General features: G+C 41.4%; 91 protein-coding genes, 2 tRNA genes and 1 pseudogene. 43 read left to right on the forward strand and 51 right to left on the reverse strand.

Annotated features, from left to right (window positions below; genetic code table 11):
• Positions 1–290: 290 nt before the first annotated feature.
• The 3 genes from prf1 to FXW07_RS00765 form a co-directional block, all read right to left on the reverse strand.
• On the reverse strand, positions 291–1,538 hold the full coding sequence (prf1, locus tag FXW07_RS00755) for a peptide chain release factor aRF-1 (RefSeq protein WP_048123334.1): 1,248 nt from the start codon (positions 1,536–1,538) through the stop codon (positions 291–293).
• 813 nt (positions 1,539–2,351) lie between these two features.
• A complete protein-coding gene (gene twy1 / locus FXW07_RS00760; RefSeq protein ID WP_229393309.1) occupies positions 2,352–3,380 on the reverse strand; it encodes a 4-demethylwyosine synthase TYW1 in 1,029 nt (342 codons plus the stop codon).
• A gap of 224 nt (positions 3,381–3,604) precedes the next feature.
• A complete protein-coding gene (locus FXW07_RS00765) occupies positions 3,605–4,654 on the reverse strand; it encodes a metallophosphoesterase (RefSeq protein ID WP_229393310.1) in 1,050 nt (349 codons plus the stop codon).
• A 124-nt stretch (positions 4,655–4,778) separates the two neighbouring features.
• On the opposite strand from FXW07_RS00765, the gene FXW07_RS00770 reads away from it, so the two are divergent.
• Together FXW07_RS00770 and FXW07_RS00775 are read left to right on the forward strand one after the other, a co-directional pair.
• Entirely contained in the window at positions 4,779–5,258 is a 480-nt protein-coding gene (locus tag FXW07_RS00770) for a hypothetical protein (protein ID WP_048123327.1), read from the forward strand.
• 50 nt (positions 5,259–5,308) lie between these two features.
• Positions 5,309–5,812: a VTT domain-containing protein gene (locus FXW07_RS00775; protein WP_229393312.1), complete on the forward strand. Its 504-nt coding sequence runs from the start codon at positions 5,309–5,311 to the stop codon at positions 5,810–5,812.
• Positions 5,813–5,884: 72 nt separating this feature from the next.
• On the opposite strand, the gene FXW07_RS00780 is transcribed toward FXW07_RS00775, so the two are convergent.
• The 6 genes from FXW07_RS00780 to FXW07_RS00805 form a co-directional block, all read right to left on the reverse strand.
• Entirely contained in the window at positions 5,885–7,435 is a 1,551-nt protein-coding gene (locus FXW07_RS00780; RefSeq protein WP_229393314.1) for a HEAT repeat domain-containing protein, read from the reverse strand.
• Between the two features lie 97 nt (positions 7,436–7,532).
• Positions 7,533–8,999 (reverse strand): prephenate dehydrogenase, encoded by a 1,467-nt coding sequence (locus tag FXW07_RS00785; protein ID WP_229393316.1) that lies wholly within the window; start codon positions 8,997–8,999, stop codon positions 7,533–7,535.
• The gene (locus FXW07_RS00790) at positions 8,996–9,838 is read right to left on the reverse strand and encodes a shikimate dehydrogenase (RefSeq protein ID WP_229393318.1); all 843 of its coding nucleotides are present in this window, start codon (positions 9,836–9,838) and stop codon (positions 8,996–8,998) included. Before FXW07_RS00790 ends, FXW07_RS00785 begins: the two co-directional genes overlap by 4 nt.
• A complete protein-coding gene (gene aroD, locus FXW07_RS00795) occupies positions 9,835–10,596 on the reverse strand; it encodes a type I 3-dehydroquinate dehydratase (protein ID WP_229393415.1) in 762 nt (253 codons plus the stop codon). Before aroD ends, FXW07_RS00790 begins: the two co-directional genes overlap by 4 nt.
• A 169-nt stretch (positions 10,597–10,765) precedes the next feature.
• Positions 10,766–11,908: a 3-dehydroquinate synthase II gene (locus FXW07_RS00800; protein ID WP_048123317.1), complete on the reverse strand. Its 1,143-nt coding sequence runs from the start codon at positions 11,906–11,908 to the stop codon at positions 10,766–10,768.
• Positions 11,909–12,005: 97 nt separating this feature from the next.
• Complete coding sequence (locus FXW07_RS00805; protein ID WP_048123315.1) at positions 12,006–12,803, reverse strand: 2-amino-3,7-dideoxy-D-threo-hept-6-ulosonate synthase; 798 nt, start codon at positions 12,801–12,803, stop codon at positions 12,006–12,008.
• Between the two features lie 426 nt (positions 12,804–13,229).
• Between FXW07_RS00805 and FXW07_RS00810 the strand changes: the two genes are divergently transcribed.
• A complete protein-coding gene (locus tag FXW07_RS00810; protein WP_048158003.1) occupies positions 13,230–13,799 on the forward strand; it encodes a GMP synthase subunit A in 570 nt (189 codons plus the stop codon).
• A gap of 327 nt (positions 13,800–14,126) precedes the next feature.
• Here the strand turns inward: FXW07_RS00810 and FXW07_RS00815 are convergent, their stop codons facing one another.
• From FXW07_RS00815 to FXW07_RS00825, 3 genes are all read right to left on the reverse strand, one after another.
• Positions 14,127–15,458 carry a signal recognition particle protein Srp54 gene (locus FXW07_RS00815; RefSeq protein WP_048158002.1) on the reverse strand — a complete coding sequence of 444 codons (1,332 nt, stop codon included), beginning with the start codon at positions 15,456–15,458 and terminating at the stop codon, positions 14,127–14,129.
• 400 nt (positions 15,459–15,858) lie between these two features.
• Positions 15,859–15,933: transfer RNA gene (locus tag FXW07_RS00820), tRNA-Met, on the reverse strand.
• A gap of 63 nt (positions 15,934–15,996) precedes the next feature.
• Positions 15,997–16,071, reverse strand: a tRNA-Met gene (locus FXW07_RS00825).
• A gap of 233 nt (positions 16,072–16,304) precedes the next feature.
• Here FXW07_RS00825 and FXW07_RS00830 point away from each other — a divergent pair.
• The gene (locus FXW07_RS00830; RefSeq protein ID WP_229393320.1) at positions 16,305–16,496 is read left to right on the forward strand and encodes a hypothetical protein; all 192 of its coding nucleotides are present in this window, start codon (positions 16,305–16,307) and stop codon (positions 16,494–16,496) included.
• A gap of 104 nt (positions 16,497–16,600) precedes the next feature.
• Here the strand turns inward: FXW07_RS00830 and FXW07_RS00835 are convergent, their stop codons facing one another.
• Complete coding sequence (locus FXW07_RS00835) at positions 16,601–17,467, reverse strand: protease inhibitor I42 family protein (protein ID WP_229393323.1); 867 nt, start codon at positions 17,465–17,467, stop codon at positions 16,601–16,603.
• A gap of 845 nt (positions 17,468–18,312) precedes the next feature.
• On the opposite strand from FXW07_RS00835, the gene FXW07_RS00840 reads away from it, so the two are divergent.
• On the forward strand, positions 18,313–19,269 hold the full coding sequence (locus tag FXW07_RS00840) for a formyltransferase family protein (protein ID WP_229393325.1): 957 nt from the start codon (positions 18,313–18,315) through the stop codon (positions 19,267–19,269).
• Here the strand turns inward: FXW07_RS00840 and FXW07_RS00845 are convergent.
• Positions 19,257–20,033, reverse strand: a complete 777-nt coding sequence (locus FXW07_RS00845) for a winged helix-turn-helix domain-containing protein (RefSeq protein ID WP_229393327.1) — start codon at positions 20,031–20,033, stop codon at positions 19,257–19,259. The genes FXW07_RS00840 and FXW07_RS00845 overlap by 13 nt on opposite strands.
• Before the next feature lie 403 nt (positions 20,034–20,436).
• Between FXW07_RS00845 and FXW07_RS00850 the strand changes: the two genes are divergently transcribed.
• The 7 genes from FXW07_RS00850 to FXW07_RS00880 all read left to right on the forward strand — a co-directional run bounded on the left by FXW07_RS00850 (position 20,437) and on the right by FXW07_RS00880 (position 27,742).
• Positions 20,437–21,111: a phosphoribosyltransferase gene (locus tag FXW07_RS00850; RefSeq protein WP_229393329.1), complete on the forward strand. Its 675-nt coding sequence runs from the start codon at positions 20,437–20,439 to the stop codon at positions 21,109–21,111.
• A 576-nt stretch (positions 21,112–21,687) separates the two neighbouring features.
• On the forward strand, positions 21,688–22,125 hold the full coding sequence (locus FXW07_RS00855) for a Zn-ribbon domain-containing protein (protein WP_048123302.1): 438 nt from the start codon (positions 21,688–21,690) through the stop codon (positions 22,123–22,125).
• 329 nt (positions 22,126–22,454) lie between these two features.
• On the forward strand, positions 22,455–23,120 hold the full coding sequence (locus FXW07_RS00860) for a hypothetical protein (protein ID WP_229393330.1): 666 nt from the start codon (positions 22,455–22,457) through the stop codon (positions 23,118–23,120).
• Positions 23,121–23,507: 387 nt separating this feature from the next.
• Positions 23,508–24,194, forward strand: coding sequence for an ArsR family transcriptional regulator (locus FXW07_RS00865; protein ID WP_229393331.1), 687 nt, complete (start codon positions 23,508–23,510; stop codon positions 24,192–24,194).
• Entirely contained in the window at positions 24,191–26,455 is a 2,265-nt protein-coding gene (locus tag FXW07_RS00870) for a CDC48 family AAA ATPase (RefSeq protein ID WP_229393332.1), read from the forward strand. Before FXW07_RS00865 ends, FXW07_RS00870 begins: the two co-directional genes overlap by 4 nt.
• A 205-nt stretch (positions 26,456–26,660) precedes the next feature.
• Positions 26,661–27,188: an archaeal heat shock protein Hsp20 gene (gene hsp20, locus FXW07_RS00875; protein WP_048157998.1), complete on the forward strand. Its 528-nt coding sequence runs from the start codon at positions 26,661–26,663 to the stop codon at positions 27,186–27,188.
• Between the two features lie 56 nt (positions 27,189–27,244).
• Entirely contained in the window at positions 27,245–27,742 is a 498-nt protein-coding gene (locus FXW07_RS00880) for an Hsp20/alpha crystallin family protein (RefSeq protein ID WP_048123288.1), read from the forward strand.
• 292 nt (positions 27,743–28,034) lie between these two features.
• On the opposite strand, the gene FXW07_RS00885 is transcribed toward FXW07_RS00880, so the two are convergent.
• Positions 28,035–28,319, reverse strand: coding sequence for a hypothetical protein (locus tag FXW07_RS00885; RefSeq protein ID WP_229393333.1), 285 nt, complete (start codon positions 28,317–28,319; stop codon positions 28,035–28,037).
• Between the two features lie 1,044 nt (positions 28,320–29,363).
• Here FXW07_RS00885 and FXW07_RS00890 point away from each other — a divergent pair.
• From FXW07_RS00890 to FXW07_RS00915, 6 genes are all read left to right on the forward strand, one after another.
• Positions 29,364–30,476, forward strand: coding sequence for a DUF1646 family protein (locus tag FXW07_RS00890; protein ID WP_229393334.1), 1,113 nt, complete (start codon positions 29,364–29,366; stop codon positions 30,474–30,476).
• Positions 30,477–31,484: 1,008 nt separating this feature from the next.
• Entirely contained in the window at positions 31,485–32,597 is a 1,113-nt protein-coding gene (locus tag FXW07_RS00895; RefSeq protein ID WP_048123284.1) for a DUF1646 family protein, read from the forward strand.
• Between the two features lie 471 nt (positions 32,598–33,068).
• Positions 33,069–34,355 (forward strand): type III ribulose-bisphosphate carboxylase, encoded by a 1,287-nt coding sequence (rbcL, locus tag FXW07_RS00900; protein WP_229393335.1) that lies wholly within the window; start codon positions 33,069–33,071, stop codon positions 34,353–34,355.
• An 82-nt stretch (positions 34,356–34,437) separates the two neighbouring features.
• Positions 34,438–35,592: an L-threonylcarbamoyladenylate synthase gene (locus FXW07_RS00905; protein WP_255678519.1), complete on the forward strand. Its 1,155-nt coding sequence runs from the start codon at positions 34,438–34,440 to the stop codon at positions 35,590–35,592.
• 172 nt (positions 35,593–35,764) lie between these two features.
• Complete coding sequence (locus tag FXW07_RS00910; protein WP_048157995.1) at positions 35,765–35,995, forward strand: hypothetical protein; 231 nt, start codon at positions 35,765–35,767, stop codon at positions 35,993–35,995.
• A gap of 29 nt (positions 35,996–36,024) precedes the next feature.
• Positions 36,025–39,465, forward strand: coding sequence for a DNA polymerase II large subunit (locus FXW07_RS00915; RefSeq protein WP_229393336.1), 3,441 nt, complete (start codon positions 36,025–36,027; stop codon positions 39,463–39,465).
• A gap of 527 nt (positions 39,466–39,992) precedes the next feature.
• Here the strand turns inward: FXW07_RS00915 and mmp10 are convergent.
• A complete protein-coding gene (gene mmp10, locus FXW07_RS00920; protein ID WP_229393337.1) occupies positions 39,993–41,228 on the reverse strand; it encodes a methyl coenzyme M reductase-arginine methyltransferase Mmp10 in 1,236 nt (411 codons plus the stop codon).
• Positions 41,229–41,646: 418 nt separating this feature from the next.
• Here mmp10 and mcrB point away from each other — a divergent pair, with 418 nt between their 5' ends.
• From mcrB to mcrA, 5 genes are read left to right on the forward strand one after another with little or no spacing between them, the layout of a single operon-like run.
• Positions 41,647–42,951 carry a coenzyme-B sulfoethylthiotransferase subunit beta gene (gene mcrB, locus FXW07_RS00925; RefSeq protein WP_229393338.1) on the forward strand — a complete coding sequence of 435 codons (1,305 nt, stop codon included), beginning with the start codon at positions 41,647–41,649 and terminating at the stop codon, positions 42,949–42,951.
• Positions 42,952–42,975: 24 nt separating this feature from the next.
• Positions 42,976–43,491, forward strand: coding sequence for a methyl-coenzyme M reductase operon protein D (mcrD, locus tag FXW07_RS00930; RefSeq protein ID WP_229393339.1), 516 nt, complete (start codon positions 42,976–42,978; stop codon positions 43,489–43,491).
• Between the two features lie 5 nt (positions 43,492–43,496).
• Positions 43,497–44,117 (forward strand): methyl-coenzyme M reductase I operon protein C, encoded by a 621-nt coding sequence (mcrC, locus tag FXW07_RS00935; protein WP_048124332.1) that lies wholly within the window; start codon positions 43,497–43,499, stop codon positions 44,115–44,117.
• 1 nt (position 44,118) lies between these two features.
• Positions 44,119–44,865 (forward strand): coenzyme-B sulfoethylthiotransferase subunit gamma, encoded by a 747-nt coding sequence (gene mcrG / locus FXW07_RS00940; RefSeq protein WP_229393340.1) that lies wholly within the window; start codon positions 44,119–44,121, stop codon positions 44,863–44,865.
• Positions 44,866–44,875: 10 nt separating this feature from the next.
• On the forward strand, positions 44,876–46,591 hold the full coding sequence (gene mcrA / locus FXW07_RS00945; RefSeq protein WP_229393341.1) for a coenzyme-B sulfoethylthiotransferase subunit alpha: 1,716 nt from the start codon (positions 44,876–44,878) through the stop codon (positions 46,589–46,591).
• 200 nt (positions 46,592–46,791) lie between these two features.
• Here mcrA and FXW07_RS00950 read toward each other — a convergent pair whose 3' ends face one another.
• From FXW07_RS00950 to htpX, 6 genes are all read right to left on the reverse strand, one after another.
• On the reverse strand, positions 46,792–48,075 hold the full coding sequence (locus FXW07_RS00950) for a nitrogenase component 1 (RefSeq protein ID WP_229393342.1): 1,284 nt from the start codon (positions 48,073–48,075) through the stop codon (positions 46,792–46,794).
• On the reverse strand, positions 48,072–50,339 hold the full coding sequence (locus tag FXW07_RS19475) for a nitrogenase component 1 (RefSeq protein WP_229393343.1): 2,268 nt from the start codon (positions 50,337–50,339) through the stop codon (positions 48,072–48,074). The genes FXW07_RS00950 and FXW07_RS19475 overlap by 4 nt, the downstream gene beginning before the upstream one ends.
• Before the next feature lie 545 nt (positions 50,340–50,884).
• Positions 50,885–51,865: a 50S ribosomal protein L11 methyltransferase gene (locus FXW07_RS00960; protein WP_229393344.1), complete on the reverse strand. Its 981-nt coding sequence runs from the start codon at positions 51,863–51,865 to the stop codon at positions 50,885–50,887.
• A 397-nt stretch (positions 51,866–52,262) separates the two neighbouring features.
• Positions 52,263–53,555 carry a 3-phosphoshikimate 1-carboxyvinyltransferase gene (gene aroA, locus FXW07_RS00965; protein WP_229393345.1) on the reverse strand — a complete coding sequence of 431 codons (1,293 nt, stop codon included), beginning with the start codon at positions 53,553–53,555 and terminating at the stop codon, positions 52,263–52,265.
• Between the two features lie 254 nt (positions 53,556–53,809).
• Complete coding sequence (locus FXW07_RS00970) at positions 53,810–54,463, reverse strand: thymidylate synthase (protein WP_048123264.1); 654 nt, start codon at positions 54,461–54,463, stop codon at positions 53,810–53,812.
• A gap of 665 nt (positions 54,464–55,128) precedes the next feature.
• Complete coding sequence (gene htpX, locus FXW07_RS00975; RefSeq protein WP_229393346.1) at positions 55,129–55,986, reverse strand: zinc metalloprotease HtpX; 858 nt, start codon at positions 55,984–55,986, stop codon at positions 55,129–55,131.
• Positions 55,987–56,592: 606 nt separating this feature from the next.
• On the opposite strand from htpX, the gene FXW07_RS00980 reads away from it, so the two are divergent.
• Positions 56,593–57,696, forward strand: a complete 1,104-nt coding sequence (locus FXW07_RS00980) for a hypothetical protein (RefSeq protein WP_229393347.1) — start codon at positions 56,593–56,595, stop codon at positions 57,694–57,696.
• A gap of 43 nt (positions 57,697–57,739) precedes the next feature.
• Here FXW07_RS00980 and FXW07_RS00985 read toward each other — a convergent pair whose 3' ends face one another.
• On the reverse strand, positions 57,740–58,651 hold the full coding sequence (locus FXW07_RS00985; RefSeq protein ID WP_229393348.1) for a nitroreductase family protein: 912 nt from the start codon (positions 58,649–58,651) through the stop codon (positions 57,740–57,742).
• 253 nt (positions 58,652–58,904) lie between these two features.
• Here FXW07_RS00985 and FXW07_RS19170 point away from each other — a divergent pair, with 253 nt between their 5' ends.
• Entirely contained in the window at positions 58,905–59,039 is a 135-nt protein-coding gene (locus FXW07_RS19170; RefSeq protein WP_255678521.1) for a hypothetical protein, read from the forward strand.
• Positions 59,040–59,736: 697 nt separating this feature from the next.
• Positions 59,737–60,537, forward strand: coding sequence for a nitrilase-related carbon-nitrogen hydrolase (locus tag FXW07_RS00990; RefSeq protein WP_229393349.1), 801 nt, complete (start codon positions 59,737–59,739; stop codon positions 60,535–60,537).
• A 213-nt stretch (positions 60,538–60,750) separates the two neighbouring features.
• Here the strand turns inward: FXW07_RS00990 and gatB are convergent, their stop codons facing one another.
• The 8 genes from gatB to FXW07_RS01030 form a co-directional block, all read right to left on the reverse strand.
• A complete protein-coding gene (gene gatB, locus FXW07_RS00995) occupies positions 60,751–62,238 on the reverse strand; it encodes an Asp-tRNA(Asn)/Glu-tRNA(Gln) amidotransferase subunit GatB (protein ID WP_229393350.1) in 1,488 nt (495 codons plus the stop codon).
• Positions 62,239–63,666 carry an Asp-tRNA(Asn)/Glu-tRNA(Gln) amidotransferase subunit GatA gene (gatA, locus tag FXW07_RS01000; protein ID WP_229393351.1) on the reverse strand — a complete coding sequence of 476 codons (1,428 nt, stop codon included), beginning with the start codon at positions 63,664–63,666 and terminating at the stop codon, positions 62,239–62,241.
• Positions 63,667–63,678: 12 nt separating this feature from the next.
• Complete coding sequence (gene gatC / locus FXW07_RS01005; RefSeq protein WP_229393352.1) at positions 63,679–63,960, reverse strand: Asp-tRNA(Asn)/Glu-tRNA(Gln) amidotransferase subunit GatC; 282 nt, start codon at positions 63,958–63,960, stop codon at positions 63,679–63,681.
• Between the two features lie 280 nt (positions 63,961–64,240).
• Positions 64,241–65,404 (reverse strand): Coenzyme F420 hydrogenase/dehydrogenase, beta subunit C-terminal domain, encoded by a 1,164-nt coding sequence (locus FXW07_RS01010; protein WP_229393353.1) that lies wholly within the window; start codon positions 65,402–65,404, stop codon positions 64,241–64,243.
• Between the two features lie 362 nt (positions 65,405–65,766).
• A complete protein-coding gene (gene priL / locus FXW07_RS01015; protein WP_229393354.1) occupies positions 65,767–66,903 on the reverse strand; it encodes a DNA primase regulatory subunit PriL in 1,137 nt (378 codons plus the stop codon).
• Between the two features lies 1 nt (position 66,904).
• Positions 66,905–67,642 (reverse strand): DNA polymerase sliding clamp, encoded by a 738-nt coding sequence (locus FXW07_RS01020; RefSeq protein ID WP_229393355.1) that lies wholly within the window; start codon positions 67,640–67,642, stop codon positions 66,905–66,907.
• 297 nt (positions 67,643–67,939) lie between these two features.
• Positions 67,940–68,254 (reverse strand): transcription factor S, encoded by a 315-nt coding sequence (locus FXW07_RS01025; RefSeq protein WP_048108514.1) that lies wholly within the window; start codon positions 68,252–68,254, stop codon positions 67,940–67,942.
• Positions 68,232–68,648, reverse strand: a complete 417-nt coding sequence (locus tag FXW07_RS01030) for an NUDIX hydrolase (protein WP_048157980.1) — start codon at positions 68,646–68,648, stop codon at positions 68,232–68,234. The genes FXW07_RS01025 and FXW07_RS01030 overlap by 23 nt, the downstream gene beginning before the upstream one ends.
• Positions 68,649–69,278: 630 nt before the next feature.
• Between FXW07_RS01030 and artA the strand changes: the two genes are divergently transcribed.
• From artA to FXW07_RS01050, 4 genes are read left to right on the forward strand one after another with little or no spacing between them, the layout of a single operon-like run.
• Positions 69,279–70,148: an archaeosortase A gene (gene artA / locus FXW07_RS01035; protein WP_229393356.1), complete on the forward strand. Its 870-nt coding sequence runs from the start codon at positions 69,279–69,281 to the stop codon at positions 70,146–70,148.
• Between the two features lie 5 nt (positions 70,149–70,153).
• Positions 70,154–70,777 carry a phosphatidylserine decarboxylase gene (locus FXW07_RS01040; protein WP_048123232.1) on the forward strand — a complete coding sequence of 208 codons (624 nt, stop codon included), beginning with the start codon at positions 70,154–70,156 and terminating at the stop codon, positions 70,775–70,777.
• A gap of 2 nt (positions 70,778–70,779) precedes the next feature.
• A complete protein-coding gene (locus FXW07_RS01045; protein WP_255678525.1) occupies positions 70,780–71,571 on the forward strand; it encodes an archaetidylserine synthase in 792 nt (263 codons plus the stop codon).
• 24 nt (positions 71,572–71,595) lie between these two features.
• Positions 71,596–71,991 (forward strand): dihydroneopterin aldolase family protein, encoded by a 396-nt coding sequence (locus tag FXW07_RS01050; protein ID WP_197078792.1) that lies wholly within the window; start codon positions 71,596–71,598, stop codon positions 71,989–71,991.
• A gap of 135 nt (positions 71,992–72,126) precedes the next feature.
• On the opposite strand, the gene hisC is transcribed toward FXW07_RS01050, so the two are convergent.
• The 5 genes from hisC to FXW07_RS01075 form a co-directional block, all read right to left on the reverse strand.
• Entirely contained in the window at positions 72,127–73,227 is a 1,101-nt protein-coding gene (gene hisC, locus FXW07_RS01055; RefSeq protein ID WP_229393358.1) for a histidinol-phosphate transaminase, read from the reverse strand.
• Positions 73,208–74,317, reverse strand: coding sequence for an acetylornithine transaminase (locus tag FXW07_RS01060; RefSeq protein ID WP_229393417.1), 1,110 nt, complete (start codon positions 74,315–74,317; stop codon positions 73,208–73,210). Before FXW07_RS01060 ends, hisC begins: the two co-directional genes overlap by 20 nt.
• Before the next feature lie 438 nt (positions 74,318–74,755).
• Positions 74,756–75,028: a hypothetical protein gene (locus FXW07_RS01065; RefSeq protein WP_229393359.1), complete on the reverse strand. Its 273-nt coding sequence runs from the start codon at positions 75,026–75,028 to the stop codon at positions 74,756–74,758.
• Positions 75,029–75,035: 7 nt separating this feature from the next.
• Positions 75,036–76,238 (reverse strand): polymer-forming cytoskeletal protein, encoded by a 1,203-nt coding sequence (locus FXW07_RS01070; RefSeq protein ID WP_229393360.1) that lies wholly within the window; start codon positions 76,236–76,238, stop codon positions 75,036–75,038.
• A gap of 331 nt (positions 76,239–76,569) precedes the next feature.
• Positions 76,570–77,052 carry a PUA domain-containing protein gene (locus FXW07_RS01075; RefSeq protein WP_229393361.1) on the reverse strand — a complete coding sequence of 161 codons (483 nt, stop codon included), beginning with the start codon at positions 77,050–77,052 and terminating at the stop codon, positions 76,570–76,572.
• A gap of 355 nt (positions 77,053–77,407) precedes the next feature.
• On the opposite strand from FXW07_RS01075, the gene FXW07_RS01080 reads away from it, so the two are divergent.
• Positions 77,408–78,502 (forward strand): hypothetical protein, encoded by a 1,095-nt coding sequence (locus tag FXW07_RS01080; protein WP_229393362.1) that lies wholly within the window; start codon positions 77,408–77,410, stop codon positions 78,500–78,502.
• A 111-nt stretch (positions 78,503–78,613) separates the two neighbouring features.
• Entirely contained in the window at positions 78,614–79,180 is a 567-nt protein-coding gene (locus FXW07_RS01085; protein WP_229393363.1) for a hypothetical protein, read from the forward strand.
• A 143-nt stretch (positions 79,181–79,323) separates the two neighbouring features.
• Here the strand turns inward: FXW07_RS01085 and FXW07_RS01090 are convergent, their stop codons facing one another.
• Positions 79,324–79,626, reverse strand: coding sequence for a DUF1894 domain-containing protein (locus FXW07_RS01090; RefSeq protein WP_229393364.1), 303 nt, complete (start codon positions 79,624–79,626; stop codon positions 79,324–79,326).
• Positions 79,627–80,383: 757 nt separating this feature from the next.
• Between FXW07_RS01090 and FXW07_RS01095 the strand changes: the two genes are divergently transcribed.
• Complete coding sequence (locus FXW07_RS01095; protein WP_229393365.1) at positions 80,384–80,842, forward strand: DUF1890 domain-containing protein; 459 nt, start codon at positions 80,384–80,386, stop codon at positions 80,840–80,842.
• A complete protein-coding gene (locus FXW07_RS01100; RefSeq protein ID WP_229393366.1) occupies positions 80,839–81,213 on the forward strand; it encodes a DUF1894 domain-containing protein in 375 nt (124 codons plus the stop codon). Before FXW07_RS01095 ends, FXW07_RS01100 begins: the two co-directional genes overlap by 4 nt.
• A 92-nt stretch (positions 81,214–81,305) precedes the next feature.
• Here FXW07_RS01100 and purM read toward each other — a convergent pair whose 3' ends face one another.
• Both purM and FXW07_RS01110 read right to left on the reverse strand, forming a co-directional pair.
• Positions 81,306–82,307, reverse strand: coding sequence for a phosphoribosylformylglycinamidine cyclo-ligase (gene purM, locus FXW07_RS01105; RefSeq protein WP_229393367.1), 1,002 nt, complete (start codon positions 82,305–82,307; stop codon positions 81,306–81,308).
• Positions 82,308–82,329: 22 nt separating this feature from the next.
• On the reverse strand, positions 82,330–83,748 hold the full coding sequence (locus tag FXW07_RS01110; RefSeq protein ID WP_048157973.1) for an aspartate kinase: 1,419 nt from the start codon (positions 83,746–83,748) through the stop codon (positions 82,330–82,332).
• Between the two features lie 402 nt (positions 83,749–84,150).
• Here FXW07_RS01110 and FXW07_RS01115 point away from each other — a divergent pair, with 402 nt between their 5' ends.
• Together FXW07_RS01115 and FXW07_RS01120 are read left to right on the forward strand one after the other, a co-directional pair.
• Positions 84,151–85,347 carry a cofactor-independent phosphoglycerate mutase gene (locus FXW07_RS01115; RefSeq protein ID WP_229393368.1) on the forward strand — a complete coding sequence of 399 codons (1,197 nt, stop codon included), beginning with the start codon at positions 84,151–84,153 and terminating at the stop codon, positions 85,345–85,347.
• Between the two features lie 224 nt (positions 85,348–85,571).
• Positions 85,572–86,033 (forward strand): Hsp20/alpha crystallin family protein, encoded by a 462-nt coding sequence (locus FXW07_RS01120; RefSeq protein WP_229393369.1) that lies wholly within the window; start codon positions 85,572–85,574, stop codon positions 86,031–86,033.
• A 202-nt stretch (positions 86,034–86,235) separates the two neighbouring features.
• On the opposite strand, the gene FXW07_RS01125 is transcribed toward FXW07_RS01120, so the two are convergent.
• Together FXW07_RS01125 and FXW07_RS01130 are read right to left on the reverse strand one after the other, a co-directional pair.
• On the reverse strand, positions 86,236–87,231 hold the full coding sequence (locus FXW07_RS01125) for a cation diffusion facilitator family transporter (RefSeq protein ID WP_229393370.1): 996 nt from the start codon (positions 87,229–87,231) through the stop codon (positions 86,236–86,238).
• Positions 87,232–87,504: 273 nt separating this feature from the next.
• Positions 87,505–87,900, reverse strand: a complete 396-nt coding sequence (locus FXW07_RS01130) for a hypothetical protein (protein WP_229393371.1) — start codon at positions 87,898–87,900, stop codon at positions 87,505–87,507.
• Between the two features lie 794 nt (positions 87,901–88,694).
• Between FXW07_RS01130 and FXW07_RS01135 the strand changes: the two genes are divergently transcribed.
• Positions 88,695–89,462 carry a coenzyme F420-0:L-glutamate ligase gene (locus tag FXW07_RS01135; protein ID WP_229393372.1) on the forward strand — a complete coding sequence of 256 codons (768 nt, stop codon included), beginning with the start codon at positions 88,695–88,697 and terminating at the stop codon, positions 89,460–89,462.
• Between the two features lie 221 nt (positions 89,463–89,683).
• Here the strand turns inward: FXW07_RS01135 and FXW07_RS01140 are convergent, their stop codons facing one another.
• Complete coding sequence (locus FXW07_RS01140) at positions 89,684–90,007, reverse strand: cupin domain-containing protein (protein WP_229393373.1); 324 nt, start codon at positions 90,005–90,007, stop codon at positions 89,684–89,686.
• A gap of 257 nt (positions 90,008–90,264) precedes the next feature.
• Complete coding sequence (locus tag FXW07_RS01145; protein WP_048123195.1) at positions 90,265–90,744, reverse strand: cytidine/deoxycytidylate deaminase family protein; 480 nt, start codon at positions 90,742–90,744, stop codon at positions 90,265–90,267.
• A gap of 408 nt (positions 90,745–91,152) precedes the next feature.
• Here FXW07_RS01145 and FXW07_RS01150 point away from each other — a divergent pair, with 408 nt between their 5' ends.
• From FXW07_RS01150 to FXW07_RS01160, 3 genes are all read left to right on the forward strand, one after another.
• Positions 91,153–92,061, forward strand: a complete 909-nt coding sequence (locus FXW07_RS01150; protein WP_229393374.1) for a protein translocase subunit SecF — start codon at positions 91,153–91,155, stop codon at positions 92,059–92,061.
• Positions 92,058–93,758 (forward strand): preprotein translocase subunit SecD, encoded by a 1,701-nt coding sequence (locus FXW07_RS01155; RefSeq protein WP_229393375.1) that lies wholly within the window; start codon positions 92,058–92,060, stop codon positions 93,756–93,758. Before FXW07_RS01150 ends, FXW07_RS01155 begins: the two co-directional genes overlap by 4 nt.
• A 68-nt stretch (positions 93,759–93,826) precedes the next feature.
• Positions 93,827–94,849, forward strand: a complete 1,023-nt coding sequence (locus FXW07_RS01160) for an AAA family ATPase (protein WP_229393376.1) — start codon at positions 93,827–93,829, stop codon at positions 94,847–94,849.
• Between the two features lie 452 nt (positions 94,850–95,301).
• Here FXW07_RS01160 and FXW07_RS01165 read toward each other — a convergent pair whose 3' ends face one another.
• From FXW07_RS01165 to FXW07_RS01190, 6 genes and pseudogenes are all read right to left on the reverse strand, one after another.
• Positions 95,302–95,445, reverse strand: coding sequence for a hypothetical protein (locus FXW07_RS01165; protein WP_156151141.1), 144 nt, complete (start codon positions 95,443–95,445; stop codon positions 95,302–95,304).
• A gap of 174 nt (positions 95,446–95,619) precedes the next feature.
• Positions 95,620–95,856, reverse strand: a complete 237-nt coding sequence (locus tag FXW07_RS01170) for an efflux RND transporter permease subunit (protein ID WP_048123188.1) — start codon at positions 95,854–95,856, stop codon at positions 95,620–95,622.
• A 12-nt stretch (positions 95,857–95,868) separates the two neighbouring features.
• On the reverse strand, positions 95,869–96,138 hold the full coding sequence (locus FXW07_RS01175) for a hypothetical protein (RefSeq protein ID WP_048123186.1): 270 nt from the start codon (positions 96,136–96,138) through the stop codon (positions 95,869–95,871).
• Positions 96,125–97,528, reverse strand: coding sequence for an amino acid permease (locus FXW07_RS01180; RefSeq protein ID WP_229393377.1), 1,404 nt, complete (start codon positions 97,526–97,528; stop codon positions 96,125–96,127). The genes FXW07_RS01175 and FXW07_RS01180 overlap by 14 nt, the downstream gene beginning before the upstream one ends.
• A gap of 294 nt (positions 97,529–97,822) precedes the next feature.
• A pseudogene (locus FXW07_RS01185) lies at positions 97,823–99,199 on the reverse strand (monomethylamine:corrinoid methyltransferase).
• Positions 99,200–99,217: 18 nt separating this feature from the next.
• Positions 99,218–99,871, reverse strand: coding sequence for a methyltransferase cognate corrinoid protein (locus FXW07_RS01190; RefSeq protein WP_229393378.1), 654 nt, complete (start codon positions 99,869–99,871; stop codon positions 99,218–99,220).
• An 803-nt stretch (positions 99,872–100,674) separates the two neighbouring features.
• On the opposite strand from FXW07_RS01190, the gene FXW07_RS01195 reads away from it, so the two are divergent.
• Positions 100,675–100,890 (forward strand): pentapeptide repeat-containing protein, encoded by a 216-nt coding sequence (locus FXW07_RS01195; protein ID WP_255678540.1) that lies wholly within the window; start codon positions 100,675–100,677, stop codon positions 100,888–100,890.
• A gap of 180 nt (positions 100,891–101,070) precedes the next feature.
• Here FXW07_RS01195 and mtbA read toward each other — a convergent pair whose 3' ends face one another.
• On the reverse strand, positions 101,071–102,090 hold the full coding sequence (gene mtbA, locus FXW07_RS01200; protein ID WP_229393380.1) for a methylcobamide:CoM methyltransferase MtbA: 1,020 nt from the start codon (positions 102,088–102,090) through the stop codon (positions 101,071–101,073).
• A 291-nt stretch (positions 102,091–102,381) separates the two neighbouring features.
• Here mtbA and FXW07_RS01205 point away from each other — a divergent pair, with 291 nt between their 5' ends.
• Together FXW07_RS01205 and FXW07_RS01210 are read left to right on the forward strand one after the other, a co-directional pair.
• Positions 102,382–103,554, forward strand: a complete 1,173-nt coding sequence (locus FXW07_RS01205; RefSeq protein WP_229393381.1) for an acyltransferase — start codon at positions 102,382–102,384, stop codon at positions 103,552–103,554.
• Positions 103,555–104,100: 546 nt separating this feature from the next.
• Positions 104,101–105,723, forward strand: coding sequence for a methylamine methyltransferase corrinoid protein reductive activase (locus FXW07_RS01210; protein WP_229393382.1), 1,623 nt, complete (start codon positions 104,101–104,103; stop codon positions 105,721–105,723).
• Positions 105,724–106,435: 712 nt separating this feature from the next.
• Here the strand turns inward: FXW07_RS01210 and FXW07_RS01215 are convergent.
• Positions 106,436–107,386, reverse strand: a 951-nt coding sequence (locus FXW07_RS01215; protein WP_229393383.1) for an ISNCY family transposase, incomplete at its 5' end; no start/stop codon positions are given.

Genomic DNA, 107,386 nt, shown 5'->3' on the forward strand with positions numbered 1-107,386 from the left:
TTAACTTACTGAGTTTAACTTACTGAGTTTAACTTACTGAGTTTAATTTACTGAGTTTAATTTACTGAGTTTAATTTTGGTTCACTAATCCCACTTTACTAAATTTTATTCGCTAAACTTAATTTAACAGTTTTAATTCACTAAATTTGATTTACGGATTTTAATTCAATAGCTTTAATTTACTAATTTTGATCCAGTGATCTAAGGACGGTTTAATTAAAAAAGTATTGGGTAAAAATTATTGGACGAAAAATATTGATGGGAAGTATTTGATAGGAGTCAGAGTGAAATCAGACTCCAGTACTGTACCTGAGAATTGCAGCAATGCCTCCAAAAGCATTCATAAGTTGCGAGCCTTCGTCAAAGTCTGTAGACACGAAAATAACTTTTGCATTGCTTTTGTCAGCAAGGGCTGAGAGCTCGTCAACGATGTCGGTAACATCCGTAACTTCAAGGGAAGCTCCACAGTTCGGGCAGTTACCGGCTGTAGGTGCAGATTCTCCGGGTTTCCAGCGCCTTGTCCACTTATTTTCATATCCGCAAACACTGCACTTCGTGGTTACCCTTTCAGCCCGCAGATCTTCGGAAAGCAGGAGCACTTCTACAGAATTGATTTCAAGGTTTGCCCGTACCTGAGTTTCCCCATAGGCTACTTTGCCTGAGTCGGAAATAAGTTCTTTGAAGAAGGCCCTGACAGCGTTCTTCTGTCCCATGAGCTCAAGGTCCTGGAGCTTATCTGCGGCAGCATTCACAAGTTCCGAGAGCCCTGATTCGTCAGTGTAAGCCGTATCAAAGAGCCCAAGGATCTTTCTCATAAGCTCGTGGTGCAGAAACTCCCCGGCGTAGAACTCTTCCTTTGTAGGAGAAGGACCTCCTATCAGGATACCTTTGAGATCTTTAGGCTCAACTGCAAGGAAAATATCATCTGCGGCGTCTCCTATCCTCTTATAGAAATCATGGATAGCAATTAACCTGAGCTGCTGGAAACGATGAGAACTCTGACCACCTTTCCTCTGTTTTCCCGGAACTGTTGAGGTAAGATTGCGGAAAGCCTGAATCCTTTTTCCGACAAGAAGCCCTACTGTAGCTTCTCTTCGGTCAAGCACCAAAAGCCCAAAGGTGCCTTTATCCTTGAGCATTTCCTCTAAGGGTTCAAGAAAGAAAGAGGAGTCACAATGATATTTATAAACAGTAATGGGTTCCGGAGGGATAATTACTTCGCTCTCCATGTTCGTCTTGTTAGCCCCGATATCCACGGCTCCTGTGAAATAAACGATCCCATTTTCAGGAACCTTGTTAAGATATCTGAGCCTCGAAAGAAGAGATTCAATGGCTCCCTGTACATTAGTCCTGGTAAGTTTGGACTTGATATTTGCCGCCTGTCCGTGTTCGTCTTTCAACTGGTTCGTAACATCAAAAATCTGCTTGTCAGCAGGGATATAAAGAGAAATTAATTCAGTGCTTCTTCCTTTTTTGTCCCTCAGGCTTTCAAGCTTCTTTTTAAATTCGTACTTTTCGTGTGCAGATTGTTCAGCCATTTTAAATGTTCCCCGTAAAGATAATAGCAAAATTTTGGTATTTCTGGCAGGTTTGAGGTTGAATCCTTTATTGAATTTGAGATTGTCTTTTCGATCTGGATTGATAAATTTGAGGCAGATTAATCTAGACTATTAAATAAATTTGAGCTATGGAATTAACTTCAACTGCTGAGTTAACTTGAGCTATTGAGCGCGTCGAAGTTTTCAATGAATTGGTTAGCCTTTTTGAAACTATCGAATTTGAAAACACATTTAAGAATTTTAGTTTTATTAAGAATTTTAAGTTTATTACAAATTTTAATTTTATTAAGAATTTTAATTTCATTCCAAATATGCCATCTTAGTAATTTTTATTCCCCAGTTTGTCTTTCGTTTAGCTTTTCGGTTAGTTTAACAAGGGTGACGGAGGATTTGATAATGACAAATTACACAGCGAGCCCCATCTCACCGAAAGCTGAATGTAAAAACCGCTCTGAACACAAGAAACTAAGAGTAAGAGTACGCTGCCAGAAGAACCGACACTTCGAATCCGGGAAAGACACTCTGAAATTCCGGAAAAAGACGGCTCCTTTGCTACGTAAACTTTTCCTATTTCGTGCTCTGTTGATATCACTAGATGTGAGACATAATTTTACTCAAACTGTATATATAACTATAAAACTGGATAAATCCATGTTGGAGTTATACCCCTAAATGAAACATGAGTTTATATTTGTTTCTATCCCCAAACGTATTTTATATATCTATTAATATATAAAAATCATTCTGTGTCTCCACATTGGATGCTACTGGTACTAAATTAAAAACTTGAATTTAGTCAGGGCAGGAAACTCTTTTGACAGGAGATTTTTTCCCATCCTTTGATAACAAGACTACCCTGCTGATTTCAGATTCATCTGCGATTTCATATCCAAGATGTTTTGCAAGTTCCTGTGAGAACTCGAGGACCTCTTCATGAGTAGGCATTGCAGAGCGGTCAAGCCTGAGTCTTGAGAAGCCCAGATGCATATATGCTTTTATCTCCACAAAGTCAGGAGAGGCTTTTTCCATTAGCCTGGCATAGGCCTCAGGCTTGAACAGGTTTTTACCTTTCACAAGGGTTGTTCGGATGACTGTCCTTGATTTTTTCTGCTTCATCAGGGACAGAGATTCATTGATCTTTTCCCATAGAGCAGGTGACCTGGGTTGGCAGACTTTCAGGTAAGTCTCAATATCTGGGGCGTCAAGACTCATATAGAGCTGGGAAGGGGAAACCTTTGCAAGCATCTCGGGGACTGTGCCGTTTGTGACAAGAAAAGTCGTAAAACCTCTTTTTTCGTACTCCTCGATAAGTTCAGGGAGATAAGGGTAAAAGGTTGGTTCTCCAGACAGGGAAATTGCAACATTATTCGGCTCATTGCCCTCAAGCCAGCGTTCCTTCAGTGCATTAGGAGAACCACCAAAGCCGGTAATTAACTTACGCTGGCAGGCAATACTTTCTTCCACTATCTTCTCAGGTGAATCCCATTCCTCGGGCGCAGGAACAGGAACCTCAGTCGGACGCCAGCAAAAAAGACAGCGCTGGTTGCACATAAGTGTTGGAGTCATCTGAAGGCAGCGATGAGACTGAACTCCATAGAATTTCGATTTATAGCAAAAGCCCTGGTCATTCATAGCGTGCCTTAGCCAGAGACAGGTCTTAACAGCTGAGTGGCGGCCTGCCAGAGCATAGCCCTGTTTTTTCAGGAGAGTTTTAAAATCAGGGATGTCAAAAGGAAGCAAAGCAGTATCTTTCCCCCTGTTTTTTTCCTGAACGTCGGGGAAATCTTCCCCGGTATTTTCTTTTTTTTCTTCCAGCGGCATTTTCCGCATATTAAATCTTTGTGGTATATATAAGGATCGGAAAATAATTTTGGAGAGGGCTTCAGCGATCAAGTTAAAATCGAATAAACCTCACGGCAGTGCACCAAAATTCTGTAAAAATAGAAGCTAAGACGAGAAAATGCATAGTTTTTGTAGTAAAAATATGCGTCAATAAAAAAGATAACTCTGTTCAATCTCTGACATATCACTCTACATACTTCATTTTATGTAAAAGCTTCAATACATTCAATATTACCAGAGCCACGCCATGTCATGATATATGCCCCGCTCTCATCTAGGTATAGAAACGTATTTGCATAACACGTTATTCCATTATATTCGATGTCTGACCCAACCCAGCACCCGCTATTCAGAAATAATTTCTTCCCTGTTTCTGTCTTTAGCTCATAAGAGCTTGCAAAATGAGTATGACCGAAAACAACAACATCTGCATCTATAGTTTCCCTGTTTTTCTGGTAATACTTATCTTTAATGACTTGTTCTACAGTCTTATCCCTAGGTTTCGTGGAGTTGTAAATTATTCCTTGAGTATTGGCAACAATACCAGGAATCGAACTCAATGCAAAAAAACCAATAATCATAGCCCAACTCAGATTATCAAAAAAATCAGGTTGTGGAAATTCTCTCATTAAAAAGTATTTATCACAAATTAACAAGCCTAAAAATATAGCAAAATTTTCTTTCCAGTATTTTTTAGTAAATTTGACATTGAAAAGATCTTGGAACCAATTAATGGGATTCCAGATTCTATTGACATGCTTTAAAATAGCTTGATTTTTATCAAATTGATGACCATGGAGAAAAAAATATGATTTGTTTCCAATTTTAATACCGTGTGCTTTACCAGATTTCTTATCTTTTTTAGGATAATGCCTATTGTAAATAACAATTTTTTTTCCATTATTTAAAACATCAAAATCACCCTTTCCTTCAAGTTCGCCCAAAGAATCGTCATGGTTGCCAACTACATATATTTTGTCGCAATTAATATTGGTAAGTAAATAAAAAGGCTTCATAACATCTTTTACAATGTTATTTCTGTCACTATTCTTTGGATTCCACAAATCCAAGATATCCCCTAAGAGAATTATTTTGTCAGGAGTTTTAATTGTTATTTTTTTATCCTTGCATTTTATAACCTCAGACTGTTTTTCCAAGCCATGCACCCACTCAAGGAAATCACAAAAATCTTTATGATTGCATTCCCCGTTGCCTAAATGTACATCTGAGATAACTATATAAGCTTGCTTCATTTGAGAATTCATTAGATTACTGAAATAAATAATAATCTCAAGACAATTGTTTGGGCATCCATTGTAATCTAATTAATGTTTTGAGACACTGAGTTTATATAAATGGTACAATTAACTGAATCTAATGGCCGAAAAAATAAAAAAATACTTAAAAATTGCTTTTTATACTTTTCTGACCTTTTCTCTACTCACTTTTATATTCGGTTTCTTGATATTTTCAAACCCATTATTCATGAATTTATTTGCGAATTCATTGATTAAATTTAATGACATAGATTCTGGCACAGTAAATTTTCAAGCCTATTCGAAAGAAGAATTTGCATCTGAATTTTTTAATATTTCACTAACCCCAGAAGACGATTTTATAAAGCTTTTTGAAAGCCACTATGGGACAGAAAACAAAAAAGAAAGAATATTCATGATCACTTATGATATCCAGGATCCTAACGATAAGTCCAGGTATACGATTTATGGAATCAATAAGTACATGAATCTGGTCTATAAAAACACTCGGCAACTAGACTTATCAGATCCAAAACACAAGCGGATTAAACTCCACAGATCTAAAGGTGAACGACATACAGGAGAATGGGGCTTCAAATGAATTTTAAAAAGATCACTTTTTACCTGTGGATAATTATTATTCTCGGAGGTATGGCTACATACTTATTATTTCCAGAAAAATTAAGCTTTTCATTCCTGGAAGAAATCGCTGCAAATTATCCTGTTGAAACTCCTATAATTTATTACCTTCTCCTTTCATTTCAAAGAGTGGTATTTATGCCCTCACCACTTATACTTGTAGGGGCACTCATATTCAATCCAATTAAACTATTTGTAGTAAACATGGCTGGTGTAATGACCTCTGCTACAATAGTATATTATTTCTCCAGATACCTTGAATGCGACGTTTATCTTGAAACAAAGTACAGTAAATATACCCATAAAATAAAATCCAAATTCGTGGATAAAGAACTCCCTTTGATTGTTGGATGGAGTTTTTTTCCTATGGTTCCCACAAATTTGATCGTCTACATTGTGTCCAGCCTAAGAATCAATGTATTCAAGTGTCTCCTTGGAGTTTTCATAGGAGAATCTATAATTAATGCTTTTTATATAATTACAGCCACGATGCTCATAAAAGGCAGTTTATCATAAGTAATTTCAGTACCTCAATAATGATTCTTGGCAACAAATACCTTGATATTATACTTGAATCAGTCCTTAAAGTTACTTATAAGCCTCAATAAGAGGCTTAACTGCCCTCTGATCCCCAATTTCAATAAGAATTAAGGCTGTTTCAGCTCTAATTTTCTTGTCTTCCGTTTTCAAATTTTCTATAAGGGGACCAACAGCCAGTTCCCCCTGATCTATGAGAGCTTCTCTTGCGATAGCCCCAAATTCTTCATCTCCCAGTTTTCCTACAAGCATTCCTACTGTTTCCTGGTCTCTTGTTTTGCTGAGCGCTAGAAAAGCTGCATTTCTAATATTTGCATCCATAGTTTTGTCAGCAAACGTCTGTTTGAGCGTTTCTACAGCTTTTGGATCTTTTATATTCCCCAGGGCTGAAGCTGCCGCTGTTCTGACTTCAAGCTCTTCTTCTTTATCGGTAATTATGCCGATTAAAATTTCACTAGAGTTAGTGTTCCCTATTTCTCCAAGGGCAAGGATGGCGCTTTTTCGGACATCAGGGTTTGCGTTTAAGGAAGTACTTTTTTGCCCTTCTGTACTCTTTCCGGTTTTCAGGATTTCTATTAGGGGTTCTACTGCGGTCTCGTTTCCTATTTCTCCGAGTGCAAGAGCCGCACTACTTCTTACTTTGATTCTCTGGTCTCTCAGCCTATCTATAATATAGGGTACTGAATTTTTGTCTCCTATCCTCGCAAGCGCAATTGCGGAGCTGCCTTTAACATATTCGTTATCGCCATCTTTCATTTCTTTTCTTAGAACTTCTACTGCACTTTCATCCCCGATCTTTCCAAGTGCAATTGCTGCACTGGCTTGTACTGGCGGATAATCTTTCGTTAGAATTTCAATTATGGGATCTACTGCAGCTTCTTCTCTCATTTCTCCAAGAGCCATCATAGCTGCAACTCTCGTGCTTCCTTTATTGCTTTTAAGAGCTTTAAGAAGTTTTTCGGTTTCGCTTCCTGGTTCTTCAGGTCCAAAGTCTGAAAGCGCAAAAGGAACATAGATACTTGAATTCTGTATTTCTGATTTAAGAGCCCTCTCAAAAGCATTTGTTTCTCCCCTGTCCCCCGCCCTGGCCGAGTCCATAGCAATGGAATCTGCAATGTACTTTCTTGTGGCTGTATCTTTTGCTTCTATGGCCTGCAGGGTGTCTTCTGAGGTCCCTTGTTTCCATTCTTCAGCTTTGCTCTCGTTTGTGGCATTATTCGAAGCCCCAATTTTCTCAAAGTTTTCGGAAAGGATATTTTCTGCCCTTTCATCTCCGGTTTCAAGAAGTGCGAGAAGCATGTAACTGTTTATTTCTTCCGAACTCGAATTATTTGACGCTATTTTGTCAACAAGATTATTTGCCGCAGGCCTACCAATCTCCCCAAGTTCAGCTGCAGCATTCAGTCTCGCTTCATGATTGTCGGCTTCCAGCCTATTTGTGAGATTTATGATTGAATTATTTAAACTCCCAGTTCCGGTTTGTGTGTATGTTCCATTCCCACTGAATTCCATAAACCTATCACTATTTGCAAGAAGTGAAAAAAATATAGAAAGAGTGATAAGGGCAAATAAAAGAGAGACTCTCCATCTAACTCCGGACATTACACTATCTTTTTTTTTATTGTTTATATTACTTTCTCTCTTTATTTATACAGACAACACGGACTTATAAGGAGGACGTATAAAGAGAAAGGAGTTTTCATTTTTTCTGCTTCAGATTTTTCTCTCTTATTCTGCACCCAAGGCCGCAAAGGAGCGATGTAACATCAGCTTCGACAGAATTCGCATCACAATCCCCAAAAACCGTTATCCTGTAAGTAACTCCGAGCCTTTTTAATTCTTCTTTTTCTTTTTCAGTTTCTATCCGGTTAAATTCTTTATAATCTTCCCCTTTATAGATATCACTTATTTCGCAGGCTGCAAGCTGTTTGTTAGTATTTATAGCGTTAAGTATAACTGCAGGGTCAGCCCCGTCAGGGATAAGAACTGAAATATCCCTTGTGGAATGTTCAAGGTTTTCTTTTCTCCATTCCCACAATTCTGATTCCGAAAGCATGCGAAGATTTTCAAGCTTGAGTTTTACAAATTTGTTTTTTATATGGGGAGCGGTGCCTTTTGATACCAGCTTTGTAAGGACGATCTCATCCGGTCCTGCCTTTTCCAGGGTACCTACGTGGATTTTTCCGGAATAAAAATGGGAAAAGCCACAGACCTTTCCAATAGAGTTCAGGATTGTCTCGTATTCAGTTATTCTGGAATTAATCAGTTTGTCCGATTTACGCAGGGCATGAGCCGTATCGCCGTACTTACGAGCAGCAGATTTCATTTTTTTCACAAAACTTTCTTCGTCATGGGCTCGCACCATCTTCGAGAGCTCTTCACATTCCCTGATAAATGCGTCATGAACCTCCAGCACTCCGGGATTTTCCATCTGGATGAGGGCATACAGATAGGGGTTCTGGCCAAGAATCCTGCCTACAAAGTCCAGCATTATGGCGTAGACCGGGCTTACGAATTTTCTAGATTTTTTTATATCGAAATCTAACCGGTCAATTGTCGTTCCTATAGTAATATATGCAAAATGGGTAAGCCCCTGCACAACCGAAACAAGCCTATCATGCTCGGCTGCAGTAGTAATTTCAACATGCGCCCCTCCTTCCTCAAAAAGCTCTCTTATTACCGGAAACCACTTCTCCGAACGCCCCTTTACAGGGACGAGAATGACAGTTTGCCCTCTGATAGTAGGAATTGTTGGGCCAAACATTGGATGTGTGCCGAGAATCTCCACATCTGAAGGGGCGAATCTTTTCATAGCTTCCACAGGCTTTACTTTAATGGAAGTAAAGTCCATAAGGAGGCTTCCAGCCTTCATTTTTGGGGCAAATTCCGCAATAGTCTCTTCAGTTACATTGATAGGCACCGAGACTATTACTATGTCACTTCGCGGAATAGTTTCTTCAAGATTTAAGGCAAAAGGAACTTCTAATTTCTTTGCAATCTCGGTTTTCCCACCTTTTCCCCAGACTGTAACTTCGTAGCCTTTTTCTTTGAAAAAACGGGTAAACCATTGTCCCATCTCCCCAGTTCCGCCAAGGATCAGTACCTTCGTTTTTTCAGGGTTTTGATCTGTATTGACCTGACTCCCTGGTTTCAGATTAACACTCAAGCCTGCAAAGCCTCCAGAACCGTTTTTTTCATAAGTTCAACTGGAGGTTCGATTCCTGTCCAGAGTTTGAAAGCTTCAGCTCCCTGATAGACAAGCATTAAGACTCCACTCACAGTCTTTGCGCCTGAGGCTTTTGCTTCTCTTAAGAGCCTGGTTTCCAGAGGATTATAGACAATATCAAAAACAGTAAGGTCAGGGTGAAGATCTTCTGCTGTGGCAATTGTAGTTTCTGTGCTCGGGTGCATTCCAAGAGTCGTGGTGTTGATCAGAATATTGGCATCCTGCAACAGGTCTGTTAATCCGGAGAGCCCTCTTCCAGTTACGTTTCCAGAAAGGGTTGCAGTTGAGATATCTTTTGCAAGCTCGATTGCCCTTCCTTCGGTCCGGTTTACTATTATGATTTCAGCGCCATCGGCTGCAAGCTGAAAAGCAATGGATCTTGCTGCCCCCCCTGCTCCTGCAACTACGATTTTAGACCCCCCAATTTCCACTGCAGAATTCTGAAGTGCCTGTTTTGCTCCTAATCCATCCGTGTTGTACCCTTTTATTTCTCCGGTTTCCCCGAAAACGACAGTGTTTATAGCTCCTATTTTTTCGGCAAGTGGGTCCGGTTTTATGCAGTCAAGTTTCAAAGCTATCTCCTTTAAGGGCACTGTCAGATTGAGCCCTCCAAACCCCATAGCTTCAGCCCCAAGAATTGCTTTTTCCAGTTTTTCGGGTTTTACCCTGAAAGCGTGATAGATACAGTCCATCCCAAGGGCTGAAAAAGCTGCGTTATGCATTGCAGGAGAAAGGGAATGGGCTATAGGGTCTCCAAATACGCCAAAAACTCGCTTCATTCGAGCAGCTCCAATATCTTCTTTATTTCATCTACCTGAAATTGCCCGGGAGCTGCAGAAACTTCACTATCAACAGCCGCATATGTCAGGACCGAACCGTAGAAAGGAGCAATTACCCTTGTATGTTTTCCAAGCTTGCCCATAGCGATTGTACATACAGCGTTTCCTGCCTCCCTGGCATCCAGTGCAACTCTTAACAGGTCAAGTACGTCTCTTCTCGATTGCGGCATAACAGCAAGTTTCGCGATATCTGCCCCTGCCAGGAATGCTTCTTCCAGAATAGTTTTCATTTCCTGAAAAACCGGAGTCTTTGAAAAGTCATGGGAAGAAACGATTACGGTTTTTCCGCAGGCTTTTGCCGCTTTTATTACCTGGTCTCTTGCTTCTCTTCCGGCAGAGAGCTCGATGTCTACTGCATCTGGTCCATCTTTCAGGGAAATGCCGTCTTTTAGGGAAATGAGATTCGTAAAAAAGAGATTTGTAAGAAGTTCAATTCTGTCGTCTTCTCTTCCTTCCCATTTCCCTCCTTCCTTAATTGAGCGATTTGTGAGGATTACCGGAAGTCCGGTTTCGGATTTTACTTTTCGGATTGTTTCTACAGCTGTTTCAAGGTCCCTGATTCCAAGTAAATCCAGCCGGATTTCGAGAAGGTCGGCTCCCATTTTGGCGGCCTTTCTTGAAGTTTCAAGAGGTTTTTCAAGGATTACTGCGACAACGGCAGCTTTTTTTTCAAGGTCAAGCTGACCAATATGAATCATTGTTTGCTCCGGTTTTTGTTTTCCGCTGATGACCGTTTCTTTTTCCGTTTTTCGTTTTTCCGCTGATGGCCGTTTCTTTTTCCGTTTTTCCGCTGATAACCGTTTCTTTTTCTGGTTTTTGTTTCCTGCTGACAATCGTTTCTTTTCAGGATTTTTCCTTTTTAGGAGGTCATTTCTCTATAATTGTCTCTTCAATTTTTTTACCGAAGTGCCTGGCTCCCTCTTCCAGACGGACCAGAACCTCATCGCCTTTCTTGAGTTTGGCGACTGAAATCGGATTTCCGTCTTTTCCGACCAGCTTGATAGTTTCGGCATTTTGCAGGATTGCGCTCAGAATACGATTGCCTGCTTTTGCTTCAATAAGCATGAGAGGACGGCTTTCTATCTTAACTCTGCCCACAAAACCTTCTCTCTGTCTCCCTTTTGAATCGATTATGGTTACCGTATCTCCGGTTTGGAGCTCCGAGAGGTAGCGGGTTTTGTCTCCAATTTTTATATAAGAGTGAACCGCACCTGCATTTACCCTGAATGGGCGGGCTGCCACATATGGGCTGTCATCGGATTCGGAATTTACAAGGAACATTCCGCTTGCCTGAGAACCTATGAGCATTCCTTCCCCCTTTTGCATGAGATTGCATGTGTCCACACAGACTCTATCTCCCATTCCAAGAGGTTCGACCCGGGTTACAACCGCAGACTCAAGCTCAGCACTTTCGTTTTCCAGCTCCCTTGCAGCCTGGATGGTATCTTTTATTTCCTGGATGTTCCCACTGTCAAGAAGGACACCGTCTGCTCCGGTCTCAAGGGTCTGGAAGGCCAGCTTTGCTTCTTCAGCACTCTTTACCCCGAAAATTATTTTTACGTCATAACGCTGAAGCTCAGCTATCAGGTTTTCCAGAGGAATAACCTTCCAGTCCGTGCCTGTCACAATCAGGAAGTCGCATACCTTTCCGAGTTCGGCTGCAAATTGCTCGTAGCGTTTGTCTTTGATTATAACATATCCGCCAACAGCCACCCCTTTATCCCTGAGAAGGGTTGCTGCGTTTATGTCAAGAGAACCTTGAGTTTCAAGGGGTAAAGGTTTCGTCCCATCGCCTTCTCCTCTCTTCCCAACGACAATAATCTCAGCCCCGGATTTATTGTCACGGCCAAAGGTTGCTACTGGAATACTTCCGAGTTCCCTGGTTTTTCCGACATCTCCTGGGTTTACAAGTACGCAGTCAGCTCCTGATTCAAGGCCTGTCGTGATTCTTTCTTTCTGTTGTTCCCATCCGCCTTCATCGGCTTTTATCCACACGCTTTTCTTCTTCAAAGGCTTCAACCCCTGTATATTTTCTGTTTTTACTCAGGCCTTTTCCCTTTTTTAACTTCTGTTTCGGGTTCTGGTCTTGCTTTTCAATATCTAGCTCTCACTTTAGCTGTTCGAGTGCTTCTTCTACAGGCCTTCTATGATGTACTATTTCGCAAATAGCCCGGGTGAGTCTAACAGGGTCCTTATGCTGGAAAACATTCCTTCCAATTGCAGCACCTCTGGCTCCTGCTTCCATCGCCCCGTCAATCATCTCCAGAAGTTCCAGATCCGTTGAGGTTTTAGGTCCTCCTGCGATAACTACAGGTACAGGGCAGCCTCTTACAACGTCTCTGAAGCTATCAGGGTCTCCGGTGTATACCGTTTTTACAACATCAGCACCGAGCTCGGCCCCGATCCTTGCAGCGTGCGCTACATTTACAGGGTCATGAGGATTTGTGATCTTTTTACCTCTGGGGTACATCATAGTAAGGAGAGGCATACCCCATTCCGTACAGTCTCTTGAAATTTTTCCAAGCTGCTCGAGCTGGTCAGCTTCGGTTTCAGAGCCGACGTTGATGTGCATGGAAACAGCATCAGCTCCCATCTTAATGACTTCCTCTACTGTACAGACCTGCACTTTAGCATTGGGGTCCGGACTCAGGGAAGAAGAACCACTTATATGCACAATAAGGCCTATATCGTGGCCGTATCCCCTGTGCCCGTATTTTACCATTCCTTTCTGCATAAGGACGGCATTTGCTCCTCCTTCGGCAACTCTGTTCACTGTATCAGTGATATTGATAAGCCCGTCAATAGGCCCGTCTGAGATCCCATGGTCCATGGGAATAATGACCATGTTTCTGCTTTCCCGGTTCATCAGCCTTTCTATCCGTATCTTTTTACCGATTTCTGACATTATAATCTCCTTCGAGCGCAAAATGTTCTCAAATTATTGCTATATTTATTAAGAAACTCCGTGCTAGCATGTGACACGTTAGCACACTAAACCTATTTAAAGCTATTCCAACTAGCTATGAGACAAAGTATGCACTTTAATAGTAACGGATATTCTTGAACTTTTCTGTATAACAATGTACTATAATGACCACATCTGAGAGTCAATTCTTTGTTATGAGTAAATAGTATCATTGAAAATACATTCCAGGCCATAGAAACATAGATTGGAGAAACGTACCGAGCTCCAAGCCTTCTGACTACGAAAACAATTAGCATTTCTAAACTTTGGAAACATACAAGAATTAAAATAGGATAAGACCGGCTAATAGAGTAAACTCAGAGCGTCAGAAAATACAATCAGACTAAAACAGGAACTGAAGGAACTATGAAAGAGCTGAAAATTCTTGTTGTTAATAACTACGGACAATTTTGCCATCTCATTCACCGGGCTGTTCGAGACCTTGACATGGATACGAAAATAATTCCCAATACAACGCCAATTGAGGATATCCTGGCAGAAGAACCGGACGGACTGATCCTGAGTGGTGGGCCGGAAATGGATAGGGCAGGTTTATGTTTTGATTACGTCCGGGAAATCGATCTCCCTATTCTTGGAATCTGCCTCGGGCATCAGGCAATTGCCCTGGCATATGGAGGGCACGTTCATGCAGGGAAAAAAGGCGGGTATGCAGAGGTTGAGGTAGAAGTTCTCGAAGAAGATGATATTCTTCGTGGACTCGGACCCAGGACTACAGTTTGGGCTTCCCATGCAGATGAGGTTGCCATTCTGCCTGAGGGCTTTATCCATCTTGCCCGTTCTGATATATGTGAAATTGAAGCCATGCGCCACCCGACAAAACCTATTTACGGTGTCCAGTGGCATCCTGAGGTTTCCCATACCGAGAAGGGAGAAGAACTGCTTACTAATTTCCTTGAAATTTGTGAAAAATATTAAGATCGATGCTAATAATCGACATTAACAATCGATATTAACAACCGATATTAACAATCGATATTAACAATCGATATTAACAATCGATATTAACAATCGATATTAACAATCGATATTAACAATCGATGCTAATAATCGATATTAACAACCGATATTAACAACCGATATTAGTAATCGATATTAGCAATCGGTATTAACAATCGATATTAGCAATCGGTATTAACAATCGATATTAATCTCAAGAATGAAATGTCCTTTAAATTTAGAATTGTAAAAGAGAAATAAACGCAAATAAACACTATATAAAGATAAAAAAGTCTTCGGGATAAATTACATCCCGAGTCTTTTCTTCATCATTTTCTGAATATTGAATTTTCCACCCCTGAAGCCTTTTAGAGCTGTCTGCATGGTTTTGTGATATTTCAGAAGCTCCCTTACTTCTTCAGGGCTGCATCCCGAGCCTCTTGAAATCCTTTTGATCCGGGAACCGCCTATAAGCTTGGGGTCATTCATTTCCTCTTCAGTCATGGAATCCATGATTATCTTGTAATTCTTCATCTTGTCACTTGTAGCCTGGAACATCTCATCTGAGAGCTTAACGCCTCCCATTCCGCCCATTCCCAGTGGCAGCATGGACATAATCTGCTTGAGAGGGCCCATTTTGTTCATGGCTTCAAGCTGCTTGTACATATCCTTGAGGGTGAATCTCCCCTGCATCAGGGCTTCGACATTTACGTCTTCTTCGCTAAGGGTCTCTTCAGCTTTTTCCATCAGGCTTTTAAGGTCTCCCATGCCAAGAAGCCTTGAAATGAACCTGTCGGCTTCGAATTTTTCAAAATCCTCCGGCGTTTCCCCAACGCCGATAAAGGCAATAGGGGCTTTTGTTTCGGAAACGGCAGACAGGGCTCCGCCTCCTTTTGCAGTGCCGTCAAGTTTCGTTATGATAACGCCCGTAATCCCGACAGAATCATTAAATGCATGTGCCTGCTGGCTTGCCTGCTGTCCGATACCTGCATCCAGTACCATGAACTTCTGGTTTGGCTTGGCAACGGCGTTGATCTGTTCCATCTCTTCTATTAGATCGGCTTCAAGAGCATGCCGGCCTGCGGTATCCACAATTTTTACGTCGTATTTTTCCAGGGCTTTGAGCCCGTTTCTGGTAATTTCAACGGCATCGGGATTGTTTTCTTCTCCATAGAAAGCTACGTTGAGCTTCTCACAGAGAGTTTTAAGCTGGTGATATGCGCCAGGTCGGAAGGTATCTGCGGCGATAACCCCTGCTTTGAGTCCTTTTCTCTGGAAGTAGCGAGCAAGCTTTGCTGTACTGGTAGTTTTTCCGCTTCCCTGAAGCCCAACCATCATTATAATCTGCGGCTTGAGCTGAATCACAGCTCCTTTGCCGATAATTTCCATTAATTCCTGGTATACGATGCGGATTACGTGTTCCCTCGGGTTCATACCTGCAGGAGGGTCTTCTTTCATCGCACGCTCTTTGATTCTCTGGGACATTCCCATAACAAGTTTTACATTCACGTCGGCCTGGAGCAGAGCCCGCTGGATATCTTTTACTACTTCATTGACCGTACGCTCATCAATTCGCCCCGCGCCGATCAGCTTCTTGAGTGCCCCCTGTAAGGAGTCTCCAAGTTTTTCCATTACCATATGAAAGTCATCCTGCTGGTTTTTTTGAGGATAAATGAAAAGATACTCACACTTTTTTGACCTTGTGTAAGAAAGTAACCTTCCTTAATAAGCCTTGAGTTTAGTAGCTTAAAAAAGGGATAAGTAAATGGATTCTATATATGAATCGGTAACCGGCTATAAAAACATTGCCGGGTATGAAGATTTGAAAATGTGTTGTCTGAAAGATTCTTTAAAGCGTAAAACACCATAAAACCAAAAAACACCATAAAACCAAAAAACACCATAAAACCAAAAAACACCATAAAACCAAAAAACACCATAAAACCAAAAAACACCATAAAATCAAAAAACACCATAAAATCAAAAAACACCATAAAATCAAAAAACACCATCAAAAAATCTATAAATAAACTTACTATAGCGGGGGATGGATTCGAACCATCGGTCTACGGGTTATGAGCCCGTCGGGATCTCCTGGCTACCCCACCCCGCTACCGGGGAATTAAAATCTAAAAATGTGTCAAACCACAAATAAACTCAGAAAAGAGCTTTACTATAGCGGGGGATGGATTCGAACCATCGGTCTACGGGTTATGAGCCCGTCGGGATCTCCTGGCTACCCCACCCCGCTACAGGGTTTTATTTATCAGGCCACCTTGCCTGGGACAACTATCAGAACATACTAACGATCGTTTATATACTTTTCGCTTGGCCTTTTAATCTTCAGAGTTTTATCGTAGAATTTAGGCGTTTCTCTAAAGAAATTCCTCAGTTAACTGCAATTTGTCACATTTCATATTCTGCCCGTTATTTTCTCAGGCTTTTCCGGAAATATATTTGATACTTCAAACCCTAAATCATATTATGACAAGGTGCTTATTCTGCGGAGCTTATTGCGAAGTTAGTTGTGGAGTTTACTGCGAAGGCTATCCTGGAGGCCAGAAAGAGAGAGAAAAGGAAGAAGGTGCGGAAATTCTTGGATGTACACAAATCGGTACATCCTACATCTGCGAAAACTGCCTTAAAGACTTGAAACAGGCTCTTGAATCTCTTTAAAAAGATCAGCCGGAGAGAATATCCAGTACCGGATTAAAAGTTAAAAATGCCTTCTTCTTTACCGAATGGGAAAAATTTGGAAAAGGGTAGGTATTGCTGGCAACTCAGACAACCTCAACATTGAGTATAAAGTTCTCTTCCTCTCCGGTTACGTTCTCCCAGGGTCTTTTATATATTCCCGTTACTTGCTGACTGCCTTTAGATACGGCTTTAATCTCCCATAAATGGACTCCTCCCGCGCCCACAAGAGGTTGCTTTATTCCTTCAGGCTGCTCAGGTGGATAGTATTCTCCTGATATATTATTGAGCCCCTGGCTCAGATTGAGTTCCCATGAGTAACCTGTGGTTGGGTTTTCCTTAAGCCTTAGGAAAAATGTGCTTCCATTTTCAAGACTTATACTTGTTCCGTTGTCAGCTTCGGTTATTACCTGTTGTTTTGGCGACATAGAGCCGGAAGTTTCTTCAGGTACGTTATCTACAGGTAGCTCAAAGGATCCCGTTACTCCATTCACATTTACAGTGTAATTTCCTGCTTTGAGACCCCGAACTTCAAGTGGAATTGTTTCCGTAAAACTCTTTATAGCCTGCGTACAGAATGCATCTTTAGGGCGTTTTGTACTTATAGTGATATTAAAGGCATTTCCTTCGCTTTCATTCTTTATTTCGTTGATTTCAGTACATCCATCTGGGAGGTAGCCTTTCGCTATTACCTGCATCTGTACGGGAAATGACTCAAGGGTCACAATCTGTATGCTCTCTACCTTTGCAGTACCGTATATGTAATCTCCTCCAGTGGTTCCGTGACTACTGTTTGTTCCAATAATCCCCTGACTATCATTTGTTACATTTTCTGATTCGGTTTCGTTCTGTCCGTTGCCAACACAGCCGGAAAGAATAATCACAAAGGCCATAAGCAGAAACGTTGTAACTTTTGTATACTTCCAAAACTTATTATTTGTTCCTGTTTTCATTTTTCCCCTCTTTTTCTATCTACTCTTATTCTCTCTGATTCGTTTATGGAAAGATAAGTCTGTTTGGATTTAGCCTTTGCTTAAACTTCAGTTCTGTTTGCAGCTTTACAGGTCAGTTCTCTTTTTTGTTGATTTAAATTGTACTGAAAATTAGTTTAATAGTGAATTTGTCAATCAAAATAGTTCAAAAACTTCAAACTTCAATAACTCAAAAGCTTTAGATTAAATCTAATCAAAATTTTTGAATTTCAGATGTCTAAAATATTTAATTTTAGCCGTTTGAAAACTTTAATTTTAGCTTTCCAAAAACTTGATATACACTTTTAAACAAGCTTTTATAATATTATGTCTTTATAAAACTTAATATATTTGAATATAAATAGATAAAACTCAATATTAAAGTCCGATTCTTAAAAATCCCATTCTAAAGTCAACTTTTGATTTTTATCACAGTTTCATAAAAATATACTAAAACTTACACAGTTTAACTGAAAAACCAACAGCATCAGACCGTAAACTGTCTAAAATGGGACTTTAATTCACAGTCTTTGCCGCAATTGATTCTGTTGTTCAAATGCGTAAGTTCTATCTACTATGCCAACCTCATGTAACCACTAATAACAGTGTTAACTCTGTGCTTTTTGCTAGCAAGCATAGAGCTTGTACTTTCTACTTAGAGAGACAGTTTTTCTCAGCGAAAAATAATATTTTGAATTACTATTTAAGGAGGTCCCATCTTGAATTCCTGGAACACATATAAAATAAATTCAGTACGTATGTTAAAAGAAGTGATTATAGCAGATTTTTTCTTGTCTCGTCTCAAATAAAGATAGGTGGGATTTCAATTGAGAATTGCAGTTATTACACAGGGAGTTTCTAACGTTTTTGAATCCATTATTGAATCAGGACATGAGGTAGTGGGAATTGTTGAGTGCTCCCGGACAAGAGAACCTAACTCATTCCTTAAAGCTATAGGAGGGGCTTTTACAGACGTATATTATTCATTCACCTCCAGGCCTTTAAATTTAAAAAACTTCTCTAAAAAACTGAAAATTCCTTATTACTATTTAAGGAAAGGAGACAACGAAACCTTTCAAAAATGGATGAAGCATTTACAGCCCGATATTATAGTTGTGTATTCTATGTCTCATCTCTTGAAGGAGAATATATTTACTATCCCGAAACTTGGGACTATTAATCTCCATTATTCACATCTTCCAGAATACAGAGGGCCATCTCCCCTTTTCTGGGAATATTACGATTATATACTTAATCCAGGTGTCACTCTTCATTATATAAACAAAGGCGAGGATACCGGCGATATAATTTTCCAGGAAAGGATTCTTATAAGTTCAGGTGACAAGCTCGAGGAAGTTGTTAAGAAGTTATCTTTAACAGGAATAAAATTTCTTCTAAAAACAATGGATATCATTGAGAGTGGAGACGTTCCCAGAATAAAGCAGTCTTCAACTACTCCAACTGTGAGAGCCAGAAAGATTAAACCTGGTGAATATAGTGAGCTCATAAAATGGGATGATTGGGGTGTTGAAAGAGTATTTCATTTTTTAAGTGGTACTCCGAAGTATCATTACACTCTGATGAAAAAACCCAATTTGCATAAACTAGGGTTCACGATTAAAATTCTGAATAAAGAAAAATGTAATACTTCCGGATATAAAGTAGGAGAACTTTATAAGGAAAATTCAAAAAACTTTTTAGTTTGCAAAAACGGAAAAATATATGTTGATGTTATATTTTCACCTGCGAGTTTTCTTGCCCGAATTTACCCTTATATATGCTGAGCCTGCTCTTTGTAATGCAAAACAAGGTCTTCAGTCCATCTCAGGGCTGAAGGCTCGAAACCCATAATAGTTTCCTGGTCAAAAATCCCATTTGAAGTAAGAAAATCAGCAGCCATGAAGTATTCGGTCTTAACCAGCATAGCAATCTTTATCTCGTTCTTACAGATAAAAAGCCTTCTTTTCTCTCTGGCCAAATAAAGTTTCAGTTCTTCTTTGAAATCAGTTTTCAGTCTTTCACATATTTTTTCTGTTACTACAAGGGTTATTCTGGTATCGTTGTCTTTATTTGCCAGAAATATTTCAGAAAAGACCGGATGAAATATTGATGAAAAGCAGAGTATTTTTTTTGATTTTCTGATGTTATCCAGGAATACGGAAGAAGGCTCAAAAATATTATCAGGATCAGGTCTAACAAGGAAGCAGAACTTCAGTTCATTAAGCCTTTTCAGAAATGTCCTGGGTAATTCGGAGAGATCGCGATCCTGCCAATATTCCGCATTCTCCTCAATGACCTGCAGAGTATCAAGCAAAGGCTCCATCTTCTCAACCAAAATTTTTGCAAGAGGCGTTAGCCTGTACTCCCGATCTTCCTGAAAAACCAGATTTTCATCCTTCAGTTTTTTGATTTGGGGAAGCATGCCCGTCGGGTTAACATTCAGACCTTTTACTATTTCCTCTATCGGCTTACCTCCGTTTTTGAGAAGGAGCAAAAGGTCTTTTCTCTTCTGGGACATAAAAATCAGGTCTATCAAGGTTTTTTCCATCGATTTCACTTTCCGGATCATGCACTTTTGCGAAAGATTCTTTTTGTCTTTGGTTTTCAGAAAGATTTATTGAAAGAACTTGTCATTTCTACGAGAGATACCCAAAGATATTTGAAATTAACTTCAATCACGTTCTTTCTGTCTCGTCCTTTTAATCCTATAATATTCTTTTTACTCTTATCTTCTTCTTTTTACTCTTATTTTCCTTTTTTTACTCTTATCTTCTTCTTTTTACTCTTTTTCGAGTTATTCTTTGACAAGATAAGAAAACTTAAAGTCTATAATCCGGATTATATAAGTCGAATATAGAGCTTGGAAAGTGATACTTCTTATCTGATAGTATCCTGACTGCGTATCGCGATTTCCATATCATGGAGGACTTTGCATAAAATCATTCAAGTGTGTGCTTACGAATTGGGATTACATTTATAGTTTGTGCCGAAACATATCTACGGAAATCAAACGTTCTGGATATGAACCGGACGTAATTATTGCGCTTGCAAGGGGAGGCTGGTTTGCTGGGAGAGTGCTCTGCGATTTCCTGGGGCTTGATGACCTATCCAGTCTGAAAATCGAGCACTACATCGGAGACACAGCTATCGATACCGGTGAGCCTTATATTCGATATCCTCTTTCGAACAATGTGATGGAAGGAAAAAAGGTACTTATTGTAGATGATATTGTTGATACTGGAGAAAGTATGCTTAGTGCCAGGGCTTATGTGGAAAATCACAAGCCTATGGAAGTCAGAACCGCTTCATTACAATACCTGGGGAGTTCTAAAATCGACCCCGATTATATTGGCGAACGGCTTGAGGGTTGGGCCTGGATTGTTTATCCCTGGAACTTCATAGAAGATATGACAAGTATCTTGACTAAATGCATGAGAAAAGACCCTGCAAAACTCTGGAATCTTGAAGATCTTAAACACAGCCTTTACATAAACCATGATCTGGACACTATTGTCTTTGAAATCACCCAGCCAGGAAGGCTTCCAGAAGTTATGGAGGAGATGGAAAGAGTGCGCAAGGTCAATTCTGAACTAATCAATGGAAAGAAGTACTGGAGATTGTTATAAAAAACATTATTACAAATTTCTTCTTGGATGGGCTAATAATTTACGCTTCTAACTGGAAAGCGGAGGGCCCTACAACCGAAGAGAATATTTTTACTTTTGCTGGGCCGATCTATCTTTCGTTTAAATGAAGGCGTTAAGTTGTAGGCGTTATGTTGTAAGCGTTAAGTTGTAAGCGTCAAGCTGTAAAATACAAATATACATATCTATTCAGTGTATCTATATTTTAAGTACCCATAAGGATATCACTATAGCACTCTGTATATCATTTAAAATCTTGATCTAGAACACCAGATTGGTCTGAAATCCAGTACACCAAACTGATAGGATCCAGGATACATGACTGGTCTAAAATTCAGAATACCAGATTGATTTAAAAAACTGAGTACATATAGTCACTAGGCTAAATTGTAGTCACTAGGCTAAATTGTAGTCACTAGGCTAAATAATGCAATTGCCTAATGAGGTACAATGAAGTTTTTTTGTTGCAACAATTACAGGCGTGACTATAATTACATCATTTACAATAAATTAATTCATTAACATCAAATTAACCCACTATCTATTACCGGTGAATTCATGCCCCACAGATGTACCAGATGCGGAACCATTTTTGAAGACGGAGATTCTGTCATCCTGAGCGGCTGCCCAAATTGCGGTTGGAATAAATTCCTTTATGTAAAAACAGAATGTGAAGATTCGGAAAATCAGGAAAAGCTTGCTCTGGAAGGACAAAAGCTGGATCTGGAATCCTCTCTGGATGAAGTTGTCAGGAATATTGATGAGGCTCTTGCTTCTGAACGGGAAAGCGTAAAGCAGGAACCAGAAGCCGAGAGGGAAACAGATGAAGACAGAGTAGAGTCCGTAAGAATTCTTGGGCCTGGCTCCTATGAACTTAACCTGGACTCCCTTCTTGAAAGAAAAGAACTCGTTATGGCAATCCGGGAAGAAGGGTCTTATGCTCTACACCTGCCCTCGGTTTTCAGCCAGCAAAAGGAAAACAAAAAGAAAAACTAAAAGCAGAAATAACTTAGATTTTTCAAAATTTCCCGGAAATTTCTTGCCTGGGTGTTTTTGAGGAATAATTTCCGAATAATCTTATAGAACAAAGCTTAAAAGCCTGTGCTTTTAGCCTGAAGTATATGGTTAGCTTATCCTATTTTTGTTATTTTCAATTGTAAACTCTTTTTTTAATTATTCCTCATTGTACCGCAGCTTACATTTTACATTCCGATTCGTTTGTTTCTATATCTACTAGCTTTTCTTTCGAAAGATTATTCTATAAAGAGCCTAAATTTATACTAAATATTTAAACTTGTAACTTTTGTCTTTGAGCTGGGATCTTAATGAAAATCAACATTTTCTGTAAAATACTCATACTTGCAGTCTTTCTTGGACTTGTTGTTTTCTCAGGAAGTTTTCTTCTAGTTAACAACGAAGAAACTATTTCTGAATATTCCAGAAAACAGCTTGTTGAAACCGTTTCTAACGAAAGCTCAATAACGGAAGTTACAGACTTTCACGAGAATGATATTGTTCAGAAAGTAAATCTTCAGGATAACCCTGTTAATTCTCAGGATTACTGGGACGACTCTGAAACTTTTGTTGTAGATATTAAAAAGTTCAAGGAATCGGCTGAAAGTGGAAATATTAATCTTAGATTACTAGACAGAAATTTTGACATAGAATTCGATGAGGTTTCAGTTCTCAACAAGGGAGACTCGTGTCATTACTCCGGGCACGTTAAAGGGGTACCTTACAGTAGAGCCGAATTTTATGTTTATGGCGAGGTTTTTTGTGGTTCAATTGAGTTTTGCAATTTGACTTACACCATTGCGGTAACTTCAGAAGAATATAATGGAAAAACAGTTCACGCGGTATTTTTGATAAACTGGGAAAATGAAAAAAAGAAAATGGAAGGTTTATTGAATCCTCTAAGTTTCCTTCGTGGTTCAGGTTCAACAAAGAATTGGCCAGGAGTTGTTGAAAGCAATAAGCAGCTCATCCTCTAAGCAGCTCATCCTCTAGATTCATGAATGGCAACTATTATTGTTTTGTTAGCTTACACTCAAGTCCAGCTTTGTGCTTCTTACACTTCAATCCAATTTTGCTGTTATTTAAAGCTTCATATCCGAGCTTTCTTATTTTTGGTTACGAAAGAAAACAAATAACTACAGAAACATTTATATGTCATTGATGCTAACTATAGGTTACTATCATGAACATTCTCCTTTCCAGCTAGTCTTCCGGGTAAAGTTTCATGCAGGGTTTCCTGTTCTAATTTACTCAAGGCTAGATACTTATAATCAAAAAATATACAAGCACAAAATATACAATCAAAAAAGTCTGGCACTATTGCCTAATATCTCACAAATTTAGATTATTATCAGAGGAAAATAATGGACCCGGCAAAATTACTTGACATTCTGGGGAATGAAAACCGCAGGAAGATTATTCAACTTCTTGCAAACCGTCCCTGCTATGTCAGTGAGATCTCTAGCAGGTTGGGAGTAGGGCCAAAAGCCATAATAAGTCATCTAGGTCTGCTTGAGCAGGCGGGACTTATAGAATGCAGTGTGGATGAACAGAGGCGTAAGTACTTCAATATCGCAAACAACATGCGGCTTGAAGTGTCAGTATCCCCATATTCCTATACGGTAACACTCCATGATGTTACTTTTGATAGGGGGAAAAATGAAGAGGATCCTGTGGAAAAGGAGATCCCACCAGGGGAAGAATCTTCGACTTTATTTCTTAAATTAAGCAGCAGGCTTAAGGAACTCAAAAAAAGGCAAGAAGAGCTTGCGCAGATGCAGCAGCAGCTTCAGGTTGAGTACACAGAAGCTATGGACCATTGTCTTGACTCAATTGAAGAAATATCCAAGAATCCTGTAGAGTGTGAGCTCCTGTTTGAACTTCTGAAAAATGAAACCACTCTCGCTACCCTATGTTACAACCTGCGCTTGCACCCGAGTATTGTTAACGCTAACCTGATAGGCCTTACAAAGAGGGGGTTTATTGAGTATGGTATCAAAAATAACCAGTATTACTGGAAAATCCGTGAGACCGGAGTTGAGAACGAATGATTGAAGAAATTAATTTGAGAGTTGCTGAAGCTTATCATAAGGATGTAGGCAGGGGAATTGCAAGAATTGACACCCGCTTGATGCAGCAGATGGAACTTGTAAGCGGGGATATAATTGAGATCTCAGGGAAAGCTAAGACCTACGCAATTGTCTGGCCAAATGTGGAGCGTGAACAGGAAAATCGGATCCGGATTGACGGTAACCTCCGCAGTAATGCCAAAGTAGGGATTGATGATAGGGTTACAATCCAGAAAGTCCAGGCAAAACACGCCCAGAGAGTTACCCTTGCTCCTTCTCAGCCTGTAAGACTTGTTGGAGGGGCTCACTACATCCTTAGAATTATCGAGGGAAGACCTTTGAACAAAGGTCAGCAGATCAGGGTGGAAACTGTAAATAACCCTTTGACTTTCGTAGTTGCATCTACAAGACCTGCAGGACCTGTTGTTGTTACTAAAGACACTGATATAGTTATTAAGGAGAAATCAGTTGAGGAGGCCCGGGTTCCAGAAGGTATTTCTTATGAGGATATCGGTGGGCTTAAACGGGAAATTCAACTTGTCAGAGAAATGATTGAGTTGCCGTTGAGACATCCTGAACTCTTCCAGAAACTGGGGATTGAGCCCCCAAAAGGAGTGCTGCTTCACGGGCCTCCAGGCACGGGTAAAACACTGATCGCAAAGGCAGTCGCAAGTGAAACCGATGCAAATTTCATTACTATTAGCGGCCCTGAAATCGTTTCCAAGTATTATGGAGAAAGCGAGCAGAAGCTTCGTGAGATTTTCGAGGAAGCCGAAAAGGAAGCACCTTCTATTATCTTCATAGATGAGATTGATTCCATCGCTCCCAAGCGCGGCGAAGTCACAGGAGAATTGGAACGCAGGGTAGTTGCCCAGTTGCTCTCCCTTATGGACGGTCTAAAGTCCAGGGGCGAGGTAATTGTAATTGCTGCCACAAACCGCCCGAACTCAATAGATGAAGCTCTCCGCCGTGGTGGAAGATTTGACAGGGAAATAGAAATCGGAATTCCCGATCGGAACGGCAGGAAACAGATTCTTCTCATTCACACCAGAGGTATGCCTATTCAGGATGTAAGCCTTAGTGAAATTGCAGATGTAACTCATGGGTTTGTAGGCGCTGATCTGTCTTCCCTCTGTAAAGAAGCAGCAATGCATGCTCTCAGAAGGATAACTCCCGAAATCGATATCGAAGAGGAAGAAATTCCACAGGAAATTCTTGATAAACTCGTAGTCACCAGAGATGATTTCAAGGAAGCCCTGAAGAATATCGAGCCATCTGCAATGAGAGAAGTTTATGTTGAGGTTCCGCATGTAGGATGGGATGATATCGGAGGACTTGAAAATGCAAAGCAGGAACTTATTGAGGCTGTTGAGTGGCCCCTGAAGTATCCTGAACTCTTCAGCACTATCAATATAAAACCTCCCAGAGGAGTGTTACTGTTTGGGCCTCCGGGTACAGGTAAAACCTTGCTTGCAAAGGCCGTTGCAAGTGAAAGCGAAGCCAATTTCATCAGCATTAAAGGTCCAGAACTTCTCAGCAAGTATGTGGGAGAATCCGAGCGTGCGGTTAGGGAAACCTTCAGGAAAGCCAAACAGGCTGCACCGACGGTTGTCTTCTTTGACGAAATCGATTCAATTGCACCCCAAAGAAGTTCTGTTTCAGATACGCACGTGTCCGAAAGAGTTGTTAGCCAGATCCTCACTGAACTGGATGGAGTAGAGGAACTCAAGGATGTAATTATTGTTGCGGCTACAAACCGGCCTGATATGGTAGACCCTGCGCTCCTCAGGCCTGGCCGCTTTGATAGGCTCATCTATATCAAGCCACCTGATAACACAAGCAGGGAAAAGATCTTTGAGATCCATACGCAGGGAAAACCTCTTGCAGAAGATGTAAATCTCGCCGAACTTGCTGATATGACCGAAGGGTACGTAGGTGCAGACATCCAGGGTATTTGCAGGGAGGCTGCGATGCTGGCCCTGAGGGAAATCGTCACTCCAGGAGCTGGCAGAAAGGACATAGCGAAACGGGCAGGAGAAGTCCGGATTTCAAAGAAGCACTTTGAACGCGCAATCCGCCGTGTGAAGCCTACAACATCCAGGGAAAGCCTCGCGGCTTATGAACGGAGTGCTGAACTCTTTGCTAAATACGCAACTGAATTTGAAGAAGAAGCTCCCGAGTCTGAAGAACAGGAAAAAGAAATAGAACACGAAAATGTCCCGGGTTTCTTTCAGGCTCAGTAAGCCCACGTCCTTATAAGCCGGCAACTCCCGGCTTTTTATTACCAAAAACTCAGGAACTACTGAAAAGAAACAATGACTGATTTATACTGGCTGATTTGATAAACCCGCTTAATAACGAGTTATCAATGGGTAAATTAATAACGAGTTATCAATGGATAAATTAATAACGAGATATCAATGGGTAAATTAATAACGGGGTAATTATATGGAAAGAGATAGTAAAAAAAGGAGAAATTTTTTCGATGAAATCTTCGGAATTGACCCGGTTAAGGACGTGGATGAAATGTTTGAACGTCTTAGCAGGGCAATGGGTATGAGTACGGAAAATTTCGGGCAGGACCCTTTCATCTATGGATTTTCGTTAACTCAGAGGCCAGGGGAAGAACCTGAAATCCGTGAATTCGGGAATATTCCTATGTTTGAGCATACTGAGAACGAAGAACATTGTTATCTTGACACAAGAAAACCCCTGATTGATGTACTGGAAACCGAAGAGACGGTTCATGTGATTGCCGAGATTCCGGGCATTGAGAAAGAAAATATTAGATTAAACGCAACTGATTTAATACTTGACATCGAAACAATAGATGGGAATCCAAAATATTCCGAACGTGTGGAACTGCCGGTAAAGGTTGACCCCCAGAGTGCCAAAGCTACATACAAAAACGGTGTGCTGGAAGTTACCTTTAAGAGGCTGGAATCCATTTCCCGAACCTCAATAAATATTGAGTGACTTCCCGGGAATTGCACTGCAGGTGTAACAGCACGAGGAAAAGCAGAGGTAATAAAATGGTGGGCATAAGAAAAAGAAAGGATTTCTTTGAAGAGTTTGGATCTGAACTTTTTGACAACCTGGAAGAAATGATCGAAGCCCTCCTGGAAGATATGGGAGAGTCCGTCCCCTTCGTATACGGATTTTCTATCATTCGTCGCCCGGGGGAAGACCCCGAACTCCGAGAGTTTGGAAATGTTTCGGAAAGTTCTGAGGATGAAGAAAATCTATTCCCCTCCGAAATAAGAGACCCTTTAGTTGATATCTTTGAAAGTGAAGAACTAGTACACGTACTTGCAGAAATTCCGGAAATCGAAAAGGAAGATCTCCTTCTGCATGCGACTGCTCAAAATCTTGAAATCAGGATTCTTGGAGCTTCCGAATACTCTCAGGACATAGAGCTTCCTGCCCGTGTGGATCCTAAGAGTGCACAAGCCAGCTATAAAAACGGAGTACTTGAGGTTACTTTCAAGCGTTGTACTGAAGAAAGGCCCGTTGAAATCGAAATTAACTGACGCAAACGGCCTTGAAGAGTTGAGCGAGTTGAAGATCGAATTGGAGAATTAAGTGCAAAAATATACTGAAAAACGGTTTGAAAATTGTAGTTGGAAATACTTAGTCCTAAGTCCTGATAATCACACGTCGAATAGTAGTTGAAAACAGATAGTGTGCAGAACTCTCTATAGACAAAAAAATAACTTTGTTGTCAAGGCGAAGTTGAACTCTTAAACGCATGCTATTTGTATATCCTATTTATGTGCACGCTCTTTTAATAACTTTAATATTTTTTACCGCCCTATTTTATCTCTATTTCTCCCTACCTATTTTTCCCTCTCTATTTCTTCCCTCTCTATTTTTTCCCTCTCTATTTCTTCCCTTCCTATTTTTCCTCTCTATTTCTTCCCTCTTTATTTCTTCCCTCCCTCTTTCTTCCCTCCCTCTTTCTTCCCTCCCTCTTTCTTCCCTCCCTCTTTCTTCCCTCCCTCTTTCTTCCCTCCCTCTTTCTTCCCTCCCTCTTTCTTCCCTCCCTCTTTCTTCCCTCTTTATTTCTCTTCCCTTCCTATTTTTTATCTTCCTATTTTTTACCTTCACTTTACTATTTTGTGTCTTATTTTATGAGTCGCCCTTATTTTGAATTTGCAATATTATTATAGTGCGCTTTTGTAATATCTTTTCATACTCCATATCAATACCCTTTTTTTAACCTGGATATTGAGGCTTTCAACAGTAATCGATCTATTATTATGATGGTATATTATAATTTAACAAATATATATCTAATAAAATAAAACATCTCCTAAAATAGTATAAAAATGATTCGATTGATTTCAAAAAATAAAACTAAAAAATTTGTGGCTTTATGTCACAAATTTTATAATTATAGACTTTTGTATAATTAGTTGTACTTTTGGCATGAACGAAAGCAAAAAATATATACGCATGATTGCTTAACAGGGAATCTGTAGTCCCGAAATAATCAGAAGCATGTATAGTCGAGGACAAAAGCTCAAGTCATTATCTGGCTAGAGGAACTTGACTCCTCTAATCTTAAGACCGGAATCAGTCTTGTGCGTAAGGTACTGGATAACCGTGTAGTTCGAAAATGTAGAGGTCTTCTCAATAGAAAAACTCAATATTATGCGAGTAAGAAAGATAAAAGTGACAAAATATTTGTTGCCTTTTATGAGGTGATAAAATATTATCTCATAAAGCTAAGATCAAAAATATCCTATTCAAGAGCCAAAAAACATGTTAGATAAGGCTTCCCTATTGGGAAGCAGATTGAAGATCTTTCTTATAAGGCAGATATTGAATTAATCTATGGAAAAATATAGAAGGTCTTTATAAAGCTAAAAAATTCGGGGCTTTTCAGTGTTTAACATTAGTTAGTTTATTAGTCAATTTATTAGTTAATTTCCAATCATTTTGTAATCTACAGTGCTCACAATTAATGATTTTCCTTATCAATAAACAGTATACTTGTTACATTCACTTATTGATCAACTATTTTATCCCCCTAAAAAGAGCTTTTTAGGCTGTTTAGAGGGCTCAAATGTATACAGCATAGTCTACAGGCTTACTTTACTGTGAACACTATAGACTACTATAGACTAAATAGTAAAGGAGGAAAAATTTATGGGTCTAGAACCAGGAATTTTAGCTGGATTTCTTGTAATATTCCTTGCCGTACTGCTCGGCCCTTTTAAAGTCAAGATTATTGAGGAGAATCTGGAAGTATTTTTGTTCTTATGCGGAGTTGCGACAATGACAATTTCAGGTTTTGTCGAACTCCCGGGTACAGAAACAGGCTGGAGGTCGGAGATAATCAAAGAAGCTTTGACTTCACCGCTGAACTCTTTACATATTGCTGGAATTCCAATCGGCATATTTCAGGTAGTTCTTATAGTTGGTTTAATTATCTATAAATGGCATGAGCCGATTCAAAAAGCAATAGGGAAAATTGCCTCAGCGCTGTCTGTTAAGGTTCTGGCTTTCATTCTCATTGTTATTCTTGGTCTGTTTTCCAGTGTGATGTCGGCTATCCTTGCATCAATCATTCTCGTTGAGGTGGTTAATGCAATGCCTCTGTCACGAAAATCCAAAATAGATCTTACAATTATCGCATGTTTTTCAATTGGACTTGGTGCAGCGCTTACTCCTCTTGGAGAACCTCTCTCCACAATCGCTATCTCTAAATTATCCGGTGCACCTTACCATGCTCAGTTCAATTTCTTAATGAAAATGCTTGGCATGTATATCGTTCCAGGTATCTTTATTTACGGGCTTTTTGGGATGTTCGTCCTTGGAAAAGCTGGTCTGAACGACCCTGGAATGAAAGCCGAAGAATACAGCGAAACTGTAAAAGATGTCGTAATGAGGGCTGTTAAAGTCTACTTGTTTATCATGGCTCTCACATTACTGGGAGATGGTTTCAAGCCTATTATCTTTGAATATTTTGCACAAATACCTCCAGCAATACTGTACTGGGTTAACATGGTTTCTGCTATTCTTGATAATGCTACTTTAGCAGCAGCTCAAATAGGACCCACACTTACTGAAGCCCAGATAAAAGGTATCCTTATGGGACTTTTAATTGCTGGCGGAATGTTGATCCCAGGAAATATTCCAAATATTATTTCTGCAGGCAAACTGGGTATAACAAGCAAAGAATGGGCGAAGCTTGGAGTGCCTGTTGGGCTTGTCTCAATGGCTATCTATTTCGTCGTCATCTTTGTGCTGAAACTCTAAACTAAATTGCCCATAGTTAATAAGATTCAGTTTCAAAATGGTGGAGAAATTATAGATTTGATCACTGGATTTTGAAACTGAATCCTTAATTTGAGTTTTTTATATTTTTCCTGGAATATCATCCAGGCTTTAATTTCTTTTTTCTTTTAAATTAGCAGAACTTTTTCTTCGTTTTAAGAAGCCTGCAGTTCATAATCCTGCTAAAAGCTTCCCAAATGCAATAAAAACAAAGAAAAAGCTTTTGCTCTTCACCAGACACCTGATATAGCTTTTCTAAGTGTGAAATTGAGATATTGAGATCTGTTTCAAAGCGTGAAAAATGATCTTAAGCTTTAATTCTAAGGAGTCGTCACAGAACAAACTATTCACAGGTTCCGATTTGATGTCTTTATTTTCAAGAGCATTATCACCAGTTAAAAGTTAACTGTATGATAATTTTACATACTCGATTTTGTGATAATTACTAAGTGCATGTTAAAAAATATACATTGTTTTTTATTTTCTCCTATGTTTCCATATATATGCACAAAAATGACACATATTATCTCAACTCGACAGCAGTTTAAATATTCATTTTGTCTTTAAAAAAATAATATAGGACAATTAGGAAAATAAATTCTACAATTGTGTTCATTTTACAAATTATGGGTTCTGGATCTATTTGAACTAAAATTTTTGTACTTAATGTCTACTTTTATATATAAAACAATTTAACAGGTTTACTTACTAAATGAAATGGTGCGAAGCTATATGATTTATCCGAATTTTGGACCGAAAGTAATTTCTGTATATAAAAAAATGCATTATGGGTAAAGCCCATTTTCAATAAGTAAACAACCTTTATTTGTAAAAAATATAAAAATTAAATTGAATATTAAAGACTAATATATTACCAAAGAATAAATAGAGCAAGTCTTTATAAGACTAAAACATTCTAGGCTCTAACACTGTTTCACAGTAGGTTATTCAGACGTTGTGGTCTAAATATATTAAAGGAGGAAAAAAGTAATGGCTCTTGAACCAGGAATTTTAGCTGGGTTTCTTGTAATATTCTTAGCCGTGTTACTCGGCCCTTTTAAAATACACGTTATTGAGGAAAATCTGGAACCATTTCTGCTTGTGTGTGGAATAGCAGCAATGACTCTTTCAGGTTTTGTCGAAATCCCGGGTAATGAGACTGGCTGGCGAATGGAAATTATCGAAGAAGCATTTACTGCACCGCTACATGTTGGAGACATATTTGGCATTCCAATCGGCATATTCCAGATAGTGCTTGTCGTCGGCTTGATTATTTATAAATGGCATGCTCCGATTCACAAAATAATTAGAAAATTAACTGATATGCTTTCTGTAAAAGTTTTAGGTTTTCTTCTCATTGTTATTCTTGGTCTGTTTTCCAGTGTGATGTCGGCTATTCTTGCCTCAATTATTCTCGTTGAGGTAGTTAATGCAATGCCTCTATCTCGAAAGTCAAAGATAGACCTTACAATTATTGCGTGTTTCTCCATCGGCCTTGGTGCTGCACTGACCCCCCTTGGAGAACCGCTTTCAACAATTGCTATCTCAAAATTATCCGGTGCACCTTACCATGCAGACTTCATGTTCTTATTCAATATGCTGGGCAAATACATTATTCCTGGTATTCTTGCATATGGTATTATTGGAATGTTCTTCCTTGGAAAAGTTGATCCAAAAGACCAGGGAATGAAAGCATCCGAGTATAACGAGACTGTAAAAGATGTTGTAATGAGAGCTGTAAAAGTTTATGTGTTTATCATGGCTCTTACATTTCTCGGAGATGGTTTCAAACCTCTTATACTTGAATACTTCATTAAAATCCCTTCAGGTATTCTTTACTGGGTGAACATGGTTTCAGCCATCCTTGATAACGCTACCCTTGCAGCTGCTGAAATAGGACCTGCTCTTAGCGAAGTCCAGATAAAGAGTATACTTATGGGTCTCTTAATTGCAGGTGGGATGCTGATCCCGGGAAATATCCCGAACATTATCTCTGCAGGAAAACTTGGTATTAATAGTAAAGAATGGGCAAAGCTTGGATTGCCTCTTGGGCTTATCTCAATGGCTATCTACTTCGCCGTTATATTTGTGCTTGGGTTCTAAACTTAAAATCCCCATGCTCATACGTATTCAGTTCCAGAATCCAGTGAATACAAGATTGAAAATTCCAGGATTCTGGAACAGAATCTAATAAGTCCATTAATTGAAAAAAAGATTGCAATTTTCTCGTATTCTCTTCGAATCAAATGGAAAATTTCCACACGATTCGGAGAGGATCTTTTTGGCTCTTATTCCCTGAAGCATTTTATTTATTTCTTTTTCCTTTTTTCTTTTGTTTCTCAGGAACTCCCTTATTTTACTCTCTTCCTTTCCTTTTTTCTTTTGTTTCTCAGGAAATCCGTTATTTTACTCTCTCCCTTTACCTTTTTTCTTTTCGATCAAGGCTCACTCAATTTAAGTAAACAAGTTTTTATCTATGTTCCGTTACTTCCTTCAATCAGAACTATAATTCTATTTAGTATATTCTAACGTATTTTATTCTGGAGATTAACTTGTTCAGTCAGGAGGAAAACAATGCGAAGAGATTATATAGACATGGACTATAGCCCGAAGGATACTGATCTGGTATGTGAGTTCCATATAGAACCGTCAGCAGGAGTGAATTTTGAGGAAGCTGCAACCCATATGGCAGGGGAAAGCTCTATAGATTCCTGGACTGAAATCGCCACACTCAGTCCCGAACTTGCAGCCAGGCTAAAACCCCATGTTTTTTACGTAGATGAGGATGCACAGACTGTAAGGGTAGCTTACTCGGAAGAACTCTTTGAACTTGGTTCTGTCCCGCAGGTACTCAGTGCGGTTGCAGGAAATATCTTGAGTATGAAAATCGTTGACAATCTCAGACTGCAGGATATAGCTTTCCCGAAGTCAATGCTCTCCGAATTCAAAGGCCCTGGATTCGGGTTGCCAGGAATCAAGGAACTTACAGGTGTGCAGGACAGACCTCTCATAGGAACTATTGTCAAACCGAAAGTTGGATTAACCTCTGAAAAACATGCTGAGGTTGCTTACAATTCATTTGCAGGAGGCTGCGACCTTGTTAAAGATGACGAAAACCTTACGGATCAGAAATTTAACAGATTTGAAAAAAGAGCTGAACTTACCCTGAAGCTTGCAGAAAAGGCAGAATCTGAGACCGGAGAGCGTAAAATGTATCTCTGCAACATTACTGCTCCTACCTGTAAGGAAATGATCCGTCGCATGAACATTCTTAAAGACCTGGGTGCCAGCTATGCGATGATCGACATCGTACCTGTAGGCTGGACTGCACTTCAGACCTTGAGGGAAGAAGCAGAAGATGCAGGACTTGCTCTCCATGCCCATCGATGCATGCATTCAGCCTATACCAGGAACCCACGCCATGGGATAAGCATGCTTGTCGTTGCCAAGCTCTGCAGACTGGTCGGGCTTGATCAGCTTCACATCGGTACTGTAGTAGGGAAAATGCACGGAGAAAAACACGAGGTTCTATCTCTCCGTGATGAGTGTGTGTTAGACAATGTGCCTGCGGATGAAAGCCAGCACGTCCTTGCCCAGGACTGGGGAGGGTTGAAGCCCATGTTCCCGGTTGCTTCCGGAGGGCTTGCCCCTACTATGATTCCTGACCTGTACACTATCTTCGGAAGAGATGTTATTATGCAATTCGGTGGCGGAATTCACGCCCATCCAATGGGTACGGCAGCCGGAGCCACTGCTTGCAGGCAGGCACTCGAAGCAGCTCTTGAGGGAGTTAGCCTGCAGGAATATGCGAAAAACCACAGAGAACTTGAACTTGCCATCGATAAGTGGCTGAAGAAATAAGCCGGAGAAAGAACTACTGTTGAGTCAACCGCAAAATGTCGTATAAAAGCGATTGCAATTATTCGGAATTATTGAATCCTTGATGATTGACTCGACACTACAGAAAATTATAATTGAAAAGGAGTTTACCCCTGTGCAGGCAGAAAACGGAAGTAAAGTAAATACTCTGGTTTTTCGGGTTTCCGAAGAAAATTTTGATTCCGTCCTTGAAAGAGCGTCAGCGATTATCAAGCGTGGTGGGACTGTAGCCTTCCCCACGGAAACGGTCTACGGCCTTGGAGCTGACGGCCTGAACTCAGAGGCAGTCCTGAAGATTTTCGAGGCAAAAAAGCGCCCTCCGGGAAATCCCCTTAGCCTGCTTGTTCATTCAAGAGAAGATGTTGAGAAAGTGTCTATAAATATTCCCGAAAGCGCTTTCAAGCTAATGGATGCTTTCTGGCCTGGTCCTCTTACGATTATCCTGGAGAAAAATGAGATTGTCCCCGATATTACTTCAGGAAGACTAAAATCAATAGGAGTTCGCATGCCTGACCATAGAGTCCCTCTTGAATTAATAAAGAGAGCAGGCACCCCTCTTGCTGCTCCCAGTGCCAACCTGTCAGGAAAGCCCAGTCCCAGTCTTGCAGCTCATGTCATCTCGGATCTTACAGGCAGGATTGATGCAATTCTTGACGGAGGGGAGGCTGCCATAGGGCTTGAGTCAACTGTAATTGATATGACTGTTGAGCCACCTGTTGTGCTAAGGCCCGGAGCCGTAAGTCTCGAAGAGCTTGAAAGCATTATAGGAAAAGTTAAGTCCGGATACAAAAGCGGCGAATCAGGGGATAAACCGGATCTGTCGGAAAAGAAGGCAGGTCAGAAATATGGGCATTATATTCCTGATACAAAGGTTGTGCTTGTCGAAGGAGAAGGAAAATCTGTTTCGGAAAAGCTTGTCAAATTACTTGAAAGTTACAGGAGCGAAGGGCAGAAAGTTGGGCTTCTTCTCAGTGAGGAAACCAGTAAGGAGACTGCACCTTTCTTTGCTTTAAAAAACCTGAGTCCAGATGAGTGCCTTTTGCTGGGGCCCAGGGCAGATCCGGGCGTAGCTGCCAGGAAACTCTTTGAAGGGCTCAGAAAGCTGGATAAGAAAGGGCTGGATGTAATCGTGGCTGATGGGTCCTTCAGCCGTTCCGGGCTTGGGGAAGCTCTCATCAACCGGCTGAGGGAAGCGTCCTCTATGAAGATTGTTGCTTAAGCTCAATTATAATACCGTGTTTAAGCTCAATTATAATACCGTGTTTAAGCCAAGTGTAATACAGTGTTTGAGCTTAATTGTAATACCGTGTTTAAGCCAAGTGTAATACAGTGTTTGAGCTTAATTGTGATACAAAATTGAAGATTTAGTTAGTGTTTGAGAGGGAAGAACTTTGAACGCCGAGAAAAAGGAAAATCTGGAAAAAAAGCGGGCTTACAAAAAAGTCGTAGATCAGAATAAAAAAATAAACAAGATTAATCTTGTAGTGCTGGCTGTAGGCCTACTTTTAACAGTTCTGGGCCTGGAGAAGGAAGGGAGCTATCTTATCTGGGTAGGTATTTTTGTCCTTTTTATAACCTCAATTTCAAGTATTTTTGCATCTGGATCTCTTCGCAAGAGGTAAATATCAATTTTTTTTAAAGGGGCTTTCAAATGGGTGAAACGATTGCAAGTACGGAAATGCACGAATATTTTGACGAACTCGAAGCAAGACTCAAAGAGGCTATCAAGATTGCAAATGCAGCTCGAGCTCGTGGAGGTGACCCAAAGCCCGTTGTAGAAATTCCTCTTGCCAAAGATCTTGCGGATAGGGTTGAGAACCTTATAGGTGTGGAGGGAGTCGCTGCAAAGATTAGGGTGCTTGAAGAAAAAATGTCAAGAGAAGAATGTGCTCTTGAAATCGGGCGTCAGGTCGCAGAAGGAGAAGTGGGAAACTTCACAACAAAAAAGGATGCAGTTGAAGCTGCGATCCGGGTTTCCATGGCCGTCATTACAGAAGGAGTGGTTGCAGCCCCGATTGAAGGAATTAATAAGGTCGAACTGGGAAAGAATGACGATGGTTCCGAGTATATCCGAATTTTTTATTCCGGGCCTATCCGGAGTGCAGGTGGAACAGCCCAGGCTCTTTCCGTGCTCGTTGGCGATTACGTAAGGCGTGGGATAGGGATTGACCGCTATAAGCCAAGACCTGAGGAAGTAGAGCGTTATGTGGAAGAGGTCGTTCTTTATAAAAGAGTCGCAAGCTTGCAGTATATGCCCTCGGAAGACGAGATTCGCCTGATAGTCAAAAATTGCCCTGTCTGTATTGATGGAGACCCAACTGAGGAAGCTGAGGTTGAAGGGCACAGAGATCTCGAAAGAATAGGGACAAACCGCATCAGAGGGGGAATGTGCCTTGTGCTTGCCGAAGGGCTCGCCCTTAAAGCCCCCAAAGTCAAGAAACACGTTAATAAATTGCATATGGACGGATGGGACTGGCTGGATATCCTCATAGGGGGTACAAAAACCGGAGGCGATGAAGAAGATGAACAGAAAAATAAGATCAAGCCGAAGGATAAGTACATAAGAGACCTGATTGCAGGCAGGCCGGTTTTCTCCCATCCTTCAAGGCCAGGAGGGTTCAGGCTTCGCTACGGGCGTTCCAGAAATACTTCTTTTGCGGCCGCCGGTATCAATCCGGCTACTATGGTTCTGCTTGACGATTTTGTTACTAACGGGACTCAGCTTAAGGTTGAAAGGCCTGGAAAGGCTGCAGCTATGTCTGCTGTAGACTCGATAGAAGGGCCAACTGTGCGCCTTCATTCAGGAGACCTTATCCGTGTAGATGACATAAAGGAAGCTTATGAGCTTCGCTCGCAGGTCGAGGTACTAGTAGATATTGGAGAGATCCTGATTAATTACGGGGATTTCCTGGAAAACAACCATCCTCTCATGCCTTCACCTTATGTTTTCGAATGGTGGCATTATGACTATGAAGCAGCTTGCTCTGAGAAAATACCTGAAGACGAGTTGAAAGATCCATCGTCGGCTCTGGCTCTCAGGCTTGCGGAAGAATACGATGTCCCTCTACATCCGAAGTTTACGTATTTATGGCATGACATAAATCGGACTGAGTTTGAGGCTTTAAGAAAATTCGTGGCCGAGAGAGGAAATTTCTCGGTTGAAGATGGAATCCTCAGGTTACCTCTGAAAGCCTGTATGGAAAATGGTGTCAAACTCATACTTGAAAAACTCCTTGTACTTCACAGGGTAAAAGCTGACACAATCCTGATTAAAGAATCTCTTCCTTTTATTCTTTGTCTCGGGCTTGACTGCCATCTGAAAGAGAAAGCCCAGATGCCTGACACCGATGACATGGTAAATGCTGCGGCTATTTTAAGTGGATTTAAAGTTCTTCCGAGGGCTCCTTCGAGAATAGGGGCAAGAATGGGAAGACCGGAAAAAGCCAACCTGAGAAAGATGTCTCCTGCAGCTCAGGTTCTTTTTCCTATAGGTAATGCTGGAGGACTTACGCGGAATCTTGCAGCCGCTTCAAATTATTCGGCTTCCATGAATGGAAAAATAGGCGAAATTGAAGTGGAGATGGGGATCAGGGAGTGTCCTGCCTGTGGAAAAGAGACTTATTTCTGGCGCTGTGATTGCGGAGAGTATACTCGTCCCAAACTCTTCTGTCTTCGCTGTAAAATTGAGGTTCGAAACTCTGAAACCTGTCCTAAATGCGGTAGAAAGCTAACTTCTGTTGCAAATGTCAAATTGGATTTTCATTCTATTTACAGGCAGGCTTTTGAGAATGTAGGGGAAAGAGAAAAAGCGGACCTCATTAAAGGTGTAAAACGGCTAATGAACGGACAGATGACTCCTGAACCCCTGGAAAAGGGAATCCTGAGGGCAAAACATGATGTCTATATTTTTAAGGACGGGACTGTCCGCTATGACATGTCAGATATTCCTCTTACGCATATCAGGGCTGATGAAATCGGGATAACAGCAGCTAAACTCCGGGAACTTGGTTATGTGGAAGACGTTTACGGAAATCCTCTTGAAAGAGATGATCAGGTCGTCTGCCTGAAGGTCCAGGACCTTGTGATTTCTTATGACGGGGGCGAGTATATGCTGCGTACCGCACAATATGTGGATGACCTGCTTGTGAAATATTACGGGGTTGAACCCTATTACAATGCCAAAACAATTCAGGATCTTGTAGGCGTATTGCTCATAGGACTTGCTCCACACACCTCTGCAGGCGTACTGGGGCGTTTAATAGGGTTTACGAGAGCTTCAGTCGGCTATGCTCATCCTTTCTTTCATGCTTCAAAACGCAGGAACTGCGATGGAGACGAAGATTGCGTAATGCTTCTCATGGATGGAATCCTTAATTTCTCAAGGGCTTATCTCCCGGAGAAAAGGGGTGGGAAAATGGATGCTCCTCTTGTACTTACTACGAGAATCGATCCCAAAGAAGTAGACAAGGAGGCACATAATATAGATGTGCCTGCAAGATATCCTCTGGAATTTTACAGGGCTACTCAGGAGATCAAAAATCCTACAGAGCTTGAAGGTATTATGGATCTGGTGAGTAGTCGACTTGGAACTCCGGAACAATATGAGCATTTTATGTTCACACATGATACTTCTGATATTGCTGCAGGCCCTCTCAATTCTTCGTATAAGACTCTCGGAAGCATGATCGAAAAAATGGAGGCACAACTTTCCCTTGCTAATAAAATAAGGGCGGTAGATGCTCCTGATGTGGCTGAAAGGGTGCTCAAGTCTCATTTCCTTCCTGATCTCCTCGGAAATCTCCGTTCTTTTTCCAGGCAGCGGATGCGCTGTATAAAATGCGGGGAGAAGTTCAGGCGCCCTCCGCTAACTGGAGCCTGCCCTAAGTGTGGAGGTAATGTAGTACTGACCGTGCACGAAGGAGCTGTCCGTAAATATCTTGAAATTTCAAAAGAAGTTGGGGAAAGGTACGGAGTTTCTAGCTATACCCAACAGAGAATTGAACTTTTGGATAAAGATATATGTTCTCTATTCGAGAATCACAGGGTTAAGCAACTGGGACTTTCTGATTTCATGTCTGGATCTGCGCGCTGAGAATGAATAGCAAGAAATCTTAACACTTAAAATAAATTATTCTATTTGTTTGAAAGGAGGCAGGGCATTTTGAGAGTCCTAAAATACAGAAGTGTTTATTAACTAGTTCTCTAATTTTACTGTAAACAGTCTTGTCCTCCTTTCGAAAAGAGACTCTTTTTAGGTTTTGACTGTTTCTTGTAGGGATAAGTCCACTCTCTTAAAGTTGATATTTTTTTCTATATATTTTTCACGTATTTATATAATTGATACGCTATTTATATACTATCTGTTTGATTATCTGTATCTTTAACAGGGCGATTTTTTTTATACTCTCACTGCTTTTTTACTCCGATTTAGACTGGTTTTGATAATATGGTTTATATGACGAAGCGTAAGACCCCTGAGTCTTTACAGGCTGTCCGGCAATTATTGGTAATAATAAAAAAGTGCTAAAAAGAAAGCAAATAAGGCCTTTAAATAAAAAAAGAAGGAATTCTTTTATTACCGAAGTAATTGTCGGACAGCTTGTTTAGCTTAGGGATAGTTTACTTCACAGGTAGCCCAAGGGAATTAATCTGCCCTATAAGCTCGGTAAAGTTTTTAATTTCCAGTTCCAGAACTTCTTCTTTTTTCATGCCTATTGACATTTCGCCGTCTACGGAAAGAAGTTCCGGACCTCTGCGAACAAGCCTGTCCACTCCATCTCTTTTAAAGATCTCCTTAACTTCCATATCATGAACAAAAGCTCTCCCAGGGATGAAAACAGTCTCACTTACTTCAGACAGGTCCATATTTTTGAGATCTTCAATAGTAATGAGGCATCCAATGTCTTTTTTTGGAGATACAACATTCACGGAACCTCCAAGAGCTTCAAAGATTTCCCTTAGTCTTGGAGCTGCTATCTGGCCTGTAATAATGGTGGCTCTTTTTGTTGTCCTCGGAAGTTTTTCAAGGGCTTCGGGTACATTCCTTATCGCAAAAGGAGAGCCAATTAAAGGATCTTCAAGCGGAGTTCCTGTGATCCTCATAGAAGGGTGCTTTGCTGCAGAATTACGTACCAGCTCCGTGAATTCCTCAATGTTATGTGGGATTATGCCCGGAATGATTGGAGCATTATTCAGGATAAGCCCGTTTTCCGAAAAGTTTGCAAATCTCATCAGAATAGCTCCTTTTGCACCCATCGTTTCAAGGTCACTGAGAGTCTTATCAAGGACCTCTCCATCATTTACTCCCGGAATGAGCACAATTGCCCCATATACATCACAATGGGCACAGAAGTCCCGGAGAACCTGTATAGAAGCTTCGGGTTCCGGGTCTTTCATGTATTCTGCTCTTAGAACCGGATCAGTCGCAAAGACTGTAAAACTTACCTCTGTGACACCATGGTCTATGTAGAAAAGAGCGTCATCAGGCTTGCTGAAACCTTTTCCGCTTGTATACCCCAGATGTATTTGGGTCTTGAACTGAGATAAGAAAGCGACAAGATTCTTCAGTTCAGGATAACAGCTTAAATCTCCTCCTCCGCTAATAGTGAATTTTTTAATCTCTCCACTTGCGAAATAGAGTTTTCTTGAAGTTTCCTCCAGTACTACCTGAAGAGGCTTGAAACCCGAATATGATTCCTTTACACTGCGTGTGCAGTAGTCACACCCTTTCTTGAAAGGAAGACAATACTTGCAGCCCAGAGGCTGAATGTCTTTAACCTTTTTGAAATAACAGTATTTGCAAAAGCCTCTACAGTCTACCCCTGGATTTCCGCCTACATCGACAACGACTTCCATATTAAACTTTCGTATTATCAAGGTGTTAATAAATCTTTTTGGTATGACTCTATGTGTAATACAACATCTTAATAAATTTAACATCTATTCTTCGTTTTCTCGCTAACTATTTTTTATAAGTCAGCTGGTATATTTTTGACGAACTTTAAGTATATTAAAATTTTATTTTTCCATTGATGCCGCTTTTTTATATATTTTTATAAAAATAGATTACAAATTAATATATTATATTTTAAAAAAATACATAAATTAATTTATCGGAGAACACAAAAGATTTAAGTACCTTCTAAACGAATGAGATTTCATTGGGAATAGTGGACACTTAAAAACAAAGCGGTACTTGATTTATTGAGTGCAAAAGCACTCGAATAGGTGACCAATCCCAAAATGATTTTAATAAATTAAGGAGGAAATTAAAGTGTCTGACACAGTAGACATCTACGACGACAGAGGAAAACTGCTCGAGAGCAATGTCGACATTATGTCCCTTGCTCCAACAAGAAACGCAGCAATTCAAAAGATCATCATGGACACTAAGAGGTCAGTTGCAGTCAACCTCGCAGGTATTCAGGGTGCACTTGCCAGCGGCAAGATGGGCGGAAAGGGCCGTCAGATCTTAGGCCGCGGACTTAACTATGACATTGTAGGCAATGCTGATGCAATTGCAGAAAATGTTAAAAAACTCGTCCAGGTCGATGAAGGCGACGATACCAATGTCATCAAAGTCAAAGGCGGAAAGAGCCTCCTGATCCAGTCCCCAAAATCCAGGATTATTGCAGGTGCCGACTTCATGTCCGCAACAACAGTTGGTGCAGCAGCAGTCACTCAGACTATTATGGACATGTTTGGAACTGATCCTTATGATGCTCCTATCGTAAAATCAGCTGTCTGGGGAAGCTACCCACAGACAATGGATCTCATGGGCGGTCAGGTTCAGGGTATTCTCAGCATCCCCCAGAACAATGAAGGTCTTGGCTTCTCCCTCAGGAACATTATGGCCAACCACGTTGCAGCAATCTCCAACAGGAATGCAATGAACGCATCCGCTCTCTCTTCCATCTACGAGCAGTCTGGTATCTTCGAGATGGGTGGAGCAGTCGGTATGTTCGAGAGGCATCAGCTCCTCGGTCTTGCATACCAGGGTCTCAACGCCAACAACCTCTTATATGACATTGTAAAGGAAAACGGTAAGGACGGAACCATTGGAACCGTTATCGAATCTGTTGTCCGCAGGGCAATTGAAGCTGGTATTATCTCAGTTGACAAGACCGCTCCTTCTGGATACAACTTCTATAAAGCAAACGACGTTCCAAAGTGGAATGCCTGTGCAGCAGTTGGTACCCTTGCAGCCACCCTCGTGAACTGTGGTGCAGGCCGTGCAGCTCAGAACGTTTCCTCAACACTTCTCTACTTCAACGATATCCTTGAGAAGGAAACTGGTCTTCCAGGATGCGACTACGGTAAAGTAGAAGGTACCGCGGTAGGGTTCTCATTCTTCAGTCACTCCATCTATGGTGGCGGTGGGCCTGGTGTCTTCAACGGTAACCACGTCGTTACCAGACACTCCAGAGGGTTCGCAATCCCCTGTGTATGCGCAGCAGTAGCTCTTGATGCAGGTACCCAGATGTTCACAATCGAATCAACATCCGGCCTGATAGGTGACGTGTTTGGTGCAATACCAGAATTCCGCGAGCCAATTAAGGCAGTTGCAGGAGTGCTCTAAACATATAATTCAAAAGGTCTAAAGATGTCAGACTCTGCTTCAAATACGGAAGATTCTATTCAAATCGAAATTTTTCCCAGTAGAATACTGTCCCCTGAAACAGCTCAGAATCTCATTGCTGAAATCTACAAGGTGGACGGAGTAATTCGCGTCATGGTGCAGGGAAACAGACTACCCGATAAGGTGTCTGCCGGTCCCGGTACTGGGGAAAAAGTAGAACATCCACTGAGAAAGCCTATTCAGATTGGAGATCAGGTTATTGAATTGAAGATCTGTGTGGGCAGGATCAGGGTTGAACTTTCAAGCGCCGAAGCTAAAGAACAATTAAGGGAAGTGTGCGAAAAATTGCTTCCGTTCCCCTTTGAATTCAGGGAAGGACATTTCCTCAGGAAAAAGCCTACTGTAACTGACTATGCCAAACTTGGTCCTGAAGCAGACCCTAGGTTGCTTGGTATGGTAGATCCTAGAACTAAGATAGATCAGCTCATCTTTATCGAGAAACAAAAGGAGCAAGAAGAGATAAAGGACAAAGATGAGTGAAAAATATGATGATCGATCGGGAAACACAGGTAGTTGACTGCCGATGCGGTGCGGGACTTGGCAGAGGAGGAGGACTTGCCCAAAGAGGCACTCTCTCAGAAGCCGGCCGTGCTGAGGTTGTAGCTATTGCCATGAGTCCCGGCCAGAGGCATATCACAAAACCGGTATGTGAGATCACATATGGAATGAGGAAAGAAAACATTCAGGTCAGTGTGCTGGTACTCTACTCAGGCTCCGGAATCCCTGAATCAGGTATGAGAACCGGATCTTTTGTACTGAGTCCGGTAGAAGTAGCACAGATTGAAATGCACAAGCTGGCCGTGATTCACCTCGGAAATATCAAGGATCATGTGGTTAGAAAGACCAGGGAAATCCTGAGTCAGGCTAATATTCCGGCGATTGTAGTCAGCCAGATCCCGGTAGATTTTGAGGATTTTGCAGAGGCAGGGATAAAGACGAGATTAGTAATGCCAAGGGATGAAAATATTCTTACAAAAGGAATTGTGATGGATATGGTGAGTGGAGTTACACGCGGTGATTCCTGTCCCAGGGACAAGCTAAATCTTATCATTAAATACGTCAAGACTACATTAGACCAGTTAGAAGATCATAAAGGAGTTGCATGAGATGGCTTACGAAAGACAATTTTATCCAGGCGCAACATCAGTTGCCGCTAACAGAAGAAAACACATGTCTGGAAAACTTGAGAAACTCAGGGAAATTTCAGACGAAGACTTAACTGCAGTTCTCGGGCACCGCGCCCCAGGAAGCGACTATCCAAGCACCCACCCACCACTTGCAGAGATGGGAGAGCCTGCATGCTCGACCCGTGAAAATGTTGTAGCTACACCCGGTGCAGCAGCAGGAGACAGAGTAAGGTACATTCAGTTTGCTGACTCAATGTACAACGCGCCTGCAACCCCATATTTCAGATCCTATTTTGCAGCAATCAACTTCAGGGGTGTAGACCCAGGTACCCTTTCCGGTCGTCAGATCGTTGAAGCCCGTGAAAGAGATATGGAACAGTGTGCAAAGGTCCAGATGGAAACCGAAATCACTGACCATGCACTCGCAGGTGTGCGTGGTGCAACTGTGCACGGTCACTCTGTCCGTCTCCAGGAAGACGGTGTAATGTTCGACATGCTCGACAGGAGAAGACTTGAAAACGGCACCATCATCATGGACAAGGACCAGGTTGCAATTCCACTCGACAGGAAAGTAGACCTCGGCAAGCCCATGTCCAGCGAAGAAGCCGCAAAGAGAACCACCATTTACCGTGTGGACAATGTAGCCTTCAGGGACGATGCAGAAGTCGTTGAATGGGTACACAGGATATTCGATCAGAGGACAAAATTCGGTTTCCAGCCGAAATGAGGTGACCACAATGGCAGCAGACATTTTCTCAAAATTTAAAAATTCAATGGAAGTCAAGTTCGCACAGGAATTTGGTTCAAACAAGCAGACAGGTGTCGACATCACCGGCAAGACTGAAAAGTTCCTGAGGTTAGGCCCTGAGCAGGACCCCAGAAAAGTCGAAATGATTAAAGCCGGTAAAGAAATTGCTGAGAAGAGAGGTATTGCATTCTACAACCCAATGATGCACTCCGGTGCTCCCCTTGGTCAGCGTGCAATTACTCCTTACGTCATTTCTGGCACTGATATTGTTTGTGAACCTGATGACCTCCACTACGTGAACAACGCTGCAATGCAGCAGATGTGGGATGACATCAGAAGGACCTGTATTGTCGGTCTTGACATGGCTCACGAGACCCTCGAGAAGAGGCTGGGTAAGGAAGTCACTCCTGAAACCATCAACCACTATCTCGAAGTCCTTAACCACGCCATGCCCGGTGCAGCAGTGGTTCAGGAAATGATGGTCGAAACCCACCCTGCTCTTGTTGACGACTGTTACGTGAAAGTCTTCACAGGCGACGACGCCCTTGCAGACGAAATCGACAAGCAGTTCCTTATTGACATCAACAAGGAATTCTCAGAAGAACAGGCAGCTCAGATTAAGGCCTCCATCGGCAAGACTTCCTGGCAGGCAATCCACATCCCAACAATTGTCTCCAGAACAACAGACGGTGCTCAGACCTCCAGGTGGGCAGCCATGCAGATCGGTATGTCCTTCATCTCCGCATACGCAATGTGTGCCGGTGAAGCAGCCGTCGCTGACCTGTCCTTCGCTGCAAAGCACGCAGCTCTGGTCTCCATGGGTGAAATGCTCCCCGCAAGGCGTGCACGTGGACCTAACGAGCCCGGTGGACTTTCCTTCGGTCACCTGTCAGACATCATCCAGACAAGCCGCACCTCCCAGGACCCAGCAAAGATCGCTCTTGAAGTCGTCGGTGCAGGCTGTATGCTCTACGACCAGATCTGGCTCGGATCTTACATGTCCGGTGGTGTCGGATTCACACAGTATGCAACAGCTGCATACACAGATGATATCCTCGACAACAACGTGTACTATGACGTTGACTACATCAACGACAAGTACAACGGTGCTGCAAATGTCGGCAAGGACAACAAGGTAAAGGCAAGCCTCGACGTTGTAAAGGACATCGCAACCGAGTCCACACTCTACGGTATCGAGACCTACGAGAAGTTCCCGACTGCCCTTGAAGACCACTTTGGTGGTTCCCAGAGAGCAACCGTGCTCGCAGCTGCAGCCGGTGTTGCATGTGCCCTCGGTACTGCAAACGCCAACGCTGGTCTCTCCGGCTGGTACCTTTCCATGTACCTGCACAAGGAAGCATGGGGCAGACTCGGATTCTTCGGATACGACCTGCAGGACCAGTGTGGTGCCACAAACGTTCTGTCCTACCAGGGCGACGAAGGTCTCCCAGACGAACTCCGTGGTCCAAACTACCCCAACTATGCAATGAACGTCGGTCACCAGGGTGGATACGCAGGTATCGCTCAGGCAGCCCACTCAGGCCGTGGAGACGCATTCACCGTCAACCCACTCATCAAGGTCTGCTTCGCTGACGACCTCATGCCCTTCAACTTTGCAGAGCCCAGGAGAGAGTTCGGCCGCGGTGCAATCAGAGAGTTCGTGCCTGCCGGTGAGAGATCCCTCGTCATTCCAGCAGCAAAATAAACTCAATAAATTCAACAATTTAAAACAGAGTAGGCCTTCTGGCCTACTTTTTCTCTCTTTTTTCCATACTCATTTCTCGTGCGGTTATTCCAGAAAGAACTTAGAGACTATCTGAAAAGTCCCATTGCTTCAAATGTTATTTTCTCCGGCACCTCAATCGCTTTCTTTTCTCCTCTTTCCTGCCCTCTATACATGGATGTTCAGGTGGAGCGCAGTCCGTTAATGATTTCTTCCAGGAGGAGAAGTGCACCTGAAATTCCCATATATGTTTTCGGGAGAAAGTGGATGTATCCTTCTTCCGGAAGGGTGATTTCGATGCCGGCTTTGCAGCAGCCTTTTGCTTTTAAAAGCTGAAGGGTAGGGCCGTTAGCAAAGGCAATATCAGCCGATTCAAGGGAAGGGTCCCTGTCCCAGACTTCGCAAAAGCCTTTTGCCTCCAGAAACGCCCGGAGAGATTCTGCTGCTTCGGGGTCGCTTCCGGGGAGCAGTTTTACTGCAAGGGGGGCCATACCGAGGTAGGAGTAAAGCCAGTGTGTAAGGGGGAAGGCAAGGGAGCTTTCAGCCCGGATTGAAAAACTGGCTCCTTTGGGAAGCCCTGAGAATGAATGGAAGCGCGAAATCTGTCGGTAACTGGCCTGCCTGGCTTTCCGGACTTCTGCAAGGGCCGGTGTGGGATCGATATTCAGGACAGCTGCAACTTCCCTCAGCAGGCTTTCATTCGCATCAAACCCGATGGGAGCCCCAAGTGAAGAAAATACGGCAGGGGTTCCGAAGCGTTCTTTGTACCATTCCGCAATTTTCCTGCCGTATTCGGGGAAAAGGACGACATTACAGGCTGCATCGCCTGACTCCCGGATTTCTTCGAGGGAAGTTCCGGCAAGGAAAATGGCTCCGACTTCCAGGCCCAGGAAAGCAAGGAGCCGTTTCATTTCTGCAACTGATCCTTCCCAGTACTTGTGGAGCAGGGAAAGCCCTATCAGATTCACTTTTTTCGGGGAGCCCGGGCAATGGGAGGACTGGATTTTCAGGTGTTCGAGCAGGGCAAGGGCAACATTTTCAAAGCCCTGAGCTGCAGGAAGGGAAAAACCCGGGTTTTCCACCACAAAACAGCGGTCCTGCATCCCCGCCTTTTTGATTACACTTTCCAGGTCGTCTCCCACAAGGCTTGCTCCGGGGGAATTAATCACCATAAGCAAGCCTTTTTCTTTTGCGGCTATTGCTGCAAGCGCCCTTTCGAACTTTTCAAGTGAACCCCGGATGTAGTCTTCCCCGTCCAGGCAGGTGCAGGGGACCCTGGGTTGCCCGAAATAGAACTCGTCCTGGAACGCCAGAGGGTCATGGGAACTTTCCCTGGGAAACTGCCTGTCCGAGAGAAAACTGTGGTATAACTTACAGCCTGTAGGTCCGTTCAGGATCACGGCCGCGTCCCTGATCCCTTCGACCGCCAGGATAGAACCCGTAAAAGCGTCAGGGGAAAAAATCAACTTTCATCACCTCCATCGTACTTCCACCCCTCCACAACTGGCAGCCTGAGAAGTGTACTCCAGCGTTTTGCAAGTTCAAGCCCGCTCAGGAACCCTACCTGAGGGGAGAAGGGGATAGTATCGTAATGTACTCCGTCTTCGGGGACCGAAGGGGCATAATTCGAAAGGACCAGGTCCGGCATAAGGCTCCTGACATCCCTTGCCCTCTTTTCATCCGTGTAGTTCCTCTCAACCGGGAAGTCTTCGCAGGATAGGAGTTCCAGGCTTTTCTTTCCAAAAAACGAGGGCGAAACCCCAACCTTGACTATTTCCATTCCCAGGTCGCGGATCGTGTCCAGTATCCAGCCGATGTCCTCGGTGTAGCTCACCAGGAGTACGCGCTTTCCCGAGAGATGAGAGGTATATTTCCTAATCCCTGCTTTGTACACCTCTTCCTGTTCCTGCAGCAGGGAAGAGAGATCCTTTCCAGGAAGCAGGCGTGCTGCCAGGGCTTTTACCCAGAGGGAACTTTCCCGGAAACCCACAGGAAAGGGAAGCTCAAAAAATTCAAGCCCGAAACGCCCGGAAAGGTATGCCTGCAAGTCCCTGGTCTCGGGGTCGTCGCAGGCTATCAGGTTGATTTCCGCTTTTTTAAAAGAGCGAATGGAAATGGTGTCTGCCCTTTTTAAAAACCTGCAGTTGACCCTGTACCCCATCCTTTTGAGCAGCCCTTCTATCGTATGGAAGTGTTCCTCTTCCCTCAGGGAAAAACTCTTTTCTCCAATAATATTGACCAGGCCTTTTTCGGGCTTTACGGAAGGGTCAATCAGGTCAGCAACCCGTTTGTATCCCTCAAGTAGTCCGGTCGAAAAGTCTCCCGTAAGTACCCCTTCCACAGGGACCGGAATGACCCTTGCTCCGGGAAAACGGATTCTGGCTCTTGAAGCTGCCTCCTTTATATCGTCTCCTATGATCCCTCCTGGACAGGTGTTCACCACAAAGACCGTTTTCCAGCCTGCTGAAAGGGCTTCTTCGATTTTACTCTCAAGCTTTTCAAGTCCCCCAAATATTACATCTTTCTCCTCCATATCTGTCGTCAGGAGTCCAGGGATCTGCTTTACCTCACCTGCATTTATTCCGCCTCCCCTTAAAAACGAGCAGGCAAGGGCATCGGCTGTGATATGGGTGCAGCTCCTCGGCCCGTGCAGAACCGTGGCGGCATCATTAACCTGAAAAGTCGCAGTTACAGCCCCTGAAAAAGCACAGCCGTAAAGGGGTGGCCTGGAGGGAAGGGCATTAGGAGACAGTGTAGACACTTCTTCGGGGGTTCCTGTAGACTTTGTTTCGGGAATTCCGGAGGGGGTTTTTGTGGAACGTACGTTTCCCTGGTCGAGGGAATAAGGCTCTGTACCGGTTTTTTCATCGGGTACAGGACCCGTGCCGAATGGCTTTATGCGGGCAGGTTCTCTTTTTCCCAGCACCAGGGCTTCAAGCTCAAGGTCACCGAGGGGGTTGGCAGGGTGGAGCAGGCTCCGGTCTTTTTCCAGGGTTTCAACATACGCGGCCAGCTCCCTGAATATACATGCAGGAGCAGAGGCAGGAAAAACTTCGGCCAGGGTTTTTCCGGCTTTTTCAGCCTGAGAAAAGACCTCATCCCTGGGGATGGAGGCAAGCACAGGCAGCCCTACCGCCCGGGCAAAGGCAAAGACCCTTTCTTCTTCAGCAAAAAGCCCTCGCCTGTTGAAGATGATGCCTGCAACCCTGGGGGCTGCATCCTCAAAATTCCTGATCCCCCGGAGGATGTTGTTAGCTGCATACAGGGCCATATATTCCCCGGAGGTCACCAGAAAAACCGCATCAGCATATTCTTTCCTGAGGGGAACTGCAAACCCGCCGCAGACCACGTCCCCGAGCACGTCATAGAGGACGACGTCAAAGGAAGAAGCCCTGAGCCCCAGGCGTTTTAAGACCTCAAAACTGCTCAGAATCCCCCGACCCGCACAGCCAATCCCGGGTTTTGGGCCCCCTGCTTCCACGCAGGCAGTACCTCCGTAGCCTTCAAAGACCAGAGCTTCAAGCTGCTGCGCTTCCAAAGGAGTTTCGCGCATATAGTCCAGCACTGTGGGTATGCCAGCCCCTCCGAGAAGCAGGCGGGTGGAATCATGTTTAGGGTCGCAGCCGACCTGCAGAACCCGCTTTTTCAAATCGGCAAGGGCAGCCGAGAGGTTTGCAGAAACCGTGGACTTGCCTATGCCTCCCTTCCCATAGAGGGCAATCTGGATCACTTTTTTTCCTCCTTATGACTTCCTGAACTTAAAAGAGCAAAAACATGGGAAAAGAGAAATTGTTTTCCCTGTTTTGGTGGTCATACCTGAATTATCACTTATTAGTATGTAATTAATGATATGTTTGGTAATCATGCCGGAATTATCACTTACTGGTATATAATCAAAGTTGTGCTGGTGTTTTCGCTACAAGCAACGGGGGTATGTCTGCGTTATCGCTTCAAATTCAGTTAAAGTTTACATTTCGACCCCCCTCTCAAAAATAAGGTGATTTTTGTAACAACTGGCCAAACTTATTGAACCAGATATGAGCACATGCTCAACAAAATCAATGATTTTAACTTGAATCCCACAATGTTCAAAAAAACAGTTTAAATTTGGAAAACAAATTAAAAATTTAGGCATATATAAAGAGAAATAGAAAAGTATACGTAATTAATATGGAAGCAAGAGCAAAATTAGTAATAAACTGTGTGAATAAAAAAATTAAGTTGTGTTTTTTTGGAGGGGGTCGAAATGTAAATTAAAGGAGATATAATTCTCTTTCAAATCACGACAACGTTTTTGCCTAATTTACCTGCAGCTTCCACAAATTCTGTTGTATCCACACCAGGAAATGTATCTATAATACAAATATCAAATTTTTTATCTAAATAATTCGCTAATTCTCTTACGTCCATATTATAAACTTCAAACCTGTCTCCGAATGCTATTAATTCATCTTCACTGCCTGAAAGTTTGACTGGAAATCCATTAGCTTCCAAATTAACCAAAGTAGTTTCTATTGCAGGGTTCCATATATCATTAAAAACAACCTTTCGTGCACCTGCTTTAAGGCATGCGATTCCTAAAGTACCAGGGCCACATGTACAATCAAGAACAGTCGGCTTATCATAATCTTTCAAGGCTTTTTCAAGTATCTCTATTTTGGGCGATTTTACCTGTGGGAACTCGATGTGAATTTCACGCTGATATTTGTATGTTCCTAAAGCACCGTAAGGAGTCTGTACAATATCACATCTCAGATCGCATCCGGCAAGAAGTTCATATACATGAGGGTTAGAATCAGAATCTTTTACGCCCACAGTTTTTCTTATATCTCCCTTTAAAACTCCTCTAACTTCCTCAACTTCCTTTATAATTCTTTCAGCACATCTTTTATCCACTTCATTAGATAATATTACTAAACAACCCTTGGGCAAATAGGGAACAGTATCAGTTGGATAGCCAGGAGTCACAAGAGGAACACATGAGTTCCTTAAATTGGCTTTTTTATCTTTTATTCCTTCATCGATCATTATTTTTAGCACGTGAGCCATTACAATATCAAGTTGCCTCTTCCCACATCTACAACTTCCAAAATAGTTATCTATTTCATCTAAATTAATCTGTTCTGCTAGAGGCGAGAATTTCTTTATTTTTTCGGTTTTGCAATCTTTGCATGGTTTGTAGAATAATTCAATGTCTTTTAGCGCTTCCGAAATAGGCTTTATGCATCTATCTCCACACCTACACCTCATTTCCATATACTAAAATATAGAATATTTTGTATAAGTACTATGTTATTTTTTATCAATTCTGTATTTCATTTCAGATTCACTTAAAAATAACCAATTTTTTGACCTCTCGGAGGTTATCAAAAAAGAAAACATTACAAGAAAACATTACAAGAAAACAGTAAAAACAGTAAAAAAACATTACAAAAAAACAGTAAAAACAGTAAAAAAACATTAACAAGAAAACATCAAAAAAACATTAACAAGAAAACATTACAAGAAAACATTAACAAGAAAACATTGAAAATATGAGGATACCTTTCACGATAGGTTATCAAACTCATATTAAATCTACATCTGGTCTTCATTTGATATTCTTCTAATCTGCTAATCTGCAAACCTGCACTTAGAAATCTGTACTTTCAACTTATTCTTCCGAGCCTTCCTCTATTTTTGCTCCAAGGCTGCGCATATCTTTAAAGAAGTCAGGGTAAGAAATCGATACAGACTCTGTTGTGTCAATTGTTGTATTTCCTGCAACTATTCCTGCTATTGAAAGAGCCATAACTATTCTGTGGTCATCCCAGCCATGCACTGATGCTCCACGCAGTTTTCCGCCGGTAATGGTCAGGCTGTCTCTTTCCTCTTTAAGGTCTACCCCTAGCTTCGGAAGTTCGGTTGCGAGGGCTCGCAGGCGGTCCGTTTCCTTATATCGGACATGTTCGGCATTTACAATCCTGCTAGTCCCTTCGGCAACTGCAGCCAGAACAGCAACAGTAGGGACAAGGTCAGGAGTTGCTCCGGCGTCAAAAGTTGTAGCTTTTAATTGTCTTCCTCCTCTGACGGTCACATTGCCTGCTTCTTTATCCCAGGTAATATCTGCTCCCATCTGTCTCAGGATTTCAATGATTACCTTATCCCCCTGTTTTGAGGGAAAGAGGTTCTTGACTGTAACCTCAGACCCACTCGTCATAGCTGCGGCTGCAAGGAGGTAGGATGCAGAGGAAAAGTCGCCGGGAACAGTATAATCTTTGAAATCATACTTCTGTTTTCCCGGGATTATGAATCTGGTGCCATTACTGTCATCGACATGAACTTTAATGCCTGCCAGTTCAAGCATTTCAAGGGTTACATCCACATAAGGTCTGGACTTAAGTTTTCCTGTAATAGAAAGAGTGGTACTGTTTTCGGCAAGCGGGCAGGTTATTAGAAGGGCTGAGATAAACTGGGAACTGATAGAGCCGTCAATGCTCGCATCCTGTCCCTTAAGTCCGCCTTTTACGACAAGTGGAGCTCTCTCGTTTCCTCGAGTGGAACAGGCTTTTACTCCCAATTGATTGAGAACTTCAAGAAGAGGGCCGTTTGGCCGGGTACGAAGAGAGGCGTCTCCGGTTAGCACTGTAATTCCATCAGTAAGTGCTGCTACTGCGGTCATAAAGCGAAGAGTTGTCCCTGAATTTGCAGCATCAATTACATCGTCCGGGACATTGGGTTTCCCATTAATTCCGTGGATAATAAGCCTGTCTTCTTCCCTCTCAACCGAGGCCCCAAACATCTCGGAAGCCCGGACTGTGGCAAGTGTATCGGCCGAAATCAGGGGACGCCTGACGGTTGATTCTTTTGAAAGAGCTGCCAGGGTTACAGCCCTGTGAGTGTAGCTCTTTGAAGGTGGGGCAAAGACTTCCCCTTTGATCGAGGATTTGTCAATAGAAACACGCATATGTACCAGATCTCTTCTATTTCTTATTTGGTTTTTTCATGAGATTCAGGTGCTTACTTCTAGCTTCTGAATAACCTTTTTACAACGCTGCTAATAACTTGAACAGAATTGAATATTTTGAATATGATTTAAAGTCGGTTTAGAACTCAATTTAAAACTCAGTTTAAAGCTCAATTTAGAATTCAGTTTAAAGCTCAATTTGGAACTCAGTTTAAAGTTCAATTTAAAACTTAGTTTAAAGCTCAATTTAGAACTCAGTTAACCCCTTTTACGATATTTTCTGCCATATCCCAGTCATGATCATAAATATGTGCTGAGATACTGATAGTTGTAATCGTTCCGGGTTTTGTTCCTACCCTATCAGCCACGTACTCCAGGAGTTTCGAGAGCCCGTAAAGGTTTGCCGGATAGGCTCCCCCAAAGTCGTGGCTTCTGAAGAGAGTTGTGAGGTGTATCTTTCCATCTCTTATTTTAAAGTCGTCGAGCATCATGCAGGGAACTTCATTAACTTTTGTATCTACAGGAGGAATCCAGGTAACTGCGATTGCTCGTCTGGAAGTAGGATTTTGCTGTAGCTTTTCGATCACATAATCTATTTGATCTACTTTTCCATGCCAGTTCCTAAGGCGCTGTCCGTATGTGTATTCAAAGTCCTGTGTATTTTCTCCTGAGATCAGTTGTTTTGCATACTCTTCAAGCCTTTCTTCATTCCAGGCAGTCTCATGCGGGATTCTGTCAGTGTAGGGGTCTTCAATTATGATCATCAAATCCATAAATTCCCTGATCTGGCTTCCTCTTTCATCTGTAATAACCTGTCCGTGATTCTGGATGATGTTAAGCCCGCGGTACCATGCATCAGAGATAGTTTTTGCTCTGATAATCCTGCCAATTTCGAATCTGTCTTCCATTGAAAATTCCCCGATAAAATCAGAATAGGGTGTGCACAATTGATATCCTGATCCGAAATATCTCAAATCCAGCGCTTTGATCAATGTCTCTAATTTTTGGGATTTTTCGGACAACATTTTCCCATAGCTAAATATGGCACAATATTCTACATAGGTAGTTATTTATTCTTTTTTCTTTATTCACCACTTTCTTTTATAAGTGCTTTCTCCAAGATCTAATTCAAAATCTCACTGTGTATATTGATAGCATATATCATACCAGATTTAAAAAAATTCCGGGTAAAAAAGGATATGGAAATTCCGGGTAAATAAAGGACATGGAAATTCCAGGCAAATAAAGGACATGGAAATTCCGGGTAAATAAAGGACATGGAAATTCCGGGTAAATAAAGGACATGGAAATTCCGGGTAAATAAAGGACATGGAAATTCCGGGTAAATAAAGGACATGGAAATTCCGGGTAAATAAAGGACATGGAAATTCCGGACAAAAAATATGGAAATGAGAGTAAATAAAATCTAAAGAAAAAAAGCAGTTGGATATAAACTGAATTAAAATCCGGATAAAACAAAATCTGAATAACAGGATCAAGATTAAAAACCTGGAAAACTAAAGAAAAAAAGTATGAATAAAAGAATTAAAAAATAAAGATCTGAGAAATATTCTCAGAACCTCATCGCTTTAAGACGCCTTACCCTTTCATCGGTTGCTGGGTGAGTGCTAAAGAGAGACTGAATTGCTCCTCCTTTTAATGGATTGACAATAAACATATGGGCGCTGCTTTCTTGTGCCTGCACGTCTGAAACTCTCGGACTGTAGTGAGAGTTCCCATATTCGAGTTTTTCAAGGGCACTGGCAAGAGCCCAGGGTTTTCTGGATATGCTGGCTCCTTCCGCATCGGCTGCATATTCTCTTGACCTTGAGATTGCAAGCTGAATCAAAGTTGCAGCAATAGGCGCTACAAAGATCATTACAATGAGGCCTATGATTCCTCCGTTGTCATCATCCCTGCCGCCCAAGCCACCGAAAATTGCAGCTATCTGTGCCCAGTGGGCAAGCATTGTGACAACACCTGCAAGGGTTGCAGCTATAGCACTTATCAGGGTATCCCTGTTCTTCACATGTGCGAGCTCGTGTGCCAGCACACCTTCCATTTCTTCATAAGAGAGTAGATGAAGAATTCCGGTTGTAGCAGCCACAGCCGCATGCTCTGGGTTTCTCCCGGTTGCAAAGGCGTTTGGCATTCCGGACTCTACGATATACACTTTAGGCTTTGGGATTCCTGCTTTCATGGCCAGTCCATCGACGATCTTGTGCAGGTTTGGAGCTTCCGCAGGTGAAACTTCCTTTGCCCTGTACATTTTGAGTACGATTTTGTCGCTGTACCAGTAACTTCCAAGATTCATAATTATTGCAAGCAGGAATGCGATAATCATTCCGCCCGTACCCCAGTGGCTTCCTATCAGAACCATGAGGCCTGTAAGGGTGGCAAGCAAAATTGTAGTTTTAAGCATGTTCTTCATGACTTCTCACACGACGTCCTCCCAGGCTAATGTCTGGGTTTTCGGTCTTTGATTCTTGTTTCTGGACTTATTTTTATAAATTAAGCAGATTAGAATCAGTTTTATATCACCTGAATACAGATATATATTTATTCTCCTGCAAGCGCAGGTTATCACATTTGTGTTATTTCGATTTCCTTATTTATCCTGAATCAATTTAAAATTCTCCTAAAAGGCAACTTAATCTTCAAATTGGGAAATCTCATTCAAGAAATTATATTTTCCTCTGGAATCTCCCCCTCTCAAAGCTTACATCAATAACTAATATCTCTTTTTTGATATATTTACATTTGCATGTTTCAAATATTTAGTTTGAAATCAAACTATTATTGTGACTTCAAGTATATGTATCTATTGAAGAACTGTTTTCAAAACTCAAAATTATTTCTTTGAATCCCATATTCCGAATAATTAATTGTTTTTTGATCACAAAAATAGTTTTGAAACTGTATCTATTTACGTGGCCCTTATTCAATTTCAAAAATTGCTTCTCCTCAAAATATCGCTTTCCAGTAAAACACCGTAAAATCCAAACCTTTATACCTTTTCCTTTCCCAAAAACTCCTCATGTCCTCTTCAGGCATCACGCTTCCTCTCAAAACGGAACATTCTATTAAAGACCGTCTCTACTGGAATTTCTTAAACGTGATACCTTTCCTGATCGGTTCAATAGGGATCGCCAGAGATTCGCTCAAGTGGATAGCGGTTTACATAGGAATAGCCCTTTTTTTCTTCCTGGTTATAGAACTCCGATTCGCATGTACTCATTGTTTTTACTATATCCGGAGTAAAGGCTGCGTAAAGTGCATGATGCTTCCTGGAGTACCAAAACTTTTTAAAGATCGTCCCGGACCTCACAGCCGTTTTGAAAAGATTATTACTGTTCTTGGGGCTTTGTCCGTGTTTCTTTTTCCGGTTTACTGGCTTATCAGTGACCCTCTACTTCTGGGAGCTTATATTGTTGCCTGGATACTGTTTTTTCTGACAGCCCATCGGTATGAATGTGTAAGATGCATTAACTTTGAGTGTCCTGTGAATCGGGTGCCGGATAAAATCAAAAAAGATTTTAAAAAGAGAGGTAACCTCTCAGATAACTTTGATCTCTCTGGCAATGTATTTCGGGTATCAGGCTCAAATAGATGCGTTTCCCTTAAAATAAAACATGAATTTAAGGACTTTCTCTACTGGTACTTCGTAACGCTGATTCTTCTATTTTCGGCGGGACTTGCAATTGGTATTTACTCAACAGGGTGGGTACTTGCCTATCTTTTCTTAGTCTTCTTTCACTTTTATGTCCTGGAACAGCGTTTTTTCTGCACCCATTGCCCTTACTATGCAATGAGTGAGAAAAAAGTGAGATGCATGATGAATTGGGGTTGGCCGAAACATTTCAGGCCCAGGCCGTATCCTCCAGGAAAATTCGATCTCGCCATTACCAGTCTTGGGTTCATGGCCGTGATTATCTTTCCGCTTCCCTGGCTTTTGAAAGAACCGTTTCTATTGGGTGCTTACCTGGTTTCTATTTCGATTTTCTTGCTAACGATATGGAGGTATGAGTGCTGCCGCTGTATCTATTTTGGATGTCCTTTTAACAGGGTTTCGGCTGAAGTGAAGAATGAATTCGAGAGGATAAGAGAGTTGAGTGTGAGTTTGAAGAATATTAAATTGTAAGGTTGAGGAAGAAGGTCAGATAGCAAGTTTAGAAAATTCTTTGTTAATAATAATGGACTTGAGCCAGGTTTCTCCGGATAGCGCGTCTGTACTTTACTGCAGGGTAACCGAAAATGACCACTATTCCCGGTTGGTTTCGGATATTGATTCCGTACTTTTCTTTTACTTCCTTGCCCCCACTTTTCAGCATTGGACCAATGGTTCCTATCATGCAGCTTCCAAGGCCCAGGGTTTCGGCAGCAAGCATTGCATAGGTGGCTGTGATAAGTGGATCTGCGGGATCAGCATAAGGAGAAACATGGAAGTACATCGCAAGGGGTGCTTCGTAGAGCAGGTAATCAGTGTTTTCTTTTCTCATTTCTTCAAAGGCTTCAATAGCCGGATACATGAATTTGTCAACAACTTCATACTCTTCTCTCTTCATGAAAGGCCGCATCAGGAGAAGTACGGGTTTCGAAAATATCCATTTCTGGCTTTTTATAAGCTTTAACATGTCATCGGAAAATTCCCTTACTTTTTCTTTTCCTTTTATAACCAGGACCTCAACATCTGAAGGTGGAATTCCCATGGGCGCCGTGCTTGCTGCTGCCAGGATCTTGTCTATTTTTTCCTGTTCAACTCCTCTATCCTCGAATTCCCGGACGCTGCGCCTGGCAAGCATGAGAGCCATAAGTTCCTCGTACCCTGCGCGGGTCTCTTCCACTGGAATATCCATAAAGGAAGTCTGGGTTATGTCTCTTCCTTCAACCGCAATGGCTCCTGTTGGGCAAACTGCAACACAGTGCCCACAGCCGATGCAGCCGAAATAGCGGGTTTGGTCGATCTTTACTTTGTTATTTTCAAGGTAGAGAGGGGCTCCTTTGCAGACTTTAACACAGAGGCCGCAGGCCTTACATTTTTCATAATCTATCCTGATAGTTGCGGTTTCAGAGTACCTGGCTGTAGGGATGGCCATATATTTTTTTCTGAACAACTGTTATAAAAATCTTTGGTTAAATGAAGTTGACTGGAAATGAAAGTTTTTTCCCGTCGGTCTGGATGTCTACTTCAAGGATTTGGGAAATATGTTAGTTGCATAACGTGTGAAACCTTTTTTAAATTAACTTCTCCAGTCTATGGGATATCTATTTATACTATAACACGGTAATTTACTTCCGTAGTTCAAGTGTCAAATCCTGGACTACCACAAAATAAATGGAGTTTCAGAAATGAAAGACGCAACCCTTAAGACTTCTTCCAAACCCGTTTTGCATGGGTTTTTGTTAAGTAACGGAATGTTTATCACACCAGCGGAAATGAAAATTATGGAAAGCCTTGGGGTTGTCCGGTCAACAAAAATCTGAATTCCATAAATAAACCCAGAAATAAACCGGAAAAAGACATATGTTTGGACAGGCCAAATAACTTTTCGGAAACAATCTGTAATAATGCCTTAAAAAGTTTTGATTCCCTCAGTAACTCTACAAAAGTCTCGATCTGTTAAGTAATGTAAAGATTCAAAAAACCTCAGAAGAACACCCTTTGAAAACCAAACAAAAGTGACTCCCATAAATCAGCGAAACCTCCAATCCCTGCACAAGTCTATAAAAAGCTGGAGAAGTTGTAAATAATATTGATTTCCTCCATAAGCTAATTCACTCAAAAAACGTGGACTCTTAGTCAACGAGACCAGAAAAACGGATTGAATAATTTACTGATAGATCCTATTTGCCTGTTCTCTTCTGTCCTTTCCGGTTGAAGTTTTTCACTATCTACTTTTATCGATTTCTCTTTAGCAATCTCTCTTTAGTAATCTCTCTTTAGTAATCTCTCTTTAGTAATCTCTCTTTAGTAATCTTTCTTTTGCAATGTTTCCTTATTCGGAGAATCATATAAGTTTTAAGTTTACATGGTTCCTGTGTGTACTTCGCCTGTAAAACCTTGTTTGTGGTCTTTCAAATTTTTTTCAGGTTTTATTGCGCCTCCAATCTAACACTATGAAATGGAGTAACTTTATGAAGTAAAATAACTTATAATTCGTGCAAGGAAAGAGTGAAAACCATGAAAGTTGCCTGCATCCAGATGAATATCTCCCTTTGTTCAAAAAAGGAAAACCTTGAGCGTGCCCTCTCCCTGGCAGAAGAAGCGGTTTCGAAAGAAGCTGAACTGCTTGCATTTCCGGAAGTCTTCTCCACCGGTTTTTGTTATGACCACATAGCTGAGCTAGCTGAAACTGCTTCCGGTCCTACTATTGGAGCCTTATGTGATTTTTCAAAGGAATATGATTGTATCCTTGCAGGGTCGATGATAGAACAGAGAGTAGGCTCAGAATTCAGTAATGAAATGAATATTCCTCCTCAGTTCAACCTGGGGTTCTGCATTGAGTCCGGAAAGCTAGCTGGCATCCACCGAAAAACCCAGCTTTATGGTCTTGAAAAAGAATATTTTGCACTTGGAGAAGATATACATCCTATTCGGCTGAAAAAGTATGGTCTCTCCATGGGGCTTATGGTATGTAACGAAATCCGGTATCCGGAAGTTTCCCGAAAACTTGCCCTTGAAGGAGCGGATTTTCTGGTTTCAGCTTCTGACATGCCTGATTTTTATATCTATCCCTGGCGCATTATGTCCCTTTCTCGAGCAATTGAAAACCAACTGCTACATATCGCCTGTAACAGAGCGGGAAATGATAGGTTTTCAACTTATCCAGGCAGATCTTTTATTGCCGATGGATGGGGCCGGGTTCTGGCAGAAGCCGGAAAGGAAGAGTGTGCTCTAATCGGGGAAATCGATCTCGAAGAGTTAAAAGAGATCAGACAAACTGGTTCCATCATAGAGGATCGGAGACCTGAGATTTATTAATTCAGGATTGAGTTAATACACATTTAGAAGACCCTTTTTGAAGAATAAATCCTGAATTAGGGTTAGAATTAGGGTTAGAACGAGGATTTGAATGAGGATTTGAATGAGGATTTGAATGAGGATTAGAAGAGCTCAGGTTATGAAATCAACTGAATACTTTATCAAGAAACGTAAGATTAGTTAAAATGTAATAAAAAGGTGAACCCTGTAGGGTTACCCTTTCAGTTCTTTAATTATCAGTTCGCGTGCAGTTTTTGCGTCTGCCGTACCTTTTGTCTTTTTCATGACCTGTCCCACAAGGAAGTTCAGTGATTTCTCCGTGCCTCCAAGATAGTCCTGTACTGCAGCTTCGTTTTCGGCGATTGTTTCGGCAATTGCTTTAGTCACCAGGTTGTCTTCAGCTTTGAAAAGACCTTTTTCTTCGATAATCTGGGACGGGGTCTTTTCCTCCACAGTGTCCAGCATAGTTCGAATGACTTCAACGGCAGCCCGATCACTGATTTTACCTTCGGCAAAAATATTGACCAGTTCTACCATAGCCGAAACCTTGATAGAATTCTTTATCTCCGGGTCTTTTGCATGGATAAAACCTATTCTCTCCCCGTCATAAGAAGAGATTACAAGGTCACGGTAATTTAATTCCCCAAGGAAGACATCAGCCGTCCAGGTAGCTGCAATCTTCGAGTCCACTCCTTTTGCACAGACGCCTTCATAGAAGTCAGCAAGCATAATCTTTGATGTAAGAGACTTTGCATGCATATCTGTAATTCCGTACTGATCTATGAAACGAGCACGTTTTGCATCCGGAAGTTCAGGGAGAGTTTCCTTAATTTCAGGGATCCAATCGGTAATGCGCATAGGCATAAGGTCAGGTTCTCGGAAGTAACGATAGTCCTCAGCTTCCTCTTTTGTCCTCATTGAGAGCGTTACACCTCTACCTTCATCGAAGTGGCGAGTCTCCTGTGAGATTTTTCCTCCACGACGGATTACATTCTTCTGTCGCATAATCTCATAGAGAAGAGCTTTTTCAACTCCTTTATGCGAGGAGATGTTCTTAACCTCAACACGGGTACCCCAGTGGACTGAAACGTTTGCATCCACACGCATTGCTCCTTCAAGATTGCCGTCAAAAACATCCAGATACTCAAGGATATTCCTAAACTTATCAAGGAACCTTCTAGCTTCTTTGGGGCTGCGCATATCAGGTTCTGTAACAGTCTCAATCAGAGGCACGCCTGATCTGTTATAATCGATAAGGACACCTTTTGACTTCTCTATACTTCCGATGTGCACAAGTTTGCCGGGATCTTCTTCCATATGGGCTCTTGTGATCCCTACTGTATATTCTCCGTCTTCTCCTTCAATTACGACTTTTCCATTGCTTACGATTGGAAAATCATACTGCGTGATCTGGTAACCTTTGGGAAGATCAGGGTAGAAATAGTTCTTTCTGTGGAACTGTGTCTCTTCTGCAATCTCTCCTTCAAGGGCAAGCCCTACTTTAATTGCGGCTTCAACTGTTTTTTTGTTCAGAACCGGAAGTGTTCCCGGAAGGCCCAGACAGATTGGACAGGTGTGAGTGTTTGGGGCTGCATTATGATAGTCTGTAGAGCAACCGCAAAACATCTTGGTCTTAAGTTTATTAAGCTGGATATGGATCTCAAGCCCGATTCTTACTCCGTCAGGATTTTGATAGACCATTTATGCCACCTCCGGAGGTCTCTTTGTGTGATAATCAGTATTTTGCTCGAAAGTATATGCTGCACGCAGCACAGCAGGCTCGTCAAATGGCTTGCCCATTATCTGAAGCCCTATTGGGAGGCCGTCAGTGAAACCGCAGGGCACTGAAAGTGAAGGTACTCCTGCAAGATTGATCGGGCAGGTATTCACGTCAGAAAGGTAGAGAGTAAGCGGGTCTTCAATCTTTTCTCCTATCTTAAAAGCAGGGTTTGGCATAGTTGGAGCCATAAGCACATCAACTTTTGAAAGAGCCTTGTCAAAGTCCTGCTTCACAAGAGTTCTGACTTTCAGGGCTTTTAAATAATACTTGTCATGATAGCCTGCTGAAAGGGCATAGGTTCCAAGGAGAATTCTTCTTTTCACTTCTGTCCCAAAACCCTCAGCTCTTGTTTTTGAAACCATGGCGTGCCAGTTTTCACCGCTTGCTCTATATCCCTGGCGTGTCCCGTCAAATCTTGCAAGGTTTGAGGATGCTTCACTCATTGCAATGATATAATATGAAGCAAGGGCATATTTTATATGAGGCATAGAAACCTCTTCCCAGGACGCTCCGAGATCTTCGCATTTGTGTATGGCATTCCAGACAGCTTTTTCAACATCTGGATGGATACCTTCCCCGAAAAACTCTTTCGGAACCCCTATTTTAAGTCCTTTTACATCATTGACAAGAGCTTTCTGATATTCGGTTTTACTGTCAATTGAAGTCGAATCCTTACGGTCATAACCGGCTATAACATCCATAAGCACTGCAATGTCTGTCACATTGTTTGCAAGAGGTCCGACCTGTTCAAGAGAGTTTGCATAAGCCACTACTCCATATCTGGACACGGCTCCGTATGTCGGTTTAAGTCCAACAACTCCACAGAAAGCTGCAGGGCAGCGTACAGATCCTCCTGTATCAGATCCGAGGGCAAAAGGAGCTTCTCCTGCTGCAACGGCTGCTGCACTGCCACCTGAAGACCCACCTGGTACTCTTTCAAGGTCCCATGGGTTTGCAGTCGGCCCAAAGTAGCTGGTTTCAGTAGAAGAACCCATTGCAAACTCATCCATGTTGGTCTTTCCTAGAATCACCGCGCCTGCAGCGAGAAGCTTTTCAATAACATGAGCATTGAATGGCGGGATATAGTCCTCAAGAATTTTCGAACCGCAACTGTTTGGCAGTCCAACTATGGAAATATTATCTTTTATTGCAATTGGCACGCCTGCAAGCGGGCCATCGTGCCCCTCGGCATCAATTTTCTTCGCCTGCTCAAGAGCTTTTTCAGAGACCGTTATATAACCATTAATTTTGCTCTTTCCTATAGCTTCGAGGTACTGAGCTGTTACTTCTTCGGCTGAGCTTTCCTCAATTTTCTCTTTTACCTGTGCAACACTCATCCATTTTGCCATTAAAACCACTCCTCAGCCTATCTTTGGAACCCTGAAGGCTCCGTCCTGTTTGTGTTCGGTGTTTTCAAGAACAACTTCCTGCGGGAGACATTCTTCCACCACATCATCCCTGAACACGTTATAAATCTTAGCCACGTGGTATGTGGGAGCTATATCTTCAGTCGGCAACTCGTCAAGCTGTCCGAAATACCCCAGCACTGAATTAAGTTTTTCCATGTATTCAACTGTTTCCTGTTCGCTAATATCAATGCGAGCAAGCCAGCCGATATGTTCTACATCTTCTTTTGTGATCATGAAAGTCCCTCAAAAATAGAATAATTCCGAATAAATACCGTTGGTTGCTGCATAATACAAATAGGTAATGGGATAAATATATGTTCATCCCGAGTTCTGTCTCGGGAGGACGGTGCCCTTTTCGTTCACTTCGTTCGCTCAAGAGGGCTGATTTATGGTCAAGAGAATCTGTTTATTCAATTTGCTAAGGAATGCTGTCTTATAAGGCAAAAGGAGTTTTTGAACTTGTGGTGGCAACGAGGTAGGTTTTTACTGGCTGCCGAATATATTTTTAAGGTCTTTACTTTTTTTGCCTTCTGTTGAGGTCATACATTTGGACTTTCTTCATTTTGGCGAGGTTGAGTACTCTTTCAAGTTCGTCGTCGGTAAGGTGTCGGGCTTCGATGTAACCGTTGTCTACGGCTTCATTGAATATTTCGTATCCCAGGGCTGAACGGGCAAGGACTGTAGTCCAGCTTCTGGGGCTGCCAACTCCGCCAAAAGATATATCTGAGTTTTCGGCAGTAAGGTCTGTACAGAAACGACAGGAAGAGCTTCTGTATTCATCAAATTCGCTGAGGTCGAAGATTTGTTGTTTTCCGTCCTTCAGAGTAACTTCAAACTTCCCTTTTCGAATTTTCATGGCATCTACATTTTCCAGCGTAATTCCATAACTTTCCAGTACTGCTTTAATTCCTTCATAGGAGAAGGTATCCATACAAAAGAGCCCGAGTTTGAGAACCTTTGCTCTCATGAAGAGATGTAGAAATCCATAGGAACTTTTCTGCATTTTAGTGACTGCATCAATATTACAGCTCGTCCCTACGAACGCAATGCTGTTCATTCCCTGTTTAATTGCACTCATCAGAGCTTCAAGCGTCATTGAGTGAGAATAGATGCTGCCGCTACTCTCAAGGACCTCTTCCCTTGTCTTTGCAACTACTGGTATAGGTTTCCAGGGCTCTTCCTTTGAGCGAGTAGTAACCACGGCAGAGTCAATTAAACCCTCATCAAGGGCATACAAAAGCAGAGATGTCACAACTCCTCCATCCTGTCCCCTTATTTCGGGAATAGCAGATCTTGCTGCATATGCGAAGCGGAAGCTCCCTATAAGTCCCTCCTCTGTGGTGATGGTTCTCGGACACTGGTAGTAGCAGACCCCACAGGCTTTACAGGGGCCTACCAGTTTTGGTGCGCCGTCCTCTATCGTAATATACTCACAACTCGCTGCGCAGGCTCCACATAGAGTACATATTCCTGGTTTTATAATGTCCTTTTTTAACTTTCCAAAGGAAATCCTCTCTTTCTCACTAAGATTCCGTTTGAGCCGGATTACACTTTTTTCTAGAGCATCGAATTTCTGTTTGCATTCGGGACTGCAGAAATAATAGCTCTTTCCCCCATAATCTGAGAAATACTCAGTATTGTCAGATATTATTTTTTTACAAATAGGATCCAGCGGCATTGAAAGCCTCCGATGCAGGTTACACGAAAACTTCAGGAAATACCATAAGTGCAATCAAATGCGTAACTCCCAAACGAATTTGATGCTGGCCTTAAAGAATATTGATCTTGTCCAATCAAATCAATAATTAATAAAAATAGTCTATAATTGATATAAATCTTTTTATAATTATAATATTTCTTATAATATTTCTTATAATACTTCTAATAATATTTCTTATAATCTTCCTAATAATATTTCTAATTTTATGCTTTTTTCCTTTCCTTCCTCTTTTCTTCTTGTTTTTCCTTCTCTTTTTCTATTTCCTTCCTCTTTTCTTCTTATTTTTTCTTCTCTTTTTCTATTTCCTTCCTCTTTTCTTCTTATTTTTTCTTCTCTTTTTCTATTTCCTTTCCTTTCCCCTTTTCTTCTTGTTTTTCCTTCTCTTTTTCTATTTCCTTTCCTTTCCCTTTTTCTTCATGTTTTTCCTTCTCTTTTTCCATTTCTTTTTCTTTATTTCTCAGATATATTTTCTTCTCGTAGTATGCCAGAGGATGACTGATTTTTTCACACAATCGGTCTTTACCTATGCAGTTCCCATATGTTCTCATAGTGTCACATGCAGGAGGCTTGTATACGTTTCCTGTTGCGCCTGCAATATGTTCTATCTGATAAAGGGTTAATTCCGCGTTAAAATCAGGAGAGACATTGAAAAGGTTAAGAATTTCATCCACTGACATTCCCACGCTGAGCAGGAAGGAGGTCATGGCAAAACGCATAGAATGGGCAAGATTCACTCCGCCCTGTACGTTTGCAAGGGCATGGGATATACAGGGGGGAAAGAGCTCGGGTTCCACTACACCAAAGTCCGTTGTCCCGAATTTTTTCTTGTGGACCTCAAACTTATCTTTAATTTCAGCAACATAAGGGGCGCAGAAACTTGATACTTCAGAAGGGATTTTGGGGATGGGAAATGATTTTTCTATTCTTTCTTTGATCGCTTCTTGAAGAAGTCTTACAAAGTCTTTTTTCGTAACTACGACCATTCCGGAGCGAAGCTGCCGATTTGTTAATTTCCATATTGGTTCCCTTATCGAAGAAGAAAAGCGTATATAATCTGCAAAATGCATACTGAACTGTAACTCTTCAGCTTCTGCTTGAATCCCAAAATCCTCCCCGAATTCAAGCAAAAAATCAGTACTTTCTTTTTCGAGCCATTTTGAGGCTGCTTCTGCTTCTTTAAGTGCGTATCGTTTGGTGAATAACTGGTCATCTACGCAAGCGACCAGAATTTGAGCAAAAGGATAAGAGAGAGTTTCGGAAAGAAGCCAGCTTTCATCTTTTATAAGCGATTTTTCAATCTCTCCTTCGATGGATTGCATTACTCTTTCCATCCCGCGAACTCGAGATCTCCGAAAAGCTGGAGAATTAAGCAAACTCTCTAGCGAGACTCTAAGGCTTTCTACATAAGCAGATACTTCTGAAGCAAATGGGTAAAGAGCTATATGTTCCTCGTCCATTTCAGTCCGACTCAATTCTTGGAGCCAGGAGGTACGAAATCCTTCCTGCACCGTTCGCAATTTCGAAATCTATGAGTATTGGGAAGTCTTTTCCAAGGGAAAGAGTAACTTCATTGATTTTGTTTGTGGGTTTGACTATATCGGTCAGATAATCCAGAGAGAAAAGAGAACATGCTTCTCCTGCCTTCAGGTCGATTAGCTGATCTCTGCCCATCTCGAGACGAACCTGGTCGGTATCTCCTTTTGCTTCCATATAGAATGTGTCGTCCGAAACTCCCATGAGCATATGGTCGCTTATTTTTTCGGCAGCTTTAACAGCACGTCTGAGGTCTGTACCGTTAAGGACGACTTTAGCAGGCAATTCAAGTTGTGGAACTCTTGGCTCTGCCCGAATTGTAGAAGGATCAAGAAGAGAAAGTGTATAAGACAGTCCTCCGACATCAATCAGAAGTTTGTGATTCCCTTCTTCAAGTTCCATCCGGACTGTGTCGTTCTTATCCGCGATTCCCAGCAGGTCCATAATCTTGTTCAGATCGACTCCGATTTCACATTCATCAGCGTTATACTCGTCGAAAGCAGATGACCCAAGTTCGAAAATTCCCATTGCAACGTTGGCAGGATCAACGGCTTTTACCGAAATACCTTCCGGGTTTATCTTGAATCTGACCTCATCTACAATTACAGCTAGTGCGGCAACCGCGTCTTTCAGAAGCTCTGCATTAATTGCTGCCTTAAACATATTTCTTCTCCAATAATAAATTTAAGTCTAAACTATTTATTACCCTTGAGATATATAAATTTCTTTACAGATTCCTAAATTCCAGCTCATCTGAAGAATTAATTCTCCAAATGTGATCAAACAGGGTTCTGGAATCGGAAAAACCATTAGATTCAAACTCCCGGCAACTATATAAATCTTGGTCAGAAAACAGGGCGGCTTCAGGCTCTGCTTAAAGCAGAAAGGAAGCTGTAGCCTGATGGGTCTAGTTTTCCGGGAAATGTACTTTTCAAGGGGAAACAGAAGGGCAATTAAATCTCAGTCGTATTCTCTCCAGGTAAATCCGCATTTCGTACACTTGAAAAAGCGGGTTTCGGATTCATCGGCAGACCTCAGTTGTCTGAGCCACCAGGCTGCAGTATTGTTCCCACATTCTGGGCATTTTGCACTTGTTGTCGGCAGGCCTGAAGTCTGCTCACCTTCCAGAACCACTATTTCGTGATCATCTATCTTGGCTCTGGAGACAAAACTTTTTTCATCACTTTTTATAGGTATTATGTTTCCACATTTTCTACACTCAAAATTCCCATTTTTAGGAAACATCATACTTTTACATTTGGGGCAGAATTGCATTAATATCACTTTTTGCATCATTTATAATTTTATTGTGGTCAAAAGCCAGTTCAGGAACGGACTCAAGCTCAAAAAGATCGGCAGAAGCGGCATCAGACCCGGATTTCAGCTCTCCAAATCCCTTTGCAAGGTAACATACTGAAACCGTATGTCCTCTGGGGTCGCGGTCAGGATCAGAGTAGACTCCTACAAGTTTGATAAGCTCTACAGAAAGGCCTGTTTCTTCAAAAGCTTCCCTAATTGCTGCTTTTTCTGTAGTTTCCCCGATTTCTACGAAACCTCCTGGAAGGGCAAATTTTCCCTGATATGGGGGATTTTTTCTCTTCACAAGCACAAGCTTGTTTTTAAAGAGGATTACGGTATCAACGGTTAAACTAGGAGTTTTGGGTTTCATAAAACGCCTTCACATTTCCTTTCCGGGAGATCTCTTTTTCCGCCACCAATCCCTTTCTGAATCAGCTTTTCCGGCAGGAACGCCAGAATGAAATAATATTATTATTATGCATAACGTAGAAATTCTTCATCTTATTTCAATTTTGACATTATAAGTCAAGTTCCTGTCAAGCAGAAAAATCTCTTATGTAGTTGTTTCTCTTAAATGTTTCCCTTTTATCGAAACAAAAGTTTTCTTGTTCTTGAAATTCTTCAATCTCTATATTTTTTATACAAACGAGAACATGTTGGTAATGTTCTGTTTGTAACGTTATTCTTCTATAATAGGAATCTATTATCTTATTTGCAGGCTCAATTACTCGGTATCGTTATCTTGATAGAGGTAATAATTCTGCATCTCCTGATCAATACGAAAAGTAAAATCCATAAGCTTTGAATTCCTAAATACTAACGATTATGAACTAATTGGACTTATTGGAAACTTATATGAATATTTATCAATTATTTAGATAAGTTTATTTGCCGCTTCCCGGAAATTTCATAACTTGCCTGAGGTTTTCTGAGCTTTCAGAAACAAGATAAATAATATTCAAAACTAAACCTTACCTCTGGCAAAAAAGGTGCGTGAAAAATGATAGAAAGTATACTCTGGCTCGCAGTCGGGTTAATGGTTGCGTCATCCGTCATCCCCAGAACTTCAAGGGTTCGTAAACTTATTGGAGGGATTGGATGGGGTGTATTTTCCATCCACTGGAGTTATCAGCCTCTTCATTATCTCAAAATTATGGACTATGCTAATGTGCTCCTAACAATAGTAGTAGCCCTGTTTTGTCTACTTGTAGCGTATATCATGTTTCTGGAGTACAGAAAAGGTCCTCTAAAGATAATTAATAATAGAGAAGTGTTGCACTCCAAATTTTCAGATCAGAGTGAGGCTGATTCCCTTGACATAACCTCGATGCTTACAAGTGCCAGTGCACTCGGAGCTCTTGTTTATTTCCCGTTTGCGAATTTCTCCTCTCTAAATACCTTGATTATAGGAGGGGTTACTTCTCAGGTTACCTGGGTTCTTCAGTATCTAGACATTCCTGCGTATATGAAAGCCTGGAATATGATATCACTTAATGGGTATACAGTGGAAATCATTCTCGCCTGTACGGCGATTGAAAGTATTGCTCTCTTTATGGGGCTTATATGTGCAGTAAGAGCTCCCCTTAGTCGACTGGCTATGGCGTTTATTGTGTCAGTGCCCGTGATCTATATCCTTAATCTTATCAGGGACATTTTCGTGGTAGTTGCTTATGGAGAGCAATGGTTTGGTGCTGATAGTTTTATAATTGCGCATAACTATATTGCAAAAGCGGGTTCAGGCATTGCTCTCTTTGTAATTTCATATGCAGTACTCCGGATTCTTCCCGAGCTGTTCGGAATGATTGATGGCCTCTGGGTCATTCTTTCTAATGAATTGAAATCTCTTCTGCTAAGGTCCGAGGGGGATTAAGAGAAATGCTTGCAAAAGGTTCGGAACCCTGGCTTTTTACAGCTGCATCTATTACTGCATTATTTGCAATTCTCTCTAAGGCAATGAACAGCTCCCACTTAAACCACGCTGCTTACTTAGCAATGTCACTGACTTTCTTTATGGTTCTTTTTTTTAGAGATCCAGAAAGAAAGGTTGAAGTTTCGGATACTTATATGATTTCCCCGGCTGATGGAACTGTCATAGATATTCGAGGCCGGAAAATCTGTATTTTCATGTTTCTCCAGAATGTACATGTAAATAGAGCTCCGATTTCGGGGACTATCAGAGAAATCACTTACAAGAAAGGCGGATATCTTCCTGCTTACTGGAAAGACTCTGAAAGAAACGAAAGAAACGAGTTTATTATTCACAGCAAGTATGGGGATGTTAGTGTCACGCAGATCGCAGGCACTATTGCCAGACGAATTGTCTCTTATTCTCAAGTAAATGATATGATCGAGCAGGGACAGCGAATTGGAATGATTCGCTTCGGATCAAGGGTTGATGTAACGATTCCTCATGATTTTGAAATTACAGTACGGAAAGGGGAACGGGTACTTGCCGGCAAGACTATTATAGCAACAATAAAAAATGATAGGGACTTTTGAACATGAACGTATTTCAAATGTTAAGACTCCCGGACCTGGTCTCTCTTTTGAACCTTATCTGTGGAATCGGCTCAATTGCAGTAGCTGCTCAGGCTACAGTCCAGGCTGCCACACTTCAAACTGGGGCAAACCATAATGGTTTTGTCCTGGCTTTGATCTTACTTCTTATTGCAGCAATTGCAGATGGGGCGGATGGGTACATTGCCAGGAGGTTTAAAGGAGGAGAACTCGGGGAACAACTTGATTCCCTAGCAGATGCAGTTTCTTTTGGGGTGGCTCCTGCTCTTCTCATATACTTGCAGTTTGGACAAATAAACCCTCTTGTGGGAGATCCAGACCCTCTTGTTGCGGTATTTCCGGTTTTCTATGCTATCTGCGGTGTGCTCAGGCTCGCACGCTTCAATTCCATGACTGCCAGTAAAACTGGATTTGAAGGCCTTCCCATAACTGCAGGCTGCGTTATGCTTGTTACATACATGTTGTTAAGCGAAAACCTTGTCAAGATAGACTTTCTTCTAGCGCTTACCCTTTGTCTCTCTATTCTTATGGTGAGTTCGGTAAATTATCCGAAGATCAAGAATGTCAAGGTTCTCGTTTTCATAGCTTCCATTTTTGGAATAACTATGCTTCTCTACCTGTATAATATTGAATATATGCGAATTTTCTCGATCCTGCCTTTTATCCTGATGTTGATCTACATCTTTTGTCCTTTTTTCAAAGTCCCTGTCTTAAGCAACCTGGGTAATAAGGAATATCGAAATAAAGGAATGAGAATCGGGAAAGAAAAACAATAAAAAATTTGTCCGAAACGTCAATTAATGAATTCCAAGAAAGAAGTGATTTGTTTGGTCCAAGAAAAAGCAACTGATAGAGATAATGCACTTTTTGAGGCAGGAATAAAACTAGGAGCCCTTTACCATCAATTTACGGGTTCTCCTGTAAATTTAAATACTGTTTCAAGCCTTGAACAGGCTATCCAGGAAAGCATTTCAGTCCAGCCCTACGTGGAAGAAATTTCCGTAAAAATTGACCGAGATATGTTGAAAGGCAAGTTGAATGATGAATTCGGTTATTCTGAACTTCAGGGGCCTATGCTTAATGTAAAAATAACTGTAAGATACGGTTCTTCAAAGATAAAAGTCGGAATGGAATATAACTCTGAATTGAATTATCCTCTGATGAAAATTCTAGAAATCGAAGAGATAAACGTTTGAAATAGATAGCTTCTAAAATAGGGATTAAAGTAGAAAACGGATTAAAGTAGAAAACGGATTAAAGTAAAAAACAGATCTTAACATGAAATATAACTCAACGTAAAAATAGAACTTAAAGTAAAGAAATTAAGGTTTTTAACCCTCTTTCTTTACAGTTTCAAAAGCCCTGATCACTTTTTCATTCTGTTCCGGAGTTCCAGCTGTTACCCTTATAAGCGTATCTCCAGCCTCCCTGAAAGAATCACAGGAACGTACAATAATTCCCTTTTTCATGAGATTCTGTGTAACAGTTTTTGCTTTCATAGGAGAAACATCCACAAGTACGAAGTTTGCCTGGGAAGGATAAACCTTAAAGGGAATTTTTTCTTTCAGGTATTTTCTGCCTTCTCTTGCGATTTCTACGCTTCTTTTGTGGTGTTCGGGATCTGAAAGGGCAGCTATTCCTGCTTTTAAAGCCGGAAGACTTACTGAAAACGGTGTTGCTGCTCTTATATACTCTTTTGCCAGCCATTCGGGCATGATCCCATAGCCCAGGCGCAAACCTGCAAGCCCAAATACCTTGGAAAAGGTTCTGCCCACAACAAGATTATCGTATTCTCTTACAAGCCCTGCAAGGTTCCTGTCCGCAAATTCGACATATGCCTCGTCAACGAACACAAGAGCTCTGGTATTTTCAAGTATTTTCCTCAGATCATTTTCGGGAAGGAGGTTGCCTGAGGGATTATTGGGAGAACAGAGGAAGATTATCTTTGTCCTGCTGGATGTAGCTTCCAGAATCTTTTCAGGATCTATCGAGAAGTCCTGGCTTCTCCTGACAAAGACCGGCTTTCCTCCGCATGCCCGTGCCGGAAGTTCGTAATAGGCAAAAGTAGGAGTAGGAACAATGACTTCGTCTCCTTTTTCAATAACCAGCCTGCAAAGCCCGTCAAGTAGCCCGTCCATTCCCGGCCCTGAGGCTACGAGGTTTGAAACCGGAAAACCTGTGTATTTCGAGAGAGCCTCCCTGAGTTCGATCGCGTCTGCTGAGGGGTAAATGTTTGCTGAGGGAGCTGTGTCTACCAGGGCCTGAACAGCCTTTGGAGAGGGCCCAAGCGGGTTTTCATTTGAGCCGAGTTTAATAATTGAAGCCGGGTCAAGCCCATAGGCAGAAGCGATTTCTTCAATGGATTTCCCTGGAACGTACTCTGCGATATCAAATATTTCTTTTTTTATCAATTCAGGCCTGCTCAAGAACATCAACTACCTTATCGATCTGTTCTTTTGTAATCACAAGTGGAGGAACCAGACGGAGCACCGATTCCGATGTGCAATTTACAAGCACTCCATGTTCCCTTGCAAAGTCCACGAAATCGCTGCAGGGATGGTTTACCTCTACTCCTATCATGAGCCCTTTTCCACGGACTTCTACAACATCTTCCCTTTCCATATTCCTGAGCTTTCCCATGAAATAAGCCCCGTTCTCTTTTGAGCGCTTAAGGAGTCCTTCTTCCTTTATTGCCTCAATTGAAGCGAGTGCAGCTGCACAGGCAAGCGGCCCGCCTCCGAAAGTGGAAGCGTGCTGTCCGCGCCCAAAGCTTAGCCCCTCCCTTGCAGTGATAGCGCCCATAGGAAAGCCTCCACCTATTGCTTTTGCCATGCTCATGATATCGGGTTCTACTCCGAACTGATCTTTACAGAACCATGTACCTGTCCTTCCAAAGCCTGTCTGCACTTCATCAAAGATAAGGAAAGTTCCGGTTTCGTCACAGATTTCCCTAACCTCTTTAAGGTATCCGGGATCCGGAATATTAACTCCGCCTTCTCCTTGAATGGGTTCAAGGATCACGGCTGCCGTGTTTTCCGAAATAGCCTGCCTGATAGCGTCCGTATCGGAGTACGGGACAAAAGTAGTTTCGGAACTTACAGGCGGCATGAAAGGGTCCCTGTAAATGTTCTTGTGGGTTACGCTGAGTGCCCCTATAGTCCTTCCGTGGAAGGAGTGTTCAGCAGCTACAAAGGCACTTTTTCCGGAAGCCATACGGGCCAGTTTCATCGCAGCCTCTACGGCTTCAGCTCCTGAATTACAGAAAAAAACGCGTTCCATTCCTGTAACCGAAACAAGGGCTTCTGCAAGTTCAGCCTGAATCTCAGTGTAATAAAGGTTAGAAACGTGCAGCAGCTTCTCAGCCTGGGCCTGGATTGCCCTGACAACAGCCGGGTGGCAGTGTCCAACATTGTTTACTGCAATTCCTGCTACACAGTCAATATACTCTTTTCCGTAAATATCCCGGACAACCGCTCCCTTTCCTTCTGAAAGTACAAGGGGCTGACGACCATAAGTCTGCATTACATATTTTGAATCTTTTTCTATAATTGAATCGTATTTTGCCTGTAAATTCTCAGGCTCTGTAACCTGTAGATTTTCAGGCTCTGCAACGTTCTCTGTCAATTGGATCCCTTCATGAAATTTGTTCCTTTAAACTGATCGGAAAGTTTAACGAGTAAAGTCTGGAATATTTTAACCTAATTCCGGTTATTTTGAACTTATTCTACTTCTTTTAAACGAATTCTGGTTATTTCGAATTAATCCTGGTTATTTTAACCTAATTATGGTTATTTTGACCAAATTCTATTTATTTCGAACTAATTCTGGTTGTTTCAAACTAATTATGGTTATTTTAGAGTTATATCTAAATCTGGAGCCCAACTAGCTCAAAATGAATGTATTATTAAGATATTAAGATTTTTGAGAGCATTTTCTTTTGAGGGTTCAAAAAGTTTACAGTTAAATTTCAGAGTTGAGTTCTGCTCTTTCATCTCCAAAGCCCAGATAATTCCCTGATTCCCTATGAATGTTACTGCTCTTTCTCAAAAAAGAAATTTTTTCCGAAGACATTTTTTCCGCAATTCTTTTTCCCAAAAGCATTAGCTCACACCTGCGCAGGGTAAGATTTGCCATATCTTTAACGAAAATTAAGCTGAAGACTTTGGTCAGAGGAAATTCGGAATTTTCCTGGACGTCAAGGACATACGAAAGGACTCGGGTCGGATTAATCACTCTCAGATTACTCTTCGGACTTTTGTTCCTTTCTGTGAGTCCTGGCTCCTGTGAAGTGTCTGGTTCTTTCCAGGGCCCTTGTTCTGGCCGTTTTTCTTTTTCTGCCAGGTACAAAAACATTCGCACTCAATTTGGCAGGTGAACCAATTTCCATCACATTCAGGGGCTTTACGGGTTTATCCCGGGGCTCTTTTTTGATTTTGTCCTGAGGTTTCTTTTCAGGTTCGTCCTGATGTTCCTTTTCAGGTTTGTCCTGAGTTTCATTTTCGGGCAATTCATGAGTCTTGCCCATAATTAATTTCCCTAAAGCATTGACCTCTGCAAGAACAGGCATTTCTGCAGCATCCCTTAAGAAAGATACTCCCGAAGGGGCTTTTATAGTACCGTCTACCCTTGCGTTTTCAAGCAGTAAGACCGAGTTGGCTTTCACTCCACCGAAAACTCGACTGTTCCTGCCAATCTGTACATCTCCTTTTGAAGAAAGATTGCCATAGACAGTGCAATTTTCACCGATGAAGATCTTGCTTTCTGAGTAAATACTTCCCTTAAAGGTCAGGTTTTCCCCTGTAGAGACAGCCTGTGCTCGAATATTTCCTGTTATCAGGCAGTTTTTTCCTATAATGGCTTCCCCATCAATCTCAATAGTTTCATGGGAAAGCTTTGAGTCAGCTGGTACAATCAGTACTTTTTCAGCGGGTTCTTTCCTTTCAAAGCTCTGTATGTCCTCAGAATCATCAAAAAGTTCTTCTACGGCTTTTTCAATCTCTTCGCCTTTGCCGAGACGCATCATTTCCTTTATGTAAAGAAATAGAAAGATAATTACAGGGATCGGATTTCTTACCAATATCCATCCCTTGGCTTCAAACCCTCCCCGGATTTTAACTTCTTTTCCTACGTCCAGGTCTCCCTGTACGAGCAGTTTCCCGTCAATGGTTACAAATTCTCCCAGGTAGGCGTTTCCTCCAACCTCTACCCGGTTACCCAGTTTTGACCACATGTCAATCCTGATATCGTTACTGGCCGCAATATCCCCTGAAACGACCACTCCTTCTCCCATAATGACAGTATCGCCGATTATATTGTATTCAATATTAGAGTGATTGCCGACAATAACGTCTCCCTCGACTGTAATTTTGTTTGCTTCGATTCTGGTGTTATCTGGAACCAGGAAGTATTTTAGAATCTCTTCTGACTCTGAAATAGTGCTCACTCTCCGGGAAACTGTTATCTTTGGCTTTATTTCTTGAAAATTTTATTTCTTTATATACTTCTACTTCAGGATTGAAGCTGCCTTTTAAAATCCGTTTTTTTAAATGGCATTCATTCAAAAATTACTATCTATGATATATTCTTATTCATTTTATCCGTTCATTATAAGAATATTTGAGCAATATAAGTAGCATTTTATATCATATTTAACTATATGTAAATTTGTGTAAAATTTAAAAAGCGTCGATATTTAGCATAAAACTTAACACTTTTTCTCTATTCTCTTTTCCAATGTCTCTTTTATATCTCATAAGTTTTTCTAATTCCTGGATTCACCTTTCTTTTTTCGAAGCCACTCCTACTCTTACATCCACAGCTGCACCACTGTTGAGAGCCAGAATCTCCGCAGGAGACAGAAGCAGTTGCCCTGTTGCAAGCAGCCTGTTAGTCTCATCTGTCACAAGTACTTCTTCTCCGGCCCTCAGTTCAGGATCAATTTCAACGACGTGTTTTATAAAAGCGGTTTTACCTTTCTCCACAAAAGGAGCAGCTTCCTCTGAGATAACGACCCTGAGCTTCTTTCCTGGCAAAAGCCTGTGAACGATGGAAGCTCCTTCAATACTGAGGGTAAAAAACCCATCCTTTGCTCTTGCTGTAGCCATACGTTTTCCAGAGTGTAAGACCTGGCGCACTCTTTTTGTCCTGGATAACTGGAACGTTGAGCCATCAGGAAAAAGTTCTTTTCCGATGCCTTTCCCAAACTGGTAGTCTGCTATCATGCGGACTCTAGCAAGTCTTTCGGTGTCACTATTCATGAGAGTACGTAATATATGCAGACCTTAAAGCCGTTCCGGTTATCCTGATTTTTTGTGACCGTAATTATACGTTCTCTATTTTATCACACATTCTATATTTTTATTCTATTATCATAACATTTGAGCTTTCTGTTTTTCTCTAAATAATTTAATTTTTTGCTCTAATGTAATTGTTTTTTTCTTCTCACATCACAATTTTTTTTATTTTACGATCTGTTTTTTTGCTCTTCAACCTAGCAAAAATATTAAGAAGTATAAGCAACAATCTATTATCGGGTTTACGAAAATGAAAACATGTGTATATCAAGAACTTTGAGCTGTTTACAGTCTCAAGAAGGCAAGAGAGGGAATCCGCTTGATAGTCCGAAAGAATATCTCTATTGACCAGTGTTATGTGGATAAATTAAAGCCCTTTCTGGAAAAAAATAATGGAAACTTAAGTGCGGCAATAAGGGATACTATCGAAACTGCCTCTCTCACCCTGGCTGGGAGTACCGATGAAAATGGGGAAAAATCTTCATGTAAGGTCTCACAGAATGCAGAATTTCGTAATGGACTGATTGAGGAAGAAGAATTCCTGCTTGTTCATCATACTCTTTTTGAATGGCTTGTTAAAAACACTTCAGGGTTATTAATCGACGAATCAACTGTATATGAAATAATTAACCCTTATAAAATTAAACGAATCCCTGATGTTGTCAGTTATATAAATTTGCTCAACGAGAAAATGGGCTGGAAAATTAAGGTCGATGCTGAGTACAGTCAGGGCCCTGAGCCTGAAACTGCAAGTCTTACTCTCTCAAACGGAAACCCTTGCTTCAGGGAAATTATGGCCCACAGCCTGGCTCTTTATCTGGCAAAACAGATGAAACTGGATGTTCAGGGTCTATTCTGCAAATCAAACGTAACAAAGGTCTACTTTAAAAGGTTCGAGTTTCTTGATTTTCAAAAAGTTCCTAAAGGTCTTGAGGAAAACTTTGGATGTATGGAAAGTACTTTCTGGGAAATTCAAAAAAAGCCGGAGTTCTGGAAGAATCTTATCAAAATCTACAGGCAGCAGAATTATCAGCGGCTTAGCATGCAAAGAAAAACTTTCGAGGCTTTTGTTTCAGGAGATCTTCCATCCGTAGCTGAATTGAAAAGAAATTTTGAGTTGATTACAGGAAATCCCCCGACAGCCTTCACCCTTGCCGAGCATATTGTTATTTTCAAAGAAATTTATCTCACGGACGGTATCGGAAGTGATATAGAAATTTGCACGGAAAAGGGCAAAGAATATGTGAAACTTATCCACGACTATTCTGATAGAAAAGTATGTGACTTTCTTACAAAATATTATTCTACTGTTTTTACGTCAATTAACTACTCTTTTAAAGTCACCACCAGCCCCCATATGATTTTGTTCGAGTTCGGAAAAAGCCTTAGTTCAGCCGACTTTTCTGTGGAATAATGGATCTCGAACCCTGGATCTCTGCTGCTGAAGATGCACCTTAACTTCCATAATTCTCTGATATTCAGCAAGATAGATAAATTCATATGTGGGATTCTCCTATCCTTTTTCATGAGTGACGTAATTTTGCTCTGGGACGGCCCTCTTCTCTTTGAAAAACTGTTTGTGGAATATGGGCTTGAATGCACTCGTGCACTCTCAACGTCCCTTGGTACTCCTTATCTTCCTGCCTGCAAGGTTCTGGTTTTGCCGACAGGTTTTGCAAATAAACAGTATACGAAAACAGGCGCAGGACTTGAACGCGGTAAACGTTCCCTTGAAAAGTTTGTGACAAAAGGAGGGACTCTTCTTGTTTTCAGCCCTCTTGTCCCAAAATACGAATACGAGTGGCTTCCTTTTTCTCTGAAATACGTAATGGAAGAAAACCCATGCACACCTCAGCCTGTGGGTCAGCACGAAGCCCAAAAGCTGGTGGAAAATATCGATCCTCCTGTAGGATGTGACGGTTATTTCACGGAAACCGACGGTGATGTGGTATTAACGGATGATAGGGGCAGGCCGATAATGGTCGTAAAAGAAGTTGGAGAAGGCATGGTCGTTGCAACCACAGTACACGAGCTTCCTTCATCCGAATTCTTTGAGTGCAGGGTCTCATGTACAAAAAAGGTAAAACCTTGAAAGAAAATTTAAATCAAAAAATCAGAATTAAACATAAAGATTGACACTTTTTAATATCTTCTGGAATCGCCAAAATTTACCATTAATTCCGCTAGCAATTGATTTCAATCAATCAAAAACCCAGAAAATAATAAAAAGTCTCCTCATTTAATCTTTTTTACATTTTTATCCATTTTGTACTGGTTCCTAAGCCTCTCTATTTCTTCGGTTTCGTTTTTCAGTTTGAGCACAAATAAGCCGAAGCAGGGCTTTGTGAACTGAAATATAATATCGCTTCCTGAAAAGCCAACAGGGGAAACTGTACCCATGAGCATGAGATCTCTTACTTTGTACCCGCCAGGTACGAGGTATACATCCTCTGAATTCTCCATAATGAGTTTTTCACACTCTTCGAGGGTTGTATTCTTCAGGAGAACCTCATAGTTATATCCGCTTAAACATACCATTTTTGTACCCTTTATTGTTTTTTTCTAGATATATCCAGGAATATTCTGATAGCTGTCCATGCTTCAAATGGCCGTTAGTTTAACTCATGTTAAAATATGAGTCGATGGTATAAGAGACAATTTATTTTGAAAAGCGAATTTTAAACTCTACGAATAACAGGCACAAACAAACTATTATCGTTTCGATCTGCGGTCAAAAGTACTTGACAGGGCTTTCGTGCCAAAGGACTTTCATACCAAAGAGAGTTCTGTACAAACACTATAACCTTGATTCATATTCTTTATATAATTTTTCTTTTATATTTTTTGAAACGCTTGCAGTTGAATGCATATTCGTCTTGACTAAACAGTTTTAACCTCTATTGACAATTTAATATAAATTTGACGATACAGGCTTGTTAAATAATGCTTTAGATCTAATAGGCTTGTTAAACAATGCTTTAGGTCTAAATAGGCTTGTTAAATAATGCTTTAGATATATTGGGGATAGAAAGTTGGAAGATGTATTGAAGCTGATCTAAAAACTCAAGACAATTTCTCAGAATCCTATATTCTGAATAATAATTGAGCTTCAGATTATAAAAATTGTTTCTAAAATATTCTCAATTTTTTACGAATATGGTTGATTTTGGGAAGAGTTCTTAAACTATCAATACTGTCTCGATTTCAAGAATTTCAATTCAAATATTGATTGCAAAGATTAAAATTCAGGATAAACCCTAATCTTACAGATAAAATACCTAAGAGATGAAATATTATGACCGGCGCAAAAGTGCTCCTCATGATGGGATGTCCAGAGGTTCCGATTCAAACCAGCATTGCATTATATCTTTCCCATAAACTGACTAAACTGGGATTTGATGTAACCGTTGCCGGGACAACTGCCGCAAGCAAGCTTTTGAAAGTCTCCGATTCCGACGGCTATTATGTAAAAAAGCTGGTAGATCTCGACAAAACTATAGTAGACGTCATTGAAAAAAGAATGGATTTCGATATGTGCTTTGCCTTTATGCATAACGATGCAGGAATGACTTATGCAACGACCATGAGCTCCATTTCTCAGGCCAGAATGTATTCAATAGTCTTTGGCAGAAATGCCGAGGTTCTGGCCGAAACCATAGAGTTCGACTGTGAAAAGATTGTCGCACAGGACGTTCACAACCCCGTTCGTCTCAAGAACAAGCTGGATAAGGTTATGGAGGAGATCGTTAAATGAGCTGTATTGAGCAAATGAAGTACACAATCCACCTGCAAAAAATAAGCTTCAAGGAGGCCAGAGAGTATATTGAGAAAAACTCGGACGAGGTTTACTATGTATCTCCTGGATATAAAATCTTCAAAGATTATTATATAATAGGAATACCGCCCATTGCGATGGGTGTAAAAGACAATGCTCTGGTCTTCCCCTATACAAAGCCGTGCCATGGGAGCTTTGTCCTGAGCATAGACGACGAAGACAGCATAAAAGAGATCAATCGGCTCAGGGAGGCGGAAAAAGAAAAAGTAACGCCTTCAGCGAAGAAAAGTAAACCTGCTGAAAGTTCCAGGACATCTTTATCCAGCTATGGAGATATGTGGAAAAACTAAAATCTGAAAAGTTGACCATAGAGGAAGAAAATCTTACTCTTCCTCTAAATTGGCTTTCAAAATCGAATCCTTTATAGAATCTTGTACATTTTTCACTCTATTACCAGGTCTTTTACCCTGATACCGCTTTCCACAATTTTTCCTACGATTTTTCCACCGGTAATTTCTGCAGCTTTTGCAGCATCTTTTTCCGGCAAGATAACAAGAAAACCCATACCCATATTGAAGGTTCTGTACATTTCAAGATCCTCGACTCCGCCTTCCTTCTGCAAGAATTTGAAAATTTCCTGGGGTTCAAGAGGATCGTAAAAATCAAAACCGAGTTTTGTCACTCTTCTCAGTTTCAAAAGTCCGCTGCCTGTTATGTGGGCAAGCCCATGGACTTCACATGCCTTCAGGACATCAAGAATCTCAATATAAATTCTTGTTGGGGTCAGGAGGTCGTCTCCAATCGTTTTTGAATTGTCATAGGGACAGGGGTCGTGATAAGAGTACCTGGATTCCTCAATGATTTTCCTTACAAGGGTATAGCCGTTGCTGTGAACGCCTGTACTTGGGACACCAACAATCACGTCACCTACCCTTACTTTCTCTCCCTCAACAATCTGTTCTTTCCGGACAATTCCAAGGCATGTACCTGCAAGGTCAAAACCTTTAATTATCTCTGGCAGGGTTGCAGTTTCTCCACCAACGATGGACATCCTGGATATTTCCGCGCCATTAACCAGTCCTTCCCCGATCTGGGCGGCAAAGCCTTCTTCATGCTTTTCCAGGGCAAGATAATCTACAAAGGCTACAGGTTCGGCCCCTATGGCTAGAAGGTCATTCACATTCATTGCGATACAGTCTATGCCTACTGTATTCCACCGCTGCATTTCGTTTGCAATAAGAACTTTTGAGCCTACCCCATCAGTTGTCAGGGCAAGGGCATATTCTCCGAAGTCCAGAAGCCCTGCATAATGCCCTATTCCTGTAAGGGGGGCTCCTATACCTTTTCGAACATAGCTCAGTTTTTCGATAAGGGTCTTGACGGTTTTTTCTTCCTTTGTAATATCTACGCCTGAATCCGCGTACGTTAAGTGTTTTTCACTCATCTTTTGCCCCTCCCTGCCTGCTTTATAGCTTTTTTTCAATTCCGTTTCCGTTATATAGTTCAAATTCATCGTGCAGGGTCTTGACTGCAGCAAATGCATCGTCTTCCCGCACTACGAAAGAGATATTGTACTGGGAAGAGCCCTGGCTAATCATGATGATATTAATCAGCGAGTTCCCAAGCGCTCCGAATACCCGTTTTGCCACGCCTGGAGTCCCTGCCATACCTGCACCCACGACTGCAACTACACAGACATCTTTGTCTGACGTAATTTCTTTTACGATTCCGCGGTTGAACTCTTCATGCAGGGCTTTTAATGCAGTTTCCACATGTGCTTCACTGATCACGAAAGATATATTTGATTCGGACGAGCCCTGGCTTATCATAATAACATTAACGCCTGACTTTGCAAGTACTGTGAAGAGTCTTGCTACAGTCCCGACAGATCCTACCATCTCTGCGCCTGAAATATTGATGAGAGCCACGTTTTTGATCAGGCTTACGGCTTTTACTACATTCTTGCACTGGAACTTTTCCGCAACTACGAGCGTGCCAGGTAGCTCAGGCTCAAACGTATTCTTGACACGTACAGGAATGTGTTCGCGCATAGCAGGCTCAATCGTGCGCGGGTGCAGTACGTTTGCCCCGAAGTAAGAAAGTTCCATGGCTTCGGCATAAGAGATTTGCGGGATAGTTTTTGCCTCTGGCACTATTCTCGGATCGGTAGTCATGATACCGTTTACTTCTTTCCAGAGCCAGATCTCGTCGGCTTTCAAAGCTGCGCCCAGAATAGAAGCTGTAAAGTCAGAGCCGCTTCTTCCCAGAGTGGTAATAATTCCTTCCTCGTTTTCTCCGATAAATCCCGTAACTACAAGAATCTGTGTCTCGAGTCTGCATCCAAGCCTCTTATTCACAAGTTCGTAAGTTTTCTCAAGAGGCCTTGCATTCCCGTAATCCGATGATGTTATAATCCCTGCTTCTCCACCTGTGAATTCAGTTGATGAAATTCCAAGGGAACGGATAGCTCCTGACACAATCGGAGCAGCCAGGCGCTCTCCATAAGAACAAATGTAGTCAATTGACCTTGAAGTAAGCTCACCAAGATAGCAGATTCCGATCAGGGCTTTTTCGAGCTCGTCAATGCGGAGGTCAAGTGTCTGGATAACTTCTTTAGCGACTGTTGGATCATCAATGGCATCCTTCACGGCCTCGTGGTGTTTGTTTGTGATTTCTGTTTTAAATTCTTTCACAAGGGCGACTTTGCCTTTTGTTGAAGCAAAGAGTGCATTTTCCAGAAGCTCATCGGTTACTCCACCGAGCGCTGAGGTTACTACCACGATCTGGTTGCCTTCTTCACGGTACCCCTTTAGAAGCTGGGCAACATGACGGATTTTTTTTCCGTCCCCAACGGAAGTTCCTCCAAATTTCATTACAATTTTCATGATCGGATCACGTTTTGTCGTTAACTGATTATTCTCACACCATTTACTTAAACTGTTGATAATAGTTTTGGTTATCTTCACTGATTATTCAGATTGGAATTAATAGTTCTCCAAAATTTCTGCGGGTTTGCAGATTGCTTTCAATAGCATGATTTTTTTGTAGAGAAAGATATATATCGGCTCTTTCGTCACTTAATACATTTTATGCTGAGAACCTGTTCTGTATAGGATATGGATACTATATTATAACGTTTGTGTAAAATGGATTAGAAATTAATCTCCAGATCAGCAGAAAAACCTGCTGGCAAATACCCGATAAATCTAAGTAATCTGGATCTGGTAGAAAATATTATATTTAATTCCCGAGATGAAAGACTAAGATATTTGGAAAGAGATGAAGCAATGAAATACGCTGTACTTATAGGAGACGGAATGGCTGATTACCCAATAGAGAAACTGGGTGGAAAGACCATTCTCCAGGCAGCCCGAACCCCTGCTATGGATTATATCGCAGCCCATGGAAAAATAGGGCTTGCAAAAACGATACCTGATGAACTTCACCCCGGGAGTGATGTCGCAAATATGTCTATTCTCGGGTACGATCCAGCAGTATATTACTCTGGTAGGGCTCCTCTGGAGGCCGCCAGTATGGGTGTTGCTCTTGCATCTGATGATGTGGCTTTCAGATGCAATCTTGTGACTATTGAGCATAGGAGAATAAAAGATTACAGCGCAGGGCATATCAGTAGTGAAGAAGCTAGGATTCTCATCGAAACCCTTGATGCGGAACTCGGTAATGAAGAACTGAGCTTTAATCCGGGAATCAGCTACAGGCATCTTCTGGTCGCCAAAAATAATCTGGGAGCTGAAACAGAGTGTACTCCCCCGCATGATATTACTGGAAAGAAAATTGAGGAATATCTGCCCGGAGGAAAAGACGGAGATTTCTTTTCCGATCTGATGAAAAAATCTATGATCGTTCTTGAACTGCATCCAGTTAATCTGAAAAGGATTGAAGAGGGTAAGAATCCCGCAAATTCAATCTGGGTCTGGGGCCAGGGATATGCTCCGAAGTTTACGCCATTTCAAGAACTATATGGGAAAACTGGAGCAGTTATTTCCGCAGTCGATCTTCTGAAAGGCATTGGAGTTTATGCAGGAATGGATGTAATTGAAGTTCAGGGAGCAACCGGTTATCTGGATACCAATTATGAAGGAAAAGCCAGTGCTGCAATCGAGGTCCTGAAAACCAGGGACCTTGTTTTTGTCCATGTGGAAGCTCCGGATGAAGCCGGGCATGAAGGGAGCATTGATAAAAAGTTAAAAGCTGTCGAAGATTTCGATAGCCGAATTGTAGCTCCTATTCTTAAGCATGCGATGGCTTCAGACGAGCCTTTTACAATTCTCGTACTGCCTGATCATCCAACTCCTATTTCCATAAAAACTCATGCTCGAGATCCAGTTCCTTTTGCAGTCTACAGAACTGATAAAACGGAATCTGATAGTGCAGAGACCTTCGATGAGGAATCGGCTAAAAAAGGTTCTCTTGGCCTTGTAAAAGCTTCGGATCTTATAGGAATACTTGTGAAGGCTAAATAACTGCTTTTTCTCGTTTTCCATTCGATGCTTCTATTTGTTCAGCATCCTAATTTCCAGAATAATCCTCTGCTCTGGATTTTCTGATTTTTTTCTGTTATCACACTGGCTCTTTTTTGTACTCAGCTTGTGTATAATTATTCAGGAAAACATATATATCCTTTCTCAATATATTCAAAATAGCACATAAAAGCTGTGTTATCATTTTAACTAAGGGGGATTTTTGTATGAGATGGCCTATGAGAAGATCATTTCCAGGACCTGGACGCTGGGATCCTTTTGAAGAAATAAGAAGGACGCAAGAACGCCTCAATCAGTTGTTTGAAGACTTTATGCCGATGGAAGAATGGGGAGGCGGAAAAGTATACACTCCTGCTATCGACATTAAGGAAGAAGACGATAAACTTATAGTCACTACCGACCTGCCTGGCATTAATAAAGAGGATGTTCAGATTAACCTTAAAGAAGACATGCTTGAGATCAGTGCAAAGACCGGGAAGGAAAAAGAGACTGAGGAAGAAGGGTACCTGCGCCGGGAGAGAGCATATACTCAATTTTATAGGGCTATTCGCTTGCCTGCGAGCGTTAAGGAAGAGGGAAGCACTGCAAAAATGGAAAATGGTGTCCTGAAAATAACGCTGCCGAAAATGCAATTGGAAGAGCCTACAAAGAAAATAGCTATTGAGTGAGCTTTTCGAAGCGAAAAGTATAATATTAAATTTAATTTCAGACTGCGAAAGAAAACCGCAGCCTGTCTATTTTGAATTTTTCTTGTTGATTTCCCAACTTCACTCATTCTGATTTTCACTCGTTCTGATTTTCACTTATTCTGATTTCCACTCACTCTGATTTTTACTCACTCTGATTTTCACTCAATCCGACTCTTAATTTTCATAATCTGGTTCTATTATTTGTTCTGGATGTGTTCTTATCATAGTATTTGGAGTCAGGACATGGCTCCACATGAATCGAAAAGTGGCCGTTATTGCCGCAGACCTCTTTTAGCCTGTTTTCTATCTGCGTTGAGATTTCATGTGCATCTACGATATTTAAATCCCGGTCTACCTCAATATGGACATCTGCAGCCATGGCATTCCCTATTTTTCGGGTTTTTAGCTCATGGAAGCCTAAGACACCTTCAGTCGAATCAAGGACTCGTTCAATATTTCTGTAAGTCTCCGAATCAAGCGAAGCTTCCAGCAGTTCATTGAGGTTTTTGTAAGAAACATCAAATGCCACTTTAAAGATAAAGAAACTTAATACAATTGCAGCTAGTGGATCAAGCACTACCCACTTGCCTCCGAGAAAGATCGCGCCTCCTATTCCTAGCATGGTGCCTACAGAGGAGAGAGCATCCGAACGGTGATCCCAGGCATTTGCAATTACCGCATCACTCTTAAGTTCTCGACCGCATTCTATAGTGTAGCGGTATAGCCATTCTTTTAACACAATTGAAATGGCTGCTGCAGCAAGAGCGATTTTACTTGGCTCTGGCAGACTCTCTCCCTGATAAAAAGTAATAACTTTCTGAAGACCGCCCCAGAAAATTCCAAAAGCAGCCGCAATAAGTACAAGGCCTATAAATGCGGCAGCTAAAGTCTCAATTTTCCCATGTCCATAATTATGTGTGCTGTCCCTTGGTTTTTTAGCGATTTTTAAACCTACAATCACTGCGATATCAGTTATAAAGTCTGATAGTGAATGAGCTGCATCCGCTATCATTGCCGAACTATTACCAAGGATCCCAGCTGCAAACTTAAAAGCTGTCAATAAAAAGTTTAAAAGCATCGAGACTTTTGTTACATGAGACGCTCGGGAGTACCGTGTATCGTCATTATCCTCATAACTAAAAAGAGTCTCTTTATTTGTATCTCCAGCACTTTCCATAATTTCTCATATTGTCTTTACTATTTGAATATATTTGAGATCTTATTCTTTGAGATCTTATTCTTTGAGATCTTATATTTCAATATATGTTGTTATACTATTAAACCAGAGCATATAAATTAGCAATCAAGAGATATAAGGGTATCTATCACCTGGTTAAGGAGCTTATATGGCTTAGAATCGTTTTTTGCAGGTTCACTCAACTTTAATATTTCGAACACTTATATAATTATCACTCTTATAAAATACAGAATTGAAAAACACCATAGGCTCTCAGCCGTAATGTGGAAAAATATATTTTATTTCCTTTATTTTCTCTTCTTTTTCTCCTTCTTCTCCTTCTTCAGGAAATTCTTTACTTTTTCTGGCTTCAGCCTGTGCAACCTCAGGGTGCTGTTTTAGAAATTCTATTGAATATTCAGTAGTTTCTTTTGCTGATGCTTGAAATGTCTTGTCGATTTCTTCTTTACTAAACTGCCCGTGATAAAGAAGAAGCTGAGTTACCTTTTGCCTGGTGGCTTGAGGGTCTTTCTCATATTCCAGGGCGTAGTACAGCTTACTTATAATTACTCTTAAACTCCAGATTCTGCTTCGTTCGTTGTCCTTTAACTCGAAAGGGATTTTTTCCTTTATTTTTTCTATAATTTCGTTCAGGTCATACTGGCCCATTTTAACACCCTTATAAAAAACAATTTGCAAGCAGATAAAAGCTTTTAAAAGCTCTTAACTTTGCTCCCTGGAGAAAAGTATTATTGATAATTAAACAAGATCGAAAATAAGGTAAGTTGGAAAATAAGGTAAGTTGGAAAATAAAGTGAGTTAGGAAATAAAGTGAGTTGGAAAATAAAGTACGTTGGAAAAATAAAGTAAACTGAAAAACTAAGGTCTGCCGAAAACGAACATGATATTCTTTGAATAACATGCACAATCAATGAAAGTGCTTGCAGATAACAGCATTTTCATGCTAATAGGTGAAAAGCGCGGCATCAGGAAATTGTTCTCATCATCTTTTGCTCAGTTGGGGTAACTCTCATCATCGCCGCAAGATAAAGTATATCGGTGGTCTTATTTATGGTTACTGCCTTTACTGCTGCAAATTATTCATTCAATGAATTATGCCCTTTATTACTACGGGAGCGCAGAGGGTCACGAATACCCTATCCTTCAGGTTGGGGATGAAGTGAACCCTCGCCTCTTCGTTTTCTCTTTAAATATCTAAACCATAGTTTCCTTTTATATAGATAGTAAATCGGATAAGGAAACCGAGGTAAAAATTTCAATCACTTATGTTAAGGAAACCTTGTTAAAGGATACTTAATTATCTGTCTCCAAGTAACCGGGCGGGCGGTCCGAAGCATACCCCATCCTTTAGGGTGGGGTGGCCGCCCGCAATTTGATTTTCTGTATCTAACTGCACAAAATTCAGGTACTCTTATTAACTCAAAGCTTTCTGAGGAAAAGACTTGAAATTCGAAGCCATAACCGTTGAGAATATCCCCCTTATACATACTGGGGACAATCTGCCCTCGATCATTTGTGAGAATCTAGAACTTCAGGACAGGGACATTGTTATCGTTGCCTCGACCATCGTTGCTAAAGCTGAAGGTGAGGTCTTCAGGCTAGAGGATATTACCCCAGGGAAAATAGCACTTGAGATGGCATCCCGAAACGGAAAAGATGCGAGGTTTATCCAGGCCGTACTTTCCCGGAGCAGGGAGGTGCTTGTGGAAAAGCCATTTATGCTTGTGACAACTCTAGCAGGGCATACCTGCGTAAATGCAGGGGTTGACGAATCAAATATTGAAGACGGATTTTTGCTCTATCCTCCGGTAAATCCAGATGCCAGTGCTTCAAGACTCGGGCAGGAGCTTGAAAAGTTGAGCGGGAAAAAGTTAAGTGTGATTGTCACGGACACAAACGGGAGAGCTTTTAAAATAGGGCAGACCGGCGCTGCCATCGGAATTTACAAAATGAAGCCTGTAAAGCACTGGATTGGAGAAAAAGATCTCTTCGGAAAAGTCCTTGAGGTTACAGAGGAAGCAGTTGCCGATGAACTTGCAGGTGCCGCAAATCTTCTGATGGGCGAAGGGGCAGGTGGAACTCCCGTAGTTGTAATTCGTGGTTTTGATTATTATTGTGAAGAAGAGACCTTTATAAAGGAAATGTATCGTCCTGAAGAACTGGATATAATTAAAAAAGGACTTCGCTGCCTTCAAAAAAAAGTTGAATAAAAATAGCTGAATGAAAATAGCTGAATGAAAATAACTGAATGAAACTAGCTGAATGAAAAGAGTCTAATTAAAAAAGTATAAACTTCAGAGCTTAGATATTGAGTTAGAAATATCATAACTTCAATTTTATATAATGTTAGAGTCTCGGGAGTTTGATTCCGTGTCTCGACTTGCCTGGGTGAAAAACAACTTGCTGCAATGTGAAATGGGACTCAATAGTATTAAGAGCGGATCATAGTTAGAACCATTTTGAACCTTTCCAGGGCATGGAGTGAATGGGGTTCGTTGGCAGGCATTATAATCATGTCCCCTTTCTCCAGAACATTTTTATTTCCCGAGATTGTGATTTCTGCCTTTCCAGCTGTTATTTGAACCATGGCGTCAAAAGGAGCAGTATGCTCGCTCAGTCCCTCACCTTTATCGAAGGCAAATATAGTTACGGTTCCGGTATTCTTACGGATAATTTCTCTGCTTACAACGGCTCCTTCCTGGTAATCAATCAAAGTTTCTATCCTTAATACCCTGGCTTTTAATTCTTCAGACATTGTTCCACCTCTTACTCTTCCACAAGTCCATATAGCCTATCTAGCCATTGACAAATTTTTGAGCGGATAAAATCTAGTCACGCCAGACTTTCTATCTTTTATGATTTCTAGGTAAGGTATCCTCATAAAGTGTTTTTACGTTCTTTTATATCAACATCTTAAATAACTGCACCCTAAACAGTTAAACTATTTTTTAACTTCTTATATAAATATTCTTCTGTAAGCGTGAGAGCAGGAGATTCTTAAACTCAGTAAGTTCAGTTCACGCTTGAAGTCTCGCTTTTTAGCTCAAAAGGTATATATTCCACTTTCACACCCGCGTCCCTAAAAAACTCAAGTGAATCGTTGTCGGGATAGTAAGTTGCGTATACTACTCTTTTGATGTTCGAGTTGATAAGCATTTTCGCGCAAAGGATACAGGGCTGGTGTGTACAGTAAATGGTTGCTCCTGCTATGCTTACCCCATGGATTGCAGCCTGGATAATTGCATTCTGTTCTGCATGCACTGCCCTGCACTTTTCCTGTCTTGTGCCTGAAGGAATTTTTTCCAGATCCCTGATACACCCAATTTCAAGACAGTGGTCCATGCCGCTAGGTGCCCCATTATATCCGGTTGCGAGGATTCTTTTATCTCGCACGATAACAGCTCCCACATTCTTTCGGAGGCATGTGGCCCGTTTGCCTACTACAAAGGCGATTTCAAGAAAGTACTCATCAATTGAAGGTCTTTGGGTCATTATTTTTAATGAACAGTAACTGGTATATATAGCTGTGACGTTAAAGTCTGTACCATTTTTAAGAGTTACTTTTAAGTGGAATAAATTAAACGGTATATAGAGAAGAATTGCTAGAGGAAGAATTAATATAATCTGTGAGAATACAGAGGTAAAACAAATTAACTTATTTATAACACTAATTTGTTTCTAACATGCTTGTTTATATATACTTATTTATAATATTAAAACATCCAGAACGTTATCCCCCGTTACCTGAACCCGAATAGCAGAGTAAATTCAAGATTTTCAATAAACTTGATTATAAACTTCGTGTTCTGAATTATACATCAGGATTATATATCTGGATGTAATGAGCTGTTCGGATAGGTTCAATAAAATAATAGATACACGCATCCGGAGTATTAAATTATGGCAACAGGTTTGGCCGAAATTTTAGATAATTTCGTGAAAAGTCATGATGACCGCCAGTTGCTGGCCCTCCCCCTTGCGATACTCGCAGTTTCTTTAGCAATACTGCTAGTTTCCTTTGTGAGTAGCGGATCGCCGGTAAAACTGGGAATGGATTTCCAGGGCGGTACTCAGATTTCGATAGAAACGACTGATTCTCCTGCTGTACTTGAAAAAACGTATTCTTCTTACCCCATCACCGATGTCCGGCAGACCGGAAGTAGGGTTATCATGCAGTTTGGGATTATGGATGATGAGCAGCAGCGTCAGCTTGAAAAGGATATTACGAGCCACAACTATTCCAATGTGCAGATTCAGCAAGTTGGGCCTATTTACGGCAAGACTCTGCAGGTACAGGCCCTGGAAGCTCTAATTATTTCCTTTATAGGAATGGGAATTGTGGTATTCCTGCTCTTCAGGACTTTTATTCCTTCCTGTGCAGTGATACTTTCTGCATTTTCAGATATTGCTATTGCAGCTGCTTTCATGAGGGTTGCAGGGATTGAACTTTCCCTGGGAACACTTGCAGCGTTGCTTATGCTTATCGGTTATTCTGTAGACAGTGATATCCTGCTCACAAACAGGGTAATTAAACGCCGGGGTACGGTAGAAGAGAAAGTTTCCAAGGCGATGCATACAGGTATCACCATGACTACTACAACCCTTGCAGCGCTTGTGTCCATGTACATAGTCTCAACTTTCTCCTATCTTGTCATTTCTTCATTCACACAGATTACTCTGCTTTCGCAGATCTCAATTGTGCTGATTGCGGGACTTATTGCAGACATGATGAATACCTGGCTCCTGAATACGGGAATTTTACGATGGTATGCGATGAAACCCGAATTCAGAGGGAGGTATAACAGATGAGCGACAAAAAAAGCCTTCTTAAAAATCCAAGAGTCATTATCTTTATTTTAATCCTTCTTGGCTCTATAGTGGCTATTCACCCAGGCTATACCCCCGGAAAAGGGACAACTTCTAATCTTAATTTTGGACTTGATCTGGAAGGTGGGTCCTGGCTCCAGATACAACTGGAAGGAGCACTTGCCCAGGTAGATGTAGATTCCGGAAAATTAGTCAGCGGAATTGTAGAGCCTATAATTGGAGCCCCTATTGAGATCACAAAAAATAACCTTGATGCCGGCGGCTCTGCCAATAAATCTGTCACCTTTACAACATCTGGGACTGTCAGCGCATCCCAACTTGAGTATCTTGGCACGATAAGTGTGGACAAGCTGAGTGGGAGCACAACTCAGGTAACTATCTCTGATACCAGCAAGGAAGGTCTCATCCAGTCGTACCTATCAAAAGCCCTTGATGCAGAAGTAATGGCCCAGAGTGATGAGGACGGAACTGTCTATGAAATCAGGACTGCAGTCACTGAACAAAAGCTTGAGTCTCTACTGGAAAAGGTTGGAGGTTCGATCCACAAGAACGAAGATGGGACTTCAACCTATGAAGAAGGAGTAAGCACCGATACCAGAGACCTGACAAAGGAGATCCTCAGTGATAAGCTGAACTCTCTGGGTATCAAAGATATTCCTGTAAGAACCGTAGGGGACAAATACATCCTTATTGATTTTGCAGGCATTGACCTTGCAACTGCTAAGGAAATCGCTGAAAAACCTGGAAAGTTTGAGATCCGGATTCAGACAACTGGAAATGAAACCGAACATGTCCTTTACGGCGATTCAATTGTAAGTGTGGGAGTTCCAAGCTTCCATGATGAACAGTGGCATACTCCTTTCACCCTGGATGATGACGGAGCTCGGACACTCCAGAAAGTTGCACTCGAAACCGGAGCAATTGACGATCCTGATTCTCATTACCTGATGATGTATCTTGATGGAGTTGAAATTTATGGAGCTCCTTTAAGTTACTCTGCAGCCGAAAAACTGCGAGCAGGTCCAATTTATTCCTGGGAAGCTTCCACGGGTACTGATGATGCTGCAAAAACCGAAGCTACAGCACTTCAGGTTCACCTTCGAGCAGGGGCTCTTCCTGTCAATGTAGAGCTTGTAGGTTCAGGACATGTGGATGCAGGTCTCGGAGCGCAGTTCAAGACCGCAGCTCTGATTATAGGTTTAATTTCCCTGATTGGGGTGGCAGCCGTGGTTTACTTCAAGTACAGGAGACCTGAAATTCTGATACCCATGGTTGGAACTTCTACCAGTGAAGTTATCATGATCCTCGGAGTTGCAGCACTGATAGGATGGCAGCTTGACCTGGCGTCAATTGCAGGTGTTATAGCTTCCATAGGTACTGGAATTGACCACCTTGTGATTATCACAGATGAGGTTCTTGCTGAAGGGAAACTACCTCCAACAAGGGTTTTCAAATCCAGGATAACAAAGGCTTTTACAATCATTTTAGGGGCAGCCGCCACAAACATAATTGCCCTGTCCCCTCTGGTTGTAATGGGCTTTGGTACTTTGAAGGGCTTTGCAATTACTACCATCATTGGTGTCTTAATTGGTGTGGTTATCGCAAGGCCGGTTTATGGTATAGTAATCAAGGAACTTCTGAACGTAGATGAAAACGGAACTGCAAGCATAACTGAATAAGTATTGAGCGAGAAGTAAAGTTCTTTGAGGTTATTGGTATCCAGGAGTCAAAAATCAAGGTGGAATGTATGCAGGATCTCTGGACTTTGAAATATAGGGCGGGTACCCTGAAGGAAATGCTTGGAAACGAACATGCTGTAGCCACGCTTTCCGAACTTGCCCAGTCCGGGACTCTTCCCCACCTTATTTTCTACGGCCCTGAAAATTCCGGAAAAACGACAGCAGCTCTTGCTCTTGCCAGACAGCTCTATGGGCGTACCTGGAAAAATAATTTTGCATACTTCAATGCTTCAGATTTTTTTGACCAGGGAAAGCGCTATCTCGTCCGAGACAAGCGTTTCGTGCGTTTTCTGGGTACCGATGACCCAAAGAAAATCTATAAAAGTGTCATTGATATTTTCAAGGAAATTATCAATGAGTATGCTGGAATGGCCTCGCTGGATGCCGATTACAAGTTAATCTACATCGACAATGCTGAGTCTCTGAATTCGGATTCACAGCATGCTCTAAGGCGAATTATGGAAAAATACAGTGCAACATGCCGGTTTATTCTTTCCACTAACAAACCTTCCAAACTTATTGCTCCGCTCCGCTCAAGAGGTCTTCAAATTTTTTTCACATATGTTCCGGACACGGTTCTGAAAACTCATCTTGAGAAAATCTGCTGTGCTGAAAAGTTACAGCTTTCGGAAGGCGCATTTGATGCAATCCTTTATTCTGCGAAGGGAAATGTTGCAAAGGCAGTGCAGACTCTACAGCTTGCTTCTTTGGTTGCACAAGATCCGGTTATTACTGAAGAGATGGTGTATGAGGTTACTCTGGGCAGGGATGAAAATATTGACAATTTGCTTTCTGCGGCTCTTGCTGGAGATTTTTCCAGAGGAAGGAAGCTCCTTGATGATATGATAGTTGAAAAAGGGCTTTTAGGAGTCGAGATTCTTGAAAGGCTTTCCGAAGCTCTCGCAGATTCGGGAGAAGCGGATACAGACATTGCCCGGATTATTGTGAAAATTTCCGAAGCCGATGCCCATCTTAAGGATGCTGCCAATGAGAGAATCCAGCTTGAGAAACTGATCTCTTCTCTTTCCTAATTTTTAGGGTCGTTTTTCCTTCTGTTTTCTTTCACTGTCTTTTTATTGTTTTTTACTGCTTTTTCTGCTTTATTAATTTTTTTTATTGATTTCTGTCGCTTTTTATTGTTTTTTGCTGTTTTTTACTGCTTTTTGCCGCCTTTTGCGACTTTTTACTGTTTTTTGCGGTTTTTACTGCTTTTTGCCGCCTTTTGCTGCTTTTTCTGCCTTTTTATTTCTTATATGTCTGTGAAAGCTCGACTCCCTACTTATTTTGTGGTCGAGACTCCTGTTTTTATCTCTACTTTCCTTCCTTTTTAAAATACTATATATATGCTTCTCTTTAGAGTTATCCTAAAATAAAAAACTACTTATATTTTAACCATTTAATCAAAATTAACATGGTAAATTATATATACAATTAGCTTTTATTTTTTATTGTAGATAGGCCAGAATCTCAAGCTTCTAAGGAGTTAAGGGGCTCCGTTACACTTTTTAAACGAGGTATGGACCTTGGGGTTCAGAACATCCAGTGTGATGTGCTGTACTTCCTGAAGGTGGTTCAGAGCCTGGACTTCCTTGAGTATATGCCAGATCGGGCCTTTTCTAAAATCCACAAATAAATCCCTCCATTACTCCCTGAAGAACTCCCTCTTTTCAGGGAGGTCCTGCTCACATGGCAGAATAGAATCATGAAGTACGATTGAAAAAGATGATATTCGGCCTTAATTTTAAAAAAGGTTGTCTGCCTGAACTATTCCTTCAGGCAGTCATTCTATTAAACTTTTTTTTCAGTATTTATAGTGCTTTACTGAATGATATAAAATCACAACAAAGAAAGCAACTATCACCAGCAAGAGGCTGAAGAAACCAACAGGGTCCCAGACAAAGCCTATCCCAGATCCTCCTTCTTCCCAGGAAACGAGTACTGCTCCCTGGATTTCTGTAGGAATTACCACACAGGCAAAGGCAAGCACGAAGATAAATAAGATGTCAAAGACTTCTGCCATAATGCTCTTTTCTGCCATAATCCTGTCTCCTCAATCATAATATTTGAACTCGAACATGTGGGTTTTGATTGATTCTCTTACCTTCAGGCACCCTATGGTCTCGATCAAAATGATCAGTCCTATGAAGATTACGTAGAGGTAGAAGAAACCTGAAGCAATCTCCCATGTCTCGGAGAGAATCCTGTATGCTAGAAATCCTTCCACACATATGAGCAAAACAAGCATGCCTACTACGAGAGACGTATCTCCGGTAAGTTTGCTGTGATATTTGCTTTCAAGTGCCTGATCATTCGTCTCCAATGCCCGTCACCTCCTTCTTAATTCTTCTATTTTCCGAGCCTTTTGGTGAGGGCCAGCCCATTTCAGCCCAGTTATTTTCGATGTTTGATTTCTTGTGTTTGTGGCTGAAATAGAAGTACGCAATACCGTAGAATACAAAAGCGAAGATCAGGTTATACTTGTAGCCCCAGAACAGCGTTGAAAGAATCGTAATTGCGATTGCAATTGCAAAATAGGCAATATACGGCTGAAGAGGTCCCACAAAAGGCCTGACTTTACTCGTAGTCTCCGGGAAGAGTTTTCTGAAGCGTATCAGGGAGAAAGGAATCAAAACGTAGCAAAGCAGCCCCGAAACAATTGAGAAAGTAATTACCTGGTCAAGATAACCGCTGAATGCAAAGCCGATTGCAACAGGCATCGTGAAGATTACTGCTCTGTATGGAGTGTTATACTTCGGGTGCACTGCTGAGAACCAGGAAGACACGTAATTGTCTCTTGAGAGAGCAAACCAGGAGCGTGAGGAGTCACAAACGCAGCCGTTTGCACTGGCAACACATGTCAGAAATGTTCCAAGCCCCAGCAGGGCAACAAAGATAAAGATCCCACTGTTCTGTGCAGCCTCAAAAAGTGGATAAACTGAAACTCCAAGTAGATCGGCAGGGATCAGCACTGCACATAAGTAGAGGGTCATTGCTGCTCCTATGAGCAGAGTAATCATCCCGGCCTGCTGTCCAAGAGGCACTGCCCTTGATGGGTGTTTGCACTCTTCTGCGCACATTGCGGCTCCTTCTATCCCTAAGTAGAACCATGGCCCGAATTGTAAAGCTGCAAAGAGGCCTATCATGCCGTTTGGTAGAGCACCCTGCAAAAGGTACTCAGGGTGAATATCCCCTATCCCAAAAGCAGTTGAAAAGAAGAAGGCCAATATTGCAATGAAAGCGATCATGGTCAGGACAAAGTTCAGAGTTAATGCCGCAACAACGCCACGGTAATTAATGAAGGTTAGAAGTGCAATAACAAGCAGAGTTACTGGATAAACCTGCAGCTCCGGGAAGATACTCTGTGAAATGGATGCAACAACAATAGCATCTGCCGCTTCAAGGGCTATATACTCCATATACACCGCAAGTCCCACACTGGCAGCCGCCCCGGGCCCGATAAATAATCTTGCCCAGTCATAGGGTCCTCCTGCAAGTTTGGTTGCTGACCCAAGTTCACTGGCACAGAGGGAAATTATGACATACATTGTTCCTGCAACCAGCATGGCAAGCAAAGACCCGAGAACGCCTCCTTTTGCAACGGTAAAGTTCCAGCCCATGTATTCTCCGACCAGCACGATACCAACTCCTAGAGCCCATACATGGAAAGGCCTCAGAGTTTTCACTAAGCTGGCAGACTCATGTTCAGACATGTCTATCAGCCTCTTCTTTTTGAAACCTTACTGGCATCCAGTAAGACCCAGCCCATCAATCCGAAAGCCAGGAGATATATAAGTCCGTTTATTAAAGTCCAGATATCCATTTTAATATCCCCTTTTTAATACTAAGTTATTATATTTTTTTAGTTATTTTTCAAAAAATCCTTAGCATTTGCAACATGTCTATATAATTGTTTCGCCTGAATGTTGTTAAAAAAATTAGCCAGCGAGCTAACCCGCTGGCTTTTCGTTTCCTTCAGTATATATTTCAGGCTCTGGACTTTCAACTTAGAATACAAGTCCCAGGTCTTCGAGCTTCTTCCTTGCTCCGGCGTATACCTGCATGTACTCGTCCGTTGGTGTTACGGTCTTTATATCGTAGCATTCCTGGAAGGTCTTTCCTGCTGGTGCGCTTGCATAGTTCTTCTCATAGAGTGCTACAAGCTTGTCGAGTATCACATTTACTTCTGATATTTCCACACCTGCGGTTGCCCTTGCTACTTCTCCCATCATCCTGGCTTCCATACCTGTGGTCTTGTCGGTAACGACACCCTTTGCTGCGGCTACTCCTGAGAGGATTTCTCTGCCTGATGCTGTGTCTGTTATTGACTGGGCTGAAGCTTCGAGCAGACACATCTCAGTACATGGGCCTGCACATGGGTAGTACTGGTTACCTGACAGTATGTCCGTAAATTCGGAAATTGTTGCACATGCCCATCCTGCAATCATAAGGGTTTCCCTGGTGTTGGTTGAACCCCAGCGGATGTGGACTGGGCCGTCAAGATGCCAGCTTGCACTGCTCATGAGTACAGCGTTGATGTGGGTTGCAACATCTACAATTGTGGTTTCTTCAATTCCGCCTGCATACCCTCCAAAGATGGGCATCTGTTCATCCATAATGATGTCGCTGTTCCCTTTGTAGTGAGCAATAACTGAAATTGCATCAAGGTCTATCTTGAGTTCGTTGAGTTGCGAGACCTCGTGGCTGTCCGTACAGGTCATTCCGCCGGCACAGTCAGCGGAAATGTTTCCCTGAGCGGACAGGGAGGTCTCTGGGCCCTAGACAGCCATGCCAGGCCTACCGGCCATGGCGCACGCGTTCTTAATGAGCCTTGTTTCTGTCTTTGCAGCAAGAACCTCATAAGGGCTCTTTGGAATAGGCGCTTTTCCGCGTACCGAGGTCATGACACCGTTAACGATGGTGTCTACTTCCTTTTCCAGGGCATAGCTCATGTGAACAGGCATAAATACGTCTTCTGAAATTGGAGAACCAGTAGGCCCGCCCTGAACTATTGGCTTTGCCTTGTCACCAACACTTCTCTTCCTGACGTTTACTGCATCTCTGCCAGTTCCGAGCACGAATTCTTTCTGCACGTTGTTAATTGCATCCCAGATTTCGTCTTCAGTGTATTTTACAATCCTGTGTGTATCGGTACAGTAAATTCCGCACTCAAGGAGCATCTCAAAGCCGGCATTGAAGAGTTTTTCCATCATGTCCTTGTCTGTTGGGATAAACTCTCCTTTGAAGTCAAGCCCGTACTTCTGCTTGAGCTCCATTGCTTTCATAGGGATCTTCATAAGGTCCCAGTCGTCCTGGGTACACTTTTCTCCTACTTTAGCTCTGTCGTAGAAATCATAGCAGTCAAATGATTTTTTAAATGTCATTGTCTTTTGCCTCCAGGATTATTTCATAACCTCAAGTGCTACTTTTGCGGCTTCTGCAGCGTTTTCTGCAGTTGCATCTGCTCCGATTTCGGTAATCCATTTATCAGATACAGGAGCTCCTCCGAACATGCACTTTACACTGTCTCTGAGGTTTTCTTCTCTGAGCCTGTCCATAAGGTCTTTCTGGCCGAGCATGGAGGTGGTCATAAGGGCAGATCCTACTAACAGGACTTTTTCTCCCTTGTGTTTTGCAGCCTCGTCTACAACGTTTTCATTAAGCACATCAACTCCAAGGTCAACGATCTGGAAYCCATTTGCTCCGAGCATRGTGGTAACAAGCCTGTGACCAATGTCGTGAATATCYCCTTCTGCAACAAAGGTGATGGCAAGTCCWGCTTCTTCTCCCTCTTTCTTGTTCTTTTCAAGTTCAGGGGTAAGAACTTCCATTGCATTGCTCATCGCTTTTCCAGACATCATGATCTGAGGCAGGAAAATCTCGGCGGCTTCAAACTTATCACCGACAATTTTCATTCCAATGGAAAGGCCCTTTGTAATAATGTCAAGTGCCGGAATTCCTGAAGCCAGAGCCTCCTTGCATAGCTGTGCGGTGCCTGCAACGTTTTGATTTACGATTGCGTCGCGTAACTTATCAAAAATCTCTTGATTTGCCATTTTTATAAACCTCCACTGAGATTCGTAGTTCTTTGCAGCATCGTTGGGCAGTAAAATGTCTCCAGAGTCATTTTCTCGCAAAGGCTTTATGCTTGAACACAGACCCAGGCTCCGCTAGCTAAAAAAGAGCATTCGCATGGGGTTCTTATTTTAGGTTCAGATCCCTCTGCTGCCTTATATTTTTCAGCCATTAGGCGCGAGGATGTTACTTTACGAATTTCTAATTATTTATCTTCAAAATTATTCACTGTCATTTGCCATTTTGCCCGAATAGGTTCGGGCCCGTTGTGAATAATTTCTTCTCTTATGACATTGTTACCGGGGAATTTACTTGCCGGAAACTGCAAATTTGTTTCCCAGTCGAATTAGCTTTATATCCCGAATTTTCCAACAGTATGCCTGTTGGAACTGCCTGGAATTGTCCTGAACATTCAAGGCTCAATCCCTAAATAAAGATTAAAATTATACTATATAAACGAATACTATATTCCCATTATTTTTTTCTCTTAAATTTTAAAATATGAGCATTAAAGAAAAAATATAAATACTGGAATTTCAAGCCATTGCAATCTCTTTTATATATGCAATCTCCAGCTTCAAAGTCCTGTGCTTCAAATCTGTTTTTATACCTGATCTTCAATAATATTAACCCCAAAAGCAAAAAGTATAAATACTATAATTTGAGGTCGCGGTATTCTTTTTCGAGATCTTCAATCTTCTGCCGCAAGATCCTATGCGGTAAATTTTTTAAAAAGAGGTCTTTAACTAATAATTTCACACTTGCGGCTGAATAATGATTTCTCCTGAAAAATGCTAGCTTGAAGTATTCTAGCTTGAAGTATTCTAGCTTGAAGAATGCTGGATTGAAGAATGCTAGATTGAAAAATGCTAGATTGAAAAGTGCTGGATTGAAGAATGATAAATTGAAATATGCTAGCTTGAAAAATGCTAGATTAAAAAATGCTAGATTAAAAAATGCTAGATTAAAAAATGCTAGATTAAAAAATGCTAAATTATAAAATGCTAGATTGAAGAATACTAGATTATATGAAAGAAAACAAGCCTGATAAAGTAATTTTTTGGAAAATTATTAAAAATAAGGCCGGCTTAAGGCCGGCTTATCCGTTTTTAAATTCCATTAATATGGCACACTATCAGTGTCCGATATATTCAGTATTTGAATCTATTCAGCAATGTTTTTAGTATGTGTGGCTTTTTGCGCACTCGATCATCTTTTGAAGATTGACTGTTGGTGTCATACTGACAGTCCCGCAGCCAACGGTGAGTAACCCAACGCCTGCGTCAAGAACCTTCTTTGAGGCTTCTTCAATCTCTTCAGGAGTTCCGTTCCAGAGCACGGCCACAGGGTCAAGGTTTCCTACAATGATTGCGTTTTTCACATTGCCCGTTGCAGTCTTAATATCTACCTTCTGGTCTACGCTGATCCCGTTTACGCCGGTCTTGTCCATAATTCCAAGGCCGTTGGTTGTGTTTCCGCAAATGTGAAGCACTGTAGCCACATCGAGTTCCTTCATTGCGTCAGCTATCTTCTTCTGATAGGGCAGGGCATATTTCTCGTAGAATTCTCCACCAATAAGCTCATAGCTTGCTGTTGGGTCAATGATGGCTATGGTGTCTGCACCATTTTCAACCATTGCTTTTGCATATGCTACATTGAAGTCCGCGCAGAAGTCCAGAAGCGCGGGGACAATCTCTTCTCCTGTGAAAAGGTTTCCGAACCAGGCATCTCCGTTAATATGCTGGGCAAGAGAGAAAGGACCAATCATGGACCCTATAATCGGGAGCTCTTTCCCGTATTTTTCGGAGAGAATCTTGACGGCTTCAAGGACTACTGCAATTCTGCCTTCTTTCAGGTTGTAATTCTTTAATTTCTCCAGATCTTCCAGGTTCTTAACACTGGGTTTGATCACGGACGGCTGCTGCTTCAGGTCGCCAGCCTTTATTCCGCAGCCAAAAAATTCGGCTTCAGCCGTAATATCAAAGGGAACTCTCACAGCTTCAAAACCTACTACAGTGTGTGCCGCTTCCGCGAGAGTCGCCATTTTCTCCGCATCGGCATGGGCTTCTGGCCAGTAGGCTCCGCAAGCTTCCATCTGTTCGACAGTTGCAGTCTGAGTGAAACAGACAGCTGGCATCCTGTCCACCTGCTGTTTCCTTAATGCACGGTACAATCTTTCTTTTGGGGTATATTCTGCCATTTTATAATCCCTCTCTTATTTTTATATGTGTAGGATTATGAAAAATACATACTATTTAATAAATATGTATTTATATCCTTTAATTAAAAATTATGTTATAAAAACTTATCAATTGAACAGCCGGAATAAGCTGAAAAATCCTTCAAAACAAGTAAATTTGTTTTATTTACATTCGGTGGACGAAATACTTAATATAGCTGGGAAATTTGAGGCTTTGACTAACATTTTAAATTAAAGAATGCCTAATATTATATCAAATGATATATAACGTTCAAAATCTTACGAGCTACCGTGAAAGAAAAAATACTAGCCTTTGATTTATTGAGAGCAATTGCCATATTAGCTATACTCTTAACACACAGTACTGCCTACCTGGGTTATAAATACCTAAGGTATACGATTTTAATATTTACTCCGTTTTTTGCCAAAATCGGATTGTCACTTTTTATATTCATAAGCGGATATCTTATACATTATAATAACAGCAAAATTTCATCCATCAAAGATGTATTGATTTTTTATAAAAAACGTATTTTACGGATTTTTCCACTTTACTGGGCTGCTCTTGCAGTTTTTACTTTTGTTTTTTATGATTATTTCGGCATTCTTTCCTCGCAATTCACGATGTCAAATGCGAGTACGTTGTTTAGCTTCCATAATCTCCTAATACACCTACTAGGTATGCAAATGCTACTTGCTCCTACATATTCAACACCATTATTCACTCTTCATTTTGTAGGTACAATCATAATTTTATATTTAATTTATCCATTTCTTATGCTCTATTCAAAAAATACAAGTCGTTTTCTATTGATTTCTTTCTTAGTTTTCATGGTCCTTGCATTAATATCTGATAGCTTCAAAATAATTCATGAGAATTTTTTTAGTTTTTATCCAATATTCATAGCTGGAATCGTTTTGTCAAGAGTCAATGTTTCAGATAGATGGATGTACAATCCATATTTTGCGATTATTCCCACCTTGTTTTTCTTATCTATTCTTTTGCAAGATAGATTGTTTTTATTGTTAGACCCGAGGTTCTCTATAATTACAACCAGTTCTGAGGCAATCAGTAGTTCTTTAGCAATCACAGTGATCAAAGGATTTGCTGCATCAATAGGTTTGAGTTATGAGGTGGTGAGGTTTGCGTTCATATCAATATCATCCGATGTAAGTATGATATTGTTTTGTGTTGCACAATTGTGGATTGCAAATATTTGTATCAACGATAAATTCTCCCCTCTGATAAGCTCAATTATTTCATACGTTTCAACTGCTTCATACACTGTGTATCTTTTTCATAGACCTGTTTTAGCTCTATGGATTTCACTGGCTGATCGAATTCATATATTTCCATTTTTACAAGACTTTGTTACCATCATTTTAATAGTTCCAGCACTTTTTATAATCTCATACTATATTCAAAATAAAGAATCTCTTCTTAGGAAACGATTTTTTACTTGATTTGGCATGAAAACAGAATTCTTTTTGCTAATTCAGCTTTTCAATCAAGAAATACAAAAATCACTAAATTTTGGAATAGAATCCGTTTCGGCTTTGCATGTAGCCTGTTGTAAATTCTAACATTTTTCAGACAGGCTCTTAATAGCCAGTCGCTAATCCCTCTAGAAACAATTAGTAATAGTTTACATCCTCTCCATAATCATACAGGTAAAAGTAATTTCACAATTGTGTTGAATATCCCCAAATTTAATCAAGTATGAAAACCATGCTCAAAAGGGGCATTCAACTTTATAAATGTGTAATAAAATGATTTCCATACTCTTATAGTTGGAAAATTCGTCCTTGAATTTGCAGAGGATACATAGTTTATATAATTCCTAACTATATCTATATAATTAAAATTCTAAAATTATTATATCCTTTCCCTTATTGATGCCGAATTAGAAACTTCACTAACATTACAGTCCTCATATCCCACCCCCTGTATGAGGTAGTTCATACTGCCGGACGCCTCAACATATTATATGCTCCCGGAGGACCTGAAAAATGTATGGAATAGCACTTGATCTGGGTACTAGCGGTTTTAGAGCCCAGCTTATTGATCTTGAAACGAAGAAAACCTTAAAGACAGTTATAACCATGGGTCATCCCCTCCCCGGGGGAAATGTCATGGATCACCTGGACTTTGCAATCACAACAGGTGAAGATGTGGCTCATGAGGTAATTATCGAGACCATCAGGAGAATGTTCCTGCGGTTCGATGTTGATCTTTCCAGGGTGGAAAGGCTGGCAGTCTGTGGAAATCCTATCCAGCTTTCCCTTTTCCAGAATACTGAAATAAGGGACCTTGCCTATGCAGGAGAAAACAAACAGAAGATGCTTGGAGTCCGGAATGTAAAAAGAGATGCCCGTGTGTTTTCTGCGTCAGAAATTTTCGGGAAAAAAGACCTGCCTAACTGTGAAGTTATCGTTCCCCCTGCAATCAAGCACGAGATTGGAGCTGACGCCCTGGCTATGATGCTTGAAACTGATTTTCTTATCCAGCCCGAACCTTCGCTTGTCACGGATTACGGAACAAATGCCGAAATGGCTCTGAAAATCGGGGGTCGAATTATCACTGCAAGCGCAGCAGCAGGACCTGCGATTGAAGGGCAGGGTATAAGTTCAGGCATGCTCGCAAGTCCTGGCGCGATCTGTGATGTAAAACCTGAAGGACAGTACTGGAGAATTATGGTTCTTGACAGGGAAATGGAAAAACAGGACGCTTACCTTATCGATCCAATTACAGGGGAGATAAAGGAGTCCTATGGATTCGAAGCCGTCGGAATCACAGGCACAGGAGTTATCTCGGCTTTTGCTCTAGCACTGAGAATCGGGTTGATTGAAAAACTTCCTAAACTTCCGAATGGAAAGCTGATCCTGGGTCCCGGGATTGAGATCAATGAAAAGGATGTTGAAGAAGCCGGAAAAGCTATCGGGGCAATCCGGGCTGCCCATATGACCCTGATCGTTGAATCCGGAATCAAGTATGAAGACCTGGAGTACGCATATATGTCAGGAGCCTCCGGAGCCTATGTGGACGCTGAAGACGCCCGCAGACTCGGAGCCGCACCGGGTTATGCAAAAAAAATTGTTCAGTTCGGAAATACCTCGCTTGCGCTTGCTCGGGAACTTGTGCTGGAAAAATCAAGGCTGGATGACGTAATTGAGATTGCAAAGAAAATTACTGCCGATCACCTTATGATGGCGACCAGTGAGACTTTCAATAATTTCTACCTATGCGAGCTTTCCTACTGGACTCAGGGCATGCCACTTGAGACGTATGACCAGATGCTTGAACTCTACGGCCTGCCCCCACTCCCTCAAACTCTCGATCATATAAGCATCGAAAAGCGAGTCAGCAAAGACATCGAAGAGGTCGGGTCAGGTGGGCTTTCCATCCTCAAAGAAATTGGCATAATACTCGAAGTTCCGGTGGAAAAGTGCGTATACTGCAAAAAATGCGTAAAAGAATGCCCAGAAGCAGCCCTTGAAATAGTAGAAAGAGACGGCCAGAGAATCGCAAAATACGACAGCCAGAAGTGCCTTGGTACAAGCTGCCGCCGTTGTGTCGGCATCTGTCCCGAAGACGCTATTGATATAACGAAACTGAAAATCACAGCGAAGTAACGAAATAACATCACAGCGAAGTAACGAAATAACTTATGGTGGGCTAAATTCTCACCCACTTTCCTTTATTTTACCTTTTCTTCACCAGGCTTGAAAAGGGTTGTGATCGCGCCGATAGGGTTCGGGGATAATTTCCTCAAATTCAAACGTTGCTGGGGTTTTCGGTCAAGCCTTTTTTAAAAGGCTTACAAAAAATTTATAAATAAGAACCTATTTTTCTTAGATTTCCACCAATAATCATATATACTAAATAATATTATTTTATATTATTATTAAGACCACCATACAGGAAGCAAAACGCTTTGTTCAATCTATTTTGCCGAGGAGGAAACCTGATCATGTAGATCGAATGGACTCTAAATCCGTTCAGCCGGGTTAGATTCCCGGGGTTTCCGCCATATTTCTGAATCCCGGAATGGTAATACAATAACATTCTAGATACATTCAGAACATTCCGCCGAAATTTTTTATAAAAGCTGGAGATCTTTGACTCAGTTTCATAATTTAGTGATTTCTCATTTTTTCCGTCCTTAAAACTTCACTTTTCTCTGCTAACTGCTCAAATAAACTGTAATAATCCTTGAGAAATGATTTCTTTGGCAGGAATGCCAAAGAATTATTTTACTCCGTTAATTGTTTCACTGAATTTTTTGACTAAAATCGATACGCTCCGCTACTTAATCCTTAACTCAGCTCTCAAAAATATCTTTTACTAAAGCTTAAATGGAGTAAATAATCTGAACAATTCCAGAAATGACTTTTGTGGTTTCTTGAGCAAATTTAATCTTCTCATTTGAGCAAGTTTGATCTGATTCTCAATTCCTTTATCAGTCCTGAACTGCTTCTTGTTATCCGTTTTTAGACTTTTTGAATAATAACTTTCAATAGGATTATTTGTCGCCGGCGCTCCTGGAAGATAATGGAACAAAGTAAGATTTAGCCAGTGTTTATTGATCATCCACAATCGTTTTTGAACCAATTCATCATATGTTCTTATATTTTCCATTAATTTATTGAAGTTATATTTTGCTTTTTCAAGACTATTAAGTGGAAGATTTTCCTTTTTYCGTCTTCTTTCAAGCTTTAATTCATTTCTATACTTGTAAAATTTCTTTTTTGCGTTTTTACTCCATTCCTGATGTTTTTCTTCTTTATTAACTAGATTAGGTTCTTCAGATAGAAGTTCTTCCAGAAATTTAATTTCATTCTCTCGATTGTAAAATATATTCAATAACCTGTACTTCAATAATTCCTGTTCAATTGTTGTATTTTTTGGGAAATCACTAACAATAAGCTTGTTTAAGTGCATTAAACAATATTGATGGACTAACTTATCCCCAAAAATTTCCTTTAATATATCAGGGTATCTCTTATCAAAGTCCGTAACGATAAACACAGGCTCTGATGCATCCAGATTTTTCTGTAAAAATCCCTTGATGGTTTCTGAACTCTTATCTTCAAAAAGTTCATCTGCTATCGTTCTTTGAGTTTTTGCATCCAGTAAAGTTAAACGGTATTTCTGACATCTTCCTTCTTTTGGATGTTGTTCGTCATAGTGCACCATATGTATATTTTCTGAAAATGGAACAGTTTTCTGTTCCATTTCTTCGTAGAATGCTCTTAAAATAGTGCTTTTTGATCTYGGATAGATGAAGTCCATTAT

It is taken from the genome of Methanosarcina sp. DH1, from assembly GCF_020804205.1.
Lineage (GTDB): Archaea > Halobacteriota > Methanosarcinia > Methanosarcinales > Methanosarcinaceae > Methanosarcina > Methanosarcina vacuolata.

Coding starts and splice junctions, on each gene's coding strand:
- prf1 (WP_048123334.1), bottom strand. CDS start 1,538: ATGGCTGAACAATCTGCACACGAAAAGTACGAATTTAAAAAGAAGCTT.
- twy1 (WP_229393309.1), bottom strand. CDS start 3,380: ATGCCGCTGGAAGAAAAAAAAGAAAATACCGGGGAAGATTTCCCCGAC.
- FXW07_RS00765 (WP_229393310.1), bottom strand. CDS start 4,654: ATGAAGCAAGCTTATATAGTTATCTCAGATGTACATTTAGGCAACGGG.
- FXW07_RS00770 (WP_048123327.1), top strand. CDS start 4,779: ATGGCCGAAAAAATAAAAAAATACTTAAAAATTGCTTTTTATACTTTT.
- FXW07_RS00775 (WP_229393312.1), top strand. CDS start 5,309: ATGGCTACATACTTATTATTTCCAGAAAAATTAAGCTTTTCATTCCTG.
- FXW07_RS00780 (WP_229393314.1), bottom strand. CDS start 7,435: ATGTCCGGAGTTAGATGGAGAGTCTCTCTTTTATTTGCCCTTATCACT.
- FXW07_RS00790 (WP_229393318.1), bottom strand. CDS start 9,838: ATGAAGCGAGTTTTTGGCGTATTTGGAGACCCTATAGCCCATTCCCTT.
- aroD (WP_229393415.1), bottom strand. CDS start 10,596: ATGATTCATATTGGTCAGCTTGACCTTGAAAAAAAAGCTGCCGTTGTC.
- FXW07_RS00805 (WP_048123315.1), bottom strand. CDS start 12,803: ATGTCAGAAATCGGTAAAAAGATACGGATAGAAAGGCTGATGAACCGG.
- FXW07_RS00810 (WP_048158003.1), top strand. CDS start 13,230: ATGAAAGAGCTGAAAATTCTTGTTGTTAATAACTACGGACAATTTTGC.
- FXW07_RS00815 (WP_048158002.1), bottom strand. CDS start 15,458: ATGGTAATGGAAAAACTTGGAGACTCCTTACAGGGGGCACTCAAGAAG.
- FXW07_RS00830 (WP_229393320.1), top strand. CDS start 16,305: ATGACAAGGTGCTTATTCTGCGGAGCTTATTGCGAAGTTAGTTGTGGA.
- FXW07_RS00835 (WP_229393323.1), bottom strand. CDS start 17,467: ATGAAAACAGGAACAAATAATAAGTTTTGGAAGTATACAAAAGTTACA.
- FXW07_RS00845 (WP_229393327.1), bottom strand. CDS start 20,033: ATGGAAAAAACCTTGATAGACCTGATTTTTATGTCCCAGAAGAGAAAA.
- FXW07_RS00855 (WP_048123302.1), top strand. CDS start 21,688: ATGCCCCACAGATGTACCAGATGCGGAACCATTTTTGAAGACGGAGAT.
- FXW07_RS00860 (WP_229393330.1), top strand. CDS start 22,455: ATGAAAATCAACATTTTCTGTAAAATACTCATACTTGCAGTCTTTCTT.
- FXW07_RS00865 (WP_229393331.1), top strand. CDS start 23,508: ATGGACCCGGCAAAATTACTTGACATTCTGGGGAATGAAAACCGCAGG.
- FXW07_RS00870 (WP_229393332.1), top strand. CDS start 24,191: ATGATTGAAGAAATTAATTTGAGAGTTGCTGAAGCTTATCATAAGGAT.
- hsp20 (WP_048157998.1), top strand. CDS start 26,661: ATGGAAAGAGATAGTAAAAAAAGGAGAAATTTTTTCGATGAAATCTTC.
- FXW07_RS00880 (WP_048123288.1), top strand. CDS start 27,245: ATGGTGGGCATAAGAAAAAGAAAGGATTTCTTTGAAGAGTTTGGATCT.
- FXW07_RS00890 (WP_229393334.1), top strand. CDS start 29,364: ATGGGTCTAGAACCAGGAATTTTAGCTGGATTTCTTGTAATATTCCTT.
- FXW07_RS00895 (WP_048123284.1), top strand. CDS start 31,485: ATGGCTCTTGAACCAGGAATTTTAGCTGGGTTTCTTGTAATATTCTTA.
- rbcL (WP_229393335.1), top strand. CDS start 33,069: ATGCGAAGAGATTATATAGACATGGACTATAGCCCGAAGGATACTGAT.
- FXW07_RS00905 (WP_255678519.1), top strand. CDS start 34,438: ATGATTGACTCGACACTACAGAAAATTATAATTGAAAAGGAGTTTACC.
- FXW07_RS00915 (WP_229393336.1), top strand. CDS start 36,025: ATGGGTGAAACGATTGCAAGTACGGAAATGCACGAATATTTTGACGAA.
- mmp10 (WP_229393337.1), bottom strand. CDS start 41,228: ATGGAAGTCGTTGTCGATGTAGGCGGAAATCCAGGGGTAGACTGTAGA.
- mcrD (WP_229393339.1), top strand. CDS start 42,976: ATGTCAGACTCTGCTTCAAATACGGAAGATTCTATTCAAATCGAAATT.
- mcrC (WP_048124332.1), top strand. CDS start 43,497: ATGATGATCGATCGGGAAACACAGGTAGTTGACTGCCGATGCGGTGCG.
- mcrG (WP_229393340.1), top strand. CDS start 44,119: ATGGCTTACGAAAGACAATTTTATCCAGGCGCAACATCAGTTGCCGCT.
- mcrA (WP_229393341.1), top strand. CDS start 44,876: ATGGCAGCAGACATTTTCTCAAAATTTAAAAATTCAATGGAAGTCAAG.
- FXW07_RS00960 (WP_229393344.1), bottom strand. CDS start 51,865: ATGGAAATGAGGTGTAGGTGTGGAGATAGATGCATAAAGCCTATTTCG.
- aroA (WP_229393345.1), bottom strand. CDS start 53,555: ATGCGTGTTTCTATTGACAAATCCTCGATCAAAGGGGAAGTCTTTGCC.
- FXW07_RS00970 (WP_048123264.1), bottom strand. CDS start 54,463: ATGGAAGACAGATTCGAAATTGGCAGGATTATCAGAGCAAAAACTATC.
- htpX (WP_229393346.1), bottom strand. CDS start 55,986: ATGAAGAACATGCTTAAAACTACAATTTTGCTTGCCACCCTTACAGGC.
- FXW07_RS00980 (WP_229393347.1), top strand. CDS start 56,593: ATGTCCTCTTCAGGCATCACGCTTCCTCTCAAAACGGAACATTCTATT.
- FXW07_RS00985 (WP_229393348.1), bottom strand. CDS start 58,651: ATGGCCATCCCTACAGCCAGGTACTCTGAAACCGCAACTATCAGGATA.
- FXW07_RS19170 (WP_255678521.1), top strand. CDS start 58,905: ATGAAAGACGCAACCCTTAAGACTTCTTCCAAACCCGTTTTGCATGGG.
- FXW07_RS00990 (WP_229393349.1), top strand. CDS start 59,737: ATGAAAGTTGCCTGCATCCAGATGAATATCTCCCTTTGTTCAAAAAAG.
- gatB (WP_229393350.1), bottom strand. CDS start 62,238: ATGGTCTATCAAAATCCTGACGGAGTAAGAATCGGGCTTGAGATCCAT.
- gatA (WP_229393351.1), bottom strand. CDS start 63,666: ATGGCAAAATGGATGAGTGTTGCACAGGTAAAAGAGAAAATTGAGGAA.
- gatC (WP_229393352.1), bottom strand. CDS start 63,960: ATGATCACAAAAGAAGATGTAGAACATATCGGCTGGCTTGCTCGCATT.
- FXW07_RS01010 (WP_229393353.1), bottom strand. CDS start 65,404: ATGCCGCTGGATCCTATTTGTAAAAAAATAATATCTGACAATACTGAG.
- priL (WP_229393354.1), bottom strand. CDS start 66,903: ATGGACGAGGAACATATAGCTCTTTACCCATTTGCTTCAGAAGTATCT.
- FXW07_RS01020 (WP_229393355.1), bottom strand. CDS start 67,642: ATGTTTAAGGCAGCAATTAATGCAGAGCTTCTGAAAGACGCGGTTGCC.
- FXW07_RS01025 (WP_048108514.1), bottom strand. CDS start 68,254: ATGCAATTCTGCCCCAAATGTAAAAGTATGATGTTTCCTAAAAATGGG.
- FXW07_RS01030 (WP_048157980.1), bottom strand. CDS start 68,648: ATGAAACCCAAAACTCCTAGTTTAACCGTTGATACCGTAATCCTCTTT.
- artA (WP_229393356.1), top strand. CDS start 69,279: ATGATAGAAAGTATACTCTGGCTCGCAGTCGGGTTAATGGTTGCGTCA.
- FXW07_RS01040 (WP_048123232.1), top strand. CDS start 70,154: ATGCTTGCAAAAGGTTCGGAACCCTGGCTTTTTACAGCTGCATCTATT.
- FXW07_RS01045 (WP_255678525.1), top strand. CDS start 70,780: ATGAACGTATTTCAAATGTTAAGACTCCCGGACCTGGTCTCTCTTTTG.
- FXW07_RS01050 (WP_197078792.1), top strand. CDS start 71,596: ATGAATTCCAAGAAAGAAGTGATTTGTTTGGTCCAAGAAAAAGCAACT.
- hisC (WP_229393358.1), bottom strand. CDS start 73,227: ATGTTCTTGAGCAGGCCTGAATTGATAAAAAAAGAAATATTTGATATC.
- FXW07_RS01060 (WP_229393417.1), bottom strand. CDS start 74,317: ATGCAGACTTATGGTCGTCAGCCCCTTGTACTTTCAGAAGGAAAGGGA.
- FXW07_RS01075 (WP_229393361.1), bottom strand. CDS start 77,052: ATGAATAGTGACACCGAAAGACTTGCTAGAGTCCGCATGATAGCAGAC.
- FXW07_RS01085 (WP_229393363.1), top strand. CDS start 78,614: ATGAGTGACGTAATTTTGCTCTGGGACGGCCCTCTTCTCTTTGAAAAA.
- FXW07_RS01090 (WP_229393364.1), bottom strand. CDS start 79,626: ATGGTATGTTTAAGCGGATATAACTATGAGGTTCTCCTGAAGAATACA.
- FXW07_RS01095 (WP_229393365.1), top strand. CDS start 80,384: ATGACCGGCGCAAAAGTGCTCCTCATGATGGGATGTCCAGAGGTTCCG.
- FXW07_RS01100 (WP_229393366.1), top strand. CDS start 80,839: ATGAGCTGTATTGAGCAAATGAAGTACACAATCCACCTGCAAAAAATA.
- purM (WP_229393367.1), bottom strand. CDS start 82,307: ATGAGTGAAAAACACTTAACGTACGCGGATTCAGGCGTAGATATTACA.
- FXW07_RS01110 (WP_048157973.1), bottom strand. CDS start 83,748: ATGAAAATTGTAATGAAATTTGGAGGAACTTCCGTTGGGGACGGAAAA.
- FXW07_RS01115 (WP_229393368.1), top strand. CDS start 84,151: ATGAAATACGCTGTACTTATAGGAGACGGAATGGCTGATTACCCAATA.
- FXW07_RS01120 (WP_229393369.1), top strand. CDS start 85,572: ATGAGATGGCCTATGAGAAGATCATTTCCAGGACCTGGACGCTGGGAT.
- FXW07_RS01125 (WP_229393370.1), bottom strand. CDS start 87,231: ATGGAAAGTGCTGGAGATACAAATAAAGAGACTCTTTTTAGTTATGAG.
- FXW07_RS01130 (WP_229393371.1), bottom strand. CDS start 87,900: ATGGGCCAGTATGACCTGAACGAAATTATAGAAAAAATAAAGGAAAAA.
- FXW07_RS01140 (WP_229393373.1), bottom strand. CDS start 90,007: ATGTCTGAAGAATTAAAAGCCAGGGTATTAAGGATAGAAACTTTGATT.
- FXW07_RS01145 (WP_048123195.1), bottom strand. CDS start 90,744: ATGACCCAAAGACCTTCAATTGATGAGTACTTTCTTGAAATCGCCTTT.
- FXW07_RS01150 (WP_229393374.1), top strand. CDS start 91,153: ATGGCAACAGGTTTGGCCGAAATTTTAGATAATTTCGTGAAAAGTCAT.
- FXW07_RS01155 (WP_229393375.1), top strand. CDS start 92,058: ATGAGCGACAAAAAAAGCCTTCTTAAAAATCCAAGAGTCATTATCTTT.
- FXW07_RS01160 (WP_229393376.1), top strand. CDS start 93,827: ATGCAGGATCTCTGGACTTTGAAATATAGGGCGGGTACCCTGAAGGAA.
- FXW07_RS01170 (WP_048123188.1), bottom strand. CDS start 95,856: ATGGCAGAAAAGAGCATTATGGCAGAAGTCTTTGACATCTTATTTATC.
- FXW07_RS01180 (WP_229393377.1), bottom strand. CDS start 97,528: ATGTCTGAACATGAGTCTGCCAGCTTAGTGAAAACTCTGAGGCCTTTC.
- mtbA (WP_229393380.1), bottom strand. CDS start 102,090: ATGGCAGAATATACCCCAAAAGAAAGATTGTACCGTGCATTAAGGAAA.
- FXW07_RS01210 (WP_229393382.1), top strand. CDS start 104,101: ATGTATGGAATAGCACTTGATCTGGGTACTAGCGGTTTTAGAGCCCAG.